Here is a 115,343-nt window from a genome sequence, read left to right on the forward strand (position 1 = left end):
AAAAAAAGGTCTGGCTGATGTCACGAGTTGACGTCAGGCAGACCTTTTTTGTTGTTATTGTTAATGGTTGACGAGTCCGATCCTATCCGATGAATCGGCTTGATTGTTATCCACCTTGACCATGCCAAGCAAGGCATAACGGATACTGTCAACGAGAGCTTCCCAGCTTGCTTCGATAACATTATTAGAAACGCCAACGGTGCTCCATGTGTTATCCAGGCCAGTGGATTCGATTAGCACGCGTACCTTGGCTGCTGTAGCGTCCTTCTCGTCGATTACACGAACTTTGTAATCAGAGAGATGAATGCCTTCAATCTTAGGATAAAATTGAACCAGTGCCTTGCGGAGCGCGTTATCGAGCGCATTGACGGGGCCGTTGCCCTCGGCAGCTGTGTATACCTGTTGGCCGCCTACATTTATCTTCACAATGGCTTCGGAAATCATTTGGCCGTTAGTTTTCTCAACGAGCATTTTGAACGATTCAACCTTGAAGACTTCCTTGACCTCGCCGTCAAATGCCTCGCGAAGCAGCAATTCCATCGATGCATCCGCGCCTTCGAATTGATATCCTTGATGTTCCAGCTCTTTAATCTGGTCCATGATCTGTTTCGTTTTCTCATTATTTGCCGTAACGTCAAGGCCAAGCTCCTTGGCTTTGGAGATGATGTTGCTTTGGCCGGCAAGCTCGGATACGAGAATGCGCTGCTTGTTGCCTACAAGCTCCGGCTGGATATGCTCGTAGGTTTTGGAATCCTTCATAATCGCCGATACATGGATGCCGCCTTTGTGTGCAAATGCCGCATTGCCGACATAAGCTTGGCCAACCGGCATATGGACATTGGCGATTTCGCTTACGTAGCGTGCAGTGCTTGTCAATGTAGAGAGCTTCTCATCAGGCAGTACATCATATTTCATCTTAATTTGCAGGTTAGGGATGATGGAGCACAGATTCGCATTGCCGCAGCGCTCGCCATAGCCGTTGATTGTGCCTTGAACCTGACGTGCGCCTGCGCCAACAGCGGCAAGTGAGTTAGCCACGGCTAGCTCGCAGTCGTTATGGGTGTGAATGCCAATTGGCGTTGTCAGCACCTGTCTTACATGCGTGACGATGTCATGGATTTCATTCGGCAGGGTGCCGCCGTTCGTATCGCAAAGCACGAGCCAATTCGCGCCAGCCTCCTGTGCCTTCTTAAGCACGGAAACAGCGTATTCAGGGTTGTGCTTGAAACCATCGAAAAAATGCTCCGCATCAAACAAGGCTTCCATGCCGTTTTGCTTTAGAAAAGCGATGGAGTCGTAAATCATCGATAGATTTTCCTCAAGCGTTGTTTGCAGGGCGGTATGTACATGGAAGTCCCATGATTTTCCTACAAGCGTAGCCGCCGGAACACCGGATTCCGCAATGCGAACAAGGCTGGCGTCCTGTTCGGCCAAGCTGTTTTTCCGACGCGTGCTTCCAAATGCGGTAATTTTGGCATTAAGATTGAATGCTTTGATCCGCTGGAAAAATTCGATATCCTTGCTGTTGCTTCCGGGATTGCCGCCTTCAATATAATGAACGCCCAGCGCGTCGAGCTTCTGGGCAATTTTTAATTTGTCATCCGCAGACAGGCTGATTCCTTCTCCTTGTGTACCGTCACGCAGCGTCGTATCAAATATGGATATGTTTGTTGTCATTAACGGGACGCCTCCTTCACTGATAGCCATTTCAAATCATAATTTAATATTATAACACTTGTCGTCGTGAAAGTAGAGGGTTTGTTGTAAAATTTGCGTGGTGACTATAGCTTCGTTGACTTGCCCCTATTGGAATTGTATGCTGGGGATGACGAGGCTTATGTAATTTTGTTGCTTCTAATTTAGGCGGTGATACAAAGGTGACAAAAAGTGTAAATGAACATTATCCGGCTAAAGGCCGTGTTATTATTCATTTGGATATGAATGCCTTCTATTGTTCCGTGCATGAAGCAGAGGAACCTGAGAAATATAAGAACAGGCCGACGGCGGTGTCGGGCAGCGTGGAGCAGCGCAAGGGGATCATTGTTACTTGTTCCTATACAGCCAGAAGCAAAGGAATAAAGACCGGGATGAATGTGAGACAGGCACTTCAGCTGTGTCCGGAGCTTATATTAATAAAACCTGATTTCACCCTGTACCGTAAATACTCCCATGGCTTCATGACGATCGCAAGGCAATATACCCCGCTTGTGGAGGCCGTTTCTATTGACGAATGTTATATGGACATTACAGGCTCCAAGATGTTCGGCTCGCCGCTGGACATCGCCGCTTCGCTTCAACAGCGAATTATGTCGGAGTGGTCGCTTCCATGTTCGATCGGCCTTGCCCCGAATAAGCTGCTGGCCAAGATGGCCTCGGATATGAAGAAGCCTAACGGGCTAACGGTGCTGCGGATCCGCGATGTGAAGCAGGTGCTTTGGGATAAACCGTGCGATACGCTATTCGGAATCGGGAAGAAAACCGCGGATAAGCTAATGAAGCTAAATATTCGAACGATCGGACAGCTGGCGGGCACGGACGAGATGATGCTGATCAAGCAATTTGGCGTGATTGGCTCTTGGATGAAGGCTGCGGCGCATGGAATTGATCACGGAGAGGTGAATCCAAACCGAGAGCTGAACAAATCGATTGGGCACACGACGACACTCCCCGCAGATCTTACTGCCCGTGAGGACGTATACCGCGTTCTGCTGAATTTGGCGGATCAAACCGGGCGCAGGCTACGGAGGCAAAAGCTGGTAGCAACTACCGTCCAGTTGACTATCCGCAATCCAGATATGACGACGATCACTCGGTCCCATACGCTTGGGGCGCCTACGCAAACCTCTGAGGAATTTTATAAGGAAGCATGCAGACTCTATGATAAGCACTGGAAGGCTGGAGAACCCATACGCCTGCTTGGAATCACCTTGCAGAACCTGAAGCTGCTGGAAGAATCCGCACTACAGCTAGATCTATTTAGCTACGAACAGCAGCCTCGCAAGGAAGCTCTTACGAAGGCAATGGATCAGCTTCGCGACAAGTACGGGGAGGATGCGGTTCTTACAGCAGGAATGCTTGGCGATGATCCATCCACCTTAATTAGGAATAAACGAATTCGGGGCACATCCTTGCAAAAGGATGATAGTTTGTTATATATTGATGAATGAAGCTTGACTGTACAGAGACGAGATTATTCCGTATATTTATTTGGGAGGGAAATTCCATGGGTAAGTTTACTTGGGTTGAAAAAGATACGTGCATCGCTTGTGGAGCTTGCGGAGCAACTGCTCCTGACATTTATGATTATGATGACGAAGGTCTTGCAGAAGTTATTTATAAAGCAGATGGAAACACAGGCAACACTGAGATTCCGGAAGATTTATTTGATGATTTGCAGGATGCCGCTGATGGCTGTCCTACCGATTCGATCAAAATCGCAGACGTGCCTTTTAACTATTAATATCTAATTCTTGTGAAGAAGCCCCTTTTTGCCAGCGCTTGCTGCGGAAGGGGCTTTTTTGCATGCCTTTTCTATTGAAATGATTGTGTGGGGATTCATTCATGCTTCCATCCGACCGATAAAGAATTATTGCCACTAGTTGGGAGGAGCGGGGAATGGAGTCTCCAGATGATATTTTTTATTTAAAGCAATTTGTAAACCAACATCCGAATAACCAAATGGGCTGGTATTTGCTAGGCAAACAGTATTTGCTTGCCGGCAAGGAAGGTAAGGCGAACTATTGCTTCCTCAAAGCTGGCGAGGTTTATGACGCGTTTGAGGATGAGAGCCACCCATTGTCGGATAATCAGCTGCAGCAGCTCAAAGCATGGGATAAACAGCATAAGAAAAAAAAGCTTGCCCGAAGAACGGCGTTATTGGCAGGCTTACTGCTCTTTGTTGTGGTGATGATTCCAGCTAATGGAGCTTTAAAGAAAGAAACTGCGCCCGAGCCGCTTGTTGCAGCCCAGAACCAGCAGCTTCCGGTAGGTGTGGTATTCGTTACGCAGAAGGATCGACAGCCGATTGGCAGTGCGTGGAACGCACTAATCGCCGCAGCTGCCGATGCGCCGCTTCTGACGATCACGGCGAGGCTAGAGGAAGAAGCGGGCTGGCGCAAATGGAAAGGGAACACGAAGCTGCTTATGGCCGTCCGAAAGGAAAGTGGGGCTTCAGAGCTGCAGGCAATGATGCTTGATCGGCAAACCTGTGATTGTGAGCCATCCGACGTATCCGCTGTTGCGAAACAATACGAGAAATGGAGCCAAGAGCAGGAGACCCATTGGACGTTAGCGAGCGCAATTATCCAATATGAGCGAAAAAATAAAAAATGGCCCGAGAAGCTGGATGATTTGATTCGGCCGTATCCTAACAATTATCTTGCCGGCGAAAGAGGCGGAATGCGCGCTTTATTTGCCGGAGTCAGCCTCAAGGTGAAAAATGCCAAGGCCCAGAAGGATAAGTCTATTCGTGAGCAGGGAGCCGGCAAGGGTGGTTTAACAGCTGTGGATGGGAAGGAAACTCCGCAAAAGGATAAGAGTCCATTGGTAGGCACAAATGGAATTTTGGACAAAGAGTGGAATCAGCCGCTTGAGGTTATTGTGGACAAATCTACCCACCGGCTGGCGGTTGTTCAAGGGAATATCATCGTTAGGAGCTATAAGGTAGGTCTTGGCGGAGAGGAAACGCCGGAAGGAAGCTTCTATATCAGCGAAAAAGTGAAAAATCCGAATGGGAGCGACAATGGGATTTTTGGGAGCCGCGGCATGACGCTGTCGAATACGCTATATGCCATTCATGGGACGGATGAGCCGGGTAGCATTGGCAAGGATGAATCGCTTGGCTGCGTAAGGATGGGCAAAGAGGACGTAGAAGAATTGTTCGACATGATTCCGCTTGGAACCATAGTAAAAATAAAAAACGGGACGCTTCCGTCCAAGGTACAGCAGCCAACAGAAAGATTCAAGCTGGAGCCGCGCCAAAACGAAACCAATCCCGCAAAGGTATATAAATGGCTGACTTAATAGTACTTACGAAGTAAAGATCAGAAGCAACGCGATCGCTACGACTACAACGCCAACAATGGAGCCGATCCACGCCAGTGCTTTCTTGTTGACTTCATCCTTAGGTTTGGCTTTTATCGTTGCAGGTTTTCTTTTTGGAGAACTCATCGACAATCAACCCCTCTATTTCATAATAATAATGATTATGATCCCATTGTAATCGTTTTCCGGACAAGCCGCAATATAATGGATGCTTGCACCCTTGGTGCAGGCTCTTTTCTTTTTGCTGCAAAAACGCTAAACTGTCAGATAGAACATATATCTGAGATCGGAGTGAGTAAGTTGCTTTATTCTTCAATTCTTAAGCCTATTTTTTTCCGTATGGACCCTGAGAGAGCTCATCATCTAGTAATTGACGGCTTGGCAGCAGGGGGAGTCGTACCGGGACTGAACGGGCTGATGCATGCAATGTACGGCGTAGCAGAGTCGCCGGAACTTGCAACCGAGTTGTTTGGCATTCATTTTCCTCATCCTGTAGGTTTGGCAGCTGGTCTAGATAAAAACGGCAAAGCCGCAGATGGCTTCTCAAGCGTTGGCTTTGGCTTCGCTGAAGTGGGTACTGTAACGCCGAAGGGACAAGCAGGCAATGAGCAACCGAGGTTATTCCGTCTTCCTTCGGACGAAGCCTTAATTAATCGAATGGGCTTTAACAATGAAGGCACAGCTGCAATGGCAGAAAAACTGTCACGTCGCAAAATCAATCGGATTCCAATTGCTGTCAATATCGGCAAAAACAAGACGACACCAAATGAGTTGGCACATGAGGATTATCAGACCTGCATTCGCGACCTCTATACATATGGCGATTTTTTTGTCGTCAATATCAGCTCGCCGAACACGCCGGATTTGCGTGATTTGCAGCACGGCGAAGAACTGAGAAATTTACTGAGCGCAGTAAAACAGGAAATAAACGAGCAAGCGGCGAAAATAGGAAAGAAAGCAAAGCCCGTTCTGGTCAAAATCGCTCCAGACATGACAAGCGAACAGCTTGAGCTAACGGTGGGCACGATAATGGAAAGCGGTGTGTCCGGCATTATCGCGACGAATACGACGTTGTCCCGGAAAGGACTCTCGCACGCGAACGCCGGCGAGTCTGGGGGCTTAAGCGGCAAGCCGCTTCGCGACCGCTCAACCGAGGTCATTCGAGCGGTGTACCGTCAGACCGGCGGACAGCTGCCGATCATAGGGTCTGGCGGCATTTTTACAGCGCAGGACGCATACGATAAAATCCGCGCAGGAGCTTCCCTGGTTGAGATTTATACCGCGCTTATTTACAAAGGACCAGGCGTGCTTAGGGAATTGACTAGCGGTCTGAAGGAATGTTTACGTAAGGATGGCTATCGTAATATCGCTGAAGCAGTCGGCGCAGATCACGTTTAAGAACAGGAGGCGGCCGGATGGACGGTAGAGACTGGAATCTTTTTTTACAGCCTTATGAACAAGCGGTTGAAGAACTGAAAGTGAAGTTTAAAACGATGCGGGTTGAACTGAAGATAAGAGAAGCATACGCACCGATTGAATTTGTCACCGGCCGGGTGAAGCGCATTTCTAGCATTTTGGAAAAAGCCAAGCGCCTTAATGTCCCGTCAGATCAATTGGATAAAGGCATTGAAGACATAGCAGGCATTCGGATTATGTGCCAGTTTGTTGACGATATCCACCGGGTCGCAAGCTTAATCCGGACGCGCAAGGATTTGACGCTTGTCTATGAGAAGGATTATATTACGAATTTTAAGGATAGCGGCTATCGCAGCTACCATATGATTGTCGAATATCCCGTACAAACGGCGCTAGGCTACAAAATCGTATTGGCTGAGATTCAGATTCGAACGCTTGCGATGAATTTTTGGGCAACCATCGAGCATTCCCTCAACTATAAGTTTAAGGAAAGCTTGCCAGAGGACGTGCGCGACCGCTTGAAGAAAGCGGCGGAAGCCGCATCGCAGCTCGATACGGAGATGACAAGCATCCGCAAGGAAATTTTGGATGCCCAGACCGAATTTGAGGAGCAGTCGAATGTCGTATCCAAGGTTTTGAGCGGCATACAGGATTTATATTTTTACCATCGCGTGCGCGAGGCCGCGCAGTTCCAAATGCGATTCAATGAAAAGTTTGAAAGAGAGGATTATCACGGGCTTAGCAAGCTCTCTCTCGATATTCAGGCAGCGATTGCAAAAGCCAAAAAAGCAAATCAAAACTAGTCGTAGGCGGGTTTGCCTGCTCAAATGAAAACATTAGGTGTCTTGGCAGCGGGAAAGCTGCCTTGATGCCTTTATTTTGTATGTGCGGCCCAAATGTGGCATTCACCGAGAGGGAAACTACCGAAGGCATGAAAAACGGCTGCCATGCAAAGTTCAGTCGAACCTGCGGAGCAGCCGTTTGGAGAAAAACAATAGAAAGGCAAGACTAGTCGCTGGATTTCTTTGGCTTGTAAGCAGCGTCTATGGCTTCTCGTATCTCATCAGCCGTCTTGCCTTGCTTGCTTAAGGCGATAACTTCTTCCATCTCTTTCTTGCAGATGCCGCAGCTGGTACTGTGGTTCGTCCAGGTTACGGCTCCTTCATCCGCAGGATGCTCGGCGACATAACAGCGCAGAAGCGAGTCATGCGGGGTTTCAACTGCAAGGCCATCCGAACAGCCGCAATAGCAGGTCACGCCGCTCATAATGTCAGCATGGGCGTGTACAGCTTTGTATAAATCGCTTGTATGCGGCGTGTAGTCAGAGAGAAATCCGGGTAGCTTGTCAAACGATTCCGTCGTCTGCCAAGTTTCGGAGCCGTGCTGGTGCTCGGCTCCGGATTTGTCATCGCTTGCGAGGCCGCAGGCGGTGAGCAGGGTTATGAATGCAAATGCCAGCAGCAGGCCGTACATGATGCCGCGAATCCGAGAGTGCTTCCGGTACTCGGCAATCTGTTCCTCCGATAAGCGCTGGCGCTTCATCATTTGCTCTCAGCTCCGGAGTATTTGTTGAAGAATGCCCGGAAATCCTCAAGCGAATAGCCGGATGTTCCTGCCTCGGCAAGTCCGCCCTCTAGCTTATCGATTTGAACGCCGTCCTTGAAATAAGCAAGCGTTGGCGTGTATTCTACATTATATTTATTGAAGTAAGAAGGGAATTCTCTTAAGTTAAACTGAGGCAGATCAATGCCCAGTTCATCTACCAGCGGCATGAGCTGCGGCGTTGTTTTTTGGCAATGCGGGCAATCAGAAGCAAATAGATAGACAAAGAAACTTTCCTTATCTGCGACCTTCTTGTCCAATACAGCCGGTAATATGATATTCTGATAGTTAGGATCGTCAAGCTGCTTGCGCGTTTCCGGATTTAGCTGTGATACAGGCTTGTCATAAAGGGCGTTTACTTTACCGCTGTTGTTCAGCAAGGCAATTAATCCGAATAAAATAACGACAACTCCGATATACACATAGACCATACTGACTTTCTTTTTCTTTTTCATTTGTGCGGCTACCTCCGAAACGTTTTTTTTGACGGACAGGCGTTTTCTAGGCAGCATGTCCTTACTTTAATATATTATATAACAAAGCTATACTCGTATGTAAGAGCCTAAACATCATCGCAGATTGGCAGGAGGAAATGGGTATGATCGGCAATTTGCCTCGTAAATTCACGGAAAAAATGGAAATGCTGCTCCAAGAGGAATATGACAATTTTATGTCATCCTATGCAGCCCCAAGAGTATACGGTCTGAGAATCAACCGTTTGAAGCTCGATGCTGCGCAGTGGAGAGAGCTATCTCCATTAGGCGCAGGGACGCGTCCAATTCCATGGGCGCCAGACGGGCTGTATTATGCCGAGGGAGAGCGTCCGGGCAAGCATCCTCATTACCATGCAGGCCTTTATTATATTCAAGAGCCAAGCGCAATGGCGCCTGTCGAATTGCTGGACGTGCAGCCGGGTCAGCGAGTGCTGGATTTGTGTGCCGCGCCAGGCGGAAAATCAACGCAAATCGCCGGGAAGCTCCAAGGAAGCGGTGTGCTTGTTACAAACGATAATGCGCGGGAACGAACCAAGGCACTGGCCAAAAATATCGAGCTAGCCGGCGTCCGAAATGCAGTGGTGCTCAATGAGGAACCAGAGGCGATTGCTGCTGTCTTCCCGCAATGGTTCGATCGGATACTTGTCGACGCGCCTTGCTCAGGCGAAGGGATGTTCCGTAAAGACGAATCAATGATCGCGGATTGGGAGAAGCATTCCATCGAACGATGCTCTGTCATGCAGCGTGATATTTTGCGACATGCATCAGCGATGCTTGCGCCCGGGGGGCGAATCGTTTATTCCACCTGCACCTTCTCGCCCGAAGAGAACGAGCAGCAGATCGCCACTTTCCTCGCAGAGCATGATGATTTCGATATCGAGCCAGTACCGCAGCAATTTGGATGGCAGGCGGGCCGAGCGGATTTAGCCGCAGACACGGCGCAGCTTGGTTTAGAGCGGCTTCAATCAATTAACGGTACAGTAAGGCTGTGGCCGCATTTGATTGAAGGTGAAGGCCACTACGCCGCAGTGCTTATACGCAGAGGGCAGCGTGAACAACAAGAAACCGATGAGATTCTTCATGCCGGGCCACGAACTCGCCCATCGGCGCCAGGAGTATCCGGCAGACTGAAGCGGGAGTCGCAGTCAAATGGAATTAAGAAACAAGAGAAAAAGCATGACTACAGAGATGAGCGGCGCGCAGCCAAACGACAGACCCGTAATGATTGGGAGAATGCTTCTTCCCATCATGCCATAAAATCCTGTGCCAGCGGCAGCGTTCGAGTTGACAACAACCAAGTTACCGTAGAGGTGGCGTCACCAGTTGAACTCTGGAGCCAGCATGCGGAGCAGTTCGCGGCTGGTGCGCTTTCCTGGCCAGGCCGTGCGGTTGCCTATGGATCGCGCGTCTACATTCAGCCGGAAGAAGTGCCCCCGCTCGATGGTCTGAGAGTTGTTAGAGCGGGATGGTACGTGGGTGAGGCCGTTCGCGGACGCTTCGAGCCATCGCATCCCCTTGCAATGGGGCTTACACGGGAAGCAGCGGTGCGCTCGGTGAACTGGAGCTCGACAGACGAGCAGACGATTCGATTTCTAAAGGGTGAAACCTTGTTTGTGGAGGAATCGGCTGTCCAAGTGAAAGAAGGCGAACCGTCGAAGGGCTATATCTTGGTTTGTACAGACGGCTATCCGATTGGCTGGGGGAAATATGCCGGAGGCATGATCAAAAACGAGCTGCCGGCAGGATGGAGATGGGTGTAGGATGAGCAAAAAAATTCGAATCGACAAGCTGCTTGCCCATATGGGCCTAGGCACGCGCAGCGAGATAAAGAAAGCGGTAAAGTTCGGTAAGGTGACGTTGGCAGGCAAGGTGATCAAGGATAGCGGCATCATCGTTGACCAGGATACATCGGAGGTTGCTTTTGAAGGTGTGCCGGTGATTTATAGGGACGTCGTGTATTTTATGCTCAATAAGCCACGAGGAGTTATTTCGGCAACGGAGGACGGGCGCGAGCGTACGGTCATCGACCTGCTGGAGTCGCAGGACCGATTGCGCGAGCCGTTCCCGGTTGGCCGGCTGGATAAGGATACGGTAGGTCTGCTGCTGCTGACGAATGACGGCCAGCTGGCACACGAACTGCTATCCCCACGCAAGCATGTAGCCAAGACATACGAAGCGATTGTCCAAGGGAATGTAGGAGAGACAGACAAAGAGCAGTTTTCTATTGGTGTTACGCTCGACGACGGTTACGTCACATTGCCTGCTGTGCTTGAAATTATAGGACAGGAAGAAAGGGAGGATGGAACGTTCTCCAGCATTTCGCTGACAATCATGGAAGGAAAGTTCCATCAGGTAAAAAGAATGTTTGAAGCAGTAGGGAAAACGGTCGTCTACTTGAAAAGAGTGTCTATGGGACCTCTCGCGTTGGATGAATCGCTGCCGGAGGGCTCTTACCGGGAACTCACCTTGGAAGAAGTGGAACTGCTTCGGGCACATAAACGAAAATAGGAACAATAACCATACAAAGAGACAATAATTGGAGTGAGACGATGAGCTTGCAATACGATTTAATTGCATTAGATGTTGATGGAACGCTGTTGACCGACGATCATGTACTAACGAAAGCGATCCGCGAAACGGTTCACGAGGCTGCTGGACGCGGTGCTCAAATCGTGCTGTGCACGGGCCGCGGCCCGTCAGGAGCGCTTCCGATTTTGGAAGAGCTTGGTCTGGGCGGTACAGTCATTACGCATAATGGAGCCGCAACGATTAATTCGGACGACCGGTCGGTTATCCATCAGTTTGATATGATTCCGGAACATTTGATTGATTTCGTAGTTTATTGCCGTGATCGCGCGATCCATTTTGATTTAAATACGGCCTTTGAAATGATGGTAGAGAGCATGACGCCTGAAGCTGAACTTATGTATGGCCGCTATCAAGCGAAGCCTTCTATACAGGACTTTCGGTTAGCGCTGCCTAGCGGTCTCGTGAAATTTACGGTTTTTGGCAGCAAGGAACAAATGGACACGGTTCAAACGGAATGGGCAAGCTGGCCGCAAACTCTTCACTCGATAAGAAGCGGAGATTACTTCATCGACGTTCATCACGCGGAGGCTAATAAAGGAAGAGCATTGGAACAGTTGGCTGCAATCCGGGGCATTGACCGAAGCCGCATCCTTGCCATAGGCAATTATTATAATGATATTACCATGCTGCAATTTGCAGGAATGGGCATTGCGATGGGCAATTCTCCGGAGCAGGTGAAGCTGGCAGCCAAAGCGGTTGCCCCTTCCAACAGCGAGGACGGAGTTGCGCGAGCGCTGCGCGAATATGCATGGACTTAAGTCGCAAAAAAACCGCCAGAGCGCAGTGCTCGGCGGTTTTTTGCTATAATGAGCATTTTACGATCAGTAGAGAACGGATCTAGAGATAATGACCAGAAGAATGAACAATACCAAAATTACGCCAATCGACGTAAAGCCTCCATGTACACCGGACATGCCAATTCCCCCTATTCATCATTTTCCGACTGCGGGATGCTGCGTGAATGGGGTAGTTCCCGCTGTTCGGTATAGGGTATTGTATGTCAAAATGTCCCGATTCGATTGGACATTTGTCTCGGTTTACAGGCAATTAGGCATATGTCTTGGAGGGGAATATACCCTCTTTGAAGGAAAAGATTGTCGTAGCAGAGTGGACTGCTAGATCAAAAAAAGCGGATTTCGCAGGGCAGGAGCTGCCGTGCAAAATCCGCTCTTTCATGTACGATATTAACGTCCGCGTCCACCGCGCGGTTTATTCGATGGGCCGCTGTTTCGCGTGCTTCCTCCGCGTCCACCGGCTGGTGCACTGCTTCGCCCGCCAGTTGGAGAACCGCTTCGTCCGCCAGCTGAAGAGTTGCCACGCTGTCCGCCACGACCGCCAGCTTGGGCTTTGCCGCGAACTGCACTTCGTTCGTTGCTCGCTTTGAGATCGTTGCGAGCTGCTTCCCAAGGGCTGTCTACCTTAGAATTAGCGCGTCCTGCTGCGTGCTCAGCGCCACGCGGGCTTCCGAAGCTGCTGCGGCTAGATCCACCGCGTGCCGAACTGCCGCGGTTTCCGTCGCGCTCACCGTTACGCGAATTATTCTCACGGTTACCAGTACGTTCGCTGCGAGCCGAGCTGCTGCGATTCCCTGTACGCTCTGCGGTACCCTTATCAAAGCGCTCACCGCGCTTTGCGGCCCAGCCAGAGGTTTCTGTTGCTGCTTCAGAAGAAGCCTCGCTGCGTACGTCTGCTGTTCTTCCTGTACGTTTGCCGGCAGCAGGGCGTGCTGTTTCGCGCTGGCCTCTGCGGCCTCCGGGTTTAGCACCGCGCTCCGATTGGCCGGAACGGTCGCGTCCGCGTCGTCCGCCTTCGGCTGGCTTGCCGCTTGCGATGCGGGCACCGCCTTTGCCAGCGGCTCCGCGGCCTTTCTCTGGACGATCGCCAGACTGTGAGCGAACGGAGGTCTCTACGCCTTCGCTGTCGATTGCACGACGAGCGAGCTTGGCGTTGATGCTCTGCTCAATAAGAATCAAATGATTTTTGTCATATGGCGTGGCGAGCGTAATCGCAGCGCCATCTTGACCCGCGCGGCCCGTTCTGCCGATTCGGTGAATGTACAGCTCGCCGTCTTGCGGAACGTCATAATTGTAAACGTGGGTAACGCCTTCCACGTCAAGGCCGCGTGCCGCAACGTCCGTTGCAACAAGCACTTGGAGCCGTGCATCTCTGAAGCGCTTCATGACCTGCTCACGCTTGGCTTGCGTCAGATCGCCATGCAGCTCATCGGATTCAATTCCGAGCTCTTGAAGCTCCTTGTTCAGTTTCTTCGCGCGTACTTTCGTCCGGCAGAAGATAACCGCCAAATACGGCTGATGCCGTTCAAGCAGATGAACAAGCGTCTGCTGCTTGGTTCTGTCTGTCGTTTCGTATACGATTTGCGTAATGCTGTCGAGCGTGACATTCGTGCTCTTAACACGGATATCAACAGGCGTTTTCATGTAATCTGCAGCCAGCTTGCGGATGGCATCCGGCATCGTAGCTGAGAAGAGCATTGTTTGGCGAGCCTTGGGCGATTGAGAAATTATGCTTTCTACATCGGGCAGGAAACCCATGTGGAGCATTTGATCGGCCTCGTCAAGAACGAGCATCTGTAGTTTGCCTAGGCTAACGGTTTCACGCTTCATATGGTCGATTAAGCGACCGGGAGTAGCAACCACGATATGAGGCGACTTTTGCAGCTTGCGAATTTGAGCATCGACATCCTGTCCGCCATAAGCGGCAAGCACGCTTACGCCAACGGCAGGAACAAGCTTCTTAAGCTCACTTGTTATTTGAATGGCAAGCTCTCTCGTTGGAGTCAATATAAGAGCTTGTACCTGCTCTTTTTCTATGTTAATTCGTTGCAAGATAGGCAAAGCAAACGCGATCGTTTTGCCTGTGCCCGTTTGTGCTTGCGCAATGACATCCTGCCCGTTAAGAAGGAGCGGAATGGCTTGTTTCTGAACCGGAGTCGGTTCGGTAATTCCATCTTGGTGGAGCAAATCGCTTAGCTTGGGGATGATACCCAAAGCGTTGAATGCGTTAGACATTAATACATTTCCTCTTTTCGTAAACATCGTTTGATGTTAAGTATAACAGTTGTCCCTATAATGTGCATCTTTACTTTGCATATGCTATGCTAAAAGCCAACATTAAGAGCAGCAGAGGAATGATAGATGATGAATGGAACAGAACGCTCCCAGATCAAGGCTGGGCTGGAAGTCGATATCGTATTGAAGCAGGATCAACGAACAGGCAAGCTGACACGGGGGATCGTCAAGGATATTTTGACCAATTCGCCCAAGCATCCTCACGGCATCAAAGTAAGGCTTGCGGACGGTCAGGTCGGCAGAGTCAAAAATATTCTGGCTTAAACAAGCTTCTGATGCACGAGCTTATCCGATTAACACTTGTCAAACGGGAAGGTGAGCTGCAATGGCATTTGGCATTAAACGAAAAGAGATGGAGGAGTGGAAGTCGGCTGTCGCGCGTGGTGAGATCGCATTTTTGACGCATTACTGGATCGACCCGCGCTTTCCGGATATGCGGACGGTGACGAAGGTGGGCTGCTCCGATATGGAAAAGCTCTCGCGATGGTGTCTCGACAATGGCCTCAACCCTCGCTATATACATGCCCGCTCCGAATTTCCGCATTTTGATCTGCTCGGGCCGAAGCAGCGCGAGGTATTGCGTAAGGCAAACATGCAGGATCAGCTTGAGCGGTTTGGCATGGCTGAATAGGCAAGAGGCAGCGGCTGCTCATGGAGCGGCTATTTTTTTGTCCGGGATGGCGGTCGCAAAAAGAAGTGGCTGTCCAAGGAAGTCTTCAGTAAAATAAGAGAATCGTTGGGAATCGTTTACATCTGATGTGGAGGAGAGGGGAACACCGATGGTTTCAGAAAAGGAACAGCTATTGCAGGAATTTGGGGAATGGACAGCGTTTGTCGTCGATTTGGCGAGATATGACAAGCGGATTTGGAATCAGAGCATGGGTGTAGGAAAATGGTCGGTTCGCGAGGTGGTCGCGCATATTTTGCGCTGGGACGATTATTTCTACGAGGAAGCGATAGCGAAGCTGGGTGCCGGATTGCCGCTTACGGTCAAGCATCTGGATTATGACGAGTTCAATGAGCATGCGAAAGGCTACGGTATGAACACCGCAATTGCTGAGCTTTCCAATCAGGCAGTGCGAAGCCGCGAGCGGATCATGAGGGCTATCGCTGCTCTAACCGATGAACAATATGAAACAACCTATCAGGATGCGGACGGGCATCCATTTGAAGCAGCTCAATATATGAAGGATTTTATTTGGCATGATCGGCACCATGTGGAACCTATTCGCAAGCTTATACACGCGCGAATTGAAGAAATGAGCCTGAATGGCTGGCCAGCTCTCCAAACCCTCGTCTATGATGGGTGGCTGCTCCGCTTTAACAAGGGCTATACGAAGCGCTCCAACTCGATTCATCCGATCTATGGCCATACGATAGAGCTAAATGAAAAAATCCGTATTTGCGAGGAGCGCTACGAGAAAGCGGGGCTTCGGACCACTTTCAAAATAACGCCATTCAGCCAGCCTGCCTCGCTCGATGAGGAGCTTGCAGCACGCGGCTATGCCCTCGTTGACCAAACGGTTGTGCAGACTGTTCATCTATCCGATGTTCTGTCGCCTGCTCCCGCAGAGATTTGGCTGGAGAGCGATCCGTCGGAGAGCTGGCTCGCAACCCTCTCTGCCTTTAGCGGATTAACAAGCGAACAGGCGAGCATCACGCGCCAGATGTTGGAGCTATCGCCCCTAAAAGCATGTTTTGCGCTGCTGCATGATAACGGAATCCCGGTCGCCTGCGGATTTGCCGTCATAGAGGACAATTGGATCGGCATCTATGATCTTGTTACAGATCCGGGCAGCCGCAATAAAGGGCATGGCGAGCAACTGGTGCTCCATTTGCTAAAGTGGGGCAGAAGCCAGGGAGCGCAAGAAGGCTATCTGTTAGTTGTAAAAAACAATGCGCCAGCAAAAAGGCTATACGAGAAAATCGGCTTTGTGCCGCAATATGAATACTGGTACCGCATTCGCCAGGACGTGCCCGATGTGAAGAATTCCCGCATGCAACAGGTACGGTAATGGAATGCTTAACAACATAGAGTGAACAGCATAAGAAAGAAGGATTACGTTGTGAAAATGAACCATGTAAACCAAGCATCAGCCGCCGCTTCAAGACCGCTTGTGATGACGAGCTCTTGGCTGCTCCTGCTTGGCATCTTGCTTATCGCCGCAAATTTGCGCGCATCGATTACCGCTGTCGGGCCCATTGTGTCCAATATTCAGCAAACATTTGGCTTATCCAGCACATGGACGGGCATGCTGACCACTTTGCCGCTACTGGCATTTGCGCTGATTTCTCCGCTTGCGCCACGAATGGCTCGTCGGATCAGCATGGAAAATACGCTGTTTGGCGCCATGATCGTTTTGACCGGAGCGATAATAATCCGTTCATTGCCGTCCATAGCGGCATTATTCGTAGGCACCGCTTTGCTAGGCATGGCGATCGCGATTGCCAACGTGCTTCTGCCTAGCCTGATCAAACGGGATTTTGCATCCAGAGTCGGGCTAATGACCGGCTTGTATTCCGTCGTCATGAATCTTGGAGCCGCACTCGCTTCAGGCTTCAGCATCCCCATTTCGGAGCAACTTGGCTTCGGCTGGCAGGGGATGCTCGCCTGCTGGGCGCTCCTTGCTCTTATTTCCAGTGCGGCATGGATCCCGCAAATACGCAAAATGAAAAGAATTAACCAAACAAGCGCGCAGAACGGCTCTAAACGAAAAAGTCTGTTCGGTTCAAAGCTAGCTTGGCAAGTGTCGCTGTTTATGGGGCTTCAATCCTTTTGCTTCTATGTCAATGTTTCATGGCTCCCTGAAATTTTGCATGACCGGGGCATGAGCCATTCCGATGCGGGCTGGATGCTGTCGCTTCTTCAATTCGTCAGTTTGCCGGCAACGTTCCTGATTCCTGTCATAGCCGGACGTCAGGCAAGCCAGAAAGGGCTGTCTCTTCTCACGGCTCTGCTCATGCTAGTCGGATATATTGGGCTGTATAACGGGCATGCGGCGTTGATACCAGTATGCATGATTTTGCTCGGCATAGCCGGCGGATCAGGCTTTAGCCTTGCCGTTATGTTTTTTGTGCTTAGGACTGGAAGCGCAGAACAATCGGCACAGCTGTCCGGGATGGCGCAGTCCATTGGTTATCTGCTTGCGGCGGCAGGCCCGCTGCTGTTTGGTTTCATTCACGACCTTACGGGCAATTGGAATCTTTCGTTAGCCATGTTGATGCTGGTGGTTGTGGGATTCGCATTGACCGGCTTGGGGGCGGGAGCAAACAGGACTCTCTCTGTCTGGGGAGCTGCCTCTCGCGATAAACGATAAGTTCAAGCGCAACATTATTTGGCAAACATTCGTATAAAAGGATGTGCCAGCCATTGACGCTTCTTGCGGCGCCAGGCATCAATCATCACGATCTGGGCATGCTGCCGTTATAAAGAGGGGGAGTTGAGCTTGAAAAAATGGTTAATCGTGATTCTTAGCGTTGCTTCAATTGTTGTAGGAATTTTATATGCAGGCCAAATCGGCTTTAGTTATAGCTTTCTCGGGGTGGAGTCCGGCTCGGAAAGAAACGCAGTGCGGTACTGGAGCCAGGTTTCTATGGGCCTTGGCTTTATCATGCTGGTAACGCTGCTGCTTCGACATAAGATGAATGCAAGAGTGAATGACGTTATTCTCGTTTTTGGTCTATGTTTATTGTTTATCATTCAGCTTCCCCCCATTTCACTATGGCTGCTTGGCATGATTGTCGGCAGCCATGCCGCAATAGGCGGTTTTGCGGTTCATGGCTTGCTAATTGCGCTTCTTGTCAGAATCATCACGTTTGGCCGCAGTAACGAGTCGTCCGCTGTATAAGAAGGCGTTTCTCTTGACACCGAATGGATCGGTCTTTATAATCGAAACTAACCATTTTTATGCATAAGAAGCGTTGAAGAGGAACAGTAATTTCGTTAGTAAGGCATAGAGAGCCGGCGTTTAAGGGTGCAAGCCGGACCTGCTGCGAAATGAAGCTCGCCTTGGAGCTGCGCAAGATTGCGATTCGATGCTGGCATCGATCGTGATACGCGCCGTTTGGCCTGCGATAAAGGCGACAAGTGAGCGATAGGCAAAGCATGCCTGCCGCTAACTAGGGTGGTACCACGGGAGAACAACCTCTCGTCCCTAGCGATATCCGCTAGGGGCGGGAGGTTTTATGTTTTTTTGTACGACTAAGCCTATAGCATCTATTTCTAGGAGGAAATCTACACATGAGTCAAGAGCAGCAATTTCACGGCTATAACCCGCTTGTTGTCGAGCCGAAATGGCAGCAATTCTGGGATAACAACAAAACGTTCCAAACGAAGGAAGAAGCGGGCAAACCTAAGTTTTACGCGCTCGACATGTTTCCGTACCCTTCAGGGGCAGGTCTGCATGTAGGGCATCCTGAGGGTTATACCGCAACGGATATCGTATCCCGATACAAAAGAATGAAGGGCTACAATGTGCTTCATCCTATGGGCTGGGATGCCTTTGGATTGCCTGCTGAGCAGCATGCCTTGGATACGGGACAGCATCCGCGCGACATTACGTTCAAGAACATCGATAATTTCCGCAGACAAATTAAGTCACTCGGTTTCTCTTATGATTGGGATCGAGAGATCAGCACCACAGATCCTGAATATTACAAATGGACACAATGGATTTTTATCCAGCTATACAATAGAGGGCTTGCTTACGTAGCTGAAGTATCCGTGAACTGGTGCGAGGCACTCGGCACCGTTCTGGCAAATGAAGAAGTCATTAACGGGCTGAGCGAGCGCGGCAACCATCCGGTCGTCCGCAAGCCGATGCGTCAATGGATTTTGAAAATTACCGAATATGCAGACCGCTTGCTGGATGATCTTGAGGAGCTGGACTGGTCGGAGAGCATCAAGGATATGCAGCGCAACTGGATCGGCAAATCGAAGGGCGCAGAGGTTACCTTCGAAATCGATGGTCACGATTCCTCGTTGGTCGTATTTACGACTCGTCCGGATACGCTATTCGGCGCAACTTATTGCGTACTGGCTCCCGAGCATGAGCTTGTTGCCCAAATCGTCACGGAAGAACAGAAAGCAGCCATTGTTGCCTACCAGGAAGCCGCGGCACGCAAGAGCGATTTGGAGCGTACGGACCTTGCTAAAGACAAATCGGGCGTTTTCACTGGCGCGTACGCGGTTAATCCGGTTAACGGCGCAAAAACACCAATCTGGATTGCGGATTACGTCCTTGCCGGCTACGGAACTGGCGCGATTATGGCCGTACCGGGCCATGATTCCCGTGACTGGGAGTTCGCTAAGCAGTTCGATCTTCCTATCGTAGAGGTTGTGCAAGGCGGCGATATCACGAAGGAAGCTTATTCAGGAGACGGCAAGCATGTGAATTCCGATTTCCTTGATGGCTTAACGAATGAAGAAGCCATTGCGAAGATGATCGAGCATTTGGATGCATCAGGCAAAGGCAAAGGCAAAATCACTTACCGTTTGCGCGATTGGCTGTTCAGCCGCCAGCGTTACTGGGGGGAGCCAATCCCGATCCTTCATCTGGAGGATGGCACGATGAAGACGGTGCCTGAGGATCAATTGCCGCTGCTGCTGCCGGACGTGGATGCAATTACGCCATCGGGAACAGGCGAGTCTCCGCTTGCCGTCGTTACGGATTGGGTCAATACCATTGATCCTGAGACGGGCATGAAAGCTCGTCGCGAGACGAATACGATGCCGCAATGGGCAGGAAGCTGCTGGTATTACCTCCGCTTTATCGATCCAAAGAACAATGAGCAGCTCTGTTCGCCAGAGAAGCAAAAGGAATGGTTGCCCGTTGACTTGTACATCGGCGGCGCTGAGCATGCCGTGCTGCATTTGCTGTATGCCCGTTTCTGGCACAAGGTCCTTTACGATATCGGCGTTGTTGATACGAAGGAGCCGTTCCACAAGCTTGTGAACCAAGGGATGATTCTTGGCAACAATAATGAGAAAATGTCCAAATCACGCGGCAACGTCATCAACCCGGACGATATCGTCAATGAATTCGGGGCGGATACGCTTCGGATGTATGAAATGTTCATGGGGCCGCTGGAAGCTACGAAGCCTTGGAATACGAACGGAGTGGAAGGGACATATCGTTTCCTTAGCCGCGTATGGCGGTTGTTCATCAATGAGGATGGCTCTCTGAGCGCTAAAATCGGAACAGGGGATACAAGCGACGCCTTCAAGCGCACATGGCACCGTTCCATCAAGAAAATTACCGAGGATTACGAGGGGCTGCGCTTCAACACGGTGATTAGCCAATTGATGATTTTCGTGAATGAAGCTTACAAAACGGAAGTGCTTCCGCAAGCAGCCATGGAGCAGTTCGTTCAATTGCTCTCGCCAATCGCTCCGCATATCGCGGAAGAGCTATGGGAGAAGCTGGGCCGTACGGATTCGCTTACGTATGCTGCGTTCCCGACATACGAGGAATCCTGGACAGTAGACCAGGAAGTTGAGATCGTTGTTCAAGTGAACGGCAAAATCGCGGACCGCGTGTCCATCGCAGCGGATATGGATGTCGCTGAAATGGAAAGCCTGGCAAAAGAGCTTGAGAAAGTACAAGAGCTCATTGCAGGCAAAACGATCCGCAAAGTCATTGCGGTTAAAGGCAAGCTTGTTAACATCGTAGCCAATTAAATAAAAGGCACACCGAAGAGGTGAGCGGGCATTAGCTGAAGAACAGCTATTGACCGTTCACCTTTTCTCCTATAAAAGCAGTGGAAACCTTAACGAGGTCTTCGTTGAATTTGGCGTGGGTCGTCCGGATGAGCTGGTTAAATACGCCATCCGTCTCCCGTCTAAGCAAATTCAGCGCTTTAGCCGTAATGCCGCCCGGCACAGCTACCCTTGCCTGCACATCGGCTGGGGTCAAACCGCCTTCGGTCAGCAGCAAGCCGGTTCCGAGCAGCATGGCGCTTGCTACGCGCTCAGCCTCTTCGCGCCCAATGCCGGTTTCCTCCACGGCCGCCTCAATGAACTGCTCGAGCAGGAAGGAAATGAACGCAGGGCCGCAGCTCGACAGGTCCGATACGATTCGGGTGTAGCCTTCATCTATACGAAGCGGCTCGCTGATATGGGAGAGCAAATCTTCGAGAAGCTCCTTGTCTTCTGCGTTCATTCTTTCGCCGTAGATGCAAAGGGAAGCACCGCTCCATACATAGTTAGTTATGCTTGGAATGACCTTGGCTATTTTGCAATCGAGCTCAGCCTCTAAATGGGAGACGAGCACGGGGCTGGTAATGGAGATGACGATTTGGTGTGGCCGAATAACCGACTTCAAATCATCGACCACTTTTTTGAATTCCAGCGGTTTCACGCACAAGAACAGAATATCGCAGCCGCTAGCCGCTCCGGCATTCGTATATTCGGCTCTCATGCCGGAATAACGGTCGGCTAAAGCTTGCGCTTTGGCAAAGGTGCGGTTGCTTATGGCAATTTGTGCAGGCGATAAGGCGCCCGATGCAATCAAAGCTTCAATGAGCAGGCTTCCCATTGTGCCCGTCCCGATAAATCCGACATTCATGCTGAACCCTCCTATAGGTTTGGCACGCGTAGGGCTTGAGAAGATGGAGCGATCGAAGGTCTACGTGTGCAAATCCCGAATCAACCTAATCTTATTTGTTTGCTCTCTTACCTTATTCCGTAGGACTTGTTTCATATGTCACTAATTACCAAATTATTTGTCGAGAGGAAGTGCCCTGATGAAAACAACTAGGAATGGACGTTTGAACAAACGTTTTGTGGTTGCCTGTTTTTTTGTCGCGATTGCTCTTTTCCTTATGGCAGGAGCCTTAATGGAGCCTAAACAAAAGGAGCCTGGCCAGTGGGACCCTTTAAATGAAGCGGTTGGCGATGCGATTTCAAAAAGGGAGCAGCCGATTGAACCGTCCGTATTGAAAGAGCCATCGAATGAAGCTTCTCGTACATCTCCTAGCCAAAATGCAGAGATCAACGACGATTCCCTTGCAGCTAATCATACGGCGGAGATTGCAGTCGATACCGAACAGCAGGATCTATTGGATGATGCTGCAAATGGAGGACAGATCACAGCGCCGGCGGAAACAGCGGCAGATGGCAAGCTGGACATTAATCGCGCGACGGCGAGCGAGCTCGATGAGCTGAAAGGAATTGGTCCGGCAAAAGCACAGGCCATTATTGATGACCGGAATAAAAATGGGAAATTCGCCTCGGTTGAAGATTTACAGCGGGTAAAGGGAATTGGCGAAAAACTGCTGCAAGGGATCAAAGATAGCATTGTAGCTCGTCCATAATTGTGAGAGAATGGAAAGGAGCGCGGCCTTTGGTTCCGCTTACCTAATTTATTGCTATCATAATAACTTCATTTGAAGGAGTCGAGGAAATGTCAGAACAACGCAAGCTTTCTCTTGATACGCTATCCGTCCACGGAGGCCAGCAAATCGATCCGACGACGTTGTCGCGTGCGGTACCTATCTACCAAACGACATCATACGGATTCAAAGATACAGATCATGCAGCAAATTTATTTTCTTTGCAGGAGTTCGGCAATATTTATTCCAGAATCATGAACCCAACCTCGGATGTATTTGAGAAGCGGGTTGCTGAGCTGGAAGGCGCTCCAGCAGCATTGGCGGTTGCATCCGGCCAATCCGCCATTACATATTCCATCCTTAACATTGCAGGCGCTGGCGATGAGATCGTATCCGCAACCAGCCTGTATGGCGGCACGTACAACCTGTTCTCAATTACGCTCGCCAAGCTGGGCATTACGGTACGTTTTGTTGATCCGTCGAACCCGGAAAATTTCCGCGCTGCCATCAATGAGCGTACGAAAGCGGTTTATGCCGAAACAATCGGAAATCCAAAGGGCGACGTGATCGATATCGCAGCCGTAGCTGCCATCGCTCACGAGAACGGTATTCCGTTTATCGTAGACAATACCTTCCCGAGCCCGTATTTGTGCCGGCCAATCGAGCACGGCGCTGATATCGTAGTTCACTCGGCAACAAAGTTTATCGGCGGGCATGGCACGTCAATCGGTGGTATTATTGTTGACGGAGGTAAGTTTGACTGGAAAGCAAGCGGCAAATTTCCCGGCTTGACCGAGCCTGATCCTAGCTATAACGGCGTTGTTTACACGGACGCAGTAGGTCCGGTTGCTTACATTATTAAGGCGCGCGTGCAATTGCTTCGCGATATGGGAGCGGCAATATCGCCGTTCAACTCCTTCCTTCTGCTGCAAGGGCTAGAGACGCTGCATCTACGGATGGAACGCCACAGCTCCAATGCACAAAAGGTAGCAGAATTTTTGCAAGGGCATGAATCGGTTGAGTGGGTAAGCTATCCAGGCCTGTCCAGCCATCCGTCCTATGAGCTGGCGCAAAAGTATTTGCCGAAGGGCAAAGGCGCAATTATGACTTTTGGGATTAAAGGCGGCGTGGAAGCTGGCAAGAAAGTCATCAATGCGGTTCAGCTGTTCTCGCATTTGGCGAATGTCGGCGATTCGAAGTCATTGATTATCCATCCAGCAAGCACGACACATCTTCAGCTATCTGCGGAACAGCAAGAGGGTGCGGGCGTTACTCCGGGCATGATCCGTTTGTCAATCGGTACGGAAGGCATCGACGATATCCTTGCGGATCTTGAGCAAGCCATTGCCGCTAGCCAACAAAACTAAATCGTTCATTGATTTGCAGCCAGAATAGCAGATGCAGCATGAGAAAGGAAGTTGGAGTTATGAACACCCAGACGCAGGATGCGCTCCGCAAGGATTGGGATACGTATTTTATGGATATCGCTTATATGGTGTCGACGCGCTCGCGCTGTCCGCGCAGACATGTGGGGGCAGTGCTCGTTCAAGGCAAGAAGCTGCTTGGTACAGCTTACAACGGCGCTCCGATGGGCGTGCAGGACTGTCTTGAGGCAGGCTGTATGATTGCGGAGGAAGTCGAAATGAAGCTGGTTGACGGCAAGGAGCAGCCCTTTAAGAAACAGCGCTGTATTCGGACGATTCATGCGGAGCAGAATCTACTGCTCTTCACCGATCGTACCGATCGCGAGGGCTCGACCGTTTACGTCACCGACCAGCCCTGCTGGACATGCGCAAATATGCTCGCCAATAGCGGTGTCATTGAAATCGTCTACCATCGCAGCTACCCGAAGGATAGTGACAAGGTCACAAATCTGATGAAGCAAAAGGGCATCATCTTCCGCGGCTTGGATCATTTCGAACCACCTGCTCAGGCGCATATGGATGTAACCTCTTAGTCACGCGGAATAGAATAGGGAAGTGGCATAAAGGAATAGAGGAGGAACCTCTGCCTGCGTCTTCGGATGCGGCAGAGGTTCCTTTTTTTGTTGTGCGGAGCCTGTTGGGATAACGAGAGGAGGACGATGAGATGGGGATGAATCGACGACCGTTGATCTGGTTTGCGATTTGTTGGACCTTTGGAAGCGCCGCGGCTGCGGGCCTGGACAGCCGCGGCGTTTTGCTTGCGGCGATGGCCGCTGCGCTTCTGGCGGTGGCCGCCGTGCTCTGCAAGCAGGCGACGTGGCAGCTCGCCGCAGCCTGCGCTTTGGCAGTGGCGCTTGCCGCCGGGGAGCGGATGTGGGCGGATGCGCGCAACGTTACGGCGCTGCCAGCGCTGCTTGCCGCCGCAGAGGCGGATGGTCCGCGAGCCGCTTATGCGGCGGAAGCGTTTGGCACGATCGTGTCGGCGGTAGAGATCGACGGTGATCGGGCGATGTTTCGCGTGGCGGCGGATCGCGTCCACGTCGAGGGAGAAGACGCCGCGCAGGAGTTGCGCGAGCGCTTTCTAGTGCATGTCCGGCTGAATGTGCAGCCGGAGCAGGAGATCGCCGCGGCGTGGCAGCGCGGCGACCGCGTGCGCTTGACCGGCGAGCTGGCGCGGCCGGTCACTGCCTCCAATAGCGGCGGATTCGATTACCGCCGCTACCTGAGCAGCCAGAGAATCCACTGGCTGCTTAAAGTGCAGGGCACCGCCGCCGTCGAAGCGGCGACGGGCCCCGGGTGGACCGCGGCCGCGCTGCTCGGCCGCGTAGACGCCGCGCGCGATTATCTCGGCGCGCGGTTCGATGTGCTGTATCCCGAGTCGCAATCGGGATACATGAAGGGGCTGGTCCTCGGCATTCGCGAGGACCTCGACCCCGAGCAGTTCCAGCAGTTTTCACGGCTGGGCCTGACGCATATATTGGCGATATCAGGGCTTCATGTCGCCGTATTTCTATACGTGCTTGGCGGCTCGCTGCGCCTCGCTCGAATGAGCCGCGAGCGGATACTGCTCATCCTGATCCTCTCGGTCCCTCTTTACGTCCTGCTCTCCGGAGCATCGCCCTCCGTCGTCCGTGCCGGCCTCATGTCGGTGCTTGGCCTGCTAGCCGCCCGGATGGGGAAACTCAAGGATGGTTTGCATCTGCTTGCTGCCGCTGCGGTACTGATGCTGGTTTGTGATCCGTTCTTTATCGAAAATGTCAGCTTTCAGCTTTCCTTCATTGTAACGATCGGATTAATTGTTGGCGTGCAGCCAGTGCGCCGGGCCATGCCGAGGTGGAAGAAGGGCAACGCGCTGCTTGATTTGGCGGCAGTTACGGTCGTAGCCCAAATCGTCTCGTTTCCGGTATCTATTTATTACTTCAACCAGTTTCATGCCTTGTCCGTCGTGGCGAATTTTGTGCTCGTTCCATTTATCAGCTTTATTGTGATGCCGCTCGGCGCCATTGCGCTCGTGCTTGCCATTCCTTGGGAGGCCGGAGGCAAGCTGCTTGCTCATGTATCGCATTGCGCGAATGACTGGACCTTTTGGCTCGTGGAGCGGCTCTCGCAGATCGATGCCCTTCGCACCATATGGGCAACGCCGCCATTATGGTGGGTAGGTGGTTGGCTGTTCGTGCTCGGCATCCTTTTTCGTGCAATAAGCGCGAGGACAGAGCGGAGAGAGACGGATTCTGGCGGCACAAACCCGGGAGAAACGGAAACGGCTCCGCTTGCCTCTGTTCCTGTATTTCAAATCGAGCAAGAGTCAAATAAAAAAAGGAATATCCGCCTATATTCCGCCATATTCCTGTTATTGCTTATGCTTGGCTACGCCTACAAGCCGGATATAGTGAACCGTGATGCGGTTGTCAGCTTCATTGACGTCGGACAAGGGGATGCCGTTCATATCCGCACGCCGGGCGGGAAGCACATACTAATAGATGGAGGAGGCACGTTGTCCTTTCGCAAACCTGGGGAAGAATGGAAGGAACGCAGCAGTCCCTTTGAAGTTGGCCAGAAGGTGCTGGTGCCGCTGCTGCTCAAAAGAGGCGTGAGGAGCATAGATATTCTCGTCATTTCGCATTTGGATAGCGATCATATTCGAGGGCTTAAGGCGGTTCTTGAGACGATTCCTGTGCGGAGCATTTGGTGGAACGGTACGGTGAAAGAAGCGGAGGATGCCCTGAACCTATTGAAACAAGCAAACACGCTCCATATTCCGATGTATCAGGTAAGCGCAGGGATGAGTTATCAGCTGGAACGGGAAGCAGGACTGCGCGTCCTATGGCCGGAGGATCAGCATAGGGAAAGCTCGGTAACTTGGCAAAAGGAGCAAAATGAAAGCAGCGTCGTGCTGGCTGTGCAGCTCTATCAATCTACCTTCCTTTTTACAGGCGATATCAACGCGGAAACCGAACGCTCGATCATTCGGAATGAGCGGCGTAAGCCTGCAGATGGCTTGGCTGTAAAAGAAGTATCCGTTATGAAAATTGCCCACCATGGCAGCCGGTTTTCTACAAGCAGCGAATGGCTCTCCTATTGGAAGCCTTTAGGAAGCGTAGCTTCCGTAGGCGTAACCAACAGCTACGGGCATCCGCATCCTGACGTATTGGGCAGGGTTGCACAAGCGGGAACCCAGTTGTGGCGAACCGACCTTGACGGCGAGGTGCAATTTACGGTGAAGGGCGGGCGCTTATATTCGTATAGCAGAGAGTAGCCCAATAGGGATTTTGGTTTAACTTCGCCGTTTTCTATACTATAATATAGTTTAATTTATATCCCCATGTTGAATTTAATTTTAGAATGTACAATACGACTAGCGTATCGGCTGAACACATGAAATTTGCGCTTATTCAATAGCCCGATATTAACGCGAGAGTTCTGCGCCAGGATTCTTCCAAATAGTATTCAAGCACTATCTATATACGAGGTTCTAGAAATTTGGTATCCTTTGATGTGGAGTTTATTTCGTAATGGCAGCATTGTTGAAATGAGCAAGGCCGTATAGCTTTGTTAAGCGGCAAACGAACCGTATTGACTCCCACTAGGGGAAAATGCTTCATTAGCAAATGTTACTAATAAAAATAAAGTAAATTTTCTAGTTTATCTGCAACTTTTAGCGCAACCACTTCGTCAGAATGGTTGCAAGAGAGGGGGATCCTTCGTGGTGGAGCCGGAGCTCATTAGAGCCGCTCAGTCGGGAGATCGCGACGCTTTAATTACTCTATTGCGAGAGATTGAAACGCATGTTTATCGGACAGCCTATTATATATTGAACAACGAACAGGATGCCCTTGATGCCGCGCAGGAAGCGCTCATTCGCATCTACACAAAAATAGGCTCGTACGAAGAAAAAGCGCAGTTTAAGACATGGATTCAACGTATTGTAACGAACATTTGCATTGACAAGTTTCGGAGAAATAAACCGACCGTCTCCATAGATGAGCACGACATGGTATTCCACGAGAAACAGAATGTGGAGGACGAAGTAATGTCTGCTTATGCTGTGAAAGACATTCAAGCCGCGATCGATAAGCTTCCTGAGCATCATCGTGCGGTTGTCGTCCTTCGGTATTTACAGGATTTCTCTTACAACGAAATTGCAGATTCGCTTGATTTGCCGCTCAACACGGTGAAATCTTATTTATTCAGAGCTAGGCAACAGCTGCAGACGTTACTCCATGATTATCAGAAAGGTGGTGTCCGGGGATGAATTGTCAAGAGGTGATGGAACTAATGCAAAGACAGCTAGACGACGATCTCGACGAAAGCGAGAAAGAAGTCTTGACGAATCATACTAGACAGTGTCCGGACTGTGCAGCTATGTTCGAGCGGTTACAGCTGTTATCCGCCGAGCTTACCAGTTTGCCCAAAGTTATGCCGAGCTATAGTCTGGTCGATGCGATTATGCCAGAGCTCGAGAGAATGGAGCTATACGGAAAATCCGCTGCGCCTGGTGAACCGATTGCAAGCACAGATACGTCCCATGCCGTGCCGCGCAGAGCGAAGCGCCAACGTCGCTGGCCATCGATTCGGATCATGAGCGGAGTCATTGCAGCGGGAATCGTAGCAGGGCTGTTTCTTGTCACGTACCAGCCGGGATCGCTGCCCGATATTGGCTCGTTAGCCAAATCCTCGTCCAATGATTCGAGCAGTAACGCAGCTGAAACGGCCAATCAGGCGCCAGAGGGGATGTCCTTCTCAGCGAGCGATGCGAGAGTCGGGGCTCCCAATCCCGAGGTGAGCACAGAAGGGTTCAATAAGGAAGACGTTACCCTGAACAATATGTTCGAGAGCGACGCTTCCGATGGGAAAACGGACGAAGGCACAGGCTCGATGCCATCCTCGCCAGAGCAAGGGCAATTGGAGGGCAAAAACATCGCCGGAGGCAGCGACTTTGGCGTTGCTCAAGACGGAAAAAGCCTCGTGCCGGAAGAGAATGAGCTTGGCGTCACTGCCGATCTCTTTTCCTTCCCGTCTCCCGATGGCAAATACAATGCCAAGGTTGAAGCTTTCACGATCAAGCTGTATGCTTTGAGCGACAATTCGCTGGTGTATACGACACCGCGCAAGAACGGCCAGCTTGTTAATCTCAGCTGGTCGGACGATAGTTCCGTTCTGGCCTATGAGGTTCATGTGGAGCAAGGAGCTATTGAGAAGTATGTTATTGATACGGCTAGCCTAACGGAACAGAAGGCAGCCCATTAATGAAAGGTATTCGCACACATTCATCCGCTGCTGCGTATAGTATGAGCAACGAGAGTGTCTGCGACGAAGCCTTAACGTCGTATGACCATCCGCAGGGCGGCACCATGGGCCTGCCTGCGAATGTTTATATAGATGTTCGGCAAAGGGATGAAGCCCCGTAAAGGCTCATCCCTTTGTTTCAGCTATATGGCTTATACGTTTCACACGTTAAAGCAGTCTTATATTACAGAAGAAACGGATGCCGTCCTCTGCCAGAGGACGGCGAAGCTGTTTCTTCTTGACGTATAGAAAAGCATAGGTTTTTGCTCATTCTCTCTCTGCGTTTCGCAGAAACGATGGCGTCTATAGAAAGGTCACCGTCGGGCGTTTCTTTTTACGTGTAATTATACTTACAGCTAGTGGGGTGCAGCAATGGATGCGAAGGAAGCGTTGAAGGAAATAAAGGGCGGCCGCTTTCGCCCAATCTATGTTTTGTATGGGAAGGATCGCTATCGCCTGCAGCAGTTTATTAATGCCTTGACAGACGCGATGTTTACGGCTGATGAACGGGAGCTTGGCATCGTTAAGTTTGATACGGCGGAAACCTCGATCGACGAGGCCGTTCTTGAAGCGGAGACGTCGCCTTTTTTTGTGGAACGCAAGCTTATACTGATAAGGGATGCTGTTGTTTTATGCGCGGGGGGAAAAGAAGGCGGTAAGCTGGAGCACCGTCCTGAGAAGCTGATTCAATATATGGAGTACCCTTCAGAGACCTCGATTATCGTCATTGCAGTAAATGCCGAGAAGCTGGATGAGCGGAGGAAGCTCGTGAAGACGCTGAAGGAGCGGAATTCACTTGTTCCGTTCCCAGAGCTGGATGCGTCCCAATTGAAGCAGTGGATGATCAAGCGGGCAGCGGAGCAAAACAGAACGCTGTCTTCTGATGCGGCAGATTTACTCCTCACCCGTGCCGGAGCCAATATGCAGCAGCTCTCGCAAGAGGTGGACAAGCTTTGCCTTCACGCGGGAGCGGGTGGCACCATCGACGTGGAAATAGCATCGCTAATGACCGCAGCTACGGTGGAGGAGGATGTGTTCGCGCTTGTGGATGCGATTGCAGAGCTTCGAATCGACAAGGCTATTCGCTTATATAGGGAGCTGCTCGTGCGCCGCGAGGAACCAATCAAGATCGCGGCTCTCATTGCGAGGCAGCTGAGGATCATGCTGCAAATCAAAGAGCTGGAGCAGCACCAGTACTCGCCCCAGCAGATGGCGGGCCAATTAGGCTTGCATCCATACGCGGTCAAGCTTGCTTCAGAGAAAAGCCGCAAGTTCCAAGTCCCGAAGCTAGGGAGATTGCTGGCTTCGCTGGCAGAGCTTGATTATCAGATGAAGACCGGAGCGATCGACAAGACGCTCGGCTTGGAATTGTATTTGCTTTCACTTGGCATGGAGAAGGGCGCTTAGCTCGATCTCCATCGCCTTTTATATTTCTTGGAATGCAACCGCGCGTCGCCTATGAACGGCGACAGCTGTTTCATCTTGTTTACACACAAAAAAAGCTTCGCTGCCCGATTAGGGGCGGCGAAGCTTTTTTTGTAAGCTAAACGGTTGCAGCCATCTAAAGACGACGATAACCGTTTAAGCTTGTACGCTGCTTAGGCTTGAGCCGAAAGGGCATTCAAACGTTTTGCAAGACGTGATTTTTTGCGGGAAGCCGCATTTTTATGAATCAGGCCTTTAGTTGCTGCTTTGTCCAACTTTTTCGTTGCAGCGATAAGAGCTGCTTTAGCAGCATCAAGATCAGTGCCAGCGATAGCTTGGTCAGCAGATTTAACGGCCGAACGAAGTGCGGATTTTTGGGAAGCATTCAAAGCACGACGCTTTTCACTTGTTTTAACGCGTTTAATCGCGGATTTAATGTTTGGCATGGAATTCACCTCCTAAACTATTTACAACGGTTTATATACATAATAAACCTAGACAACACAACTTAAAATATATTATCATGCCAATCCCCAAAAAGCAATAGCAGGAAGCTCCTTGTTCAAATACAAGGCGAACCCAGCCGTGTTTGGCACGGGGTATGAAAATAAGTCGTTTGCAAACAATAACGGTAGTACAGGCTTGAAGGGAGAATGAGCAGTGGAGAAGGAACTTGATTTGCAGCAATACAATGTCCGTACCGATTTGGCGCTCGAAGCGAAGGAAATGGCGGAATCTCCTCGCGGAGGCCCGATTCCAGGCATTCAATCGGAGATAACCGAAGACGATGGCATTACGATCACGCAGCTGCACGTACAGAACGAGCAGGGCTCTCAAGCGATTGGAAAAATGCAGGGGCATTACGTAACGATCGAAGTGCCGGGGCTGCGTAACGGGGATACGGGACTGCAGGATCGTGTTGCGACGCAGTTCGCGAAGCATTTTGAAGCCTTCCTCGAACGGCTCTCCATTAATAAAGCGGCAAGGGTGCTTATCGTTGGACTTGGCAACTGGAACGTAACCCCGGATGCTCTTGGTCCAATCGTGGTTGAAAATGTTATGGTAACGCGTCACTACTTTGAGCTAATGCCCGATCAGGTTGCACCTGGCTACCGGCAGGTAAGCGCAGTCGCGCCAGGGGTTCTTGGGATAACCGGCATTGAATCCAGCGAAATTGTTCAAGGCATTGTCGAGAAAACAAAGCCGGAGCTGGTCATTGCCATTGACGCGTTAGCCTCCAAAGCGCTGGAGCGGGTTAATACGACGATTCAAATCGCCGATACGGGCATCCATCCAGGCTCGGGCATCGGCAATAAGCGCAAAGGACTGACCAAGGAAATCTTAGGGGTTCCTGTTATTGCCATCGGCGTCCCTACCGTCGTCTACGCCTCGACCATTGTGAACAACACACTGGAGATGATGAGCAATCATTTTAAGCAGCAAAGCGCGAACTCGGATCAGATATTAGGCTTGGTCAACCAAATGGAGGAAAATGAACGCCTTCAGCTTGTCAAGGAAGTGCTCAGTCCGATTGGGCATGACTTGCTCGTCACGCCTAAGGAAATTGACGAGTTCATTGAGGATATTGCCAATATTATTGCGAGCGGCCTTAACGCTTCGCTGCACGATGCTGTGGATTCAAGCAATGTGGCGGCATATACACACTGAGTGTTTACTTTAAAAATGGATGCTTCAGCCGCTTCGATGAGAAGCGGCTTTGCTGCGTCTACAGGCTAACATGGCTAAGTACATTCTCGTAACTCTGAAAGTGGATACTAAACCTATCAATTGCTGCCCATTGGCCATTCTATGGTTCTATGAACTCTATTACTATCATAGTTTAGTAGTAACTAAAAGCCACTGGCGCAAAGAAGCGGGAGGTTGTACAGCTTATGAAACGAAGAGTCATGCTGCTGGATATCGGAAGAGAAAGCAAACGGATGAGGAAATTTCTGGTGACGGGGCGAACATTCGCGCTGCTCTCTTTTTGCTCCATGATATTTTTTGTATTGCTGGGCGTGGCGGGCATGGCGCATCAGCAGACAACAGCTTCTCCGGTGAACTCCATGAAAGGATTCGCTGCCGCAGTATCCAGCGGGTTTTTTGGGGATATGCTAGAGATGGAGATGCCTGCGTTTCAGAGCAGCCAGACAGAGGAGCCTTTTACAGCCAAACAAATCAGTTCACTTCTGATGCGCGCGCTGACCGATATTAATCCAGGCGATCCTAAGAGCTTGCTTGCCGGAGAACTGCCAGGCATGAGCGTAAATGATGCCTTTCTCATTCGCAAGGGAGTTGGCACGGATACGGCTGTAGGACCTGAGGATAACGCGCCGATTACATATGATCCGATAGGCGGCCTGCACGAGGGGGCAGGCACCGATATTTCCAATGATCATGGGAATGAACCGGAACAGTCACCGGCAGCTACCGATGAACCGGACGACACTGGCAGTACAGGAGGCGAGGAAGGCGGCAAAGGGGAGCCCTTGAAACCGACGACAGGAGGCTCGAAGGCTGTCTTTATCTATCACTCACATAATCGCGAGTCCTGGTATCCTGAGCTTGCGGATCAATCGAAGGATCCAAATTCAAAAACGAAAAACATCACACTTGTAGGTAAGCGCCTTGCCCAGAAGCTAGAAGAGAACGGGGTAGGAGCGCAGCATTCCAATACGGATTATCCGACGGCAATCCCTAAATACAGGTGGGAATTATCTTATAAATACTCCATGAAAACGGTGAAGGAAGCGATCGCCAGCAGCAAGGATTTAAAATTTTTCTTTGATCTTCATCGCGATTCGCAAAAACGGAAGTACACGACGATCGATATTGACGGCAAAAGCTATGCCCAGGTTTATTTCATCATTGGCCATAAGAACCCAAATTGGGAGAAAAATGAAGCCTTTGCCACAAAGATCCATGAAGCGCTTGAAAAAAAATATCCAGGCATTTCGCGCGGCATCTGGGGGAAGACAGCTGCATCGGGAAATGCGGAATATAATCAGTCGCTTGCCTCGGACAGCGTGCTAATCGAGGTAGGCGGCGTAGACAATACGCTCGAGGAATCCTACCGGACTGCCGATGCCTTGGCTGAAGTTATTTCAAGCATTTACTGGGCAGACGAAAAGGTGTCAGCTGACAAAGGCAAAGCGAGCTGAGAGAACATCGTATTCTGGAGACAGAAAGGAACGAACGACATATGAAACGAAACGCGTTAAAGTGGACGGTTCTAGGCGGAGCGATGGCTATAATCATCATGTACGGCATTGATATGTCTACCTCCGGCATCGAACGGATTTATGGTCCCATGGACGGCAGCGGCGAATATGCGGAAAATATTTTGCCGGAGGAAACCACGAACCCGGCGATGGAGCAAATGAGCGAGCAGCAGCAGAAAATAGCTAAGCTTGAGGAGGAGCTTGCGGAGCTTAAAAGACTTACGCTCGCTGGCGAGGAGGCTTATCCTTTAGATTCGGATAATGAGGTGCCTCTCGTCAATGACCGGCTGCCGGGCGTTCCGGTCGAAAACAAGCAGCCGGCCGTGAACAAGATTGCGGATTCAACGTCAGGCCTGCTCCAAAATATGTCAAGCGAGGGCATCCGGATGGTGGTTTCAATCTTTGACGGATTAACGAAGTGATAATGAACATTGCTGGTCTTCCCCTTAACTGATATAATAGGAGGAATGAATAGCATTATTGGAAATTGTGGGGGTTAGGCATGACTGACGTACGTGACCGACAAAAGAGAATTAGGAATTTTTCCATTATCGCGCATATAGACCACGGTAAATCTACGCTGGCTGACCGGATACTGGAGTATACCGGCGCTTTGACCTCTCGCGAGATGCAAGAGCAAGTTCTTGACCAAATGGATTTGGAGCGTGAACGCGGCATTACCATTAAGCTGCAAGCGGTTCGATTAGCGTATACGGCAGATGACGGGATTGAATATATCCTTAACCTGATCGATACGCCAGGGCACGTCGACTTTACATACGAGGTATCACGCAGTCTGGCGGCTTGTGAAGGCGCTTTGCTCGTCGTTGATGCCGCGCAAGGGATAGAAGCCCAGACGCTTGCCAATGTGTATTTGGCACTGGATAACAACCTTGAAATCGTACCTGTCATCAATAAAATCGATTTGCCAAGCGCTGAGCCTGAACGGGTGAAGCAGGAAATCGAGGATGTGATCGGACTTGATGCCTCCGATGCGGTGCTTGCTTCCGCAAAAGCGGGAATCGGCATCAAAGAAATATTGGAGCAAGTGGTTTCCAAGATGCCTTCTCCTGAAGGCGATCCCGATCAGCCGCTTAAGGCGCTTATTTTTGACTCGCATTACGATCCTTACAAAGGCGTTATCGTGTATGTTCGGGTTATGGACGGAAGCATCAAGGCCGGTTCGAAAATTCGTTTTATGGCAACGGGAGCCGAATTTGAGGTCATTGAGGTAGGGGCCTTCATGCCGCGCATGTCGATCGTGAAGGAGCTTGCGGTTGGCGATGTTGGTTTCGTCGTTGCGGGCATTAAGAACGTAAAGGATACGCGTGTCGGCGATACAGTCACAGAGGCGAAGCGCCCTGCGCCAGAGCGCTTGCCAGGTTACCGGCAGATCAATCCGATGGTATTCTGCGGGCTATACCCGATCGAGACACAAGACTACAACGATTTGCGGGATGCGCTTGAGAAGCTGGAGCTCAACGATGCTTCGCTTCGATACGAGCCGGAATCATCAACAGCACTGGGCTTTGGCTACCGCTGCGGCTTCCTAGGCCTGCTGCACATGGAAATCATTCAGGAGCGGATCGAACGGGAGTTCAACATACCGCTCATTACAACCGCACCAAGCGTAATCTACAAAATCACGCTGACTAACGGGGAGACGATGGAGATTGACAATCCATCCAACTATCCGGAAGCCGGGAAGCTTGATTTTGTAGAGGAGCCGTTTGTTAAAGCGGCAATTATTGTACCAAATGATTATGTAGGCGCGATAATGGAGCTTTGTCAGAACAAACGCGGCGAATTCGTCAATATGGAATACTTGGATACGAATCGCGTTACGCTTACTTATCACATTCCGCTTTCTGAAATCGTGTATGATTTCTTCGACCAGTTGAAATCAAGCACAAAAGGGTATGCTTCGTTTGACTACGAGATTAGCGGCTACCGCAAATCCAACTTGGTCAAAATGGACATTATGCTGAACAATGAACAAGTCGATGCATTGTCTGTCATCGTTCACCGCGACCGCGCGTACCAGCGCGGCAAGGTCATTTGCGAGAAGCTGAAAGAGCTGATTCCTCGTCAAATGTTCGAGGTGCCGATTCAGGCGTCGATTGGCAACAAAGTTATCTCGCGTGAGACTGTTAAAGCGATGCGCAAGAACGTTCTTGCCAAATGCTACGGCGGCGATATCAGCCGGAAGCGGAAGCTGCTTGAGAAGCAGAAAGAAGGCAAGAAACGGATGAAGCAAGTAGGAAGTGTGGAGGTGCCGCAGGAAGCGTTCATGGCGGTGCTCAAAATCGGCGAGGATTAAGACGTACGAGGATGAGGGAGGGCGCTGCTCTCCCTCTTTGCTATTCCCTTTTCTTTTGGATATCGACTTATATTTCAATGCGGAACGAAAGCTGCAGCATGAATGCGCGGCTCTTGCGTTTGCGCTTGAAGGAGAATGCTAAACGATGACGATAACGCAATCACCGCGTGCTTTATATATACACATCCCTTTCTGCACGAATAAATGCCACTATTGCGATTTCACCTCCTATGTATTGAAAGGCCAGCCGGTCGATCAATACTTGGATGCCTTGGAGCAGGAGATGGCGCGCACGGTTGAACAATGGCCGCCCGTGGAGATTGATACTGTATTTGTTGGCGGGGGCACCCCAACGGTGCTTACACCCGTTCAAATGGAGAGATTCCTGAAATCGGTCCAAACCTATTTTCCGTTGGCTCCACATGTGGAGTTTACGATGGAAGCAAATCCGGGTACAACGGATATCGATAAGCTGTCTGCGATGAAGGCCGGCGGCGTGAATCGAATCAGCTTCGGGGTGCAGTCCTTTGATAATGGCCTCCTTGAGAGGATAGGCAGAATACACAGCGTGGATGATGTTTACCGCAGCATCGAAAATGCGCGCGCGGTTGGTTTTACAAACCTGTCGATTGACCTGATGTTTGGCTTGCCGGGCCAGACGGTTGAGCTGCTCGCCGACAGCGTAAACCGCGCTATGGAGCTCGGGCTGCCCCATTATTCGATTTACAGTTTAAAGGTAGAAGAAAATACATTGTTCCATAAGCTGTATGAACGCAATGAGCTGCCGTTGCCTCCGGAGGAAGAGGAGTTTAATATGTTCATCCTGCTGATGGATATGTTAAAGGGCAGCGGCTATGCCCATTATGAAATTAGCAATTTTGCAAAACCGGGCTATGAGAGCCGGCATAACTCCACCTATTGGCGGAATGAGCCCTATTATGGCCTTGGAGCGGGGGCCCATGGCTATTTGAACCGCATGCGCCATGTCAACTTAAAAGGGATTACACCATATATTGATGCATCTGCCCAGAAGCTCCCTCGTTTGGAGACGCTTGAGGTGCCTGAGGATGAGGCGATGGAGGATTTGATGATGGTCGGCCTGCGGCTTCTCGAAGGCGTGCCTGCATCCCGTTTCTCCAAGCAGTTTCCGGGCCATACACTGGAGGGGAAGTTCGGTGCTGTCATCAATAAGCTGCTGAACGATGGCTTGCTGGAAGCTGAACAAACCGCGGATGATACGATCTACCGGTTGACGGATAAAGGCGTGCTTTTGGGGAATGAAGTTTTCGGTGCTTTTATCGGCTATACCGGCTAAAATCCTCTTGAGAAAAAATGCGTTGTGTTGTATATTTATTCATATTGATTTTGAACTTGCACCGGGTGGAGGCGAAGGCACAAATGCAGGCAGTACAGGTCGTATGCAGAAAAGCGACGTCAGAGGATATTGAAACGTTGTTCCAATTAATAAAAGGTTATGCCGAGAAAGGCATTATGCTGCCTCGCACTCGGGAAGCGCTCGAATATATGATAGATACATTCGTCGTCGCGCAAATAGGGGAAGAGGTAGTCGGCTGCGGCTCCCTGACGAGATTAGGCCAAGATTTGGTGGAAATTCGATCGCTAGGCATGTCGGAGGGCTACAAAGGCGTTGGTATCGGAAGCAAGCTGGTAGACGCATTGATCGAAGCGGCCAGAGAGCAGCAAATACCGAAAATCATGGCTTTAACTTATGCGGTATCCTTTTTTGAGAAAAATGGCTTTAAGGTCGTAGACAAAGAAATTTTTCCTGAGAAGGTGTGGAAGGATTGCGTCAATTGTCCCAAGCAGCTTGCCTGTGATGAGATTGCCGTTCTCAAGATGCTGAATTAGAATTTGCAATCGTTATATTCCTAAGAAAATAGAAGCCACTCTCCCTTAGTCTCATTATGAAGCTAACCGGATAGTGGTTTTTTACCGGGTGACGGGCATTTGCTCAATTTATCGGCTGCTTTGATAGTATTACGGCTCGATTTGGTATATAGTCTAGGTAGATGTTTATTGTCACATAGAGGAGAAATAAAAAATGACCGAGAAAAAAGATCAATTGGTTGCTGTAGAAGACAAGCTCAAGCATGTAACGACAGTGCTTCTCAAGAAATGGGCAGGCTTTAGCGGTTTTTATGGCTATAAAGCCATGGAGTTCAAAGAAGTATTTGCATTGTTAAACACAAACGGCTGGAAAGTGAATATAGATGATTCTGTCTCACCTTACCGTGTAGTCGAGCTGTATCAAGGCGATAAACGGGTAAGAAAAGAAAAATTTGCAGTCGATGAAGCAGGCAGAGTCCACAAAGTCTAAGGCTTGCATGATCCGTTTGCATAATAGGCGCACGAAAATTGCCGAACCGACTTGACAATCGACAAGCTGGTTTGGTATTTTTGTAGTAATGATTAGCACTCGATACTATTGAGTGCTAACGACGGGAAACAAAATAATGGAATGAACAATATCGTAGGGGGTATTCGAATGCTGACGGAACGACAACGGATGATTTTGCATGCAATAGTGGATGATTATATTCGCTCGGCTGAACCAGTCGGCTCACGCAGTATTTCGAAGCGCGGCGACGTTGGCTTTAGTCCAGCTACCATTCGCAATGAAATGGCGGATCTTGAGGAGCTTGGGTTTCTGGAACAGCCGCATACGTCAGCAGGGCGTGTCCCATCCACGAAAGGTTACCGTTATTATGTCGACCATTTAGTGAAGCTTAACGAAGTGGATGAGAATGATATTGGCATGGTCCGCTCGTTCGTTACGGACAAAATGAACCAAATGGAACAAGTCATTCAGCAAACAGCGATGATTTTGTCCAATTTAACCAATTATACATCCATTTTGCTTGGACCTGAGATGTTCAGCACGTCGCTTAAGCATTTTGGCCTAGTGCCGCTTGATCAAACGTCGGCGGTTGCCATCATTGTTACAAACACGGGGCATGTTGAAAATAGAACGATATCGATTCCGGAAGGCCTCAAAATGGAGGACATGGAGAAGGTCGTTAATATTTTGAATACGAGGCTCGTGGGCGTTCCGCTGATTCGGCTCAGATCAAAGCTTTACACAGAAGTCGGGCAAGAGCTTGAACGGCATGTGGACCATTACGAGCAGCTGCTGCAAGTTCTGGATCACGCACTGCAGAATGAAGATGAGCATAGGATCTTCCTCGGCGGGACGACCAACATGCTGACACAACCGGAGTTCAAGGATGTAGACAAGGTAAAAACGATTTTGGACTTACTTGATGAGACACCAGCCATCATGAAAATGTTTTCCGGCCTTCCGTCAGGTATACAAGTACGTATCGGTACAGAAAATGACCATAAGGCAATTAGCGATTGCAGTCTAATCACGGCAACCTATGCTATTGACGGTCAATCGCTGGGAACGATCGGCATTCTAGGACCAACGCGAATGGAATACGGCAAAGTCATCAGCCTGCTGGATCTTATATCCAAGGATATGGCGGTTCTTCTGGGCCGCTGGTATAAATGATCCTGCAACTGCTGCGGATGCCAAGTTTGCTGCGTAAACTTTTAAGGAGGTGATTGCATGAGTACGAAGGAGCAACATAATGAAGCGGCCGAGGCTGCCGAGGAAGTTATATCGACTGAGCAATCAGAGCAAGGTAATGAGGAGACAGCAAATGAGGTTTCCGAAGAGGATGCTCGTTATGTGGAGCTTGTGAAGCAGGCGGAAGAAAGCCAGCAGCGCTTGCTGCGCGCACAAGCGGACTTCGATAATTTCCGGCGCCGTACGCTCAAAGAGAAAGAAGAGCTTGGCCAATATGCTTCGATGAAATTGATCGGCCAGCTGCTGCCGGTTGTGGATAATTTCGAACGCGCAGTAGCCGCGGCATCGGTCAACGGTGATTTTGAATCGCTCGCGAAGGGCGTAGACATGATCTTCCGTCAATTAGAGCAAACGCTGGAGCAAGAAGGCCTTAAAGCCATGAATGTTGTTGGCGAGCCATTTAACCCTGATTTCCACCAGGCCATTATGCAGGTTGATTCAGACGAGCATGAAGAAGGTATTATTGTGGAGGAAGTGCAGAAAGGCTATATTTTGAAAGACAAGGTATTGCGCCCTGCCATGGTTAAAGTCAGCAGCTAAGCCCTAATGACTTCATTCCATAAATAAGATAATGAAAGCTAGCTTAGCTTTAAAATACAATAGAATGTAGGAGGAACAATAGCTATGAGTAAAGTAATCGGTATTGACCTTGGTACAACGAACTCTTGCGTTGCAGTAATGGAGGGTGGAGAAGCAGTCGTTATCCCTAACCCGGAAGGCAACCGCACAACTCCATCCGTGGTAGGTTTCAAAAAAGACGGCGAGCGTGTAGTCGGCGAAACGGCAAAACGTCAAGCCATTACGAATCCTGACCGTACGATCAGCTCCATCAAGCGCCATATTGGTACGAACCACAAAGAAAAAATCGACGATAAAGATTATACGCCGCAAGAAATTTCTGCAATCATTTTGCAAAAATTGAAATCCGATGCGGAAGCTTACTTAGGTCAAACGGTAACGCAAGCGGTTATTACGGTTCCCGCTTATTTCAATGACAGCCAGCGCCAAGCAACGAAGGATGCAGGCAAAATCGCTGGTCTAGAAGTGCTTCGTATTGTCAACGAGCCAACAGCCGCGGCACTTGCTTACGGCCTTGAGAAAACAGAAGACCAAACGATTCTTGTCTATGACCTTGGCGGCGGTACGTTCGACGTTTCCATTCTTGAGCTTGGCGATGGCTTCTTCGAAGTTAAAGCAACAAGCGGCGACAACAAATTGGGCGGCGATGACTTTGACCAAGTGGTTATCGATCACCTAGTTGCTGAATTCAAAAAAGATCAAGGCATTGATCTCTCCAAAGACAAAGCAGCGGTTCAACGTCTGAAAGATGCGGCTGAGAAAGCGAAAAAAGAGCTTTCCGGTACACTAACATCAGCAATTTCGCTTCCGTTTATTACGATGGTTGACGGCGTTCCTCAGCATTTGGAGCTTAGCCTAACCCGCGCTAAATTCGAAGAGCTGGCTGCTGGGCTTGTTGAGCGTACGCTTGGACCTACTCGTCAAGCGCTTAGCGATGCAGGCATGTCAGCTAGCGATATTGACAAAGTTGTTCTTGTTGGCGGATCGACTCGTATTCCAGCCGTACAAGAAGCTGTTAAAAAATTGATCGGCAAAGATCCGCACAAAGGCGTTAACCCGGATGAGGTTGTTGCGCTAGGCGCAGCCGTTCAGGCAGGCGTATTGACTGGCGACGTAAAAGACGTAGTTCTTCTTGACGTTACGCCATTGTCGCTTGGTATTGAAACAGCAGGCGGCGTGTTCACAAAAATGATCGACCGCAACACGACGATTCCTACGAGCAAGTCCCAAGTGTATTCCACTTACGCGGACAACCAGCCGGGCGTTGAAATTCACGTTCTGCAAGGCGAGCGTTCGATGGCAGCTGGCAACAAAACGCTTGGCCGCTTTACATTAAACGATATTCCTCTTGCACCACGCGGCGTACCGCAAATCGAAGTTACTTTCGATATCGATGCGAACGGTATCGTTAACGTATCGGCGCTAGACAAAGGAACAGGCAAGAGCCAAAAGATCACAATCACTTCTTCAAGCGGCTTGAGCGAAGATGAAATCAATCAAATGATGAAGGACGCTGAGCTGAACGCAGAAGAAGACCGCAAGCGTCGTGATCTGGTTGAAGCAAAAAACAGCGCTGACCAATTGGTTTACTCCGCTGACAAAACGATCAAGGATCTTGGCGATAAAGTGGATGCAGGCGAAATCGAAAAAGCAAACGCAGCGAAAGAAAAAGTTACAGCTGCGCTTGCAACTGACGATCTAGAGCAAATTAATGCAGCTGCAGCTGAGTTGACGGAAATCGTACAGCAGCTTTCCGTTAAGCTTTATGAGCAAGCGGCGCAAGCAGAAGGCGCTGAGCCGGAAGCAGGCAATGGCAATGCTAAAGGAAAAGACAACGTTGTAGATGCCGACTATGAAGTTGTTGACGACAATAAATAAAGTGTAGCGAGCGAGAGGTCAAAGACAGGCGCTACCTGGCTTTGACCTCCTTTCGTGCGCATAGGCACATGGAATCATAAGATAGATAGCGGAGGTGAGAACAGGTGGCAAGCAAGCGCGATTTTTATGAGGTGCTGGGCGTAGGCAAGGACGCTTCAGCAGAAGAAATTAAAAAGTCGTACCGTAAGCTCGCTAGGGAATTCCATCCCGACGTGAACAAAGCTGCGGATGCGGAGACGAAGTTCAAAGAAGTGAAGGAAGCGTATGACGTCTTAAGTGATGACGGCAAACGCTCCACGTATGACCGGTTCGGCCACGTTGATCCTAACCAGGGCATGGGCGGCGGAGGCGGCGCTGATTTCGGAGGCGGCTTTGGCGATATTTTCGATATGTTCTTTGGTGGCGGAGGCGGTCGCCGTGATCCAAATGCACCGCAGCGCGGCAATGATCTTCAATATACGATGACGGTTGAGTTCAAGGAAGCTGTGTTCGGCAAAGAAACCGAAATTACGATTCCGCGTACGGAAACCTGCGACACCTGTCACGGTGACGGAGCCAAGCCGGGCACGAAGCCCGAATCTTGTTCCGTATGTAAGGGAAGCGGCCAACAAGAGGTTGTCCAAAATACGCCATTCGGCCGTATGGTCAATCGCCGCGCTTGTACGAATTGCAGCGGCACAGGCCGTGTTATTAAAGATAAATGTTCGACGTGCCATGGCGCTGGAAAAGTAAAACGCCAACGCAAAATCAATATCCGCATCCCTGCGGGTGTCGATGACGGTGCTCAAATCCGCATGACTGGCGAGGGCGAAGGCGGACTGCGCGGCGGACCAGCGGGTGATTTGTACATTGTGATTCGCGTGAAATCGCATGAGTTCTTCGAGCGCGAGGGCGATGATATCTACTGCGAGGTTCCGCTTACTTTCGTTCAAGCGGCGCTTGGGGATGAGATTGAAATTCCGACCCTGACTGAGAAGGTGAAGCTTAAAGTGCCTGCGGGCACGCAAACGGGCACGTACTTCCGGCTGAAAGGCAAAGGGGTTCCGAAGCTGCGTGGATACGGCCAAGGCGATCAGCATGTGAAGGTGACAATCGTTACCCCAACAAGTCTGACGGATGACCAAAAGGATTTGCTTCGCCAATTCGGCGGTCTGACCGGTGATTCGGTATCCAATGATCAAGAGCACCATGAATCTATTTTTGATAAAATGAAAAAGGCGTTCCGGGGCGAATAACCCGGCACGTCTTTTTTTCTTTTTGGGCTGTATAGGAATTGGCGCACAAACATATTCTATCCGGGTAGGAAAACCATACATCTACACACAACCGGAGGGAATAATAAGATGACTGACAACATTAACTTGGAAAAAGAGAACTTTGGAAACCTGCCTGTAGGAGAAAATGAGGATGTAGAGTTTTCCGAAGAGCTGGCAGATGAGGCAGATCGCAAAGCGGCTGAGCGTGCAGCCGCAGCCGATCAGCGCAACGAGCAGGAATAATGAACCGATTGGAGCTACAAGCCACGTTTAGCGGCGAAGGCACAGCTCAAGAGGCTCTGCGCAAGCTGCAGGCGCTTCGCGCTACAGATGTAAGCGGGTTGATCGATAGCGGGACTTTGACGGCAACGATTGACGCCGATGTCGCTGAACGTGCGCTTCGCCTGATCAGTCAAATTGACGGAAACGCAAACGCGACTATCACTTAAATGCAAAGAGACTGCAGGCTGAATATGAGCCTGCAGTCTTTTTTTTGATCATTAGCCTTATTTTATTCCGCTGCGTCTTGCAAGGCATGGCTTTCTGGTCGCAAGGATCTAACCAATAAGTCGCGAAGCTCGCCGTACCTTGAATGCTTGCGTACGAAGGTAAAAGGCTCGGAGCGTTTGTTGAGCGGATTTGGCATGTCTACCTCGATTCGCCCTGGCGCAGCTTGCATCGTTATAATCCGGGTGCCAAGCAGCAGTGCCTCATCCACGTCATGCGTAATGAATACAATCGTTTTACCAGAGTTCACCCAGATTTTACGGATTAGATATTGCAGCGATTCGCGTGTAATCGCATCAAGCGAAGCGAATGGCTCATCCATGAGAATAATACGCGGATCTGTAGCCAGTGCTCTGGCAATTGCCGTACGCTGCTTCATGCCGCCAGAGAGCTGGAATGGAAACAAGGAAGAATAAGAGGTTAATCCGACTTGCTTCACAATGGAAGCTGCTTTTTCTTTCCGTTCAGCACGCGGGCAGCTTAGCATTTTCAGGCCAAATTCCACGTTGCTTTGCACGCTCAGCCATGGGAACAGATTGGCATGCTGGAAGACGACGCCAACCTCGTGATGCGGCCGGTAGTGTGGTCGTTCATAGATGCTTACCATGCCGGAGGTAGGCTGCTCGTAACCGGCCGCTACTTTAAGCAGCGACGTTTTTCCGCATCCGGAAGGGCCTAGTATACAAACGAATTCACCCTCTTGGATGGAAAGATTAATATGGCCGAGCACTTCGGCATTCGTTTTGCCGTTAGGATAAATAAGCTTTACGCCACGCATCGTTATAGCTTGAACAGGCTCATCTGCGGCGAGACTTGATTGGAAGACTTGAACGGCAGCTTCTGTCATTGTGATTACCTCCTATCTGATTATGGTAAGGACGATTAATGCTTCAGCGATTCATTCCAAATGCCTTGTTGGTATGCAGCGGCATCCGGGGCGGAAGGTATAGTTTTCTGATCGACCAGAAATTGGCCGGTTTGCTCAAGCACCTGGGCAAATCCGCTTGTGCTGCCATCTGCTCCGAGATATTTGGCGCCCTGCTGCTCAGCAGCATTCAGCCATACAAGCTCATGGAGCTGGGTCAGCGTATCCGCTTCGGATTGGCTGAGGAGCGGGGCGACCGCCTTGGCGGCTTCATCGGGATTCGAACGGTACAAAGCTATGGCTTCATCAAGAACGGCGACGTAATCCTTTACGAACTGCGGATATTGTTCTGCGAATTTCTTGCCGACGATTCCGACGTCAGCGGTGATGATGCCTTGTTCGGACAAGGTTTTCGCTGAAATTAATAGCTTGCCGTCATCGGCAACTAACTTCGCAAGCGAAGGCTGCCATACGAATGCTCCGTCAATGTCCTTGCGCTGCCATGCTGCGACGATATCAGGCGGCTGAAGATCAAGGATGCTGACGGAAGCGGGGTCCACGCCTTCTTGTTTAAGTGCGGACAATAAACTGAAATGAGTTGTTGATCCGTACGGAACAGCGATTTTTTTGCCAACGAGGTCCTTTACGCTGTTGATGCCAGCGCTGTTGCGGACAGCCAGAGCTTCGTTATCGCCTATCACGTCATGCAGGAAATAAACGGAATAAGGCAAGTCATTGGCTAAGCCGATGGCTACCGGTACGGAGCCCGCAAGTCCGAGATCGATTCCGCCCGCGGCGAACGCAGTGTTGACATCGCGACCAGAATCAAAGGGTACCCAGGTAACTTTTACATCGGGAAACTTTTTCTCTGCAAGTCCAAGCGCTTTAGCGAGCAGTTCTGCATTGGGAATAATCTGAAAGCCAATACGAACTTCTTTGGGAAGGGCTGCGGAAGCAGGCTCGGCCGTAGGGTCAGCTTTGGTTGCTGGGGAAGGGGCCTCTGTTTCTTTAGTGACGGCTGCTTCTGTAGCTTGGCTTACAGGCTCGTTAGAGCCGCAGGCGGTAAGTATGCTAAATAGGGAAAAGAGCAATACAACGGTCCATAATCCTGTTAACTTATTCTTTTTTATCATTTCTCTACACTCCTATTTTCATCTCATTCTTTCCCGCTCCATGGAACAAGCTTTCTCTCAAGCCATCGAAGAGCAGAATCAATTAACAAAGCGATAAGTCCCATAATGATAATGCCCGCAAAAATAATATCACTGCGCAGAAACTTACTTGCATCAAGCACCATCCAGCCGATGCCGGACATCGCGGCGACCATCTCAGCAGCAACCAGCGTTGTGTAACTGACCCCAATGGCCGTGCGGATTCCCGTAAAGATCTCAGGCAAAGCGGAAGGGAACAATACATAAACGAAAAGCTTGATTTTGCTGGCACCAAGCGACTTTGCTGCATGAATCCGGTCTGCGGATACCCGTCTAACTCCTGCTACTACTGCAATGTATAAAGGAGCGAATGCTGCCAGAAAGAGCAAGGCAATCTTCGAAGAATCACCGATGCCGAGCCATAATACGAGCATCGTATAGTACGCAAGCGGAGGCAGAGGGCGATAAAATTCGATAAACGGATCAACAAGCGACCGAATAGTCAGAGATGAGCCGCTAATCAGCCCTAGCGGGATGGCGGTCACAAGCGCGAGCGCGAAGGCGCTGCCAAGCCGCAATAAGCTATCCCCAATGTGATGGGCTAGTGAGCTTCCTTTGTAGCCCTCTTGCAAAATTTGGACAAAAGCAAGCCAAACCTTGCCTGGGGCGGGTATGAATAACGGATTTACCCATTGCAAGCGCGTCACGAGCCACCATATGAGCAATACGAATAGGATGGCCGAGACAGATACAGCAAAAGGATAGGCCCTATGCTTGGTCCAAGCAGTTGGAGCTTGACGATTAAAGGTTCTTTCCAGGCTGGTATTGATAAGCAACCATCTCCCCGTTTGGTCCCGAGCTTGCCGCGTTGGAATGGACGGAGCGCAGTTTAGGGAATAACAGCTCTGCTACCCGGTATGCTTCTTCCAAATGCGGATACCCGGATAAAATAAAGGTTTCTACTCCGAGTGCTGCGTACTCTCGAAGCCGCTCCGCAACCGTATCGGCGTCCCCGACAAGCGCGGTACCCGCACCGCCTCTAACGAGGCCAATGCCTGCCCAAAGGTTCGGTGAAATTTCCAGCTTGTTCCGATCGCCGCCATGCAGTTCAGTCATGCGTTTCTGTCCATGGGAATCCATCCGAGCATAAACCTGTTGGGCTTTGGCAATAACATCATCGTCCAAATGGCGAATGAGCTGGTTAGCGGCCTGCCATGCTTCTTCATTCGTTTCTCTGACGATGATATGCAGCCGAATGCCGAATTTTACAGATCTTCCTTGTGCAAAGGCCGCTTTCCGGACTTGCGTCAGCTTCTGTTGCACTTGCTCGGGAGCTTCTCCCCATGTCAAGTAATGATCGGCATGCTTCGCAGCGGTTTCAATCGCGGCCGGAGAAGAGCCGCCAAAGAAAATAGGAGGATGCGGCTGCTGCAGGGGCGGGAAAAAATTAACGGCTTCGCTAACTTTGATATGCTTGCCGTCGAGGCTGAATGCTTTCCTGTCGGTAAGAAGGTTTCGCCAGACCGTCATAAACTCATCAGTCAATTGATAACGCTCGTCATGATCAAGAAATAAACCATCCGCCGCTAATTCTTCAGGGTCTCCACCAGCTACTACATTCACAAGCAATCGGCCGCCAGAGCTGCGGTCGAAGCTGGCTGCCATTCTTGCTGCAAGCGTAGGCGACATGAGGCCGGGCCTAACCGCAATTAGAAATTTCAATTGTTTGGTTGCAGCAATAAGCGATGAAGCAGTAACCCAAGGGTCCTCGCAGGCTCTTCCCGTAGGAAGCAATACGCCATGGAAACCGAGGTCATCCGCTGCCGTTGCGATTTGCCTGAAATAAGCGGGCGTCGTTGTCCTTGCACCGAGGTCGGTTCCAACATAACGGCCGTCCCCGTAGGTCGGGATAAACCAGAAAAATTCCAATTTATTCATCCTTTTCATCCAGTTTAAATATTAATCACATCGGATAAGTTGGTATAATACCCATAAAAAAAGCATAACGCCCCTTTTTGAAAAGTAGCCATTATGCGTCGCCAGCGATCTGGTAGACAAGAGGTGAATAATTATTCACTATGTGAACATGATAGCAGCAATTGCCATAAATAGTCAATCGTTTTCTTTGGCCGGGGAAGCTGGCTATTTTAAGAGCAAGGCAAGCATTTTATCGGGAGTTAGCATCGCGATCTCGTGAATGCCCGGTATGTTGTGCAAAATAAGCCCTTCCATCATAGAAACGTAGATCAGCGCAAGCTCCAAACTTTCCCCGTTCTTGATAACGCCTTCCGCTTGCCCTTCTGCGATCATTTCTGCCATTGGCCGTAAATTGTCAATAAATCTAGCGCTAACCGCTTGCGTTACGTGCTCTGGCACAGCCTCTGATGTTCGGGCATATTGCAAAATAACGGTAATTGCCCATCCGTTCCGATAAGAGAGCCAGTTTTCAGTATACCAATATAGTTTGTCATAAGCGGAGCCCTCCAAGTCGAGCGCATGTTCGACAAATTCCCGGTATTCCTGCTGACCGCTTTCTACCAAGGCTTTGAAAATATCTTCTTTGGAGCGGAAATATTTATAAACGTTTCCAACGCTAATGCCGGCAGTTGACGCGATATCAGCGATTTTTGTGGCGGGCAGCCCCCGCCTTGCAATGACATGCATGGCTGCCTCCAATATTTGGCGCTGCCTTTCGTCACGCAGTTTTTGATCCTTCTCTATATTTCTAGGTGACATGGGTGTAGCGTTCCTCCCTGCAATAATTGGCTTGTTAACGTATAGCCGGCTCCTTTGGCGCGTTTTGTAATGATTGTAGCATAATTGCCGCGGACGGTCGCATCTGTCATTTCTTTGTGCAAAGGCGGTACTCTGGTGTACAATAGATGTTAGGTTTTTATAGCGAAACGTTTGTCTGGCTGACGAGAGTCGGCGATAGCCGTTTACGATTGTTATTGGAGGATACTACATATGAAATGGCATGAAATTACAATCTCTACAACCGAAGAGGCGCAAGAGATGATATCGAACTTTTTGCATGAATTGGGAGCAGGGGGCGTTTCGATAGAAGAATCAGGGACGCTCAGCAAGCAGCGCGATACGTCGCTCGGCCAATGGTATGAGCTTCCGCTTAATGATATTCCAGAAGGGCAGGCCGTAATTAAGGGGTATTTTGGCGAAGACACGGATACAGATGCGTTGATTGCGGCGATTAGACCGCGCGTCGAGGAGCTGCGCGAGTTCGATATTGATCCTGGCAATGTAGAATACACTGCACTTGTCGTAGATGATGAGGACTGGGCCACGGCATGGAAGCAATACTTTAAGCCGCTCCGCGTCTCGGATACGTTAACGATTAAGCCTACATGGGAAGAATATGAGGCAAGCGAAAACGAGCGCATTATTGAACTCGATCCCGGCATGGCTTTCGGGACAGGCACTCACCCGACTACAGCGCTTTGCTTGCAGACCCTTGAATCCGTAATACGCGGTGGAGAAGAAGTTATCGATGTTGGAACAGGGTCTGGTATTCTTGCTATAGGCGCATGCCGATTAGGCGCGAAGAGCGTAGTTGCGCTTGATTTGGACCCGATCGCGGTGTCGAGTGCAACCGAGAACGTCAAGCTGAACGATTTGTCAGAGCAAGTCGAAGTCAGGCTTAGCGATTTGCTTGGTGTGATCAAGGAAGATTCAGCCGCTCTAGAGAAAACGTCTGGCAGCCAATCCATGGGCGTAACTGTGCCCGTGGATCTGGTCGTTGCGAATATTTTGGCAGAGATCATATTGTTGTTCGTTGATGATGTATATGAAGCGCTTAAGCCGAACGGCATTTACATTGCTTCTGGTGTGTACAAGAATAAAGAAACAGACGTGGAAGAAGGCTTAATCCGCTCTGGGTTTGAACTTGTCGAGAAGCGCCGCGATGAGGAATGGATTGCATTCGTTGCGAGAAAGCCGCAGGTGGTTTAATGGATCTGCAAAGTTTTTTTCGGAATCCGCTAGAGGATTTGCCGTTTATCGTACTGGCACTGATCATTTCCTTTACGGTGCATGAATTTGCGCATGCTTACAGCGCGTATAAGTTTGGCGACGATACTGCCTACAACGCAGGCCGGGTTACGCTGAACCCACGCGTCCATCTGGATGTATTAGGCATGGTTTTGATCTTAATCGCAGGTTTTGGATGGGCAAAGCCCGTTCCGGTCAATCCGAGTAAATTCAGCAGTCCGCGGCTAATGAGCATTATCGTCACGGTGGTAGGTCCTTTAAGCAATTTGTTGATGGGAATTATCGGGGTTTTCCTGTTCGTTGGGCTTGATGCGGCAGGTGTATTGGAAGCAAGCTCTCAGGGAGTCAGTGCAGCGATACAAAGGTTTTTCATGTATTTTATATCCTATAATTTTTTGCTGTTTATTTTTAATTTAATTCCTTTGCCTCCGCTAGATGGCTACCGGATCATCGCTGATCTATTGCCGCTTAAGATTCGGTACAAAATGGATCAAAATGTGCAATGGGGCATGTTCATTTTCCTGCTCATCGTGTTTATTCCACCGCTTCGGCGCGTAACGCTGGACCCGATATTGTCGATTGGCAGCACAATGGCAAGCGATATGTTAAGGTTCGCTTACGATGTTTTTTTCTAAAGCTAACCATACGTTGTGAAATTGGGAAAGAACGGCTTGGCAACGGTTTCTGATAGATTTAGAACAGCTATACATGCTATTATGAAGGATGGAATTTGTTTAAGGGTGGTTATGAATTAAGATGCAACGATATTTTGTAGCGGCGGAGCAATTCGGAGACAACGAGATTCGCTTAACGGGCGAGGATGCGCATCACGCGGTCAGGGTCATGCGTTCGAAGCCTGGCGATAAATTCATCGTTAGCGACGGGCAGTCGCGGACGGCGTTGGTTGCTGTAGCGGAAGCTTCTCCAACGCTAATAACAGCGGAAATCATTGAAATGCTAGATGCGGACAGCGAACCTGCATGGTCCGTCACCATTGCGCAAAGTTTGCCCAAAGGCGATAAGATGGAGCTGGTCATCCAGAAAGGGACTGAGATTGGCGCTTACGCGTTTATTCCTTTTCAGTCGGAGCGGATGGTTGTGCAGTACGATGCCAAGAAGGAAGCGAAACGGATAGAGCGATGGAGCAAAATCGCTAAGGAAGCAGCGGAGCAAGCCCATCGCAGCCGGATTCCGGCTATTGAGCCATTGAAGAGCTGGCGTGAGCTGGTTCAAGCGATAGGCGATTATGATCTGGTCCTGTTTTGCTACGAGCGCGAAGGTCACGCTGCCCATGGAAGAGGGATTCGTTCCGCGGTTGAAGAATGGCGGCAAAGCGCATCTACGGTCGGTGCAGCGAAAGTGCTGCTTATCGTAGGGTCCGAGGGAGGCTTTACAGACCGGGAAGCGAAAGAGGCAGAAGCTGCAGGTGCCGTACTGACGGGACTCGGCAGAAGAATATTAAGAACGGAAACAGCAGGCCTTGTAGGATTAACCTGCTTATTATATGAATCCGGAGAAATGGGAGGAGCGTAACAACTATGCCAACAGTCGCATTTTATACGCTGGGCTGCAAAGTAAACTTCTATGATACAGAAGCGATTTGGCAGCTATTTAAGAACGAAGGTTACGAGCAGGTCGATTTCGAAGCGACCGCTGATGTTTATTTAATTAATACATGTACCGTGACAAATACGGGAGATAAGAAGAGCCGCCAGATTATTAGACGGGCTGTGCGCCGCAATCCGGATGCCGTCATTGCGGTAACTGGCTGTTATGCTCAGACCTCTCCCGCGGAAATTATGGCAATCGAAGGCGTGGACCTTGTCATCGGGACACAGGACCGCGAGAAAATTATGAGCTTTGTTGATCAGATTCAAGGTGACCGCAAACCGGTCAACGCTGTGCGCAACATTATGAAGACGCGTGACTTTGAAGAGTTGGACGTTCCGGACTTTTCCGAACGGACGAGGGCATTTCTGAAAATTCAGGAAGGATGCAATAATTTCTGCACCTTCTGCATTATTCCGTGGTCGCGGGGCCTCTCACGCAGCCGTGCGCCTCAAAGCGTGCTGGAGCAGGCGAAGCAGCTAGTAGCCTCGGGTTATAAGGAAATCGTATTGACGGGCATTCACACGGGTGGCTATGGCGATGATATGGAAAATTACAATCTAACGAGCCTCCTTTGGGATTTGGACAAAATTGAGGGTCTCGAGCGGATTCGGATCAGCTCCATTGAAGCAAGCCAAATCGATGACGCGATGATCGACGTATTGAACCGTTCAACCAAAATGTGCCGTCACCTTCATATTCCGCTTCAAGCGGGAGAGGACTCCGTGCTAAAGCGTATGCGCCGCAAGTATACGACTGCGGAGTTTGCAGCAAAGATCAAGAGGCTGCACGAAGCCATGCCTGGCGTAGCGATTACGACGGACGTTATTGTGGGCTTCCCTGGTGAAACGGAAGAGATGTTTGAGAGCGGCTTCCGCTTCATGGAGGATCTGAAGTTTGCTGAAATGCATGTGTTCCCATACTCGAAACGTACGGGAACGCCTGCTGCCCGGATGGATGAGCAAGTCGAAGACGAGATTAAGAACGAACGCGTGCACAAGCTAATCGACTTATCAGAGAAAATGCAGCTTGCATACGCGAAGCAGTATGTGGGTCAGGTGCTTGATGTCATTCCTGAGCGGGATTATAAAGGAGCGCCTGGAACAGGGCTCGTGATGGGCTACACGGATAACTATATTCAAGTGGTATTCAACGGTACCGAAGCCTTGATCGGAAAGCTTTGCCGGGTCAAAATTACGGAAGCGGGCGTAAACGAATGCCGCGCCAAGCTGGTTCGCGTTTTGGATGAGCTACCCGCAGCAGATAATGATACTGAATTGCATAGCTTTGTTCTGGAACGTCCAGAAGCGATAAGAGCATAACCAAAGCCAGATCAATGCGGGGGTTCCTTTGCTAATCGATTCCCTTTCGGGAATCGATGGAGGAATCCTTTGCTGCATATACTATCCAAATGAATGCTGCAGGGGGGAAACGGACATGAAGGAAATTTCAGCAGGCGGTGTCGTATATCGCCGAAACGAGGAAGGAAAGCTTCAAATTCAGCTCATTCAGGATCGTTACGGAAAAGTATCGCTGCCAAAAGGGAAAATGGAAGCCGGCGAAACAATTGAACAGACGGCCTTGCGGGAAATCGCTGAAGAAACCGGGCTTGAAGGCGTCATTATCGCTCCCATTGACCAGATTAAATATAAGTATGAGCATGAGAAGCTGGGCTCCGTAGATAAAGAGGTCCATTATTATTTGGTAGAAGCCGTAGGAGGCTCCTTGCAGGCCCAGGTGGAAGAGATACGCGGAGTAGATTGGTTCGAGCCCCAGGATGCCTGGAGACGGCAGAAACAATCGGGCTACGATAACAATCATCGCATTGTTGCAGGCGCTTTCCAATTGCTCGGTTTGCAAACGGATTAGTATTAGTGCCGTGCTGACGGCCCGAGGCGGCGAAAGATGCCAAGATAGCAGAACGGAAGCGCAATTAAAGAGCTCAGTACGTTAAAGATCGTTTGCGTATGGGCAATTTGCCCGGCAGGGGTTGCAGATATCCATTCGGATAGGGAGGTAAGCTCTCCTACAAAGGGCATAAATAGCAAAGCTCCCCCAGCATTTAGCACAACATGAGACCAAGCGACATATTGTCCCGCTTTTGTTCCGCCGATGGAGGCAAGCAAAGCAGTCGCGCATGTGCCGATATTTGCGCCGAGCACCACGGCAATGCCCAGTTCAATTGGCATTGCGCCTACGGATACAAAGCCCATAATGATTCCGATAACGGCCGCGCTGCTGTGAACGGCAGCAGTAAGAACGGCGCCGGCTGCTAGTCCCCACCATAGGCTCTCGCCTGCTTTATCGAGAAACCAACTGAAAAAAGGGCTGTCTTGAACAGCGGGGCCTACGCCTTGCATCATTCCCATTCCAGTTAGCAGCAAAGCAAATCCGCAAAGAACGACCGAAGAGGAACGAAGCGGATCCAGCCAACGGGTATTGCGAAGCGCTGGCACGATGCGCAATTCGCCAAGCATGGCCGTAGCGATCCAGATCGCCAAAGATACAGCGAGTAAGGGCACAGCAAGCTTGTTCAAATTTAAACCAATAAGCTCTGTCGTGATGCAGGTGCCGATATTGGTGCCCAGAATGATGCCGAGCGTGCGCGGAAAGGTTAGCAAGCCGGCGTTCACCATCCCGATTGCAAGGACGGTAACAGCGGTGCTGCTTTGAAGAAAAGCAGTAGTGACCGTGCCTATCGCTAGTCCGTGGATCGGCGTTGCTGTTGAACTCTCGAGTACGCCTGTCAGGAATGGACCGGCTAAACGGTGTAGAGCGAGCTCCATCAGCTTCATGCCGCACATGAATACTGCGAAACCAAGAAGCATGGGAATGAGAATAGAATGAATCATGGGATGCTCTCCTTATCTGTTTGTAAAGGGTGCATTTCGTAACTATACATATGCTGTTGTAAGTACAAGCATGACAAGCATTATCCAAACGAGGGGAAGAGAAAACAACGTGAGCCATCCGAAAATTTATCTATTGAAAGCAAGAAAGAAACGATTGGAACAAGGTCATCCCTGGGTTTATGCAACGGAAATCGACCGACTGGAGGGTGACGCGCAGCCAGGGGATTTGGTAGATGTCGTTAACCATCAAGGCCGCTATTTGGCAACAGGGTATTGGAATCCAAAGTCCCAAATTACGGTGCGCATCGTTGCTTATCAGCCGATTGCTGCTATGGATGCTGATTTTTTCCGCAGCCGGCTTCGTGCATGCGCAGAGCATCGCCGCCGTTTCGTAGCCGACGGTGATTGCCGTCTCGTTTACGGGGAAGCGGATTTCCTTCCTGGTCTAGTTGTCGACCGCTTTAATCATGTGTTGGTTCTTCAGCTTCTGACTTTGGGGATGGATGTTCGCAGGGAAGCGCTGATTGAGGCGCTAATCGATGTATTTCAGCCTCAGGGGATTTATGAGCGAAGCGATGTGAGCGTTCGTACGCTGGAGGGTCTGGAGGAGCGGACGGGCGTGCTTTATGGCGAATGTCCGTCCATTATTGAAATTGAAGAGAACGGATTAAAGCTGGAGGTCGATATCGTTGAAGGCCAGAAAACGGGCTATTTCTTCGACCAACGCGAGAACCGGGCCGCTATTGCACCGCTAATGACAGGCTGGGGAGGCCGCAGCGGCATCCGTCTGGCAAGCCGTGCAGCGGCTGAAGCGGGAGATAAGGAAGCTCTTGAAGCCTCGACTCGGACTGGTGAAGCAACAGATCTTGTACCTGTAAACGCTAATGGCAAGATCGTTACGTTCCCTTATTGGGATGGGGCCTCCGTGCTAGAGTGCTTTGCCCATACCGGAAGCTTTACTTTGCATGCTTGTAAATATGGGGCGAAGAAAGTGACATGCCTCGATGTATCGGAGCACGCAATCGAGACTGCCAAACGCAATGTAGAGCGCAATGGCTTTACGGACCGGGTAGAATTTGTCGTCGCTGACGCCTTTGAATATTTGCGCGCCCAGGTCAAAGGAATCGATGAGCGCAAGCAGCGCAGCCTAGGCGGCGTGGATACGTCGAAGAAGCTGGAGAGCTCTGCAGGTCGAACATGGGACGTAGTCATTCTGGACCCGCCTGCCTTTGCCAAAACGAAGAGTGCTGTGGCTGGCGCTTGCCGCGGATACAAAGACATTAACCTGCAAGGACTCAAGCTAGTGAATGAAGGGGGATATCTCGTCACGGCAAGCTGCTCGTACCATATGCGTCCGGAATTGTTTTTGGAGACTATTCAAGAAGCCGCCGTGGATGCAGGCAAGCAGCTGCGCTTGGTGGAATGGCGCGCCGCAGGGAAAGATCACCCGCAATTGCTTGGCGTCAACGAAGGACATTATTTAAAATTCGCGATTTTTGAAGTAAGAAGCAAATAATCCAAGTGGAAATACAAGGGAGGGCTGCACATGTCGCTTCGCTTTGTCATTGGACGTTCCGGAACCGGTAAAACGTCCTATTGCTTGAACGAAATCAGGGACCAGCTGCGGGGCGAGCCGGATGGGCCTCCGCTCGTGATGCTTGTTCCGGAGCAGGCCACCTTTCAGACGGAATATGCTCTTCTTCAAACTGGCGGTTTAAACGGCACGATTAGGGCACAGGCGCTGAGCTTTCGGCGTCTGGCCTTTCGCGTCATGCAGGAAACGGGCGGAACGGCACTCGTTCCGATCGGCGATACGGGAAAGCATATGCTGCTTTACAAGATCGTACACCGGCTTGGGCAGCAGCTGGAGCTGTTTCAAAGCGGTGCAGAGCAGCCCGGCTTTATTGATAGGCTGGCAGAGCTGCTGACTGAATGGAAACGGTACGGGATTGATTCAGAGATGCTGCAAGGCCAGACGGAGGCTTCCGCCTCGGGAGCAGGGAAGTCTACATTATTAAATCGAAAACTGCATGATTTGCAGCTTATCTATAGTCAGATGGAGCAGGAACTCGCGGGCATGTATATCGACGCCGAGGATTATTTGCGTTATTTGCAAAATGGCTTTGCCGGAGCCTCAGCGATGCAAGGCATACAAATTTGGGTCGACGGCTTCTTTGGTTTCACGCCGACGGAATACGAAGCGTTAGGGGCGCTAATGGCTTCTTCGGCACAAGTAACCGTCACCCTTACGCTTAATCGGCCTTATCTACCGGGTGAGCAGCCGCATGAGCTGGATTTGTTTCACCCTACTGCTGAAACCTATAACAAGCTGCTGGAGCTAGCGGCGAAATACGATGTGGATGTTTTGCCGCCAACCCTCCTTGGAGAAACCCTGCCGGCCCGTTTCAAGGACAGTCCGATGCTTGCCCATTTGGAGAAGCATTATGGAGAACGCGTGCCGATGCTCATCACGGACCGTTCCATGCTCGATATTGACCATGCTCAATGCGGCGTATCCTTGCATGCTGCCGCCAATCGCCGTGCTGAGGTAGAGGCTGTAGCCAGGGATCTTGTCCGCAGAGCACAGCACGAGGGGCTCCGCTGGCGCGATGCTGCGGTCTTGGTGCGCAATAGTGAGGACTACTCGGACTACATCGGCTTGGTCTTCGCAGATTACAACATTCCTTTTTTTGTGGACCAGAAGGAGAAGGCTGTCCATCATCCGCTTGTGGAGTTTATTAGGTCCTCACTGGAGACGGTTTTGTTCGGGTGGCGTTACGACGCGGTGTTCCGCTGCGTAAAGACAGAGATGCTGTTTCCGATGGATGGGAGCTTGCTTCGCGAGTGGTTCGATTTGCTTGAAAACTACGCGCTCGCCGCTGGCATAGACGGCTGGAAATGGCTCGATAAGAAGCGATGGCATCCGCTTGTGCCAGTCTCATTGGATGATGATGAAGACATCGCAGTTAAAATCAGCGAGAAAGCGCAGCGGGAATTTGATATTGTGCTAGCTGCAAGGGAAGCTGTCGTACAGCCGCTTAAACGGTTCGGAGAAGCGTTGAAGAAAGCGGGCAATGTTCAGGAGATGTGCGAGGCGCTGTACCTGCTCCTTGACCACTCAGGCGCAGCAGACCGTTTAGAGCGTTGGGGCATTCAGGATGCCCAAGCAGGCAAGACGCAACGGGCCAGAAGCCACCGGCAGCTCTGGGACAGCGTGATGCAGCTGCTTGACCAATTGGTTGAGCTTGCAGGAGCGCAGACGGTATCGCCAGAGCTGTTTGCCGGCATGATCGAAGCCGGGCTGGATAGCCTAAAGCTTGCAGCCGTGCCGCCGGCACTCGATCAGGTGCTGATCGGCAGCATGGATCGTACGAGATCGGGACAGGTCAAGGTGTCTTACGTACTTGGCGCCAACGATGGCGTGATGCCGATGAGGGTGAAGGAAGATGGCATTCTGACCGAGCAGGAGCGCGAGCGGCTGGCAGAGGATGGCATAGCCATGGCGCCCGGCGTAAGGCGCCGTTTGCTGGATGAACGGTTTATGATTTACAATGCGTTAACTACGCCAAGCAGGCATCTGTGGTTGAGCTGGGCACAAGCGGATGAAGAAGGGAAAAGCCTGTTGCCCTCTGAAATCATCCGTCATGTCCGCCAGCTGTTTCCCGGCATTTCTGTTCAAAGCGTGGCGGCAGAGCCTTCGCCAAGCTTGTCTATCGCAGAGCAGCGGATGTTCGTGTCGCAGCCGCAGCGGACATTGTCCTATCTGATTGCTGCCATTCGAAAATGGCAGAATGGAGCGGATATTGCCCCGTTCTGGTGGGATATGTACAACTGGTTTGCAGTCAGGCCGGAATGGCAGCGGAAGCTGCAGCTTTTGACAGGCTCCTTGACCTACGTAAACCAAGAGCATTTGCTCACTAAGGACACGGCAAGGGAACTTTATGGAGCGCGGCTGCAGGTCAGCGTTTCTCGCATGGAGCGGTTCGTGTCTTGCCCATTTCAGCATTTTGCCATTCATGGCTTGAAGCTGCGGGAGAGAAAGCTGTACCGCCTTGACGCGCCTGATGTCGGGCAGCTCTTCCATGCGGCGCTTAGCAAAATGACATCCGGACTTGGCGGCGGCTGGGGGCAGGCTTCTGAAGCCGAGCTGAAGGCGGTCGCCTCACGGACAGTTGACGAGCTGACGCCAAAGCTGCAATCGCAAATTCTGCTCAGCAGCAGCCGATTTCAATATATTGCACGCAAGCTGAAAGAGATTGTTGGTCAAGCGGCTCTTATGCTTGGCGAGCACGCTCGAAGAGCAAAGTTTCAGCCAGTTGGAACGGAGGTTGATTTTGGCCCAGACGGCACTTTGCCTTCTCTGCGCATCCCGCTTGAGGGCGGGGGTGAGATGGAGATTATCGGCAGAATTGACCGCGTCGATGCGGCTGAGACCGAGGAAGGCCTTCTGCTGCGCGTGCTTGACTATAAATCCAGTTCCACGAATTTAAGGCTGGAGGAGGTCGCATTTGGCTTATCGCTGCAAATGTTGACTTACCTCGACGTTCTTGTTACGCATGCTTCTTCATGGCTTGGCCAGGCTGCGTCGCCTGCTGGCGTGTTGTATTTTCATGTGCATAATCCGGTGCTTGCGCTGACCAACGGCATTAGTCCCATTGAAGCCAGCAGCAGGTTGCTCAAGCGCTTCAAGATGAAAGGCCTTGTATCGGCAGATGCTACGACTGTCAAATTGATGGATGACGAACTCGAGACCGGATATTCCGAGCTGCTGCCTGTAGCTTTAAAGAGAGACGGAAGCTTTTACAGCAGCTCCTCCGTCGTGACAAATGAGCAATGGGACGTATTGAGACATTCGGTTAGAACGACTATTAGCCGCATTGGAAGCGCGATACAGGCTGGAGAGGTGTCCATTGAGCCTTATCGTATGGGGACCAAGACACCTTGTCAATATTGCGACTACAAAGCGGTTTGCCAATTCGATGCCCAATTCGAAGGCAATGATTATAGGAAACTGAGCAAGCCTTCGAAAGAAGAGATTTGGCAGCAGTTGGAGAGGGAGTAGAAGATGATGCATACGGCAAAGGATTCTCCAAAGCCGGAAAACAGCACATGGACGGACGATCAGTGGGATGCTATCGTAACGAGCGGCTCCAACATACTTGTTGCAGCAGCAGCGGGTTCAGGCAAGACGGCCGTTCTTGTTGAGCGTATCATTCGCAAAATATCGGCGAATACCGATGTTGACCGTCTGCTGGTTGCTACCTTTACGAAGGCTGCGGCAGCTGAAATGAAGGATCGTATCCGCCTTGCTTTGGAGCTTGAGCTTGAGCGGCAGCCTGATTCTGAGCATTTGCGCCGCCAGCTGGCTTTAATGAACCGAGCTTCCATTACAACGCTGCATTCGTTTTGCATGGACGTTATTCGGCGATATTATTCTTTGATCGGCCTCGATCCCGGCTTTCGTATTGCCAATGAGACGGAGAGCGAGCTGATGCGACTTGATGTGCTTGATCAGCTGTTTGAACAAAAGTACGAAGGAGCTAACGACGAAGGTGCCTTTCTCCGCTTAGCGGATCGTTACGGCGGTGAGCGCGGTGACGAGCCCCTCTACCGCCTTGTCCAGCAGCTCTATGATTTTGCGCAAAGCCATCCGTGGCCAGCGCATTGGCTGAGGGAAACGGCGAAAGCTTTCGATGTTGCAGATGTCGCTGCCTTGCAAGGCAGCGAGTGGATCGCCAGTCTGAAAAATGACATCCAGCTTACGCTCGAAGGGGCAGGTTCTTTGCTGCACCAAGCGCTTGAGTTGACGCACATGCCGGCAGGTCCCGCCCCTTATGCCGCTACGTTGGACGATGACTTGGAGCTGGTAAGCTCGCTGGCAGAGATCATTTATACGATGCCATGGGAAAGCTGGATAGAGCCGTTTCAAGCGGCTCAGTTCGGCAAGCTTAAGGCAATGCGCGGCGATGAATATGACAAGTCGCTCCAGGAGCAGGCCAAGGAGCTGCGCGATAACGCGAAGAAGCTGGTTTCTTCGCTCGCGGATGAATTGTTTGGCAGAACGGCTGAGCAATTTTTGGAGGAGCTTCGCGAGCTTGCTCCTTTGATGAAAGCGTTAGCGGAGCTCGTCATCGAATTCGGACAAGCTTATGAGGCAGCAAAACGTGCCAAAGGCTTACTAGATTTTGGTGATTTGGAGCATTATTGCCTGCGTATTTTGCGAGATCCGTCCTCAACGCCGGAGAGCATGAATCCATCTATCGCGGCTTTCGAATTCCAGCAGCAGTTCGATGAAATCTTATTGGACGAATACCAAGATACCAATATGGTGCAGGAAGCCATCGTATCGCTAATCGAACGCCCGGGAACGGGGAACCGGTTTATGGTCGGGGATGTAAAGCAAAGCATCTATGGCTTTAGGCTTGCAGAGCCGAAACTGTTTTTGCAGAAATACAAATCATATCTGTCGCTAAGGGCAGCAGGCAACCGTCCGAAAACAGAAGTCGGAGGCGCAGTGCGCATCGATTTGGCCCGCAATTTCAGGAGCCGGTCAGAGGTCGTCGACGGAGTCAATGCGGTATTTCGTGCGATTATGCGCGAGAACGTAGCAGAAATGGATTATGATGCACGTGCTGAGCTTGTATGCGGCGCTTCCTATCCGGCTCCCCTGCCAGTTGACCGTTATCAGGTCGAATTTGCGGTATTGAACAAAGGCACGATGGAGGAAGAGGAGCTCTCGGGAGCCGAGGATTCAGATTCTACGGAGTCCTCGGAAGAAGGCGAGCAAGACGGAAGCGGCACTCCTGTAGAGTCGGCAGCTGAACTCAAGGCAGCTGAGCTCGAGGCTCGCTGGATCGCGCAGCAGCTGAAGTCGCTAATTGACAGCGGATTTCAGGTTTATGACGGCAAAAGGCGTGAAAATCGGTCTTTGCAATGGAGAGATGTCGTTATTTTGCTGCGTGCGACGCAGCAGTGGGCGCCCATTATAATCGAGGAATTGCAAGGCAGCGGCATTCCGGCTTACGCTGAGCTCAGCAGCGGTTATTTTGACGCAACGGAAGTGGAGACGATGCTGTCCCTGCTTCGCGTCATCGATAATCCGTATCAGGATATTCCGCTGGCCGCGGCCTTGCGATCTCCTTTATTTGGACTGAATGCAGAGGAGCTTGCGCGAATTCGCATCCAATCAGCCAAATCATCGTATTATGATGCGGTGCTGCTTGCTGCCGGCGATTTGTTAGTGGCTGAGGAGACTCGCCGCAAGCTTTCCTTGTTTTTGGACAGCCTCGACCGCTGGCGGGAGGAAGCAAGGCAAGGCTCGCTTGCCGACCTGCTATGGGAAATCTACCGCGAGACCGGCTATTATGATTTCGTTGGCGGGCTGCCAGGCGGTACACAGCGGCAAGCTAATTTGCGTGCGCTGCATGACCGGGCACGGCAATACGAGGCAACATCCTTCAGGGGCTTATTCCGCTTTCTGCGGTTTATTGAACGCATGCGAGACAGCGGCGGGGATTTGGGAACGGCCAGGGCACTTGGGGAGCAGGAGGACGTCGTGCGCATCATGTCTATCCACAAGAGCAAAGGACTTGAATTTCCGGTCGTGTTCGTTGCGGGACTCGGAAAGCTCTTTAATCAACAGGATGTGAGGAGCGTGTTCCTCAAGCACAAGGAACTCGGCTTTGGACCTCGATTTGTAGACCCTGATCTTCGCATCAGCTACCCTACGCTGCCCTATTTGGCGATTCGCAGGGCGATGCGCAAGGAGATGCTGGCTGAGGAAATGCGTATCCTCTACGTAGCGTTAACGAGGCCTAAGGAGAAGATGTTTCTAGTGGCGACGGTAGCAGACGCAGAAGCCAAGCTGAAGCGCTGGCTTGCCTCCGTCGATGCCAATGGCATGATGCCCGACTTCCGTGTAGCCGCTGCCCGTTCGTTCATCGATTGGCTCGGACCGCTGGCAGCGGTTCAAATTGCTGCGAAGGAGCAGGCACTGCAAAACGCGCCGCAGTGGCAAGCTGGCATCGTATCCGCCTCCCTCTTCGGCACGGAAGCGGCAGCGGCAATCGAGGAGCAGGATGAACGGGAAGAAGCCAGATTTGAGAGGCTTCAAGCGGTAACGACGCTGTCGCTTCTCGATGGCGTGGAGGAGGACGCTCAGCTTCGGGAAAGGTTGTCATGGGCGTATCCGCATCAAGCAGCGGCGCGGCTAGCAGCCAAAACCTCGGTTACGGAAATGAAAAGACTGCATTCGGAAGTGTTGGAGGATGCCGTTCCTTTGGAGGAGCAGTGGGCTAGCAAGCCAGTGGAAAATGGTGCGCCTACCATTCCTGCAGAGAGCTACACGTTTCGTCTCCGGCGCCCTGCCTTCATGGAGGAGAAGTCGCTGACAGCCGCAGAAAAAGGTTCGGTAAACCATTTGCTAATGCAGCATGTTCCGCTCTCAGAGCCGACAAGCTTGCAAAGGCTTAAGGAAACGCTGGATAGCATGATCGAACGCCGTATGCTGACCAGGATGCAGTCAGAGGCGATTAACCTACCGGCAGTCGCTGCTTTTTTTGATAGCGAGCTTGGTCAACGTTTGCTTCAGGCAGGCTGGGTAAGGCGCGAGGTGCCGTTCAGCAGTATGTTTCCAGCCAGTCGTGTATATCCGGACGCGGAGGATTCACTGACGAAGGAGCCGATCTTGATTCAAGGGGTGATCGATTGCCTGTTCGAGGACGATGCCGGCGTCGTATTGCTGGATTACAAGACGGATCGGATACATAACGGGCAATGGACGGAGGGGGCCGAGCGCCATCGCTTTCAACTGGAGCTTTATGCAGAAGCGATTGAATCTGTGCTGGGCCGTAAAGTAGACGAATGCCATGTCTTTTTCTTTGACGGCGGGCAATCGGTACAGCTTTAACAAAGGAACTTATATAAGTTCAACTGAAAAAATGAAGGTTAAGCGAAGTGAGAAGATCGTTCTATAGAAACGAAGCGTTCGCCTTTGTAGCCGGATTCTTACCTTTAACGAAAAACTTTAGTTCAACTTATATAGCATAAAAGGAGGCAGCGAAGTTGGAACAGCAGCAAACGGGCAAACGCTCGATCGCACTGCCGATTACACTTGTCATTCTTGTGTTTAGTTTAATTGGCAATGTTTTTTTGTATTCGCAATTTTTGCAGCATAAGCAGGAAAATAATTTTGAGGCTGGCCAGAGCATTTACGAGGCGGGCTCGGAAACCAAGCAATTTGTGGAGGAACTGCTCCCTCTGCTCGAAGCATTGAAGCAAAGCAAGGGGCTGGAAGAGCGGATTTCATTGAATTTCGAGCTCGGTAAAATGAGAGCGAATAGCAGCTCAGTTATTGCCTTTGCTGAGGAAGCTGAGCGTTTTTCAACGGAGCCGCAGAAGATTAACGCCGAGCTGTTTTCATTATTTTTGGAGGAAAAGGTTTCGGCCCTGCAAACTATTGGACGCCATGCGGGTCCATTGAACGACGAGGAGCAGGCTTCCATCGCGGAGCTTAAAGGCATATTTGAGACGATGTCTGGTATATTGAAAAATTTCAATACCAATATTGAAGGCAATCGCATTGCGATTATTCGCTTGTCCAGCGGGATTGATTGGCCGGAGCTGGTAGAGAAGCTGCAGCAAGCCATTCATCCTTAGTGAACGGAACAGCAGCGATTAGAGCTGCATCATCATAGCATGAAGGATTCGTGGAAGTAGCCAAATGCCTACCTGTGAATAGGATGGTACCGATTGGCTATCCGATCTATCCGTACCCTAATTTTCCAAGAGGTAGATTAATTAGGCAAGTATTTCCGCTTGCAGGATTGATAGCTTTGTCATTGCTGCCTTATTATTAAAAGGGTATCTGAGATTAGCAGGGATGGGATGGTTTCCTGCTGATTCTGCTCCTCAGTTGGACGAGTACCGAAATTTTCGCTATGATAGAAAGAGTTTACGAATCAGGGGGTGAAACGAATGGACTGTCTTTTTTGCAAAATTATTGAAGGCACGATTCCGTCCAAGAAGGTATTTGAAAATGACAGGATCTTGGCGTTCCACGATATACAGCCTGCTGCTCCAGTACATATTCTCATCATACCGAAGAAGCATATCCCTACAATGAATGAAGTTACGGATGATGATGCCGCAGTGATGGCGGAGCTCTTCTCAGTAGCACGGCAGATCGCTAAAGAGCAAGGGATTGCGGATTCCGGCTACCGACTTGTCAACAATGTAAATGCCGATGGTGGGCAGGTTGTTTACCATTTGCATATCCATTTGCTAGGGGGAACAAAACTTTCTCCGCAATTAACAAATATCCAAAGTTGACACTGCCTTTTGGTTTGACATATAATGAAATTTGATAAACCGTGTATTAGCTCTGGACGGTCTGTTTCGGAGGGAGGGAAAACTGGTGTCTGAAACTAAAGTTCGCAAAAACGAAACTATTGATGCTGCGCTTCGCCGCTTTAAACGTTCCATCGCTAAAGATGGAGTTCTAGCTGAGGTGAAAAAACGCAAGCATTATGAAAAGCCAAGTGTGAAGCGCAAGAAGAAGTCTGAGGCTGCGCGCAAGAGAAAGTTTTAGGAGGATCCTTCCATAATGAACCTGAGCGAAAGATTGACCGACGATATGAAGCAAGCCATGAAGAATCAGGACAAGTTTAAGCTTTCCGTAATTCGTATGATGCGCGCGTCAGTGAAAAACTTGGAAATCGATCTCAAGCGTCCTTTGGACGATAACGAAGTGCTTGATATATTGAGTCGTGAAATCAAACAACGTAAAGATTCCCTCCAAGAATTTAAAAAAGCCAGCCGTGATGATTTAGTAGCGGGTCTTGAGGTCGAAATTGAAATTATTAGTCAATACCTTCCCGAACAGCTGACTGAAGAAGAGATTCAAGAGATAGTAACGCAGACCATCCATGAACTCGGTGCTTCTTCCAAAGCCGATATGGGAAAAGTTATGAGTGCCCTTCTGCCAAAAACAAAAGGACGCGCTGACGGTAAGCTAGTAAATCAACTCGTACAGCAACATCTTAACTAACTAAACATTCGGACTAACAAAACACCCCTGATTCAGGGGTGTTTTTTTTTGAAGCATAGGAAAGTATAGGAGTTTGCTCATACTTTCTCTATAAGTTTCGCAGAAACGATTAAATCATCCGGATATCGTGTATACAGAATAATGAAACATTTTTGCTTGTTGTACGTAATAGGGAACAATACATGAGAAAAAGGAGGAACCTTCTTGCACATGAATCGATGGCGAAGAAGATGGTCCACCGCTCCTATTGCATGGTTGGCAGCATTAATTATGGTGACGTTTGCAGGTGTTATTGGCGCACCAGCGGATCAGGCGGAAGCGGCAACCGACGCGGGTCCGGCAGTTTATGTCATTCCTGTGAAGCAAACAGTTGAATCGGGTCTTCAATCTTTTTTGGAGAGGGCTTACGAAGAGGCTGGAGAAGCAAAGGCCGAGCATATGGTCCTGGTTATCAATACGCTCGGAGGGAAAGTCGTTAATGCCGAAAGGATAGGTCATTTTATTCGGGAAAGCAGTATTCCGACAACGGCGTTCGTTGAAGGGAAGGCGGTCTCGGCAGGCACGTATATTGCGCTTAATGCCGATCAGATTGTCATGCAGCCAGGGAGTACGATTGGCGCTGCTGCAGTGGTAGACGGATCAGGACGTTTGCTCGAAGATCCAAAGACGATTTCGTTCTGGACTTCTGAGATGAGCGAATCTGCAGGGTTACAAGGACGGGACAAAAACATCGCTGCGGCGATGGTTGACATCAATGTCACGCTTGATCTGAAAGAAAAGATCGGCAGAGACAAGCTAAAAGGCGAAATTCTGACCCTGACGGCAAGCGAAGCGGAGAAGGTCGGGTATTCCGAGCATACGGCTGCTTCCGTTGATGAAGTGGTGAAGTGGCTCGGCCTTGAAGACCGCGTACAAATCGAGGTGACTCCTTCATTGGCTGAGAAAACGGCCAGATGGCTGGTAGATCCCGTGGTTATGACCGTTCTGCTCATTCTGGGTATAGCAGGTGTCGTAATTGAAATGATCGTCCCAGGCTTTGGCGCTCCTGGCATCATCGGCATTCTCGCGTTCGGCCTGTATTTCTTTGGCCACTATGTGGCAGGATTTGCGGGCATGGAATCTGTCGTGCTGTTCGTCATCGGGATAGCGCTGCTCATTATCGAGGTGTTTGTGCCAAGCTTTGGCATACTCGGAATACTTGGAAGCGCGTCATTGATAACCGGGGTGGTGACTGCGGCATCGGACCCGATGTCAGCATTTATCTCCATAGTGATTGCATTGGTCGCAGCGATCATTTTAATCGCCATTTTTGTAAGAATGAACAAAGCAAAAGGGGTATGGAACAAGTTTATTTTGCGGGATAAGCTGACCACTGAGCAAGGTTACCTATCGGCTGACGTCAAGGATTCCTTGCTAGGTCTTGAGGGAATGACGATTACGCCGCTTCGTCCCGCGGGAACGGTGCTCATAGGCGATAACCGTATCGACGTGGTGACTTCCGGAGAATTCGTGGATGCCAATCGGCCGGTGAAGGTCGTGAAGGCGGAAGGGACCTGGGTAGTCGTCAAGGAAGTTGTGAATGTAACTAAACTATAAATACTTGGAGGTTGGATATATGGATCCGTTGGTTTCCTTTTTGATATTAGCCGTTGTCGTTATTATCGTTTTGTCTGTATTTCTTAGTTTTTTCCCGATTATGCTGTGGATTTCAGCGCTCGCTTCGGGCGTTCGGGTCGGAATCATCACACTCGTAGCTATGCGTTTACGCCGGGTCGTTCCAAGCAGAATCGTTAACCCGCTCATTAAAGCGACAAAAGCAGGCCTAGGGCTTAATATTAACCAGCTAGAAAGTCACTTTCTGGCCGGCGGTAACGTCGACCGCGTCGTTAATGCGCTGATTGCCGCGCAGCGTGCCAATATTCCACTCATATTCGAGCGTGCGGCTGCGATCGACCTTGCAGGACGTGACGTGCTTCAAGCGGTACAAATGAGTGTAAATCCGCGTGTGATTGAAACGCCTATCGTTGCCGCGGTAGCAAAAGACGGGATTGAGGTAAAGGTAAAAGCGCGAGTAACCGTTCGTGCCAACATTGATCGCCTTGTCGGCGGTGCCGGCGAAGAAACGATCATTGCCCGGGTAGGTGAAGGTATCGTTACGACGGTTGGTTCGGCAAACTCCCATAAGGATGTCTTGGAAAATCCGGATATGATCTCTCGCACGGTGCTTGGTAAAGGCCTTGATGCCGGTACAGCATTTGAAATCCTGTCGATCGATATTGCGGATGTGGACGTAGGCAAGAACATTGGCGCGCATCTGCAAACGGAGCAAGCGGAAGCTGACAAAAAAATTGCACAGGCCAAAGCGGAAGAACGCCGCGCGATGGCTGTAGCGCAAGAGCAGGAAATGAAAGCGAAGGTCGTAGAAATGGAAGCGCGAGTCGTTGAATCCGAATCGCAGGTTCCGCTTGCAATGGCGGAAGCGCTCAAATCGGGAAAAATCGGCGTGATGGATTATATGAACCTGAAGAACATCGAGGCCGATACGCAAATGCGCAGCTCCATTGGTAAGCAAGAAGGACCTACAGATCACAAAGACGGACGCTAACGCGCATGCGCAGCCGCATAAATTCATTTGCCCAGGCTGTGTATTGGAGGTGAAGGCAGCTTGAAAATCATCGATTTCTTGATGAATAATATATTTATTGTCGTGATTATTGTTGGAGCGCTGGCTTCAATGTTTGGCAAAGCTGGAGGCAAGAAGAAGCCGAGTCAGATGCCCGATTTTGGAGGCGGCGGACTGCCTCGGAATTTGCAGCCTCGGACAACGGAAGAGCCGCAGCGCCAGAGCCGTCCCGTGCTGCAAGAGCAACCAGAGGGGCAGACGGTATATCGCTCGAGGGGGGAACAGGAGCATCAAGCCCCGATGCAGCCATCGTATGTTGGGATGCAGACCGAGGTGACTGCTGGAGCGCCACAAACCGCTTCTCTAGAGCGCGCACTGAAAAGAGCATCAGCAAGCAAGGCGCAGGCTCAGGATGTGTTAGAGCGCAAGCCAGCGGCTCAGAGGGCGGTTGTCACTTCTGTGCAAGCAGAGGATTTGCGAAAGGCTGTCATCTGGGCAGAGGTTCTTGGTCCACCTCGCTCGAAGAAGCCATTCCGGAAGTAACGGTTAGGTGAGCTGTCACCGTAAGGCGTGTACGCTTTGCGGTGACAGCTCTTTTTGTTTCGGAGTTCATGCTTGCAGGTGAGTTTGTTTTAACTGAAATAAATATTGCTTCACAAGAGGGTCAACCGGGATGTGCTGGTTGGCTTTTTTTGTCTTTAAACCAACGTTGAGCAGAAAGCGGGAAGTGTGGCTAGATTATTCTCATATTTCAGGAGCCTTGCGCATAATTTGGTACAGTACATGAAAACCGTCATTCCACAATTTGGTCTTCATCATCCTGCACCGTCTACGAAGTAGGTTTGCTCCGCAAACCTAAGTATCGCTTACGAAGTAGGTTTGCTCCGCAAACCTAAGTATCGCTTACGAAGTAGGTTTGCTCCGCAAACCTAAGTATCGCTTACGAAGTAGGTTTGCTCCGCAAACCTAAGTATCGCTTACGAAGTAGGTTTGCTCCGCAAACCTAAGTATCGCTTACGAAGTAGGTTTGCTCCGCAAACCTAAGTATCGCTTACGAAGTAGGTTTGCTCCGCAAACCTAAGTATCGCTTACGAAGTAGGTTTGCTCCGCAAACCTAAGTATCGCTTACGAAGTAGGTTTGCTCCGCAAACCTAAGTATCGCTTACGAAGTAGGTTTGCTCCGCAAACCTAAGTATCGCTTACGAAGTAGGTTTGCTCCGCAAACCTAAGTATCGCTTACGAAGTAGGTTTGCTCCGCAAACCTAAGTATCGCTTACGAAGTAGGTTTGCTCCGCAAACCTAAGTATCGCTTACGAAGTAGGTTTGCTCCGCAAACCTAAGTATCGCTTACGAAGTAGGTTTGCTCCGCAAACCTAAGTATCGCTTACGAAGTAGGTTTGCTCCGCAAACCTAAGTATCGCTTACGAAGTAGGTTTGCTCCGCAAACCTAAGTATCGCTTACGAAGTAGGTTTGCTCCGCAAACCTTGAGGAGGCAAAATTCGACCATGCGCCGTATAAAAAAGAAATTTCGCAAAGTTACAGCAGAGCTGCTCGATATGCCGCATGATGTCGTCTTTGATTTGCCGCGACTGACGATGATTGGTGATTGCCAGCTGTATATTGAAAATCACAGGGGCGTTGTCCATTTTTCCAGTGAACGACTGAGATTGGCATTAAGCAAAGGCCAGCTTGAAGTAACGGGAAGCTCGCTTGTCATTAGGACGATTTGGACGGAGGAAGTGTTTGTGGAGGGTCAAATTTCAAACATTCAACTGATTCCTTAGCATAGCTTGATTAAAAAAAGATTTAGCCGAATGGCAAGTAACGGAGGGGAAAACATTGAGCGGACATGGTGCTAATTGGTTGAAGGGCATGGTTACGGTACATATTCGGGGGGGACAGGCTGAAGAGCTTGTCAATCGCGCGCTTGCCGGAGGCTTGCAGCTGTCTTCTATTCGGTGGACAAGCAGCGGGTTGCTGGAGTTCGAGATTTCCGTCAGCGACTTTTTTGGCCTTCGTACGTATTTAAAAGAGACAGGCTGTCGAGTTCATGTGACCCGGCGCAAGGGCTTGCCTTTTCTACTGGTAAAAGCAGAGAAGAGAAAACTGTTTGCTGCTGGCATTGTTTTATTTTTCGCTATCATTTTTATGCTTTCTTCGCTAGTTTGGAGCATCGAGGTTCAGGGGAATGTGAAGCTCAGCGAAGACCAAATTCGCTTAGCAGCGAAGCAGGAAGGCCTATATCCGATGCAATGGTCTTTCCGTTTGGCAGATGCTGACGTGCTGTCCAAGGAGCTTGTACGCAAGCTCCCAGGCTCTACTTGGGTCGGTGTAGAGAAGAAAGGAACGAAAGTGGTTATTCAGGTAGTGGAATCAACGATACCTGATCAGGCTTCCCTCCAAAACCCGCGTCATTTGGTTGCTTCTGCGGATGCGGTGGTTACCGAAATTATAGCTGAGGCGGGCCGGCCTGTCGTTAGGAAAAATACGAAAGTAAAAAAAGATCAAACGTTAATCTCAGGCACGATAGGCGGTGAGGAAAACTCACGCACTGTCGTAGCAAGAGGCAAGGTAAGGGGACTTGTCTGGTATGAATTCGAAGTCGCTTCTCCCATGATTCAGCATGTGAAGGTTTATACGGGCGAGAAGAAAGTCAAATGGTTTGCGGTTATTGGGTCAAGAGCGCTTCAGGTAAGCGGCTTTGGGAAAAATGATTACAGCGCCTCGGAAGCGATTCGTGATGAGCAGAAGGCTTCCTGGCGGGATTGGTCTTTGCCGATCGGCCGGATGAAGGAAACCGTTATGGAAACACGGATGGAGGAGCGGAACTTGACCGAAGAGGAGGCCAAAAGCGTAGGCATCTTGCAGGCAAAAGCCGACGTGCTCATCAAAGCTGGCAGCGATGCCGTCATTCGGGATGAAATTGTTTTGCATGAAAAGGCGGACAATGGTAAAGTTTATATGAAAGTTCTTTTTGAGGTCGAGCAATCTATCGTGAAGGAAATGCCACTAGTCCAGATGCAGGGAGAATGAGGATTGTTGCAAATTGAGACGAAAGTAGTAAAAATACCGCTCGGTAACGCAGCGGAAGGATTGGCTGTATTCGGACCACAAGACAATTTTCTGCGACTTATCCAAGCACAGGTGGAGTCATCCGTGACGTCGCGCGAAGCGGAAATTGTCATTTCTGGACCCTCAGATGAGGTTGATTCGCTAGAGCAGTTATACAATGTGTTATTACAGCTTGTTCGCGGGGGCTACCAGCCTTCCGAGAGAGACGTGGCATATGCCCTAGAGCTAGCAAGGACCATGCAGGCAGAAGAGCTGCTAGACTTGTTTAAGAAAGAGATTACGACTACCTACCGCGGAAAGCCTATTCGCGTGAAGACGATCGGCCAGCGCCATTATGTCAAGACGATCCGCAAGAAGGATATCGTGTTTGGCATCGGTCCTGCCGGAACGGGGAAGACGTATCTTGCCGTTGTGCTCGCCGTCGCTGCGCTTAAGGAAGGATCCGTGAAACGGATCGTGTTGACAAGGCCTGCGGTGGAAGCGGGCGAGAACCTTGGTTTCTTGCCAGGGGATTTGCAGGAAAAGGTAGATCCTTATTTACGCCCTTTATATGATGCGCTGCATGACGTCCTAGGACCGGACCAAACGGTGAAAGCGATTGAGCGCGGCATGATTGAGATTGCTCCGCTTGCATATATGCGCGGCCGGACGCTTGACGATGCTTTTATTATTTTGGATGAAGCTCAAAATACGACACCGGAGCAAATGAAAATGTTTTTGACCAGACTTGGCTTTGGATCGAAAATGGTCATTACAGGAGACGTGACGCAAATCGATTTGCCGCGGGGCAAAAACTCGGGCTTGATCGAAGCGCAGCGGATTTTGAAAAACATAGAAGAAATCGGGATTATCCTTTTCTCAGAGCAAGATGTCGTTCGTCATTCATTAGTCCAAAAAATTATTGTGGCTTACAACTGGGATGCTGAAAACAAAGCCTAGAAAGGAATGTCTGCTGCATGAACCAAAACCAGACCGGAAAACAGGGGAACTTGCGACCGTCTAAATTGGCGGGGTGGAAGCAGAGTGCAGCCGTTCGCTGGATGCTGATGTTTATGTTTGTGCTGCTATTCTATTTCAGCTTGGCTACGCATCTTGTTCCGGAAACGTATGATATTGAGGAGGGCGCGGTAAGCGAGAAGGACATTAAAGCGCCCTTCCAAATCAAAGACGAGAAAGCGACCAGGCAAGCGGAAGAGGATGCCGCTGACAAAATCGATGCGATCTATTCCATCGTTCCGCTTCGGAACGAAGCGCTTGTGGAGCAAATATTTGTCCGCATCGAGCAGTTGAACCAAGATGACCAGGTTACTCTCCAAAATAAAATCGATATTTACAGAAATGAAATTCCAGGTCGCTATTCCGATTATATCGATAATTTCGTAAAGTTGAACAAAGGCAAGGGAACGTATAACGATACGCTGCTCGATGAGATGTCGCTCATTGCCAAAGAGCAGGAGTACACGATACCGGAAGAAACTTTTTACAAAATGCCGAATCTATCGTCGGAAACGTTAACCGAGATGCGCAATGTAGCTCGGGATATTGTGCGTAAGCTGACAGTTGAGCAGCTGCGTGAAGCCGAAACGGCCCGGACCCAGGTAGCGGAGCTCGTAAATGCGAGCACGCTGTCCAGCCGGACAAGCAGGGAGATCGTACAGGAGCTTGCCAGATTCGCGATCATGCCGAATAAATTTTTGGACAAGGCAGCTACCGATGAAGCTAAGGTTCAGGCAAAGCAAAATACGCCGCCGGTTGTGATCAAAGAAGGCGAGCTGATCGTTAAGCGCGGCCAGACCATAACGCCTGATTTGTATAAGCTGCTTGTGGATTCCTCGCTGCTGCAGGACAAGAAGAACTATTGGCCGCATCTCGGCTTGCTCTTTATGTCCGTCATGTTTATCGTTGTGCTTTATGCCTATCTTCATCAATCCGGCAGCATTAACGGAATTAAGCCCAAATATAATAATGCGTCGCTGCTCATGCTGTGGCTGATCTTTCTAATCAACATTATTACTATTCAAATCATTTCGCTTACCCAAACGGATGCAGCGCCATATGCCGGTTATTTGGCCCCGGCTGCGCTGGGGGCCATGCTGATTACGCTTTTGCTGGATATCCATCTGGCCATGATCAGCTCCATTTTGTTCGCGGTTATGGGAAGCATCATCTTAAATACGGGTCAAAATCAAATTTTTGATTTCCAGTACGGATTCGTTATTATCGTCGTTTCGTTTGCTGCCATCTTCTCCATCCATAGGGCAAGCCAGCGATCGACGATATTGAAAGCCGGGATTATGGTAAGCTTGTTTGGTTCACTGTCCGTGATTACGATCCTGCTGTTATCTGAGCAGCTTGAACGCGTGGCTTTCATTTATTCCGTTGCCTTCGCTTTTGCCAGCGGTTTGATTACGGCGGTCTTAGTGATCGGGTTAATGCCTTTCTTTGAAATTACGTTTGGCATCTTGTCGGCGCTCAAGCTTGTCGAGCTTTCGAATCCCAACCATCCGCTGCTGCGTAAGCTGCTTACAGAGACACCGGGTACTTATCATCATAGCGTAATGGTCGGCAATCTGTCGGAAGCAGCCGCAGAAGCAATAGGAGCTGACGGGTTACTGTGCCGCGTAGGCTCGTTCTACCACGATATCGGGAAAACGAAGCGGCCAAACTATTTTATCGAAAATCAGTCGAATATTGAAAATCCACATGATACGATTGATCCGAAGCTAAGCAAGTCGATCATCGTCGCCCATGCCAGAGATGGCGTTGATATGCTAAAGGGGCATAACATCCCTAAACCGATCCGTGATATTGCTGAGCAGCATCATGGGACAACGTCGCTGAAGTTCTTTTATTACAAGGCGGTCAAGCAGGCGGAAGAACAAGGGATTGAGCCTGCATTTACGGAGGATGACTTCCGCTATCCCGGTCCTAAAGCGCAGTCGAAGGAAGCGGCGGTTGTCGGCATTGCCGATTGCGTGGAGGCGGCCGTCCGCAGCCTGCGCAACCCAACGGTTGAGCAGGTTGAAGCGATGATACACAAAATTATTAAAAGCAGGCTTGATGATAACCAATACAACGAGTGTGATTTGACGCTCAAGGAGCTGGACAAAATTGCTCAATCGCTCAAAGAGAGCGTTATTGGCATTTTCCACTCCCGTATCGAATATCCGGATGACGTGAAAACAAAGGAGCGTTTGGCATGAGTTTGCAGCTAGATTGGAGCAACGAACAGCAGCAGCTGGAAATACCTGAAGCATGGATTACCAAATTGGAGCAGCTGCTGCAGCTGGCAGGACAAGCGGAAGGCATCGTGGATGGCGAGGTATCGCTAACTTTCACAAATGACGAAGAAATTCACCAGTTGAACCGCGAGTATCGCGGCATTGACCGTCCGACGGATGTATTGTCTTTTGCTATGCAGGAAGATGGCGTAGAGGAGCTTGACATTATTTTTGAGGTGGATAGTGAGGATGAGCCCGATCCGATTTCCGGGATGCTGGGGGATATCATTATCAGCGTGGAGACGGCGCAGGCACAAAGTGAAGAATATGGACATTCTTTGGAACGGGAGATCGGATTTTTGTTCGTGCACGGTTTTCTGCACCTTATCGGATATGATCATCAAGACGATGAGACGGAAGCTGAAATGACGGCCAAACAGGAAGCCATTTTGCAGCAAGTCGGATTGACCCGTTAATGAGCAAGTTTATCCGTAGCTTCGGCGTCGCTATTGCAGGAATCGGCTTTGCCCTTCGCACCCAAAGCCATATGCGGTTTCATGCCGTTGCCGCGATAATCGCTTGCTGTTTAGGCTTTATCGTGTCGCTCCAGCCGCTCGAATGGGCAATCATCTTGGTTGCGATTGCAGTTGTCATCAGTGCGGAGATGATAAACACAGCGGTTGAACAGGCGGTTAACCTAGCTAGCCCAACGATACATCCGGTAGCTAAAATCGCGAAGGACGTGGCTGCCGGAGCCGTATTATTTGCGGCTGTTATCTCTGCAATTATCGGGCTGCTCATTCTTGGGCCGCCCTTATGGCATTTGTTAATGAACTAGACACTGATCATGGGAGCTGGTAAGCATGGTATACGAAGGTTTGTCAGAGGCTTACACGAAGCTGCTGCACACAGCAAAAGAAGCCATGTCCCGCGCATACGTCCCGTACTCCAACTTTCAAGTCGGGGCTGCGCTGCTTGATGATGAAGGGCATGTTCACTTCGGCTGCAATGTGGAAAATGCAGCATACGCACCTACGAATTGCGCGGAGAGAACCGCTTTGTTCCGTGCTGTAGCGGACGGGAAGCGCCCAGGACAATTCCAGGCGATTGCTGTCATTGGCGACACGGATGGCCCGATTGCGCCATGCGGAGTTTGTCGTCAGGTTTTGGTTGAGTTGTGCGCGCCAGATATGCCCGTCATTATGGGCAATTTAACGGGACAATGGACCATATCTACCGTTTCAGACATACTGCCGGGAGCCTTTACGCCGGCATCATTAGATAATAGGGAGCGTTAAATACATTTATGAATCGAAATAGTACCAATGATCGTGACAGCAAAAAATTCCGTTCGGGCTTCGTCGCTATAATCGGCAGACCTAATGTCGGCAAATCTACGCTTATGAATCATTTAATTGGCCAGAAGATCGCGATTATGTCGGACAAGCCGCAAACCACACGGAACAAGATCCACGGCGTGTACACAACTAACGATACTCAAATCGTATTTTTGGATACACCGGGCATTCACAAGCCTCAATCAAAGCTAGGCAATTACATGATGCAGACCGCTGAAAGCGCGCTTAGGGAAGTAGAGGCTGCACTGTTTCTTATCGACGCATCTGAAGGTCTTGGCGGCGGAGATCGTTTTATTATCGAGCAGCTCAAAAAAGTGAAAACACCCGTATTTCTTGTCATGAACAAAATTGACAAAGTTTTGCCGGAACAATTGCTTCCGATGATTACGCAATATAACGAGCTTCATGAATTCGCGGAAATCATTCCGATTTCAGCACTCAAAGGCAATAATGTCGAGACATTGCTTGAGCAATTGTCCCGTTATTTGCCGGAAGGGCCGCAATATTACCCAGCAGACCAGATTACGGACCATCCCGAGCAATTTGTGTGTTCCGAGCTGATTCGCGAGAAAATTTTGCACATGACACGAGAAGAAATTCCTCATTCCATCGCAGTGACAATCGAAGATATGCGCGTAAAGGAAAATGGGGTCGTTTATATCGGAGCCGTCATTTTTGTCGAACGGGATTCCCAGAAGGGCATCATCATTGGCAAAAAAGGAGATTTGCTGAAGGAAGTGGGCAAACAGGCGCGTAAGGATATCGAAGCACTGCTTGGCTCCCGGATCTTTCTGGAGCTTTGGGTTAAAGTCAAGAAGGATTGGCGCAACCAGGAACGCGTGCTGAAGGATCTGGGCTATCGGCATGATTAGTCTGAATTGACGTTATTTGTTAAGGATAGATTGAAGCGGATCATCGCATCCTATTACCACCCTGTAGCAGCATTTCAGGTAGCGGAAAGGGATGAATACGTATGCGGAATTTTTCGTGGAAGTATTTTACGTTGACCGGGGATGTCGAGTCCTTCATGCTTTACAAGGAAATGGCGCAAGTAGGTGCGGATAGCGGCTCCGCTGAATCGGTACAGGATCAAGATGAGCTTGCCGTGCTGGAATTGGAAGATGCTTCTGGCTAACATTGCAATGTTAATTGTAAATGCTGCATAGGTATATAGGTTTGAAAACATAAGCCAGCATCTGACGTCTACTCGTCAGGCTGTGCTTATTTTTAACCGCTAAACGGAAGGCGCCGCCATGGGACGGCGCATTTTCGTTTTTGCTTTCAGGGGAGAGTTTGCGTAATGCTATATCGTGTTGAGGGAATTGTTATTCGAAGCATGGATTATGGGGAAGGCAATAAGATCGTCACGCTGCTCACAAAGACCAATGGGAAAGCGGGGGTGCTCATTCGCGGCGCCAAAAAAGTAAAAAGCAAGCATTCATCGCTTGCTCAACCTTTTACATATGGAGAGTTCGCCTATTTCCGCAGCAGCGGGCTGGGAACGCTTAATCATGGTGAGATTATCGAATCTCACCATGTTTTGCGTGAGAAGCTTGATTTAGCAGCCTATTCCTCTTACGTGGCGGAGCTTACGGACCGCTCGCTACAGGATGACGAGGCAACTGGCTTTCATTTCGAGCAGCTAAAAGCTTGCTTTGCGGCGCTTCAGGAGGGAAAAGACCCGCAAATCGTATCCCATCTGTATGAGATGCGAATATTGGATTTGTCAGGCTATGCGCCTGCACTGGATGAATGCGTTAGCTGCGGCAATGTTGTCGGACCTTTTAAGCTGTCTCCTTATGCGGGAGGCATATTATGCTCCAGATGCACGGGCAAAGATCCTCACGCCATTCCGCTGGGCGAAGGAGCCTACAAGCTGTTGCGGCTATTCCGCAGAATGGATATGAGAAGGCTTGGCTCCATCCAGGTCAAGCCGGAGACGAAAGCAGAGCTAAAGCTGGCTATGAGAAAGCTGATGGATACCCATATGGGGCTGCAGTTAAAATCGCGTAATTTTTTAGACCAATTGGATAAGCTTATGTGATAGATTTCGACACGTGTTACCTGCAATCATCGTTAATTCTATCCGTCTTTAGATGTAGAAACCGATCCTTCTTTTGTCTGTTTACATGAACATGTGTTTGGTTTATGCTAATTGAGGCTGTTGAAGAATCGTAATTAAATGGAGGGATTTACCTGATGTCTACAGGACAAAATAGACTTGGTTTTGTTGTCGCCGGGCTCTTGCTTGGCATACTCGTGGCTTCAATCGACAATACGATTGTATCGACTGCGATGGCAACGATCGTGTCTGATCTGGGCGGATTAGACAAGTACGTGTGGGTAACGTCTGCTTATCTGGTAACCGAAATGGCGGGAATGCCGATATTCGGGAAATTATCGGATATGTATGGGCGGAAAAGGTTTTTTGTTCTCGGAATTTCGTTGTTTTTAATTGGCTCCGTTCTTTGCGGAACGGCAGAATCGATTACTCAGCTAACGATTTACCGTGCTATTCAAGGAATTGGCGGCGGGGCGATGATGCCGATCGCATTTGCTATTGTGTTTGATATTTTCCCAGCAGAGAAACGCGGCAAGATGGGCGGATTGTTCGGAGCGGTATTCGGCACATCAAGTTTGTTTGGTCCGCTTGCCGGGGCATACTTAACGGAATACATTAATTGGCGCTGGATTTTCTACGTCAATGTGCCGATTGGCCTTGTAGCGCTTGCGTTTATCGTAATCTTCTACAAGGAATCCCTCTCGCATGCAAAGCAAAAGATCGACTGGTGGGGAGCTTCCACCCTTGTGGGTTCCATCGTTTGCCTAATGTTTGCCCTTGAGCTCGGCGGCACGAAATTCGCCTGGGATTCTTCACAAATTATCGGTTTGTTTGCCGGGTTTGCTGTATTGCTTGCGGTTTTCCTGTTTGTAGAGACCAAAGCGACAGAGCCGATTATTTCATTCAAAATGTTCAAGCAGCGCCTATTTGCATCGAGTACAGGTGCTGGTTTATTTTATGGTGCGGCCTTTATTACGGCTGCTCTGTATATTCCGATGTTTGTACAGGGGGTGTTCGGCGGTACAGCTGTAAGCGCAGGATTAACGCTGCTGCCGATGACGCTCGGTTCGGTCATTGCAGCACAGCTGGGCGGCGTTCTAGCTAACAAAATGCCATATCGCAACATTATGACTTTCTCGGCTGTGATTTTCATCGTGGGCATTGTGCTGTTATCAACCATTACACCTGATACCACAAGATTTATGTTGTCGGTATTTATGTTCCTAACTGGCTTCGGAATCGGCTTCTCCTTCTCCGTGCTGGGGATGTCCTCCATTCATGGCTTCGATATGCGTCAGCGGGGCAGCGCGACTTCCACAATGTCCTTTGTTCGATCGCTGGGTATGACGGTAGGCATTACTGTATTTGGCATCATTCAGCGGAATCATTTTACTAGCGGTATGACGGACGCCTTCGCGGGCAGCGAAGGTGCTGGGCCGATGACGGATAATGCCCGTGAGCTGCTTTCTCCAGATAAACGCGCGGAAATTCCGCCCGCTGTGATGGATAAAATCGTGGCAGCATTGTCGGAATCAGTCTCCGCAACCTTCCTATGGTCTATTATTCCGGCGGGTTTAGCCCTCGTATGTGTTCTGATGATGGGGAACGCGGGAATGAAGGATATTATCGGAAAAAGCGGAGCAGGCGCAGCACCTAAGAGCGGAATGCAAGGCCATTAACCTTATTGCCGTTCATATGCGCCATAAGTTTGACAATTATCACAAAGAAGCATAAAATAGTGCAATATGAATATTGGGCAATGATGGAGAAAGTAATCGTTTTATGTCGACGTGATAAGCGAGCCGGGAAAAGTGAGAGCCTGGACGGACAAAACGATGAAAGGGCACTCCGGAGTCGTATCGACTAAAGAGGGTTGGCTCATATGGAGCTGACCAAGTAGGGTGGAACCGCGGGATATAACTCTCGTCCCTACGTCTGGCAGCAGGCGTAGAGACGGGAGTTTTTTGCATGTCGATGCGTTTGCTGATTTTGCGGCAACCTCCGCAAATGGAAAAACAGTGGAAGAAGGAGAGGGTCAGAAATGAATTTTCAAAAAATGATTTTGACGCTGCAACAGTTCTGGGCCGAGCAAAATTGTATTTTGGTACAGCCTTATGATGTGGAAAAGGGTGCAGGCACGATGAATCCGATGACGTTTTTGCGTTCGATCGGACCTGAGCCATGGAACGTAGCTTATGTGGAGCCTTCCCGCCGTCCGGCAGACGGCCGTTATGGTGAAAATCCAAACCGCCTTTACCAGCATCACCAGTTCCAAGTCATCTTGAAGCCGTCTCCCGACAATATCCAAGAGCTTTATTTGGAGAGCTTAAAGCAGCTCGGTATCGATGCAAATGAACATGATATCCGCTTTGTTGAGGATAACTGGGAATCGCCAACGCTTGGCGCATGGGGCCTTGGCTGGGAAGTATGGCTGGACGGCATGGAAATCACGCAATTTACGTATTTCCAGCAGGTTGGCGGTATCGATGCTAATCCAGTAGCCGTTGAGATTACTTACGGCATGGAGCGCCTTGCTTCGTATATTCAACAAAAGGAAAATGTTTTTGACCTGGAATGGGTAGAAGGCATTACTTATGGCGACGTCTTCAAGCAGCCGGAATATGAACACTCTAAATATACGTTTGAAACTTCGGATACGGCTATGTTATTCACTTTGTTTAACATGTACGAGGAAGAAGCAAAAAAAACGATGGATCAGCATCTTGTTTTCCCTGCTTATGATTATGTGCTGAAATGCTCGCATACGTTTAACCTTCTTGATGCTCGCGGCGCTATTAGCGTTACCGAGAGAACAGGTTATATTACGCGAGTCAGAAATTTGGCGCGTGCATGCGCATCGACTTATTTTGAAGAGAGAGAGCGCCTCGGATTCCCGTTGCTTAAGAAAGGAGTGGAGCAGCATGGCTAGAGATTTCTTGTTTGAGATCGGACTTGAGGAAGTGCCAGCAAGGTTCGTGCGCGGCGCAATGAATCAGTTGAAGGATAAAATGGTGAAATGGCTTGCCGATTCCCGGATCGAACACGGAGAAGTTAGCGTCTATGCCACACCGCGCAGGATTGCTGTTCTGATTCATGAGGTGGCTGAGAAACAGTCTGACATGAACGAAGAAGCTAAGGGGCCATCGCGCAAGATTGCTCAGGATGATCAAGGCAATTGGAGCAAAGCAGCGCTAGGCTTCGCCCGCAGCCAAGGTGTAGAGCCCGAACAGCTTTATTTCCAAGAGCTTGCAGGGGTGGAGTATGTCTATGCAACAAAGAGCAGCATCGGTACGGAAACGGCAGCTGTGTTACCGGAGGGTCTGCTTTCTATCATCACTTCGATGTCTTTTCCAAAAAATATGCGCTGGGGCAGCCATGAGCTTCGGTTTGTCAGACCGATTCGCTGGCTAATCGCGTTATTTGGCAAGGATGTTATACCTTTTGAAATTACAGGCGTACAGACGGGCAACGTATCACGCGGACATCGCTTCCTTGGAAATGATGCCACGGTTCTAGAGCCGGCAGAGTACGTTGTGCGCCTTCGAGAGCAGCATGTCATTGCGGATGTCAGCGAACGCGAGCAGCTTATTGTCGCTCAGATTGACGAACTCGCTAAAGAGAAAAACTGGGAAATCGCAATCAAGGAAGACTTGCTTGAAGAAGTGCTTTTCTTGGTCGAATATCCTAACGTATTATTCGGCGGCTTCGATCCGGCATTTTTGAACATTCCGCAGGAGGTTCTCATTACGTCGATGCGCGAGCATCAACGTTATTTTCCGGTGTTTGACGGTGAAGGGCAGCTGCAGCCTTACTTTGTTACCGTGCGCAATGGCGACAGAAAATCGATTGAACTTGTGGCTAAAGGAAATGAAAAGGTATTGCGTGCCAGACTTTCAGATGCCAAGTTTTTCTATGAGGAAGACCATAAGCTGACGATCGAGCATGCCCTCTCGAAACTCGAAAACATTGTCTACCATGAAGAGCTCGGCTCGGTTGCCGATAAAGTAAGACGTATCCGTGTAACTGCCGATCTGCTAAGCAAGCAGTTACTGGTGGATGCGCAAACGGCAGAGGACGTGAGCCGTTCCGCAGATATTTGTAAATTCGACCTTGTTTCGCAAATGGTCTATGAATTTCCAGAGCTTCAGGGCATTATGGGTGAAGATTATGCACTGAAAGCAGGAGAGAGAAGCTCGGTGGCGAAAGCCATTAATGAGCACTATCAGCCGCGATTCGCAGGCGACCTCGCTCCTTCGGAATTAACAGGAGCTATCGTTAGCTTATCGGACAAAATAGATACGATTGTGGGATGCTTCTCTATCGGCATCATTCCAACAGGTTCACAGGATCCTTACGCGCTGCGCAGGCAGGCTGCCGGCATTGTTCAAATTATTCTGGCGCATGGTTTGAAGCTGGAATTAAACGATTTGTATGATGCTGCGCTTTCTGTGCATGAGAGCCGTGGATTGAAGCGTGCGGCTTCTGATATTCGTAAGGAGCTAGCTGATTTCTTCGCGCTGCGCGTCAAAAACGTACTTTCCGAGCAAGGAGTCCGTTATGATGTTGTGGATGCCGTTATGGCTGCTGGCTTCGCGGATTTGAAATCGACAATCGAGCGTGCTTCGGTCGTTCAGGTGCTGGCTGCCAGTGACGATCGCTCCGAATTCAAACAAACGGTTGAACAATTCAACCGAGTAAGCAATTTGGGCTCCAAAGCAGAAGGGACGAATGTTGACCCATCGCTCTTTGCTGAACAAGTAGAATCAGAACTGTACGAGAACTGGCTGCAGCTGCGTCCAGTCTTTAAAGAAGCCGTAGCTAGCAGAGACATTTCAAAAGCCGTACAAACCTTATCATCTTTGAAGCCGTTTATTCATACGTATTTTGAAAAGGTAATGGTCATGTCCCCGGACGAGGCCGTTAGAGCCAATCGCCTGGCAACATTAGCAGGAATTGCTGAGGATATCTCGGTTATTGCCGATTTTTCGAAGCTCGTTTGGTAAAGGATTGAAACAGGAGGATGATGTATCATGTCTCGTTCAAATCCGGAAGTTATCGTCTATGTCGTATCTGACGCCGCGGGGGATACGGGAGAGCTAGTCGTTCGCGCTGCCATTGCCCAGTTCCACCCGATAAACACCGATATTCGCAGAGCTCCTTTCATTACGGAGGAGCTCGGTTTGGAGCGCATCGCACAGCAGGCCAAGCAAGCGGACGCCATAGTGCTGTATACCCTTGTCATTCCCCACCTGCGGGACAGCATGAAGCGGCTGGCAGAAACATATTCCATAGTAGCGATTGATCTTCTTGGCTCGTTTATTGAGACGCTGGAGCAGCGTACCGGCCGTAAATCGCGCCAGGAGCCAGGTCTTAATCATGTACTCGATGCGGACTATTTCCGTAAGGTGGAGGCCGTTGAATTTGCCGTCAAATATGATGATGCCAGAGACACCTCCGGCGTACTCAAAGCGGATATTGTGTTAGTCGGTGTGTCTCGTACGTCGAAGACTCCGCTATCGATGTACCTTGCACATCAGAAATTCAAGGTTGCCAATGTGCCGCTTGTGCCGGAACTGAAGCCGCCGGATGAGCTGTTCAAAATTCCTAGGCGCAAGGTCATTGGCCTGACGATCGGAGTGCCTTACTTAAATACGATCCGTAAAGAACGTCTCAAGGCATTAGGTTTGCCAAATAATGCATCCTATGCCACGCCAGACCGTATTGAAAAAGAGCTCCTTTATGCCGATACTATTATGAAGAGGCTTGATTGCGTAGTCATAGACGTTTCTCACCGAGCGGTGGAGGAAACGGCAAGCTTGATTATGGAATATGTACGAAAGCCTTAACGGTAGTCGGCAGGATTTTTTATAGTTATGCCGTATATAATAGTACAGGATATGAAATTGAATTCGAGCGGTGATGTCATTTGAAGCTAGAGCAGCCTACGATTGTTGTTGATGCGGATGCATGCCCGGTAAAAGCGGAGATTGGCGAAACGGCCAGACGCTTCTCGGTTCCTGTTCTGATGGTGGCCTCCCACGACCATCGGCTGGAGCCGCAGCCTGGGGTTGATATTGTTCAGGTTGACCGGAGCAATCAATCCGTAGATCTTTATATCGTGAATCACATTGTACGCGGAGACATTGTCGTTACCCAGGACTTTGGACTGGCTTGCATTGCCATCGGGAAAGGCGCCGTCGTTTTGTCACCACGGGGAGAGCAATATACGGATGAAAACATCGATTATTTGATGGAGCGCAGGCATGAGCTTGCCAAGCGAAGGCGTACCGGAGGCAAAACAAGAGGACCAAAAGCGATGAACAATGACGATCGTGATCGTTTTCAACAAAAGTTGACAAAAGTTTTGCGAAATGAGCAGGAGAACCATGACGTATAGCGAATATTATTTACGTGTTACTAGGATGAAGGTGATGAACGATGACATACGGTAATAAAATACCGGAAGAGGTCATTGATGCGGTTCGCAAGCATTATGACATCGTAGAGACGGTCGGGAAATATGTTCATCTCACGAAGCACGGCAAATATATGAAGGGGTTATGTCCGTTCCATTCGGAGAAGACTCCCTCGTTTACGGTTACGCCGGAGCTCCAAATTTACCATTGCTACGGCTGCGGCAAAGGCGGGAATGTGATCCGTTTTGTCGAGGAAATGGAAGGTTATTCCTTTCCGGAAGCCGTACGCATGCTGGCGACGGATGCGGGAATGCCTATTACATGGGCATCACCCGACGGTGTCAAATCTACGCCGCATGATGCTGACAGAGCAAAAATCATTGAAGCGCATGAGCTGACCATCAAGCTGTACCATCATGTGTTGAACAACACCAAGCAAGGACAGGCTGCAAAGCAATATTTGCGAGAGCGGGGACTAAGCGATAAACTGATTGATCATTTTATGATTGGTTACGCTCCGGAAGAGTGGGACTTGCTGGCACGTTTTTTAACAAATCGCGGATTTGATCAGGCATTAATGGAAAAAGGCGGGTTGCTCTCGGCGAAAGCCGACGGGAGCGGGTATGTGGATCGGTTTCGCAATCGCATCATGTTTCCCATATGGGATCGAGACGGCAAAGCTACCGCGTTTGCGGGTCGCATTATAGGCGAAGGACAGCCGAAATACTTGAATACCTCGGAAACGATGCTGTTTACGAAAAGCAGAACGCTGTATAACCTGCACTACGCGCGGCCGGCTATCCGGAAGAGTAAGCAGGTTGTATTATTTGAAGGCTATATGGACGTCATCAAATCATGGAGTGCGGGCGTGAAAAACGGGATTGCGACAATGGGAACGGCTTTAACCGAAGAACATTGCGCGATCTTAAAGCGGCAAGCGGAAGAAGTTATTGTCTGTTACGACGGTGACGACGCCGGACAAGCAGCGGCATTCAAATCCATTCCGATGCTGGAGAGCGCAGGCCTCAGAGTATCGGTGGCGATGCTTCCGAAAGGCAAGGATCCCGATGATTATATAAGCGAATACGGTCCGGAGGCTTTCTTGCGAGATACGATGGATCAACCGGTTTCGGTTACAAAATTTAAGCTTATATATTCAAGGAAAAACCATATACTGCTAAAAGATGAAGGTAAAAAAAATTATCTCCTTGAGGCAGTGCAAATTGTGGCAGAGCTGGATTCATCAACTGAACGCGAGGTCTACTTAAAGGAAATATCCCGTGAGTTTGATATCTCTCTTGACGCCTTGAAGCAGGACTGTCACCAAATCCGACAGGAGCTGCAAAAAAAGAAACCGCAAGGGGATAATAACGACAATTCGTGGAATAATGGTAGGAATGAAAAACCCCGAAAGTCTGGACCGCCAACGCTTATGCCCGCTTATACCCATGCGGAACGAAGGTTGCTGCATGTTATGATGCGGGATCAAGAGGTAGCACAAACGGTACATGACCGGCTTGGGGATGCGTTTAATGTAGAGGATCATGCAGCGCTTGCTGCTTATTTATACGCTTATTTTGCACAGGGCTACGATCCGGATGCCAGCCGATTTATCGCAACGCTTCATGATGACCGATTGGAACGAGCAGCTGCATCCATTTTGATGATGGACGGTGACTTTCCGTTCGATGAAACGATAATGGACGCTTATATCCAAGATATTATCAAGGTGCCGCAATTCCGGGATATTGAGCGTAAGAAGGAAGAAATGGTGCGTGCTGAGCGTACCGGAGATTTTTTGGCAGCAGCACAAATAGCTAGTGAGATTATAACCCTAGAGAGACAGCTCAAAGGTCGACAGGAAGATCGTTTCTAGGGGGGAGGGAGTCGGATTATGGCGAATGATCAACATACTGAACTAGATACTGAACAAAAACTGGATCATGTGAAGGATCAACTGATTGAACAAGGCAAGAAGAGGTCATCTTTGACGTACAAAGAAATTATGGATAAGTTGGCTCCGTTCGATCAAGATCCAGAACAAATTGATGAATTTTTCGAGCAGCTCGATGATTTTGGTATTGAGGTACTGAATGAAAACGATGAAGAAAATCCACTCGCTGCCGGCGGGGAAGAGCAAGAACGCGAGCAGGACGACTTCAACTTTGATGATGATCTTGCACTGCCTCCAGGCATCAAGATTAATGATCCCGTACGGATGTACTTAAAAGAAATCGGCCGTGTTCCGCTTCTTTCCGCAGATGACGAGGTTGAGCTTGCACAGCGAATTGAGAATGGCGACGAAGAAGCCAAACGAAGACTTGCGGAAGCTAACTTGCGCCTTGTCGTAAGTATTGCAAAGCGTTATGTCGGTAGGGGAATGTTGTTTCTTGATTTAATTCAAGAAGGCAATATGGGCCTTATCAAAGCGGTTGAGAAGTTTGACCACCAGAAGGGCTTTAAGTTCAGTACGTATGCGACTTGGTGGATTCGTCAAGCGATCACGCGCGCGATTGCTGACCAAGCTCGGACGATCCGGATTCCGGTTCACATGGTGGAGACGATCAATAAGCTGATTCGGGTTTCTCGTCAATTGCTGCAAGAGCTTGGGCGCGAACCGACACCAGAGGAAATTGCGGCTGAGATGGAGCTAAGTACCGAAAAAGTTCGCGAGATCATGAAAATCGCTCAAGAGCCTGTTTCATTGGAGACTCCGATCGGGGAAGAAGATGATTCACATCTTGGAGATTTCATTGAAGACCAAGAAGCGCTAGCTCCTGCAGATGCGGCTGCGTACGAACTGCTCAAAGAGCAGCTAGAGGACGTGCTTGATACGCTGACCGAGCGTGAAGAAAATGTACTTCGTCTCCGCTTTGGACTTGATGATGGACGTACGCGTACGCTTGAAGAAGTGGGCAAAGTATTTGGAGTAACGCGTGAGCGTATTCGTCAGATCGAAGCCAAAGCACTTCGCAAGCTGCGTCACCCAAGCCGCAGCAAACGTTTGAAGGATTTCCTTGAATAAAACTTTATGTTTGAAAATAGTGACCTTTCTGCACGTGCAGCGAGGTCTTTTTTCTAAAAAATAACGCTCATACATAGGGACTTGCGAGCACTCAAGTCGATATTGAAAGGATAGCGGGAATCCATGAATCAGGATCGTCGGCAAATTATCGTGAAAGAAATTGATCATTGGCGGCGCAGCAAGCTGCTGCCAGATCAATATTGTGACTTTCTGCTCAATTTATATGCTGAACAAGATGCGATCCCTACAACCAAAGAACAGCATCATACCGTCGGAAAAGCAATAGCAGCTGTACAACGAGCAACTGGTATGCAGTGGTTACTTACATTTGGAACTTTTACCTTAATTTCCTTTGTTGTGCTTTATTTTAACGAATTTCATCCCTTATTGCAAATGGCAGTCGTGTCGCTCGCAGTCGTTCTTTTTTTGCGGATTGGACAGCGCCTCAGGCGCCGAAATGAAGCGGCTGGTTTGGCTATAACAAGCACGGGAATGCTCCTGCTGCTTGGCGGCGGATTATATATGTTGAACCTTCACGAGATCGATCATTGGGGCTGGAAAACCGGGTTAGTTGCTTTTTGCTCACTTTTCTGGGTTGTTTATGGCATTACTGCCCGCATTTCAATGCTCCATTTATGCGGCTGGTTAGCGGCGATTCTGGTCTATGCTTGGCTGCTTTCTCAATTCATGATAGATCCGAAATGGTATGAGGTTCAGCTTTATTGGCTGCCGATTGCCTGCTTGTTTGGCTGGAGCAGCTGGTTTTTCAACCGATGGTCCAAAGCAGTGTCTGCCGTTCTGTTTGTGACCTGCTCATTGGTTTGGTTCATGCCGGAGCTGTATTCCGTCATGTTTGTTGATGAGGCAATTTGGCTGCAACTGCAGCTTATCATCAAAATTGCAGTTGGCGGCGGATTATTATTTTCAATGCGAAAAAAATGGATGGTGTGGGTTGTATAATGTTAAAACTTTCTAAACGTCTGCAATTGATTGCGGATTATGTAACAGAAGGATCACGAGTCGCAGACATTGGCTCGGACCATGCGATGCTGCCGGTATATTTGCTGCAATCGGGCAAATCCCCATCTGCCATTGCGGGAGAGCTCAACCGGGGGCCTTTTGAGGCGGCTAGGAAACAGGGAGCGGATGCAGGTCTTTCAGACCGCTTAACGGTCCGGCAAGGCGACGGTTTGAATGTTCTGGACAAGGGCGAAGCAGATACGGTAACCATCGCAGGAATGGGCGGCAGTTTAATGAGCGAGATTTTGGAGGCTGGACGAGCAACAAGAAAGCTCGAAGGCGTTCAGGAACTTGTATTGCAGCCAAATGTGGGGGAAGAGTTTGTCCGTGTTTGGCTCCTAGAGCATGATTGGTATTTGTCAGATGAGAGCATCGTTGAAGAGGATGGCAAGATTTATGAAGTCATGCATGCGATTCGGATATCCGATGTACAAGCGCGCAATGACGAGCTCTACAACGGCCAATTTTTGAAGCTGTCGCTTCAGCCCGGCGGTTTACGCAAAATCCTGCTGCAAATGGGGCCTCATTTGCTTCGTGATCCAAAGCCGGCTTTATTCAAGAAATGGCGGCATGAGCTGAATAAGCTTGCTAGAATTTGCGGACAGCTATCGGAGTCGGAGCTAGCCGAATCCGCGATAAAACGTGAGCAAATGTTAGCGGAAATGAATGTCATTGAGGAGGTATTACAATGTTTGCTCATGGACAAACCGTCATCCAGCTAATGGAGCAGTTGGCTCCCAAGCATTACGCGGTTGAAAATGATAAGATTGGCCTTCAGCTTGGAACACTGAATAAACCCGTCAAAAAAATACTTATCGCTTTAGATGTGACGGATGCGGTAGTAGATGAAGCTATTGAGCAGGGAGCGGAGCTTATTATCGCCCATCATGCGATTATTTACCGACCGCTGGCTAAGCTGGATACGTCTACCGCAGCAGGACGTTTATACGAAAAGCTCATTAAAAATGATATAGCCGTTTATATTTCACATACGAATCTGGATGTTGCCGATGGGGGAATCAATGACTGGCTTGCCGATCTTGTTGGTATCGTACCTGAAGGCCGACAATGCCTAGAGGAAGTCCATACGGATAAATTGTATAAATTGGTCGTCTTCGTGCCAGAGTCTCATCAAGGGCAAGTGCAGGAGGCTGTCTGGCGTGCAGGAGCGGGTCAGATCGGGAACTACAGCAATTGCAGCTTTACGATCAAAGGAACCGGTACATTCATTCCTGGCGAAGGCACAACGCCCTATATTGGGGAAGAAGGCAAGCTGGAGCGAGTGGACGAAGTCCGAGTGGAGACGATTGTTCCACACAGTGTTCATCGCAAGACGGTACAAGCGATGCTCAAAGCTCATCCCTATGAGGAAGTTGCTTACGATTTGTATCCGGTGGATCTGAAAGGCCGCTCCTTCGGGCTCGGCCGATCGGGGAAGCTGAAGGAAGCCATTACGCTCGGCGAGCTTGCGGAGCAAGCAAAGCGGATCTTCGATGTGCCAGCTGTACGGGTAGTCGGCCCTCTTGACCGGACGATACACAAAGCAGCCGTACTTGGCGGAGCAGGGGCCAAATATGTACGCCATGCCGTATTCGCAGGAGCAGATGTGCTGATTACCGGAGACATTGATTACCATACCGCCCATGACGCGCTGGCAGCTGGAATGACAATTATCGATCCCGGTCATAACATAGAGAAGGTTATGAAGCAGCAGGTAGCCGATTGGCTGAATCAACAGCTAGCAAGCAGTAAATCGGATACCAAGGCGATTGCATCTGCACTCAATACGGAGCCGTTCACATTCGTATAGTCGATCGGGCGTTATAGGTTTTAAATGAAGCTTTCTTGAACAGATTCACATTCAGGGTTGAACTTTTCAATAATACCTTGTATACTTAACGACGCCACGGAAAGTTTGACAGACAATCGCTGGCGGCCTTGTTGCCGCGAGAGGAAAGTCCGGGCTCCGCAAGGCAGGATGCTGGATAACGTCCAGTCAGCGCGAGCTGAAGGATAGTGCCACAGAAATGGACCGCCGATGGCCGGCTTTATGCCGGTACAGGTAAGGGTGGAACCGTGGTGTAAGAGACCACGAGGAGCATAGGTGACTACGTTCCTGGTAAACCCCATCTGGAGCAAGACCGAGAGGACGCCGCAGCCCCTAAGCTGCAGCCTTAGCCTGAGGCGCGTCCGGGTTGGTTGCTGGAGCCGTATAGCAATGTACGGCCTAGATAGATGATTGTCGCTTCTTCGTGGGAGGGTCGTTCCCGTTTGGACCACTAGAAGTACAGAACCCGGCTTACGACAAACTTTCCGCACGAACTTAAAACAAACAAAGAGCACCCATCGCATAGCGATGGGTGCTTTCTCGTCAATAGGATGACGTTACCTTTCGTATTTTGTCATAATCCTTTCAAGTCTTCGTTTCACTTGATCGGGATAGGTTTGCAAGGCTCCTCCGAATTTCGAAGCTGCTTGAAGCGCTTTGTCAATATCGATTTCGCCATAACCGAAGTAATCGTCTTTTCCTTTGGCACCGAGATCAATGGATGTTTTCCGCATCAGCTCCATGACTTCTACATTCGAAAGCTCGGGATTGACGGATCGAATCAGTCCAGCAAGTGCCGCGACATGTGGACTTGCCATGGATGTGCCTGACAATGCTGCATATTGGCTGCCGGGATAAGTGCTGGCAATGTTGTCACCCGGTGCTGCCACATCGATGTAGTCGCCATAATTGGAGAAAGAAGCCTTCTCCTTGTTGCTGTCCGTGGCTGCAACTGCGAATACCTCGGGATAAGCTGCCGGATAGCCAGGGCGATCCGTATTGTCGTTGCCGCTCGCTGCGATCATAACCACATCGTGGTCATAAGCATATTTGATGGCATCATGCAGGAAATCCGCCTGCGCGTAATTGCCAAGACTCATGTTAATGACTTTTGCGCCATGGTCGACGGCCCATATGATACCTTGGGCTACCGAATAAGTAGAGCCTGCACCACTGCTGTCAAGCACCTTTACAGGCATGATTTTGTTGTACCACGATAGCCCGGCAACGCCTTCGCCATTATTGACGGTTGCCCCAATAATGCCTGATACATGCGTGCCATGGCCTACATCATCATCCGGTTCTGCGGATTCATCAACAATATTCGTGCCTTTTATAATTTTCCCCTTCAAGTCGGGATGGTTGCTTTGCACGCCGGTGTCGAGAACAGCGATAATCACTTGATCACTGCCTTTGGATACGTCCCAGCCCTTTTCCGTTTCGATGGATGGCAAGTTCCATTGGTACTCTGAATATAAAGAGTCATTTGGCACGATTGTGCTTGATTTTTCATTGGTCATATAAAGGTAATGGGGCTCCGTATATTCGGTACTCCACGATTGTTTGAAATATGGAATGAGCTGATCAGTTTCCATGTTGCGGGAACGAAATACATAAGTATCTCCAATTCGTTTGACGGACTCTGCATTAATATCGCGCTTTACGCGTTCAAGATCAGCAGGAGTCAAATCTTTGGCAAAATGAACAACGACATCCCGAACATGGTAGTGGCTTGCATTGCCGTTGTCTTCACCCGTACGGACAGTCGTATCGGTCGTTGAATTCGGTTTAACCGATTCAATTTTATAATTTCCTTCAGCGGGATAAGGCACCAATCTCAGATTGCGCAGCTGATGTTTTTCCACGGATTGAACGATATCCTGTTTGATTACACCAACAACCCCAATGCCGGCGTGCTTGGAATCCGGTACGCCGAGCACCATGTATCGACTGCCGTCCTTTGTTGTGAAAGCAGGTGATTCGTATTTGGCACCTCTGGCAACTTGAGCTTTTGCTTCATGAACGTAAACCTCTGTTTTGCCACCCTCCATCTTAGGAATGGAGCCGCGGTTCACGCTGCGGTTGCCTGAAATCCAGCTAATGTAGTTCATATGCATGTGCTCATGCATCATATGCTCGATTTTTCCTTCCGCGGTTTCCTTTGATCCCATGCCAGTGCTCATCAGCTTCTGAAAATCCTTAGAGCATTCTGATGCGCAAAGCATGGCCGTTGCCTTCATGTCATTTTGGAGCGTTGCCATTTTGAGCGTATGCTCACGCTTGGCAGAGAAATTAGTCGTCTGCGGAGCTTTCTTGACATCCTTTGGCGCAAATATGGACGTAGTAGGTATAAGCAAGGCAGCTAAGGCTAAAATTGTAAGGGCACCTATCCATTTTCTTGACATGCTTGAGACCTCCATTTATCGATCTGTTTTGAGCTAAGCCTAAACTATAGGTTCGGGTTTTGGGGCGGAAAATATGCGAGTCAAAAGCGTCAATCGCCAGTACCACTTCCATGTAATTTGTGGTACGATAATGATGATTGTAGTTTTTACGCGTGTTTGGATTATGAAAGGGGAACTACCTATATGCCAACTGCTAACGTCAAATCGCTTACGGAATCAACTCGTACCAAACTGAAGGATGCGGTTAACCAGCTGGAGCCGTTTCTGAATAACAACTCGCTGATCCAATTAACGGGAGAGGACCAAGCGGAAGAAACGCAGCTGTTTTACAAAGGCCTTTTATCCGATTTGAGACATTTATTGGTGTTTTCTGAAGTCTCGGTTGAAAAGCTGGGAGTATTACTCAGACGGCCCAATTTTGATACTGAATATGCTGAACGCGTACTTTATGAAGTGTATCACCAATGCGTAAGTGCGTTTTTCTATCCCAAAAACGAATGCTACTCCGAAGATGGCAGATATGCCTATACCGGCCAGGATGCCATCCGCTTCCGTTTCAAACCCGGTCGCGATTCACGTGATATCGTACTTAGCGTCTCCAAGGTTTTCGAAGAGCTGCGTGACGAATTGGCTTACTACGAGAACGACTACATGACGCAGCGTCGCATGCAAGGACAAAAATAAGGCAGAATGAATCACCTTCAGTCAGGGAAACTTGATAGTGGAGGTGATTTTTCTTATGCCAAAAGGCGTATCTTGTAGTGTAGCCAACTGTAACTTCTGGAAGGAAGGCAACAATTGCGGAGCAAGCGAAATCAATATCGAAATCGACCAGCATGCCGGTGCACATTTTAACGAGGAATTTGCCGGAGATGATCTTGGATTATTCCATCAGGATCAAGCGGAGCAATCCAAATCAACATGCTGCCTTACCTTTAAACCAAAGGAGTGAGGATTGATGGGGAACTATGAGGACGACTATAAAAAATTGTTGGATGAACGCGATCATTCGGCTGATGCTAGCCATCCGATTGTAGGCTCTGATCGATTGCTTGATGTCAATGAGGAAATGGCTGCAGATTTTGCGGTAAGCCAGCCAGGCTTGTATGGGGAGCGGAGTGAGGACCGGCATGTGGAACGTGTTGAGCCAGAGGCATTGTCTGGCGGTTATGCGCTTGGATGGGTGTCGCTTGTATTTGCGATAGCTTCTTGGTTTATCTGGCCTGTACTGATGGGTGCTACATCCGTCGTGCTTGGCTTTATCGCATACCGGCAAGGCGCACGCGGGCTCGGCGGTTGGTCTATGGCAATCGGACTTATTGCAGTTGCATTGAATTTAATTATTGTGCCCTTTTATTATGCGATAACCTAAACCACAGAAAAGAAGCTCCTTCCCAATATAATGGGCGGGAGCTTCTTTTGTTATTTCAAGGCTTGTTCTCGATGTTTCTGCACTTCCACGTTCAAAGCCAGCATTTCGCGGTCAAGCAAATGAATCATATCTGCCGAGCCTTTAAGCTGCTGCTGAATATGCGGAGGAATTTGTTCATTGAATTTGTAATAAATCTTATGCTCCAAGCTAGCCCAAAAGTCCATGGCAATTGTGCGAATTTGAATTTCGACAAGCACATTCTCTGTCCTGTCGGTTAGGAAGACAGGAATTTCGATGAGCAAATGTATGCTTTGATAGCCGTTCGGCTTCGGGTTGATGACATAATCCTTAAGCTCCACAACACGTACATCGCTTTGCTTGCTAATCATATCGACAATTTGGTAAATATCCGTAGAGAAGGAGCAAATGACGCGCACGCCTGCAATATCGCGGATATGCTTTTTCGCATCTTCGAGCGTAATATCAAGCCCTTTGCGCTGCAGCTTTTGCATGACGCTCTCTGGCGCTTTTATTCTTGTTTTCATGTGCTCAATGGGATTATAATCATGAATAAATTGAAATTCTTCATTTAAAATGTTAAGTTTTGTTTCTACGGCATCAAGCGCAAATTTATAAGTCAGAAAAAAATGAGCCCATTGCTTAAGCTGGCTTGTTTTCATTTTGCAGATCACTCCTGATATGGCGAATATGTATATTTGTTGTGGGTAAGGTCTCTTTGTTCCAACGTGTCGTTAATCGTTGTATTATTATAATGGTCGATAATATAAGCCAAGTCAAATTTATAGCCTGCGTAATTGTCAACTGAGGGGAGAACGCCAAATGATTATAGATATACAAAATGTTTCTTGGGATCGAAATGAGCAGAAAATATTGCAAAACATAAACTGGACCGTTCAAAACGGGGAGCACTGGTGCTTGCTTGGTCTGAATGGCTCCGGCAAAACGACATTGCTTAACATGATCAATGGTTATATATGGCCGACGGAGGGAAGCATGTCCGTGCTGGACAAAAAGTTCGGAGAGTTTGATTTGCGCGAGCTTCGCAAGAGCATAGGCTGGGTTAGCACTTCGCTGCAGCAAAAGCTGTATGGAAGTGAAACGGCGTTAAAAATCGTGCTGAGCGGAAAATTCGCGACTATCGGTTTGTATGATGAAACAAATGTAGAGGATGTAAGCCATGCGGAGAACTTGATGGAGTCACTCGGATGTACCGCATTAATCAATCGTACTTATGATACTCTCTCGCAAGGCGAACGTCAGCGCGTGCTCATTGCCCGTGCGCTCATGGCTTCGCCGAAGCTGCTCATATTGGACGAGCCATGTACGGGTCTTGATGTGTTTGCTCGCGAGCAATTGCTTCAAATGATCGCAGCCGTAGCGGCAGAGAAGGACGCTCCCACAATTGTCTATGTAACGCACCACGTCGAGGAGATCCTGCCTTGCTTTACAAAGACGCTCCTGATTAAAGAAGGGAAAGTTTTCGCAGCCAGAGAGACCTCTGAAGTGCTCACATCGGCAACGATGAGTGATTTTTTTGCAGTGCCGGTCCATATTCAAAGGCGTGATGGGCGGAACTGGCTATCGGTTCAAGGAGAATGATGGACTTAATATTACATGAACCAGAGCAGCAGGCGCCGCTGCCACCTCAGCCGCGCAAACGGGAACAGTTGAAATCGTGGGTTGGCTACCGCTTTGCCACGCGCAACAGCCGTGATCACTATCATTGGCGAGTCGCTACAGGAAGTATGGCACTATTTGGTTCGATAGCTATGGCGACTGCTGTGCTTGGCATGCCAACAGGTTTAGGCACAAGCGTGGATCTTATTATTTTTCTATTCGTTAATCTTGCTGCAATGAGTACGGCAGCCATTATTGTGTCATTCCTGTTTCATTTGCTTTTCCTTCCATTTCCACGCAGGTTTTTAGCTGTATTTATCTATACAGCACTAGAGACTTATTTTATATTGTACTATGCCGAATTAGGAGAGCTTTTGTCAGCTATCGTCGCCTTAAGTTTCACGTCGATTGGAGCACTAGCCGGTATGCTTTTGGCATCTCTTATGAAATTGCAATTAAAGCCAAAGGGGAGAGCAAGCGTTGCGGTGGGCGCAGCAGCTGCCGTTGTCGCTATATTTGCTACAACTTATTACCCAGCAGACGCGGCATTGCCGCAGAGGGCAATGGAATTTGTACAGCAAACCGATGCAAGCCTCGTTGATTTAGCATTGCCTAATCCCTCTAAACAGGGGGATTTGGCCTTTGATGCGTTCACTTACGGGAGCGGACAAGATAAGCATAGAAGCCTTTTTGGCAAGGATGTGAATGTACGGTCTTCGGGAGTCGATGCTTCTGCTTACATTACGAAATGGTCAGGGCTGAAAACTCGTTTCTGGGGGTTCGATGAGCATGAGCTGCCGTTAAATGGCCGTGTCTGGATGCCTGAGGGAGAAGGGCCTTTTCCGATTGCATTGATGGTCCATGGGAACCATCTCATGGAGGATTTCTCTGATGGAGGTTATGATTATCTGGGGGAGCTGTTAGCGAGCAAAGGCATCATTGCGGTTTCTGTCGATGAGAATTTTCTGAATTATTCCGTATGGTCGGGAATTCCCAATAACGATATGAAGGTCCGAGCCTGGGTACTCCTCAAACATTTACAGCAAATCAAGCAGTTTAGTGAAACGACGGGCAATCCATTTTATGCACAGGTTGATTTGGAGAAAGTAGCTTTGATAGGCCATTCTCGGGGTGGCCAGGCTGTAGCGATGGCTGCGGACTCCGATCGCTGGTTTAGGGACGACCAGTCGCTAGGGAGCTTGGATGAAATCACGATCGAATCGGTCATAGCCATAGCGCCTACAGACAAACAAGTAGACGACAAGTCCGCTAACCTTTCGGATGTGAACTATTTGACATTGCAGGGTGCAAGAGATGCTGATGTCAACAATTTTTACGGTGATCGGCAGTACAGCAGAACGACCTTTCAGGAGCAAGCAAATCAATTCAAAGCTGCCCTGTATATTGCGGATGCAAATCATAGCCAATTCAACTCTGATTGGGGAAGAATGGATGAACGTCCGCCTGGCGGCTTGTTTTTGAGCCGGAAGCAGTTATTAAAGGCGGAGGAGCAGCGACAGATTTCGAAGGTGTATGTATCCGCCTTCCTGCAGGCGACTTTACTGGGGGATACCTCTTACAAATCCTTGTTTAAGGATTATCGGGTGGGTCTTGCCTGGCTGCCGCAAACGCTATATACGAACCGTTATGAGGAAGCACAGTTTACGGAAATTGCCCGTTACGATAACGAAACACGCAAGACGAGCCTGAAGGACGGCGTCAAAGCAACCGCAACTGGCATGAAGGAATGGCAAATTGCGTCAGCCGAGGACCGTGACGGGAAAAACAAAGGAACGAAAGGCATAGAGCTGGAATGGCATGAAGCAGGTGCAGAATATGAGCTGGTGCTTTCTCCCGAAACGACGCTTGGCGCTGAAGGCATGACGGAAAGCAATCTCGTTTTCTCCATGGCAAATTTGGAGCGGGATCTGCTCGGAACCGAGGGTGAGCAGGATGCAGCAAACAGCACTTCTGTGGATGCAGAATTGCCGCCGCTTCCTGTTGTGGAAATTGAAGTTACGACCTTGGATGGAGAAAGCCGAGAGCTTGAGCTTGCGGATGTAATGCCAGTTGCTCCGCCTGCTTACACGTCATTTATGACGTTTGCATGGCTTGAGGAGAGAATTAAGGATGAAAAATATAAGGAAGCCACAGAACCTGTATTTCAAACCTATGTCCTGCCAATGGAACAGTTCAGCTCATCTGATTCGTTAATTACACCAAAGGACATTAGCCGGATTAAATTCAGATTCGTTAGCGGACCAGGCAAGGTTATGCTCGATGATATAGGATTTATGCCTTAGAGAAGCACAAAAGCGGGACGCCAGGCAGTTGGCAGTCCCGCTTTTGTGGCCTATTCCGCTCTCGTCGCAAAAATTCTAAGCATGAGTTTATTGAGATCAGCCTTATGCGCCTTCCTTATCCTCTGAGAAAGTGAAGCTCCTGGCTGCATATAAAAAGGGTGTCGAACAAAGCGATACAATAAATTTAATCACGTAGGTGGATACGAAAATGGAGAGCCAAAGCTCGCTGCTGTATCCGGAAGCGCCTGCAAAGGCGATTGTACAAAAGATAAACGTATCGACGAGCTGACTTACCGCAGTGCTGCCATTATTCCGAATCCATAACTGATTAGGAGCAGGGCATAAACGCTTTAAGACCGAGTAGATCTTTACGTCGAGAAATTGACTTACAAAATACGCACATAAACTGCCAAGCGCGATACGCGGCATCAAGCCAAACAAGGTTTCGAGTGCATCTTGTACCTGCAAGGGGAATTGTTCATTATGGGGATTAAAGAGCAGCGCCATCTGCATAATAATGGTTGTGGCAATTAACGTGAAGAAGCCAAACCAGACGGCCTTCTTGGCCGCTTTCTCGCCATACTTCTCATTTAGCAGGTCAGATGCCAAATAAATGGTACCGTACATGGTATTTCCGAGCGTTATGGCAATAATCATGCCGAAAGCATGAATGTCGATGGTTTTCACAACCTGAATATTGGCCAGCACAGTCGCCATTCCAATCCAAGCATAAATGCCGATCCGCCCGAAGAAACGGTAGGAAAGCAGAAATAATGAAAAGTGCACAAGCATGAAGATCGCGCCGAACCACAAATTAAACATCCTAAATAAACCTCCTAGTTTTGTTAACGCGGGAGTTTTCGAACCGCGGAAAACATGTTGAAACTTACTTCTATTCGTTTTTCTGCCTTAGTCATTATAAACGCTTCTTCGGGAGGCGGCAATAGCGATTCTTTGCCTTTTAATTACCTAGCAGAAGATGGTAGAATGGATGTTACTGTTTTATAGCAAGTTACGTTAATCGTGGAAATATCTTATTCGTGGTTGAGGAGTGAAAGTATGACGGAGCAAAATATGCAATTGGAGCAAGAGCAGCAGCGCGTGGATGATGTTACGCTAATCATACGCTCGCGAATAGAGGAGTTTCAGAAACAGGTTGGCGGTCTCCGCGGGGATATTGTCGATATTAGGCGTGATTTTTGGGATGATGTGACACTTAACTTTGAAGATGCGGCGGAATCTGCTGAGTCTCATGCCAGTATGAAGCAGCAAGCTGAAGTACTGTCTGAGCGGGAAAGAAGCTATCGGCATGCCGAGGAGCAGCTTAAAACGCTTTTAAAGCTAGAACATTCTCCTTATTTTGGAAGGATCGATTTGAATGAAGATGGGCAAGTGAAGTCGGAAGCCATTTATCTAGGGGTGGGTTCGCTCCTTGACGAGAGCGGCTACGAGTATTTGATCTATGATTGGAGAGCGCCCGTATCCAGTCTTTATTATGATTTTGGGCCGGGACCTGTTCAATACGAGACGCCTAGCGGCAAAATTAGTGGCGAATTATCATTGAAGCGACAATTCATCATCCGGGACGCTGAGATCCGAAGTATGTTCGATACCGGCGTTACGATTGGCGACGAGCTCCTGCAAGAAGTGCTTGGCAAGCAGTCCGATGCGCAAATGAAAAGCATCGTTGCTACGATACAAAGGGAACAAAATCGCATTATCCGTAACGAACGGGCAAGGCTGCTTATCGTTCAAGGCGCAGCGGGCAGCGGCAAAACCTCGGCAGCGCTTCAGAGGGTTGCTTACTTGCTTTACCGCTACCGAGGGATTTTGAATGCGGATCAAATTGTATTATTTTCACCAAATCCGATGTTCAACAGCTACATTGCAACCGTCCTTCCTGAGCTGGGCGAACAAAATATGCAGCAAACGACCTATCAGCAATATCTAGAGCATAGGCTGGCCAAAACCTATACGCTTGAAGATCCGTTTTCCCAAATGGAATATACGCTGGCAGCTGTTGACGAAGAAGGCTATGAGGCAAGAATTGCCGGCATTACGTACAAATCAAGCTTAGCTTTCATGCATCTTATCGATGGCTATGCTGCAGAGCTCGGGCATGGCGGTCTTGCGTTTCGAGCCGTAGTATTTAAAGGGCGCACGCTCATATCGGAAGAATTGATCGCGGAGCAGTTCTATAAAGGGGACCGCTCCATTTCCATTGGCAACCGGATGAGGCTGACGGCGGAGTGGATGCTTAAGGAATTGACGCGTTTAAGCAAGGAAGAGAGAGAACAGGAATGGGTGCAAGAGGAGATCGAGCTGTTGGATCAAGAGGCTTATTCTAAGGCTTACGAGGAGCTGCAGCGCAAAAACCGCTTTTCGGGAAGCTCATTCGACGATTTTGACGCTGAGCGGGATTATTTAGCGGCAATGGTTGTACAGGAGAAGTTCAAAAGGCTGCGAAGAAGAGTGAAGCGGCTTACGTTTTTGGATGTTCCCACGATTTACAAACGCTTCTTTGATCATGAGGCGCTCCTGAGTGAGCGTTTGAAGGCTAGCGGGCACGAGCTTCCGGCGCAGTGGCAGGAAATAAGCGGCCAGACGATAGCTAGCTTGAATAATGGCATCATTTTTTATGAGGACGCGACTCCTTATTTATATTTAAAAGAAAAGCTCGAAGGCTTCCATACGAATACATCCGTGAAGCATTTATTCATTGACGAGGCACAGGACTATTCACCGTTCCAATATCATTATCTGAAGCGAATTTTCCCTAACTGCAAAATGACGGTGCTCGGCGATTTGAATCAATCTATTTTTGCGCATGCTGTCACAGGAAACGGATTTGAGCCATTAGCCGAAATCTACAGTGAAGAAGAAACTGAGAAGATTATATTGACCCGAAGCTACCGCTCAACCCAGCCAATCGTAGCTTTCACGAGCCGAATGATCGAGGGCGGAGACCTAATTGAGCCCTTTAACCGTGACGGTGAAGAACCGACGATAACCCAAGTGTCCGATGAAGTACAGCTGGTGAAAGCAATGGGAGATAAAATTGGGCATTTGGTCGATGCGGGTTACCAATCGATTGCAGTCATTTGCAAAACGGCTGCCGAAAGCAAACGGGTATTTGCGGAATTGCAGCAGGAGCTGCATACCCTTCGGTTAGTCGAAAAAGAAACGGTCACCTTCGAGAAGGGCATTGTTGTTATTCCCTCTTACCTAGCCAAGGGCGTTGAGTTTGATGCGGTAATAATCAGCAATGCAGGCGAGGAGTATTACGGACGGGAAAGTGAACGGAAACTGTTCTATACCGCTTGCACAAGAGCCATGCATGAGCTGCATCTCTTTTATACGGGTAAACTCACTAGGTTTATCCCCTAGTTTTATTTTCTAATTTCTTGCCAAATCTCATGAACATCCACTTGAAGCTCCGAAGCGATCAGCTCTGCTGTCAGTCTTTGGGGCTTTAAGATTTTTCCGTTGCGCAGCTTCGAAATGGTTTGTATGGAGATGCCGGTTAGAGCAGAGAGATGTCCAGCGGACATATCTTTCTTGGCCATCCATATTCTCAGCTTCTGCGAGGCATCGATTTGATCGTCAATGGGATTTAAATCCCAAATGACAAATGCAAATTCCCGAACATCACCGAACCCATCAAGGATTGGGGCGAATGTAACCGACATGTTCAATTCAATGCCGCTTAACTTGCTTGTTCGGATGGTCAAACTTCTCTCTTCTTTGTCTAGCTTGGCTTTTTGTAGCACTTGTCTCATGGGTCCCTGCTCTGTATCGGCAACAAATTGGAGCAGTGATTCGTCATTCATCTGCTGGGCTTCGAACAAGGAATGGCCAAGGCTGTCTCGCAAAAAACGGATATGTTCATGTCGGTCTACAATGCCGCTTATGAGTACTTTATTTTTTTCAGACTGCTGCTCAATCCATTTGTAAGGGGTTAGATCTTCAAAGATAACAAAGGAACGTTTGGATGAATTAGCGCTGCATCTGGGCAATGGCTGCTGGTCCAATCTTACGGGCAATAACTTTTTTTGCTTGGTTAAAATACTGACTTCGCTTTTTAAAACGGGCACCGAGGTTTCTATTTTATATTCCTTCAGAAATAGGCTGCCTTTTTCGGATTGAAGCTCATTGATCGTATAGCCGGTCATTCGAATAAAAGCTTGATTCGCATCTTCGATTCGCACTCCGTTAGCATCCTGGACCAAAATCAACATGGGCTGATCCATCATTTGAAAAACATGTTCATAAATCGACAAACCTAGACACTCCTTATAATTTCCATTAAATATCCTATTAAGCTATTAAAAGTATAAAATAGCCCTTGCCTTCAAACAAGGGTATGAATATGTCGTTTTGGTTGCAGTTTCAAATACGTAAAATGAGTTTAATTATTTAAACTTGATAGCTTAACGGAAACGTAGATCGTGCATTATCCTCCTAAGTGATTCAAAATCGATCAAAACAAACCCACAGCAGGCTTTATTCTATTTCCATTTCCCGATAATATGATAGCAAACAACCATATCGCTTAATGACCGAATTGGCAAAAGCACAGGGGAGACTGAATATGAATTATTGCAGCATAGAAAACTGTTTGAAGCCGATTAAAGCGAAGGACCTTTGCGCGATGCATCATCAGCGTATGTTAAGGCATGGTGATCCGTTTATCGTTAGACCCCGCCGAGCGAAACAAGTGGTAGACTGCAAATGGGTAAATTGCTCAAAAACATCAATAACTAAAGGGTATTGTTCAAAACATTATTACATTCAACGCGTCATTAGGGCAAGTCAGATTAATGTCACTTAATCTGACATTTGGCAAAAATAAGCTGTCGAAATCTATGAAAACGACTGTGTTTTTTTCATGAAACCATGTATAATGTGGGTAAGTGATGCTGACGCAGTTCATTGATTCTCATCATAGATCGTCCATCAGGGAGGTGAAACCAAGAATGGTTCAACAAGCACCTAACGGATTATCACACAAGGATCTATATTTATTCAATGAAGGAAGTTCTTATCACAGCTACCGTTTTATGGGTGCTCATCCTGTGCGAGTGAAGGGCAAGGATGGTGTTCGGTTCGCGGTTTGGGCTCCGAATGCTGCTGAAGTTAGAGTCATTGGCGGTTTCAACGATTGGGTCGGTAAGCAACATGTTATGGATAATGTTGGTACGACAGGCATCTTCAATCTGTTTATCCCGTATATTGGAGAAGGGGAACTGTACAAGTATGAATTGATTGCTTCCGACGGAAGCGTCATTCGGAAAGCTGATCCCTATGCTTTTTTTTCAGAGCGCCGCCCGGGAACCGCTTCTATCGTAACGAGTTTATCCGGTTACGAGTGGGAGGACCAAACTTGGACAGAGCACAAGCGTCAACACTCCCCCTATTCCAACCCGTTGCTTATTTATGAGGCGCATGCGGGATCTTGGAAAATAAAGGGAAAAGAAGACTTTTATACTTATGAAGAATTGGCTGAAGAGTTGATTCCTTATGTTGCCGACATGGGTTACACGCATGTTGAGTTAATGCCGCTGGCAGAACATCCGCTAGATCAATCCTGGGGCTACCAGATTACCGGTTTTTACAGCGTAACTAGCCGTTATGGCACGCCAAAGCAGTTCATGCACTTTGTGGACAAATGCCATCAAGCAGGGCTAGGCGTTATTTTAGACTGGGTACCTGGGCATTTCTGCAAGGATGATCACGGGCTTCGTCTTTTTGACGGAACGCCGATTTTTGAAGGCGCAGACGCCAAACGCGCAGAGAAGCCGCTATGGGGAACACTTTCTTTTGATTTCGGAAAGAAAGAGGTCATGAGCTTTCTCATTTCCAACGCGCTGTATTGGATGGATGTCTTTCATATCGACGGCTTGCGAGTGGACGCTGTCGCTAACATGATTAATTTACATATGGACAAACCGCCTGAAATGTTCACCTATAATGAATTAGGCGGCTCAGAAAATTTAGACGCTCTGCGCTTCATCAAGAAACTCAATGAAACCGTGTTTCATTATTACCCCGACACATTAATGCTAGCCGAAGATTCATCTGCATGGCCTGCCGTGACTTCGCCTACCTACAAAGGCGGCCTCGGATTTAATTTTAAATGGAATATGGGCTGGATGAACGATATGCTGCGCTATATGGCGCTGGATCCACCCGAACGCTCGCAAAACCACCATCTCATTACATTCTCGCTCCTATACGCATTTTCAGAAAATTATGTTCTGCCACTATCACATGACGAAGTTGTGCACGGAAAACGATCCCTATTAAATAAAATGCCCGGTAGCTACGAAGAAAAATTTGCTCAGCTGCGATTGTTTTACGGATTTTGGATGTCTCACCCCGGCAAAAAATTGCTGTTCATGGGCAGCGAGTGGGGGCAGTACGACGAGTGGAAAGACGGCGATATGCTGGACTGGATGGTGCTCGATTACGACATGCACCATGGCATGCAGCATTACGTCAAAAAACTCAATCATGCCTATCTCCATCAGCCTTCCTTATGGGAACGGGACCGAGACCCGGATTGCTTCCAATGGATTGACGTCCATAATGCAGAACAGTCGGTCGTTTCCTTTATCCGAAGGGGAAATGCCGATTTCACCATCGCCATCGCCAATTTCTCCAGAAATGATTACCCAAATTATCGTATCGGTGTTCCAGAGCCAGGTTCATACCGCTCTTTCATAAATAGCAATGACAAGCAATATGGCGGAACGCAAACACAACCAGAAATTTGCTACAGCAGCGAAAACGTCGCCTGGCACGGTCACAACCAAAGCATTACGCTTCACTTACCTCCCCTTGCATTCCAATTAATCAGCTATGATCAGGGGAACACACTTTGAGAGGGAGTTGGTGTCCATGGGCCGTAAAGAAATGATCGCTATGCTGCTTGCAGGCGGCGAAGGGAAAAGACTTGGCGTGCTAACGAAGGATTTAGCTAAACCAGCTGTCTATTTCGGGGGTAAATACAGAATTATTGATTTTACTTTGAGCAATTGCGCCCATTCGGGGATCGATACGGTAGGTGTTCTTACGCAATACCAGCCGCTTGAGCTTAATCGCTATCTTGGCATCGGCAGCCCGTGGGGACTTGATCGCCGAGATGGGGGCATGACGATCCTGCCGCCATTTATGAAACAAAAAGGCGGCGTCTGGTATAAGGGAACAGCCAATGCGATTTATCAAAACATGTCCTTTATTGAGCCTTATAATCCTGAATATGTGCTGATCATCTCAGGCGATCATATTTATAAAATGGACTATGAGCTAATGCTTCAGCATCATAAGCGCTCAGGCGCGGATGTGACCATTGCGGGTATCGAGGTGGACTGGAAGGAAGCAAGCCGATTTGGCGTCATGCACATCGACGACGAGGATCGGATTACGGCATTCGAAGAGAAACCGAAAAATCCGACGAGCAATATTGCTTCTATGGGCGTTTATATTTTCACCTGGTCCGAGCTTCAAAAATATTTAATCTATGACGAAGCGAGCCGGAGCTCGAGCCATGACTTTGGCAAGGATCTTATTCCTGCGATGATGCGCGACGGGAAACGGCTGCATTCTTATCCTTTCAAAGGGTATTGGAAGGATGTCGGCACAATTGAAAGCCTCTGGGAGGCTAACATGGATTTGCTTGCCGATGAGCCGCCGCTGGAGCTGGCAGATCCCGATTGGCGAATCTATTCCGTCAGCCCCAATCAGCCGGCTCAGCATATTGGAGCAACGGCCGAGGTTTCAGCCTCGTTGATTACCGAAGGCTGCATGATCGAGGGTATTATTGACCGTTCCGTATTGTTCTATGGCGTAAAAGCAGCTAAAAATACCGTTATCTCAGAGTCGGTCATCATGCCGAATGTCCGCATCGGGGAAGGTGCCCGTATATATAGAGCCATTATTGGCGAAGGCGCGGTCGTGCAGGCGGGCGTAACCATCGGAAGCCCGGATGATGATGCCATTACTGTCATTGCCGTGGATCAATATGTAACCAATGATCATTTGCTGCAGGAGGTGGAGCACTCATGAAGCATAAAGTCATGGGCGTCATTAATTTAATTCACGAAACGGATGAGCTGGAGTATTTGACGCAAGGCCGCTGCCTTGCTACGGTTCCCTTCGGCGCTAGATACCGCTTGATCGACTTTGTGTTGTCGAGCATGGTCAACTCCGGCATTTCCAAGGTGGCGGTTTTTGCCCATACGAAATACCGTTCCCTTATGGACCATTTGGGTTCCGGCAAGCATTGGGATTTGCAGCACCGCCAAAGCGGATTGTTCGTGCTCCCGCCGGCAACCGATGACATTCAGGAAATCAGCCGCGGTGATCTATACCATTTCTATCAACAGCGCGATTATTTTAATCGTTCTTCTTTGGAATATGTTGTCATTACGCGCAGCCATATGGTCTGCAATATCGATTTTGAGAAGGTTATCCAGTTCCATGTGGAGCGCGAAGCGGATATCACGGTGGTTTGCAAGCAGCAGGAGGATTTGCTGGCAGGCAAGGCGCGCAAGGTGAAGATGAATGAGGATGGCCGTATTACAGCTATTCAGGATCACTATGGCCGTATGGCAAGCGACATCAGCTCAATGGAAATGTATATTATGCGCAAGGATTTACTAATGGAGCTTGTTGAAACTTCGCTAGCGCAAGGCCAGGATCATCTCGTGCGGCATGCGATCTTCTCCCGACTGGATAAGCTGAACGTATACGGTTATATGTATGAAGGTTATTTAGGCGTTGTAAATACGCTTAGCAGCTATTATCGCAATAATATGAATTTACTAGACCCCGACGTTTGGAAGGAACTCTTTTATCAACCGGGACCTATTTATACGAAGGTGAAAGATGAACCGCCGGCCCGCTATTTAGGCAGCTCCAAAGCAACGAACTCGCTCATTGCGAACGGCTGCCGGATTGAAGGGACTGTTAATAACAGTATATTGTTCAGGGGCGTTCATGTACAAAAAGGAGCCGTTGTCAGTAACAGCATTGTCATGCAAAACGGCGTTATTGGAGAAAATAGTATTTTACAACATAGCATCTTGGACAAGGATGTTCGCGTAGAGGCTGACCGTGATATCCGTGGCGCTGCCAGCGCGCCATTCCTTGCTGGCAAGCGAAAAATTATATAATTTTATAGTTTGAAAAATCGACCATCATGAGATGATTTGCCGCGACATATGCCCTTTAACGCGATAGGAAGACTAATGCTGTTTCCAATTGGGTTGATGCAGATGCTCAAGCGGCGTCAATAAGAAAGGAGAATCCTATGAACATTTTGTTCGCAACCTCTGAAGCTGTGCCGCTTGCGAAGACGGGCGGACTCGCCGACGTTGCAGGGGCGCTCCCTAAGGCGCTGAATAAGCGAGGCGTTGATACCAGGGTTGTATTGCCCAAATATGCACAAATCCCTGCTGCTCTTATCGGGCAGTTTGTTCAAATCGCAACGTTTAACGTTTCCTTCGGCTGGCGAAATCAATATTGCGGTTTGTTAAAGGCTGAGTTTGAAGGCGTCACCTATTATTTAATTGATAACGAGCACTATTTTAAGCGGCATGGACTGTATGGCTACGATGACGATGCCGAGCGATTTGTCTTCTTTTGCTTTGCGGTGATGGAGGCTGTCCGCTATATGGATTTTCATCCGGATATCGTTCATTGCCATGATTGGCAAACCGGCCTGATCCCATTCTTGCTAAAGACAAGATACTTTTATGATCCGGCCTGGGCATACACCAAGTCCGTATTTACGATTCATAACCTGAAATATCAAGGGTTGTTCGGCATCGAGCATTTGCAGGATCTGCTTGGCGTAGGCCATGATATGTTTTATGCGGACAGCCTTGAATTTCATGGCGCGGGAAGCTGTATGAAGGGTGGCCTTGTTTATGCAGACAAGCTGACGACGGTCAGCAATACCTATGCTGAGGAAATCCAAACCGAATATTTTGGCGAGAAGCTAGATTCCTTGCTTAGGTACCGTTCCGGTGATTTGATCGGCATAGTAAACGGCATTGATGACGAGCTATTTGATCCGATGAATGATGCTGCGCTGGAAGTGCCTTACCGCAACTCAATCAGCCGCAAGCGGAAAAATAAAGTGGAGCTGCAACGAGAGCTTGGCTTGCCGCAATCGGAGGAAATTCCGCTAATCGGCATCGTATCGCGTTTAGTGGAACAAAAAGGCTTTGACCTGATTACTGCCACATTTGAGGAGATTCTCCATGAGGATGTTCAATTCGTAATCTTGGGAGCAGGCGATGCGCAGTATGAGCATTTCTTCAACGATGCGGCATACCGCCATCCCGATAAGGTTAAAGTATGGATCGGCTATGATGACAGACTGGCACGCCGCATCTATGCGGGCTCGGATATATTCGCGATGCCCTCCCAATTCGAGCCTTGCGGCCTCAGTCAGCTTCTTGCGCTGCGCTATCGTTCCGTCCCAATCGTTCGGGAGACTGGCGGACTAAAGGACACGGTACAAGCCTACAACGAATATAATGGCGAAGGAAACGGCTTCAGCTTTACGAATTACAACGCGCACGATTATATGCATACCGTACGCAGGGCGCTCGCTCTATACCGTAATGAGGAAGTCTGGAAGCAGATTGTGAATAATGGCAACAAAGAGGATTACAGCTGGAACCGCTCCGCCAAAGCCTATATATCCGTTTATTCACAACTTTTAGCGCACCGAAAGGAGAACGATTCATGGCCCGTCATCTTGTAATCGGCAACGGTAAGATGCTCCTCAATTTGGATCAGCATTGTTATATTCGGGATATTTATTATCCGTTCGTCGGACAGTTGAATCACGTCGGCGGTCAGTATTGTCGCTTGGGGGTATGGGTAGAAGGTTCTTTCAGCTGGCTCGATGAGCCGGCATGGCAGTTCGATCTCGATTATGTAGAGGATTCCTTGGTTACGAACATTACAGCGAGGCATGACGGCTTAGGAATTGAGCTCCACATGAACGATGGCATTCACCAGCGCGAGTGCATTTATATAAAACGCGTTGTGATTCGCAATCGAACAAATGATACCAAAGAGGTTCGCCTGTTTTTCCATCAGGACTTGATGATCGATGGAACGGAAGTGGGTGACACTGCGGTCTACTATCCGGAAAATCATACTCTTTACCATTACAAGAGAAACAATTATTTCATGTTTAACGGCTTCTCCGATGAAGGGGGCATGACCCAGTATTCAACGGGGATCAAACGATTCCAGTCCGCGGAAGGAACATGGCGCGATGCGGAGGATGGCGTGCTTATGGGCAATTCGATTGCTCAAGGCTCCGTGGATAGCACGATTAGCTTCCGCACGGTTGTTCCTCCTAATAACGAGAAATCGATTTACTATTGGATGTCGATCGGTCAAAACTTAGAAGAAGTCAAAGAGCTGAACCAATATGTGCAGGAAAACCATCCCGAAAAGCTGCTAAGCCGCATGGTGATTTACTGGAAGCATTGGCTGCGCCGTGCCGAATCCGACCTTGGCGATCTGCCCCCGGATGTGGTGAAGATGTTCAAGCAAAGCCTGCTGCTCGTGCGGACGCAGGTCGATGAGCGGGGGGCTATATTAGCGGCAAATGATACGGATATTTTGCAATATAACCGTGATCATTACAGCTATATGTGGCCGCGTGACGGAGCGCTCATTGCGGATGCGATGTCTATGGCTGGCTATCAGAGCGTCATTGCGCCGTTTTTCCATTTTTGCGCGCAGGCGTTGTCACCTGAGGGTTATTTGTATCACAAATACAATCCGGATGGCACGGTCGGCTCAAGCTGGCATCCTTATATCGTGCAAGGAAGCAGACGTTTGCCCATCCAAGAAGATGAGACGGCGCTTGTGCTGTTCGCCTTATGGAAGGACTATTCCCGGAATCAGGTCATTGAGCTGCCACAATCGCTTTACAGCAATTTAATCCGGAAAGCTGCTTCATTTCTTAGCTCCTATATGGAGCATTCCTTATCGCTTCCTAAGCCTAGCTACGATTTGTGGGAGGAGCGCTACGGCATTTGGACGTACACGGCGGCCTCTGTCTATGGTGGGCTGATGGCGGCTTCGTTCTTTACGGATTTATTCGGCGATTACGAACGCAGCGACCATTACAAAAGCACGGCAGAAGCGATTAAGCACGGGATGATTACGCATCTGTGGGATGAAGAAACGGGACGTTTCGCGCGTGGCCTTATCCAAAAGGATAATCGCTGGGTGAAGGACATGACGCTGGAGAGCAGTTTGTTCGGCGTTCTGGAATTTGGGGTCCTTCCGGTAGATGATTACCGTGTTGTTCAGACGATGGTAGCCATTAAGGAAGGGCTTCAAGTTAAAACGCATATCGGAGGCATCGCCCGCTATACGAACGATTATTACTTCCAGCAATCCGGCGAAATCGATAAGGTGCCTGGAAATCCATGGATTATTTGTACGTTGTGGGTTGCCAATTTCGAGATTGATTCCGCCAAAACGTTAGCAGAGCTGGAAGGCCCGCGTCAGACGCTGCAATGGGTATCGGATCATGCGCTGCAAAGCGGCCTGCTGCCGGAGCAGTTGAATCCTTACGACGGCTCACCATTGTCTGTTGCGCCGCTAACCTGGTCACATGCAACGGTTGTGCACAGCGTCAGCAAATATGCAGAAAAATATAAACGTCTACGTGCTGAAGCAGAGGCAAACGGATTTTAATTGCTCGCTGCATACGTATCGATGGATACAAAAAAAGACCTTGCATGCTGCTCAACGAGCGTGCAAGGTCTTTTTGCTGAAAGGAATGCACTCAGAAGCGATCATCCAGATACCAGCGGATTGAATAAATGCATAAAGAGCGTTATTGTAGAAAATACAAGGTAGATGAATACGATTCCAGGTTATAGCGCTAGAATCAGCATACGGAGGTCATAAGTTGAATAGAAAATATGTAATCGGAGTTGATATTGGCACGACGAGCACAAAGTCGGTGCTCTTTACGGCGAAAGGCACAATCGTGGCAAGCCACGGCAAGGAATACCCGCTCCATTCTCCATCTCCCGCCATTGCGGAGCAGGACCCTGATGAAATATTTAATGCGGTGGTAGAAACCATTGGACAGGCTGTTGCCAAGAGCAATGTACTGCCTGAAGATATTTTATGCGTATCCTTTAGCTCTGCCATGCACAGCGTTATAGCCGTTGATGCGGATGGCATTCCCCTTACGAAATGTATCACCTGGGCGGATAACCGAAGTATGGAATGGACTGAAAAAATAAAAAACGAATGGAACGGCCATGACATCTATTTGCGTACGGGAACGCCTATCCATCCGATGTCTCCATTATCAAAGCTGACCTGGCTGCGCCATGAGCACAAAGAGCTGTTTGACCTTACATATAAATTTATTTCGATTAAGGAATATGTCTTCTTCAAATTGTTCGGCCGCTATGTGATTGATATTTCTATTGCATCTGCAACGGGGATGTTCAACTTGGAAAACCTGCAGTGGGATGAGGAGGCTCTGAGGGTCGCAGGGGTAACGCCGGAGAAGCTGTCGGAGCTTGTTCCGACGACCTTTAAGCTAGAAGGATTAGAGGAGCCCTATGCTTCTCAAATGAAAGTATTGCCCTCAACACCGTTTATTGTGGGCGCTAGTGATGGCGTGCTGTCCAACCTAGGTGTCAATGCGATTGAACCGGGTGTCGTGGCGGTAACCATCGGAACGAGCGGTGCGATTCGCGCAGTAACCGATAGGCCGGTTACCGATCCGAAAGGAAGAATTTTTTGTTACGCGCTAACAGAGAAGCTTTGGGTGATCGGCGGTCCGGTGAACAATGGAGGCATGATTTTCAGATGGGTGCGCGATCAGATTGGCACAGAAGAAATTGCAACGGCCAATAAGCTGGGCATCGATCCCTATGAATTGCTCACGGAGCTTGCGGCCAAAGCGAGGCCTGGATCGGAAGGGCTTATTTTCCATCCATATTTGTCCGGGGAACGAGCGCCTTTGTGGGATGCTAATGCCCGAGGTTCCTATTTTGGATTAGGACTGCATCATAAGAAGGAGCATCTGATCCGCGCAGCGCTGGAGGGCGTCATTTTCAATTTATACAGCGTGCTGATGGCACTTGAGGAATTGACGGGAAAACCGACAAAAATTCAGGCGACGGGCGGTTTTGCGCGCTCAGAGTTATGGCGGCAGATGATGGCGGATATTTTTGATCAGGAATTGCATGTGCCGGAAAGCATAGAAAGTTCCTGTCTAGGGGCTGTTATTCTTGGTTTGTACAGCATCGGAGAAATTGACTCGCTGGACGTGGTTGCTGATATGGTAGGAGGTTCCCATTTCCATTTGCCTAACCCAAAAAATGCTGAGATCTATTCGGAGCTCATGCGGATTTATATACGGGTATCGCGGCTTCTTACAGAGGAATATGCCAATATCGCAGCCTTTCAGCAAAAATGGGTTTAGGCCAAATAACAAAAACAGCCGGGATACGGCTGTTTTTGTTTGTTTAGCGTGATGGTTTATGTTGGGAAAAGGAAATTAATTATCTGCTGCCAATAGGCGTTGAATAAACATGTGAGCCGCCATCATCGTCTTTTCTTCCTTATGGCGAATGATGGAGAAGCTGCGCTCCAAGCTTGCCGCATGAAGACGAAGCTCTGTTAGTTCACCGAGTTCAAGCTCTTTACGTACGATCCATCTCGAAAGCATGGCGATGCCTAAGCCAGCCACGACGGATTCCTTTACGCTTTGGCTGCTGTTGAAAACGTAGGTCCGCTTCGGCGTTATGCCGGCACTTTGGATAAATTGATCGCTATACGCGCGTGTACCTGAACCGATTTCCCTAAGAACCCATACTTGATCTTGGAGCATTACCCCATTAATAAAGCGTTGGCTGGAAAGAGGATGGTCTGCGGGGGCTATGATGATCATTTCATCCTTCATATAAGGAATAATATGGAGATCAACCGCTTGGGTTTCTCCTTCGATTAGTCCGATATCCAGCTCTTTTGTCCGAACGGCTTGTACAATTTCCTCTGTGTTTCCTATGGTAACTTCAATGGCGACCAAGGGATATTGTGCTGCAAACGCTGCGAGCTGCTTGGGCAGCACATATTCGCCAATGGTAAAGCTAGCCCCTATGTGAACGGTTCCCGTAACTTGATCCTGCAGCAGTCGAACGTCTTGCTTGGCCTCCTCGTATAAACGCAAAATCTGTTTCGCCTTCTGATAGAGAATATGGCCAGCCTCTGTAAGGCGAACCTGCTTGGGGGAACGATGGAGAAGCTTGGCGCCAATCTCGTTCTCCAAATTGCGGATGTGCAAGCTGACGCCTGGCTGCGAGATGTTCAATAGCTCTGCAGCCCTGGAGAAATGGCTTTGCTCCGTCACGGTGACAAAGACGCGCAACGCTTCAATAATCATTATTATCCCTCATTATTAGATCCTTGTTAGTCTTGCATAACCTAATCATAAGCTAATTCTAACGATTCGACAAACCCAATCATAAGTAAACCTAATCGTACGGATAGCGATTAGGTATTTCACTTTGTGCACTTTGGATTCTATAGTAAAGACATCGACGATTTCATAAGGTCATCCCGGTGTAGGAGTGAAAAATATGATTAGCAAAAATAGAATAGCTGCCCAGTCCTTTCAAGGTATTGGATTTATGTACGGTCTATCCATAACGGCACTGATTGCCCTCGCTGCCAATTATATCTCCGAACTTCCTTTCTTATCCGTCACGGGTCCATTGGTGCTGGCAATTTTGCTAGGGATGGCTTTTAAAGCTTTGGTAGGCGTACCTGCCCACGTGTCAGGAGGGATTGCCTTCTCAAGCAAAAGGCTGCTGCGGATTGGCATTGTTTTGCTTGGGGTGCGCTTGAATTTGATGGATATTGTAAATGCGGGACCCCAAGTGTTCGCGATTGCGGCAATCAATATTGGGTTTGCGATTTTGGTTGTTTGCCTGCTGGGAAAATGGCTGAAAATAGACAAAAAACTGGCGCTGTTAACCGCTTGTGGCACAGCGATTTGTGGTGCTGCAGCCGTAGTTGCTATAGCTCCTCAGCTGAAAGCCAAAGATCATGAGACTGCGATTAGTGCGGCTACAGTAGCGATATTAGGCACAATTTTCACGCTCATTTACACATTTATCTATCCTGTGCTGCAATTAAGCGATATCGGTTATGGCATCTTTGCCGGAGCTACGCTGCATGAGGTTGCCCATGTTATTGCGGCCGCCGCGCCTGGCGGGCAGGAAGCAACGGATATGGCGGTTATCGTCAAGATGTCGCGTGTAGCTATGCTCGTCCCAGTTGCAATCCTGATTGGCCTATGGCACAGGCGTACTGAAAAGCCAACCGAAGGTAGCCGCTTTAAACATCTTCCGATTCCTTGGTTCATACTAGGTTTTCTTGCCATGAGCGGTATCCATACAGCAGGGTTTATACCTAATACGATGGGAGAGCAGCTTCTCTCTGCTGCCTATTTACTTCTAGCGATGGCGATGGCTGGTCTTGGGCTTGGCGTTGATTTTGTTCTGTTCAAACGATTGGGCAAGAAGCCTTTCTTGGCGGGACTCATCGGCTCTGTTATGCTGTCGGTCCTTGGGCTATCGCTTGTGCGCTTTTTTCACTTGGGATAGGGAAGAACCCAAAATAGAAACCAAAATAAAGCTCCCGAATTTATATTCGGGGGCTTTATTTTCATTAGCTTGCAATTGGCCTTTTGCAAACGAAATGATATATGAAGCGCCTTAGGCGCATGAACGCTTAGGCCTGCATGAAGCTGGAAGCAACAAAATGACATAACAGCGCAATGAACATTGATGAACGGCGTTAACAGCCGACCGGAGGAAACGGTTTTGGACGCGGGTACTGCCGTATGTGTTTAATACGTGATTCTCCAGTCAAGCGCATCCCGTTGCCTACCAGCAGACTTGCGGACGAGCTGGTGGCAATAACTTGAATATGCCCCACTGCAATGTGGGGGGAACAGTTTGTTCGTTGAAGCTGCACAACCTGGCCTCGATCAAAGTCCGGATCTATCAATTCAGGCAGCGGGCGATCAAAAATCGCGTAGGATTCAAAAAAAACATCGCCCCCCGTGAGATGGTCCTCTTGCCGCTGAAGGGCCAAAGCGCGAAGCTTTGCATTCGTTTCCGCCCGGTCTCCGAATTGCACAATGGCTGACTGCGACGCGCTGATAATGCAAACAGAGCCTACATATGCTGTTCGAATAGGAAATCCTTCCACTGGCTGATTAGAATAAGATTCCATAGGCGAATCTTATTCCCCCTCTGTGCCCGCAGCATTGCCAGGCAGAGGGAATGGGGCAATCGGGCCGACAACAACGGACTCTGGA

At 49.3% G+C, this 115,343-nt stretch carries 104 protein-coding genes, 1 other RNA gene, 1 riboswitch and 1 other annotated feature (1 of these 107 running past the window's edge); of the genes, 84 read left to right on the forward strand and 21 right to left on the reverse strand.

From position 1 onward, the window contains the following. Positions 1-60: 60 nt before the first annotated feature. Complete coding sequence (cimA, locus tag FJQ58_RS13660) at positions 61-1,677, reverse strand: citramalate synthase (protein WP_139994262.1); 1,617 nt, start codon at positions 1,675-1,677, stop codon at positions 61-63. 200 nt (positions 1,678-1,877) lie between these two features. Between cimA and FJQ58_RS13665 the strand changes: the two genes are divergently transcribed. The 3 genes from FJQ58_RS13665 to FJQ58_RS13675 all read left to right on the forward strand — a co-directional run bounded on the left by FJQ58_RS13665 (position 1,878) and on the right by FJQ58_RS13675 (position 5,022). After that, positions 1,878-3,167, forward strand: coding sequence for a DNA polymerase IV (locus FJQ58_RS13665; RefSeq protein ID WP_274382327.1), 1,290 nt, complete (start codon positions 1,878-1,880; stop codon positions 3,165-3,167). A gap of 56 nt (positions 3,168-3,223) precedes the next feature. Further along, positions 3,224-3,460, forward strand: coding sequence for a ferredoxin (locus FJQ58_RS13670; RefSeq protein WP_053376893.1), 237 nt, complete (start codon positions 3,224-3,226; stop codon positions 3,458-3,460). Between the two features lie 155 nt (positions 3,461-3,615). Next, positions 3,616-5,022 (forward strand): L,D-transpeptidase, encoded by a 1,407-nt coding sequence (locus tag FJQ58_RS13675; RefSeq protein ID WP_139994264.1) that lies wholly within the window; start codon positions 3,616-3,618, stop codon positions 5,020-5,022. Between the two features lie 6 nt (positions 5,023-5,028). On the opposite strand, the gene FJQ58_RS32335 is transcribed toward FJQ58_RS13675, so the two are convergent. Beyond that, complete coding sequence (locus FJQ58_RS32335) at positions 5,029-5,169, reverse strand: hypothetical protein (RefSeq protein WP_162341492.1); 141 nt, start codon at positions 5,167-5,169, stop codon at positions 5,029-5,031. Between the two features lie 174 nt (positions 5,170-5,343). Between FJQ58_RS32335 and FJQ58_RS13680 the strand changes: the two genes are divergently transcribed. Then, complete coding sequence (locus FJQ58_RS13680) at positions 5,344-6,441, forward strand: quinone-dependent dihydroorotate dehydrogenase (RefSeq protein WP_202915267.1); 1,098 nt, start codon at positions 5,344-5,346, stop codon at positions 6,439-6,441. Between the two features lie 17 nt (positions 6,442-6,458). Further along, positions 6,459-7,262, forward strand: coding sequence for a GTP diphosphokinase (gene yjbM / locus FJQ58_RS13685; protein WP_139994268.1), 804 nt, complete (start codon positions 6,459-6,461; stop codon positions 7,260-7,262). Between the two features lie 205 nt (positions 7,263-7,467). On the opposite strand, the gene FJQ58_RS13690 is transcribed toward yjbM, so the two are convergent. Both FJQ58_RS13690 and FJQ58_RS13695 read right to left on the reverse strand, forming a co-directional pair. Further along, positions 7,468-8,004: a PCYCGC motif-containing (lipo)protein gene (locus FJQ58_RS13690; protein ID WP_139994270.1), complete on the reverse strand. Its 537-nt coding sequence runs from the start codon at positions 8,002-8,004 to the stop codon at positions 7,468-7,470. Next, positions 8,001-8,516, reverse strand: coding sequence for a thioredoxin family protein (locus FJQ58_RS13695; protein ID WP_139994272.1), 516 nt, complete (start codon positions 8,514-8,516; stop codon positions 8,001-8,003). Before FJQ58_RS13695 ends, FJQ58_RS13690 begins: the two co-directional genes overlap by 4 nt. Positions 8,517-8,659: 143 nt before the next feature. Here FJQ58_RS13695 and FJQ58_RS13700 point away from each other — a divergent pair, with 143 nt between their 5' ends. Genes FJQ58_RS13700 through FJQ58_RS13710 form a run of 3 tightly spaced genes read left to right on the forward strand, consistent with a single transcriptional unit; the run spans position 8,660 to position 11,902 of the window. Beyond that, positions 8,660-10,315: an RsmB/NOP family class I SAM-dependent RNA methyltransferase gene (locus FJQ58_RS13700; RefSeq protein WP_338016142.1), complete on the forward strand. Its 1,656-nt coding sequence runs from the start codon at positions 8,660-8,662 to the stop codon at positions 10,313-10,315. A 1-nt stretch (position 10,316) separates the two neighbouring features. Continuing rightward, on the forward strand, positions 10,317-11,063 hold the full coding sequence (locus FJQ58_RS13705) for a pseudouridine synthase (RefSeq protein WP_139994276.1): 747 nt from the start codon (positions 10,317-10,319) through the stop codon (positions 11,061-11,063). Between the two features lie 41 nt (positions 11,064-11,104). Continuing rightward, positions 11,105-11,902, forward strand: coding sequence for a Cof-type HAD-IIB family hydrolase (locus FJQ58_RS13710; RefSeq protein ID WP_202915268.1), 798 nt, complete (start codon positions 11,105-11,107; stop codon positions 11,900-11,902). A gap of 63 nt (positions 11,903-11,965) precedes the next feature. Here the strand turns inward: FJQ58_RS13710 and FJQ58_RS13715 are convergent, their stop codons facing one another. Together FJQ58_RS13715 and FJQ58_RS13720 are read right to left on the reverse strand one after the other, a co-directional pair. Continuing rightward, a complete protein-coding gene (locus tag FJQ58_RS13715; protein WP_139994278.1) occupies positions 11,966-12,058 on the reverse strand; it encodes a sporulation protein YjcZ in 93 nt (30 codons plus the stop codon). 270 nt (positions 12,059-12,328) lie between these two features. Next, entirely contained in the window at positions 12,329-14,173 is a 1,845-nt protein-coding gene (locus FJQ58_RS13720) for a DEAD/DEAH box helicase (RefSeq protein WP_139994280.1), read from the reverse strand. A gap of 129 nt (positions 14,174-14,302) precedes the next feature. On the opposite strand from FJQ58_RS13720, the gene FJQ58_RS13725 reads away from it, so the two are divergent. The 6 genes from FJQ58_RS13725 to leuS all read left to right on the forward strand — a co-directional run bounded on the left by FJQ58_RS13725 (position 14,303) and on the right by leuS (position 20,912). Beyond that, on the forward strand, positions 14,303-14,497 hold the full coding sequence (locus tag FJQ58_RS13725) for a YwbE family protein (RefSeq protein ID WP_139994738.1): 195 nt from the start codon (positions 14,303-14,305) through the stop codon (positions 14,495-14,497). Between the two features lie 61 nt (positions 14,498-14,558). After that, positions 14,559-14,864, forward strand: coding sequence for a hypothetical protein (locus FJQ58_RS13730; RefSeq protein ID WP_139994282.1), 306 nt, complete (start codon positions 14,559-14,561; stop codon positions 14,862-14,864). Between the two features lie 148 nt (positions 14,865-15,012). Continuing rightward, the gene (locus FJQ58_RS13735; RefSeq protein WP_139994284.1) at positions 15,013-16,248 is read left to right on the forward strand and encodes a GNAT family N-acetyltransferase; all 1,236 of its coding nucleotides are present in this window, start codon (positions 15,013-15,015) and stop codon (positions 16,246-16,248) included. Positions 16,249-16,305: 57 nt separating this feature from the next. Further along, positions 16,306-17,550, forward strand: a complete 1,245-nt coding sequence (locus FJQ58_RS13740; protein ID WP_139994740.1) for a CynX/NimT family MFS transporter — start codon at positions 16,306-16,308, stop codon at positions 17,548-17,550. Positions 17,551-17,679: 129 nt separating this feature from the next. Further along, positions 17,680-18,081 carry a hypothetical protein gene (locus FJQ58_RS13745; RefSeq protein WP_139994286.1) on the forward strand — a complete coding sequence of 134 codons (402 nt, stop codon included), beginning with the start codon at positions 17,680-17,682 and terminating at the stop codon, positions 18,079-18,081. A gap of 64 nt (positions 18,082-18,145) precedes the next feature. Further along, positions 18,146-18,392: a binding site (T-box leader), on the forward strand. Positions 18,393-18,473: 81 nt separating this feature from the next. Beyond that, positions 18,474-20,912 carry a leucine--tRNA ligase gene (leuS, locus tag FJQ58_RS13750; RefSeq protein ID WP_139994288.1) on the forward strand — a complete coding sequence of 813 codons (2,439 nt, stop codon included), beginning with the start codon at positions 18,474-18,476 and terminating at the stop codon, positions 20,910-20,912. A gap of 46 nt (positions 20,913-20,958) precedes the next feature. Here the strand turns inward: leuS and comER are convergent, their stop codons facing one another. Beyond that, positions 20,959-21,798 (reverse strand): late competence protein ComER, encoded by an 840-nt coding sequence (gene comER / locus FJQ58_RS13755; protein ID WP_139994290.1) that lies wholly within the window; start codon positions 21,796-21,798, stop codon positions 20,959-20,961. Between the two features lie 178 nt (positions 21,799-21,976). On the opposite strand from comER, the gene FJQ58_RS13760 reads away from it, so the two are divergent. The 8 genes from FJQ58_RS13760 to holA all read left to right on the forward strand — a co-directional run bounded on the left by FJQ58_RS13760 (position 21,977) and on the right by holA (position 30,681). Further along, positions 21,977-22,546: a ComEA family DNA-binding protein gene (locus FJQ58_RS13760; protein ID WP_139994292.1), complete on the forward strand. Its 570-nt coding sequence runs from the start codon at positions 21,977-21,979 to the stop codon at positions 22,544-22,546. Positions 22,547-22,635: 89 nt separating this feature from the next. Then, complete coding sequence (locus FJQ58_RS13765; RefSeq protein WP_139994294.1) at positions 22,636-23,931, forward strand: homocysteine synthase; 1,296 nt, start codon at positions 22,636-22,638, stop codon at positions 23,929-23,931. Between the two features lie 59 nt (positions 23,932-23,990). After that, positions 23,991-24,521: a deoxycytidylate deaminase gene (locus FJQ58_RS13770; RefSeq protein ID WP_139994296.1), complete on the forward strand. Its 531-nt coding sequence runs from the start codon at positions 23,991-23,993 to the stop codon at positions 24,519-24,521. Between the two features lie 131 nt (positions 24,522-24,652). Further along, positions 24,653-27,244, forward strand: a complete 2,592-nt coding sequence (locus tag FJQ58_RS13775; protein ID WP_139994298.1) for a DNA internalization-related competence protein ComEC/Rec2 — start codon at positions 24,653-24,655, stop codon at positions 27,242-27,244. 447 nt (positions 27,245-27,691) lie between these two features. Continuing rightward, positions 27,692-28,240 (forward strand): RNA polymerase sigma factor, encoded by a 549-nt coding sequence (locus tag FJQ58_RS13780; RefSeq protein WP_053376850.1) that lies wholly within the window; start codon positions 27,692-27,694, stop codon positions 28,238-28,240. A 14-nt stretch (positions 28,241-28,254) separates the two neighbouring features. Next, positions 28,255-29,235, forward strand: a complete 981-nt coding sequence (locus tag FJQ58_RS13785; RefSeq protein WP_274382329.1) for an anti-sigma factor — start codon at positions 28,255-28,257, stop codon at positions 29,233-29,235. Further along, positions 29,235-29,396 carry a hypothetical protein gene (locus FJQ58_RS32340; RefSeq protein ID WP_161601655.1) on the forward strand — a complete coding sequence of 54 codons (162 nt, stop codon included), beginning with the start codon at positions 29,235-29,237 and terminating at the stop codon, positions 29,394-29,396. Before FJQ58_RS13785 ends, FJQ58_RS32340 begins: the two co-directional genes overlap by 1 nt. A 250-nt stretch (positions 29,397-29,646) precedes the next feature. After that, on the forward strand, positions 29,647-30,681 hold the full coding sequence (gene holA / locus FJQ58_RS13790) for a DNA polymerase III subunit delta (protein ID WP_139994302.1): 1,035 nt from the start codon (positions 29,647-29,649) through the stop codon (positions 30,679-30,681). A 191-nt stretch (positions 30,682-30,872) separates the two neighbouring features. On the opposite strand, the gene rpsT is transcribed toward holA, so the two are convergent. Continuing rightward, positions 30,873-31,145: a 30S ribosomal protein S20 gene (rpsT, locus tag FJQ58_RS13795; RefSeq protein ID WP_139994303.1), complete on the reverse strand. Its 273-nt coding sequence runs from the start codon at positions 31,143-31,145 to the stop codon at positions 30,873-30,875. A 280-nt stretch (positions 31,146-31,425) separates the two neighbouring features. Here rpsT and gpr point away from each other — a divergent pair, with 280 nt between their 5' ends. From gpr to FJQ58_RS13860, 13 genes are all read left to right on the forward strand, one after another. Further along, a complete protein-coding gene (gene gpr / locus FJQ58_RS13800; protein WP_238404062.1) occupies positions 31,426-32,367 on the forward strand; it encodes a GPR endopeptidase in 942 nt (313 codons plus the stop codon). A gap of 224 nt (positions 32,368-32,591) precedes the next feature. Then, a complete protein-coding gene (gene spoIIP, locus FJQ58_RS13805; protein ID WP_139994307.1) occupies positions 32,592-33,860 on the forward strand; it encodes a stage II sporulation protein P in 1,269 nt (422 codons plus the stop codon). A 41-nt stretch (positions 33,861-33,901) separates the two neighbouring features. Next, on the forward strand, positions 33,902-34,342 hold the full coding sequence (locus FJQ58_RS13810; RefSeq protein ID WP_139994309.1) for a SlyX family protein: 441 nt from the start codon (positions 33,902-33,904) through the stop codon (positions 34,340-34,342). An 80-nt stretch (positions 34,343-34,422) separates the two neighbouring features. Beyond that, positions 34,423-36,240: a translation elongation factor 4 gene (gene lepA, locus FJQ58_RS13815; RefSeq protein WP_139994311.1), complete on the forward strand. Its 1,818-nt coding sequence runs from the start codon at positions 34,423-34,425 to the stop codon at positions 36,238-36,240. A 145-nt stretch (positions 36,241-36,385) separates the two neighbouring features. Further along, positions 36,386-37,555: a radical SAM family heme chaperone HemW gene (hemW, locus tag FJQ58_RS13820; RefSeq protein WP_139994313.1), complete on the forward strand. Its 1,170-nt coding sequence runs from the start codon at positions 36,386-36,388 to the stop codon at positions 37,553-37,555. 83 nt (positions 37,556-37,638) lie between these two features. Further along, positions 37,639-38,109, forward strand: a complete 471-nt coding sequence (locus FJQ58_RS13825; RefSeq protein ID WP_139994315.1) for an N-acetyltransferase — start codon at positions 37,639-37,641, stop codon at positions 38,107-38,109. A gap of 193 nt (positions 38,110-38,302) precedes the next feature. Beyond that, complete coding sequence (locus tag FJQ58_RS13830) at positions 38,303-38,578, forward strand: hypothetical protein (protein WP_139994317.1); 276 nt, start codon at positions 38,303-38,305, stop codon at positions 38,576-38,578. A 168-nt stretch (positions 38,579-38,746) separates the two neighbouring features. Beyond that, on the forward strand, positions 38,747-39,772 hold the full coding sequence (hrcA, locus tag FJQ58_RS13835) for a heat-inducible transcriptional repressor HrcA (RefSeq protein WP_139994319.1): 1,026 nt from the start codon (positions 38,747-38,749) through the stop codon (positions 39,770-39,772). Positions 39,773-39,829: 57 nt separating this feature from the next. Further along, complete coding sequence (gene grpE / locus FJQ58_RS13840; RefSeq protein WP_139994321.1) at positions 39,830-40,390, forward strand: nucleotide exchange factor GrpE; 561 nt, start codon at positions 39,830-39,832, stop codon at positions 40,388-40,390. An 84-nt stretch (positions 40,391-40,474) separates the two neighbouring features. Continuing rightward, positions 40,475-42,307, forward strand: a complete 1,833-nt coding sequence (gene dnaK, locus FJQ58_RS13845) for a molecular chaperone DnaK (RefSeq protein ID WP_139994323.1) — start codon at positions 40,475-40,477, stop codon at positions 42,305-42,307. A 104-nt stretch (positions 42,308-42,411) separates the two neighbouring features. Beyond that, a complete protein-coding gene (gene dnaJ / locus FJQ58_RS13850) occupies positions 42,412-43,542 on the forward strand; it encodes a molecular chaperone DnaJ (protein WP_139994325.1) in 1,131 nt (376 codons plus the stop codon). A gap of 108 nt (positions 43,543-43,650) precedes the next feature. After that, positions 43,651-43,806 carry a YfhD family protein gene (locus FJQ58_RS13855; RefSeq protein ID WP_139994327.1) on the forward strand — a complete coding sequence of 52 codons (156 nt, stop codon included), beginning with the start codon at positions 43,651-43,653 and terminating at the stop codon, positions 43,804-43,806. After that, positions 43,806-44,012, forward strand: a complete 207-nt coding sequence (locus FJQ58_RS13860) for a hypothetical protein (RefSeq protein ID WP_139994329.1) — start codon at positions 43,806-43,808, stop codon at positions 44,010-44,012. The genes FJQ58_RS13855 and FJQ58_RS13860 overlap by 1 nt, the downstream gene beginning before the upstream one ends. 62 nt (positions 44,013-44,074) lie before the next feature. On the opposite strand, the gene FJQ58_RS13865 is transcribed toward FJQ58_RS13860, so the two are convergent. The 5 genes from FJQ58_RS13865 to FJQ58_RS13885 form a co-directional block, all read right to left on the reverse strand. Continuing rightward, positions 44,075-44,917, reverse strand: coding sequence for an ABC transporter ATP-binding protein (locus FJQ58_RS13865; RefSeq protein WP_202915269.1), 843 nt, complete (start codon positions 44,915-44,917; stop codon positions 44,075-44,077). A gap of 35 nt (positions 44,918-44,952) precedes the next feature. Next, positions 44,953-46,068 carry a taurine ABC transporter substrate-binding protein gene (locus FJQ58_RS13870; RefSeq protein WP_139994331.1) on the reverse strand — a complete coding sequence of 372 codons (1,116 nt, stop codon included), beginning with the start codon at positions 46,066-46,068 and terminating at the stop codon, positions 44,953-44,955. Positions 46,069-46,091: 23 nt separating this feature from the next. Next, entirely contained in the window at positions 46,092-46,922 is an 831-nt protein-coding gene (locus tag FJQ58_RS13875; RefSeq protein ID WP_238404044.1) for an ABC transporter permease subunit, read from the reverse strand. Further along, a complete protein-coding gene (ssuD, locus tag FJQ58_RS13880; RefSeq protein WP_139994746.1) occupies positions 46,888-48,015 on the reverse strand; it encodes an FMNH2-dependent alkanesulfonate monooxygenase in 1,128 nt (375 codons plus the stop codon). Before ssuD ends, FJQ58_RS13875 begins: the two co-directional genes overlap by 35 nt. 213 nt (positions 48,016-48,228) lie before the next feature. Next, positions 48,229-48,822: a TetR/AcrR family transcriptional regulator gene (locus tag FJQ58_RS13885; protein WP_139994333.1), complete on the reverse strand. Its 594-nt coding sequence runs from the start codon at positions 48,820-48,822 to the stop codon at positions 48,229-48,231. 231 nt (positions 48,823-49,053) lie between these two features. Between FJQ58_RS13885 and prmA the strand changes: the two genes are divergently transcribed. The 5 genes from prmA to FJQ58_RS13910 all read left to right on the forward strand — a co-directional run bounded on the left by prmA (position 49,054) and on the right by FJQ58_RS13910 (position 53,568). Continuing rightward, positions 49,054-50,052 (forward strand): 50S ribosomal protein L11 methyltransferase, encoded by a 999-nt coding sequence (prmA, locus tag FJQ58_RS13890; protein WP_139994335.1) that lies wholly within the window; start codon positions 49,054-49,056, stop codon positions 50,050-50,052. After that, positions 50,052-50,726 (forward strand): site-2 protease family protein, encoded by a 675-nt coding sequence (locus FJQ58_RS13895; RefSeq protein ID WP_139994337.1) that lies wholly within the window; start codon positions 50,052-50,054, stop codon positions 50,724-50,726. Before prmA ends, FJQ58_RS13895 begins: the two co-directional genes overlap by 1 nt. 121 nt (positions 50,727-50,847) lie before the next feature. Further along, positions 50,848-51,624, forward strand: a complete 777-nt coding sequence (locus FJQ58_RS13900; RefSeq protein WP_139994339.1) for an RsmE family RNA methyltransferase — start codon at positions 50,848-50,850, stop codon at positions 51,622-51,624. A gap of 5 nt (positions 51,625-51,629) precedes the next feature. After that, positions 51,630-53,021 (forward strand): tRNA (N(6)-L-threonylcarbamoyladenosine(37)-C(2))-methylthiotransferase MtaB, encoded by a 1,392-nt coding sequence (mtaB, locus tag FJQ58_RS13905; RefSeq protein ID WP_139994341.1) that lies wholly within the window; start codon positions 51,630-51,632, stop codon positions 53,019-53,021. A 115-nt stretch (positions 53,022-53,136) separates the two neighbouring features. Further along, complete coding sequence (locus tag FJQ58_RS13910) at positions 53,137-53,568, forward strand: NUDIX hydrolase (protein ID WP_139994343.1); 432 nt, start codon at positions 53,137-53,139, stop codon at positions 53,566-53,568. Positions 53,569-53,570: 2 nt separating this feature from the next. Here the strand turns inward: FJQ58_RS13910 and FJQ58_RS13915 are convergent, their stop codons facing one another. Continuing rightward, positions 53,571-54,551 (reverse strand): Na/Pi cotransporter family protein, encoded by a 981-nt coding sequence (locus FJQ58_RS13915; protein WP_139994345.1) that lies wholly within the window; start codon positions 54,549-54,551, stop codon positions 53,571-53,573. 70 nt (positions 54,552-54,621) lie between these two features. On the opposite strand from FJQ58_RS13915, the gene FJQ58_RS13920 reads away from it, so the two are divergent. The 31 genes from FJQ58_RS13920 to rnpB all read left to right on the forward strand — a co-directional run bounded on the left by FJQ58_RS13920 (position 54,622) and on the right by rnpB (position 90,713). Beyond that, a complete protein-coding gene (locus FJQ58_RS13920; RefSeq protein ID WP_139994347.1) occupies positions 54,622-56,067 on the forward strand; it encodes a class I SAM-dependent rRNA methyltransferase in 1,446 nt (481 codons plus the stop codon). Positions 56,068-56,097: 30 nt separating this feature from the next. After that, positions 56,098-59,613, forward strand: coding sequence for a helicase-exonuclease AddAB subunit AddB (gene addB / locus FJQ58_RS13925; protein WP_139994349.1), 3,516 nt, complete (start codon positions 56,098-56,100; stop codon positions 59,611-59,613). 6 nt (positions 59,614-59,619) lie between these two features. Then, entirely contained in the window at positions 59,620-63,459 is a 3,840-nt protein-coding gene (addA, locus tag FJQ58_RS13930; RefSeq protein ID WP_420799840.1) for a helicase-exonuclease AddAB subunit AddA, read from the forward strand. Between the two features lie 155 nt (positions 63,460-63,614). Beyond that, entirely contained in the window at positions 63,615-64,208 is a 594-nt protein-coding gene (locus tag FJQ58_RS13935; RefSeq protein ID WP_139994353.1) for a hypothetical protein, read from the forward strand. A 318-nt stretch (positions 64,209-64,526) separates the two neighbouring features. After that, positions 64,527-64,880 (forward strand): histidine triad nucleotide-binding protein, encoded by a 354-nt coding sequence (locus FJQ58_RS13940; RefSeq protein ID WP_139994355.1) that lies wholly within the window; start codon positions 64,527-64,529, stop codon positions 64,878-64,880. 85 nt (positions 64,881-64,965) lie between these two features. Next, positions 64,966-65,139 (forward strand): 30S ribosomal protein S21, encoded by a 174-nt coding sequence (gene rpsU, locus FJQ58_RS13945; protein WP_005547957.1) that lies wholly within the window; start codon positions 64,966-64,968, stop codon positions 65,137-65,139. A 15-nt stretch (positions 65,140-65,154) separates the two neighbouring features. Beyond that, positions 65,155-65,598 carry a GatB/YqeY domain-containing protein gene (locus tag FJQ58_RS13950; protein ID WP_139994357.1) on the forward strand — a complete coding sequence of 148 codons (444 nt, stop codon included), beginning with the start codon at positions 65,155-65,157 and terminating at the stop codon, positions 65,596-65,598. A gap of 210 nt (positions 65,599-65,808) precedes the next feature. Then, on the forward strand, positions 65,809-67,194 hold the full coding sequence (locus FJQ58_RS13955) for an NfeD family protein (RefSeq protein ID WP_139994748.1): 1,386 nt from the start codon (positions 65,809-65,811) through the stop codon (positions 67,192-67,194). 19 nt (positions 67,195-67,213) lie between these two features. Next, positions 67,214-68,203: a flotillin-like protein FloA gene (gene floA, locus FJQ58_RS13960; RefSeq protein ID WP_139994359.1), complete on the forward strand. Its 990-nt coding sequence runs from the start codon at positions 67,214-67,216 to the stop codon at positions 68,201-68,203. A 60-nt stretch (positions 68,204-68,263) separates the two neighbouring features. Continuing rightward, entirely contained in the window at positions 68,264-68,764 is a 501-nt protein-coding gene (locus FJQ58_RS13965; RefSeq protein ID WP_139994362.1) for a hypothetical protein, read from the forward strand. Between the two features lie 963 nt (positions 68,765-69,727). Continuing rightward, the gene (yqfC, locus tag FJQ58_RS13970) at positions 69,728-70,006 is read left to right on the forward strand and encodes a sporulation protein YqfC (RefSeq protein ID WP_139994364.1); all 279 of its coding nucleotides are present in this window, start codon (positions 69,728-69,730) and stop codon (positions 70,004-70,006) included. Between the two features lie 55 nt (positions 70,007-70,061). Further along, positions 70,062-71,255 carry a sporulation protein YqfD gene (gene yqfD, locus FJQ58_RS13975; protein ID WP_238404050.1) on the forward strand — a complete coding sequence of 398 codons (1,194 nt, stop codon included), beginning with the start codon at positions 70,062-70,064 and terminating at the stop codon, positions 71,253-71,255. Positions 71,256-71,261: 6 nt separating this feature from the next. Then, complete coding sequence (locus FJQ58_RS13980) at positions 71,262-72,233, forward strand: PhoH family protein (RefSeq protein WP_139994752.1); 972 nt, start codon at positions 71,262-71,264, stop codon at positions 72,231-72,233. Between the two features lie 17 nt (positions 72,234-72,250). Further along, a complete protein-coding gene (locus tag FJQ58_RS13985) occupies positions 72,251-74,497 on the forward strand; it encodes an HD family phosphohydrolase (RefSeq protein WP_139994366.1) in 2,247 nt (748 codons plus the stop codon). Beyond that, complete coding sequence (gene ybeY, locus FJQ58_RS13990) at positions 74,494-74,991, forward strand: rRNA maturation RNase YbeY (RefSeq protein WP_139994368.1); 498 nt, start codon at positions 74,494-74,496, stop codon at positions 74,989-74,991. The genes FJQ58_RS13985 and ybeY overlap by 4 nt, the downstream gene beginning before the upstream one ends. Next, positions 74,991-75,353, forward strand: coding sequence for a diacylglycerol kinase family protein (locus FJQ58_RS13995; RefSeq protein WP_139994370.1), 363 nt, complete (start codon positions 74,991-74,993; stop codon positions 75,351-75,353). The genes ybeY and FJQ58_RS13995 overlap by 1 nt, the downstream gene beginning before the upstream one ends. A gap of 25 nt (positions 75,354-75,378) precedes the next feature. Further along, complete coding sequence (gene cdd, locus FJQ58_RS14000; protein WP_139994372.1) at positions 75,379-75,813, forward strand: cytidine deaminase; 435 nt, start codon at positions 75,379-75,381, stop codon at positions 75,811-75,813. A gap of 8 nt (positions 75,814-75,821) precedes the next feature. Next, on the forward strand, positions 75,822-76,745 hold the full coding sequence (gene era, locus FJQ58_RS14005; protein ID WP_139994374.1) for a GTPase Era: 924 nt from the start codon (positions 75,822-75,824) through the stop codon (positions 76,743-76,745). 101 nt (positions 76,746-76,846) lie between these two features. Continuing rightward, complete coding sequence (locus FJQ58_RS14010; protein WP_139994376.1) at positions 76,847-77,008, forward strand: YqzL family protein; 162 nt, start codon at positions 76,847-76,849, stop codon at positions 77,006-77,008. Positions 77,009-77,173: 165 nt separating this feature from the next. After that, on the forward strand, positions 77,174-77,917 hold the full coding sequence (gene recO, locus FJQ58_RS14015; RefSeq protein ID WP_139994378.1) for a DNA repair protein RecO: 744 nt from the start codon (positions 77,174-77,176) through the stop codon (positions 77,915-77,917). A gap of 155 nt (positions 77,918-78,072) precedes the next feature. Then, a complete protein-coding gene (locus tag FJQ58_RS14020) occupies positions 78,073-79,614 on the forward strand; it encodes an MDR family MFS transporter (protein ID WP_139994380.1) in 1,542 nt (513 codons plus the stop codon). Positions 79,615-79,976: 362 nt separating this feature from the next. Then, positions 79,977-80,864: a glycine--tRNA ligase subunit alpha gene (gene glyQ, locus FJQ58_RS14025; RefSeq protein WP_139994382.1), complete on the forward strand. Its 888-nt coding sequence runs from the start codon at positions 79,977-79,979 to the stop codon at positions 80,862-80,864. Beyond that, positions 80,857-82,938, forward strand: a complete 2,082-nt coding sequence (gene glyS, locus FJQ58_RS14030; protein WP_139994384.1) for a glycine--tRNA ligase subunit beta — start codon at positions 80,857-80,859, stop codon at positions 82,936-82,938. Before glyQ ends, glyS begins: the two co-directional genes overlap by 8 nt. 27 nt (positions 82,939-82,965) lie before the next feature. Beyond that, positions 82,966-83,781, forward strand: a complete 816-nt coding sequence (locus FJQ58_RS14035) for a pyruvate, water dikinase regulatory protein (RefSeq protein ID WP_139994386.1) — start codon at positions 82,966-82,968, stop codon at positions 83,779-83,781. A gap of 80 nt (positions 83,782-83,861) precedes the next feature. Then, complete coding sequence (locus FJQ58_RS14040; protein ID WP_139994388.1) at positions 83,862-84,332, forward strand: YaiI/YqxD family protein; 471 nt, start codon at positions 83,862-83,864, stop codon at positions 84,330-84,332. A gap of 41 nt (positions 84,333-84,373) precedes the next feature. Further along, positions 84,374-86,227, forward strand: coding sequence for a DNA primase (dnaG, locus tag FJQ58_RS14045; RefSeq protein WP_139994390.1), 1,854 nt, complete (start codon positions 84,374-84,376; stop codon positions 86,225-86,227). An 18-nt stretch (positions 86,228-86,245) separates the two neighbouring features. Then, positions 86,246-87,376: an RNA polymerase sigma factor RpoD gene (rpoD, locus tag FJQ58_RS14050; RefSeq protein WP_110770581.1), complete on the forward strand. Its 1,131-nt coding sequence runs from the start codon at positions 86,246-86,248 to the stop codon at positions 87,374-87,376. A 123-nt stretch (positions 87,377-87,499) separates the two neighbouring features. Beyond that, positions 87,500-88,336 (forward strand): hypothetical protein, encoded by an 837-nt coding sequence (locus FJQ58_RS14055; RefSeq protein WP_139994392.1) that lies wholly within the window; start codon positions 87,500-87,502, stop codon positions 88,334-88,336. Next, entirely contained in the window at positions 88,336-89,118 is a 783-nt protein-coding gene (locus FJQ58_RS14060) for a tRNA (adenine(22)-N(1))-methyltransferase (protein ID WP_139994394.1), read from the forward strand. Before FJQ58_RS14055 ends, FJQ58_RS14060 begins: the two co-directional genes overlap by 1 nt. Next, positions 89,085-90,206, forward strand: a complete 1,122-nt coding sequence (locus FJQ58_RS14065; protein ID WP_139994396.1) for a Nif3-like dinuclear metal center hexameric protein — start codon at positions 89,085-89,087, stop codon at positions 90,204-90,206. Before FJQ58_RS14060 ends, FJQ58_RS14065 begins: the two co-directional genes overlap by 34 nt. A gap of 100 nt (positions 90,207-90,306) precedes the next feature. Next, positions 90,307-90,713: RNase P RNA component class A (rnpB, locus tag FJQ58_RS14070), an RNA gene on the forward strand. A 68-nt stretch (positions 90,714-90,781) separates the two neighbouring features. Here rnpB and FJQ58_RS14075 read toward each other — a convergent pair. Then, positions 90,782-92,629 carry a S8 family peptidase gene (locus FJQ58_RS14075; RefSeq protein WP_139994398.1) on the reverse strand — a complete coding sequence of 616 codons (1,848 nt, stop codon included), beginning with the start codon at positions 92,627-92,629 and terminating at the stop codon, positions 90,782-90,784. 183 nt (positions 92,630-92,812) lie between these two features. On the opposite strand from FJQ58_RS14075, the gene FJQ58_RS14080 reads away from it, so the two are divergent. From FJQ58_RS14080 to FJQ58_RS14090, 3 genes are read left to right on the forward strand one after another with little or no spacing between them, the layout of a single operon-like run. Further along, the gene (locus FJQ58_RS14080) at positions 92,813-93,313 is read left to right on the forward strand and encodes a YpuI family protein (RefSeq protein ID WP_139994400.1); all 501 of its coding nucleotides are present in this window, start codon (positions 92,813-92,815) and stop codon (positions 93,311-93,313) included. 55 nt (positions 93,314-93,368) lie between these two features. Next, on the forward strand, positions 93,369-93,581 hold the full coding sequence (locus FJQ58_RS14085; protein WP_139994402.1) for a DUF1540 domain-containing protein: 213 nt from the start codon (positions 93,369-93,371) through the stop codon (positions 93,579-93,581). 6 nt (positions 93,582-93,587) lie between these two features. Next, on the forward strand, positions 93,588-94,001 hold the full coding sequence (locus FJQ58_RS14090) for a DUF4190 domain-containing protein (protein ID WP_139994404.1): 414 nt from the start codon (positions 93,588-93,590) through the stop codon (positions 93,999-94,001). Positions 94,002-94,051: 50 nt separating this feature from the next. Here the strand turns inward: FJQ58_RS14090 and FJQ58_RS14095 are convergent, their stop codons facing one another. Then, complete coding sequence (locus tag FJQ58_RS14095; RefSeq protein ID WP_139994407.1) at positions 94,052-94,681, reverse strand: GTP pyrophosphokinase; 630 nt, start codon at positions 94,679-94,681, stop codon at positions 94,052-94,054. A gap of 160 nt (positions 94,682-94,841) precedes the next feature. Here FJQ58_RS14095 and FJQ58_RS14100 point away from each other — a divergent pair, with 160 nt between their 5' ends. Then, a complete protein-coding gene (locus tag FJQ58_RS14100) occupies positions 94,842-95,621 on the forward strand; it encodes an ABC transporter ATP-binding protein (protein WP_139994409.1) in 780 nt (259 codons plus the stop codon). Next, positions 95,621-97,942 carry an alpha/beta hydrolase family protein gene (locus FJQ58_RS14105; RefSeq protein WP_162341500.1) on the forward strand — a complete coding sequence of 774 codons (2,322 nt, stop codon included), beginning with the start codon at positions 95,621-95,623 and terminating at the stop codon, positions 97,940-97,942. The genes FJQ58_RS14100 and FJQ58_RS14105 overlap by 1 nt, the downstream gene beginning before the upstream one ends. A gap of 102 nt (positions 97,943-98,044) precedes the next feature. On the opposite strand, the gene FJQ58_RS14110 is transcribed toward FJQ58_RS14105, so the two are convergent. Then, entirely contained in the window at positions 98,045-98,764 is a 720-nt protein-coding gene (locus FJQ58_RS14110; protein WP_139994413.1) for a queuosine precursor transporter, read from the reverse strand. An 8-nt stretch (positions 98,765-98,772) separates the two neighbouring features. Beyond that, a riboswitch (PreQ1 riboswitch) is annotated at positions 98,773-98,817 on the reverse strand. A gap of 184 nt (positions 98,818-99,001) precedes the next feature. Here FJQ58_RS14110 and helD point away from each other — a divergent pair. Then, positions 99,002-101,329 (forward strand): RNA polymerase recycling motor HelD, encoded by a 2,328-nt coding sequence (gene helD / locus FJQ58_RS14115; protein WP_139994415.1) that lies wholly within the window; start codon positions 99,002-99,004, stop codon positions 101,327-101,329. A 2-nt stretch (positions 101,330-101,331) separates the two neighbouring features. On the opposite strand, the gene FJQ58_RS14120 is transcribed toward helD, so the two are convergent. Beyond that, entirely contained in the window at positions 101,332-102,222 is an 891-nt protein-coding gene (locus FJQ58_RS14120) for a helix-turn-helix domain-containing protein (RefSeq protein WP_139994417.1), read from the reverse strand. A gap of 696 nt (positions 102,223-102,918) precedes the next feature. Between FJQ58_RS14120 and glgB the strand changes: the two genes are divergently transcribed. The 6 genes from glgB to gntK all read left to right on the forward strand — a co-directional run bounded on the left by glgB (position 102,919) and on the right by gntK (position 112,439). After that, positions 102,919-104,826, forward strand: a complete 1,908-nt coding sequence (glgB, locus tag FJQ58_RS14130) for a 1,4-alpha-glucan branching protein GlgB (RefSeq protein ID WP_139994421.1) — start codon at positions 102,919-102,921, stop codon at positions 104,824-104,826. A 16-nt stretch (positions 104,827-104,842) separates the two neighbouring features. Continuing rightward, entirely contained in the window at positions 104,843-106,009 is a 1,167-nt protein-coding gene (locus FJQ58_RS14135; RefSeq protein ID WP_139994423.1) for a glucose-1-phosphate adenylyltransferase, read from the forward strand. Continuing rightward, positions 106,006-107,118 (forward strand): glucose-1-phosphate adenylyltransferase subunit GlgD, encoded by a 1,113-nt coding sequence (glgD, locus tag FJQ58_RS14140; protein ID WP_139994425.1) that lies wholly within the window; start codon positions 106,006-106,008, stop codon positions 107,116-107,118. Before FJQ58_RS14135 ends, glgD begins: the two co-directional genes overlap by 4 nt. A gap of 137 nt (positions 107,119-107,255) precedes the next feature. Beyond that, positions 107,256-108,719: a glycogen synthase GlgA gene (gene glgA, locus FJQ58_RS14145; protein WP_139994427.1), complete on the forward strand. Its 1,464-nt coding sequence runs from the start codon at positions 107,256-107,258 to the stop codon at positions 108,717-108,719. Next, positions 108,701-110,683 (forward strand): glycoside hydrolase family 15 protein, encoded by a 1,983-nt coding sequence (locus FJQ58_RS14150; protein ID WP_139994429.1) that lies wholly within the window; start codon positions 108,701-108,703, stop codon positions 110,681-110,683. Before glgA ends, FJQ58_RS14150 begins: the two co-directional genes overlap by 19 nt. A 217-nt stretch (positions 110,684-110,900) precedes the next feature. Beyond that, the gene (gntK, locus tag FJQ58_RS14155) at positions 110,901-112,439 is read left to right on the forward strand and encodes a gluconokinase (protein ID WP_139994431.1); all 1,539 of its coding nucleotides are present in this window, start codon (positions 110,901-110,903) and stop codon (positions 112,437-112,439) included. Between the two features lie 75 nt (positions 112,440-112,514). On the opposite strand, the gene FJQ58_RS14160 is transcribed toward gntK, so the two are convergent. Then, on the reverse strand, positions 112,515-113,399 hold the full coding sequence (locus FJQ58_RS14160; RefSeq protein WP_139994433.1) for a LysR family transcriptional regulator: 885 nt from the start codon (positions 113,397-113,399) through the stop codon (positions 112,515-112,517). 196 nt (positions 113,400-113,595) lie between these two features. On the opposite strand from FJQ58_RS14160, the gene FJQ58_RS14165 reads away from it, so the two are divergent. Further along, entirely contained in the window at positions 113,596-114,624 is a 1,029-nt protein-coding gene (locus FJQ58_RS14165; RefSeq protein ID WP_139994435.1) for a YeiH family protein, read from the forward strand. A gap of 193 nt (positions 114,625-114,817) precedes the next feature. Here the strand turns inward: FJQ58_RS14165 and FJQ58_RS14170 are convergent, their stop codons facing one another. Next, complete coding sequence (locus FJQ58_RS14170; protein WP_139994437.1) at positions 114,818-115,258, reverse strand: spore germination protein GerPE; 441 nt, start codon at positions 115,256-115,258, stop codon at positions 114,818-114,820. A gap of 9 nt (positions 115,259-115,267) precedes the next feature. Further along, on the reverse strand, positions 115,268-115,343 hold the 3' end of the coding sequence (locus FJQ58_RS14175) for a spore gernimation protein GerPD (RefSeq protein ID WP_139994439.1). It continues 131 nt past the right edge of the window; the window shows 76 of its 207 coding nt (coding positions 132-207); its start codon lies beyond the right edge, outside the window — the gene reads right to left on this strand; it ends in the stop codon at positions 115,268-115,270.

It is taken from the genome of Paenibacillus paridis, from assembly GCF_006345825.1.
Taxonomy (GTDB): Bacteria; Bacillota; Bacilli; order Paenibacillales; family Paenibacillaceae; genus Pristimantibacillus; species Pristimantibacillus paridis.

Coding starts and splice junctions, on each gene's coding strand:
- FJQ58_RS13910 (WP_139994343.1), top strand. CDS start 53,137: ATGAAGGAAATTTCAGCAGGCGGTGTCGTATATCGCCGAAACGAGGAA.
- recO (WP_139994378.1), top strand. CDS start 77,174: ATGCTATATCGTGTTGAGGGAATTGTTATTCGAAGCATGGATTATGGG.
- dnaK (WP_139994323.1), top strand. CDS start 40,475: ATGAGTAAAGTAATCGGTATTGACCTTGGTACAACGAACTCTTGCGTT.
- FJQ58_RS13860 (WP_139994329.1), top strand. CDS start 43,806: ATGAACCGATTGGAGCTACAAGCCACGTTTAGCGGCGAAGGCACAGCT.
- FJQ58_RS13720 (WP_139994280.1), bottom strand. CDS start 14,173: ATGTCTAACGCATTCAACGCTTTGGGTATCATCCCCAAGCTAAGCGAT.
- FJQ58_RS13730 (WP_139994282.1), top strand. CDS start 14,559: ATGGCATTTGGCATTAAACGAAAAGAGATGGAGGAGTGGAAGTCGGCT.
- FJQ58_RS32335 (WP_162341492.1), bottom strand. CDS start 5,169: ATGAGTTCTCCAAAAAGAAAACCTGCAACGATAAAAGCCAAACCTAAG.
- FJQ58_RS13775 (WP_139994298.1), top strand. CDS start 24,653: ATGGGGATGAATCGACGACCGTTGATCTGGTTTGCGATTTGTTGGACC.
- FJQ58_RS13885 (WP_139994333.1), bottom strand. CDS start 48,822: ATGTCACCTAGAAATATAGAGAAGGATCAAAAACTGCGTGACGAAAGG.
- FJQ58_RS13950 (WP_139994357.1), top strand. CDS start 65,155: ATGAACCTGAGCGAAAGATTGACCGACGATATGAAGCAAGCCATGAAG.
- floA (WP_139994359.1), top strand. CDS start 67,214: ATGGATCCGTTGGTTTCCTTTTTGATATTAGCCGTTGTCGTTATTATC.
- addA (WP_420799840.1), top strand. CDS start 59,620: ATGCATACGGCAAAGGATTCTCCAAAGCCGGAAAACAGCACATGGACG.
- FJQ58_RS13855 (WP_139994327.1), top strand. CDS start 43,651: ATGACTGACAACATTAACTTGGAAAAAGAGAACTTTGGAAACCTGCCT.
- FJQ58_RS13940 (WP_139994355.1), top strand. CDS start 64,527: ATGGACTGTCTTTTTTGCAAAATTATTGAAGGCACGATTCCGTCCAAG.
- cimA (WP_139994262.1), bottom strand. CDS start 1,677: ATGACAACAAACATATCCATATTTGATACGACGCTGCGTGACGGTACA.
- FJQ58_RS13695 (WP_139994272.1), bottom strand. CDS start 8,516: ATGAAAAAGAAAAAGAAAGTCAGTATGGTCTATGTGTATATCGGAGTT.
- era (WP_139994374.1), top strand. CDS start 75,822: ATGAATCGAAATAGTACCAATGATCGTGACAGCAAAAAATTCCGTTCG.
- FJQ58_RS14055 (WP_139994392.1), top strand. CDS start 87,500: ATGAATCAGGATCGTCGGCAAATTATCGTGAAAGAAATTGATCATTGG.
- gpr (WP_238404062.1), top strand. CDS start 31,426: ATGGCGGAATCTCCTCGCGGAGGCCCGATTCCAGGCATTCAATCGGAG.
- FJQ58_RS14085 (WP_139994402.1), top strand. CDS start 93,369: ATGCCAAAAGGCGTATCTTGTAGTGTAGCCAACTGTAACTTCTGGAAG.
- FJQ58_RS13715 (WP_139994278.1), bottom strand. CDS start 12,058: ATGTCCGGTGTACATGGAGGCTTTACGTCGATTGGCGTAATTTTGGTA.
- yjbM (WP_139994268.1), top strand. CDS start 6,459: ATGGACGGTAGAGACTGGAATCTTTTTTTACAGCCTTATGAACAAGCG.
- leuS (WP_139994288.1), top strand. CDS start 18,474: ATGAGTCAAGAGCAGCAATTTCACGGCTATAACCCGCTTGTTGTCGAG.
- FJQ58_RS13760 (WP_139994292.1), top strand. CDS start 21,977: ATGAAAACAACTAGGAATGGACGTTTGAACAAACGTTTTGTGGTTGCC.
- FJQ58_RS13955 (WP_139994748.1), top strand. CDS start 65,809: ATGAATCGATGGCGAAGAAGATGGTCCACCGCTCCTATTGCATGGTTG.
- yqfC (WP_139994364.1), top strand. CDS start 69,728: ATGCGCCGTATAAAAAAGAAATTTCGCAAAGTTACAGCAGAGCTGCTC.
- lepA (WP_139994311.1), top strand. CDS start 34,423: ATGACTGACGTACGTGACCGACAAAAGAGAATTAGGAATTTTTCCATT.
- FJQ58_RS13900 (WP_139994339.1), top strand. CDS start 50,848: ATGCAACGATATTTTGTAGCGGCGGAGCAATTCGGAGACAACGAGATT.
- FJQ58_RS13770 (WP_139994296.1), top strand. CDS start 23,991: ATGAACACCCAGACGCAGGATGCGCTCCGCAAGGATTGGGATACGTAT.
- FJQ58_RS13865 (WP_202915269.1), bottom strand. CDS start 44,917: ATGACAGAAGCTGCCGTTCAAGTCTTCCAATCAAGTCTCGCCGCAGAT.
- FJQ58_RS14135 (WP_139994423.1), top strand. CDS start 104,843: ATGGGCCGTAAAGAAATGATCGCTATGCTGCTTGCAGGCGGCGAAGGG.
- glyQ (WP_139994382.1), top strand. CDS start 79,977: ATGAATTTTCAAAAAATGATTTTGACGCTGCAACAGTTCTGGGCCGAG.
- glgB (WP_139994421.1), top strand. CDS start 102,919: ATGGTTCAACAAGCACCTAACGGATTATCACACAAGGATCTATATTTA.
- FJQ58_RS13735 (WP_139994284.1), top strand. CDS start 15,013: ATGGTTTCAGAAAAGGAACAGCTATTGCAGGAATTTGGGGAATGGACA.
- FJQ58_RS13915 (WP_139994345.1), bottom strand. CDS start 54,551: ATGATTCATTCTATTCTCATTCCCATGCTTCTTGGTTTCGCAGTATTC.
- hemW (WP_139994313.1), top strand. CDS start 36,386: ATGACGATAACGCAATCACCGCGTGCTTTATATATACACATCCCTTTC.
- rpsT (WP_139994303.1), bottom strand. CDS start 31,145: ATGCCAAACATTAAATCCGCGATTAAACGCGTTAAAACAAGTGAAAAG.
- FJQ58_RS32340 (WP_161601655.1), top strand. CDS start 29,235: ATGAAAGGTATTCGCACACATTCATCCGCTGCTGCGTATAGTATGAGC.
- FJQ58_RS13765 (WP_139994294.1), top strand. CDS start 22,636: ATGTCAGAACAACGCAAGCTTTCTCTTGATACGCTATCCGTCCACGGA.
- FJQ58_RS14010 (WP_139994376.1), top strand. CDS start 76,847: ATGCGGAATTTTTCGTGGAAGTATTTTACGTTGACCGGGGATGTCGAG.
- FJQ58_RS14075 (WP_139994398.1), bottom strand. CDS start 92,629: ATGTCAAGAAAATGGATAGGTGCCCTTACAATTTTAGCCTTAGCTGCC.
- FJQ58_RS13670 (WP_053376893.1), top strand. CDS start 3,224: ATGGGTAAGTTTACTTGGGTTGAAAAAGATACGTGCATCGCTTGTGGA.
- FJQ58_RS13830 (WP_139994317.1), top strand. CDS start 38,303: ATGACCGAGAAAAAAGATCAATTGGTTGCTGTAGAAGACAAGCTCAAG.
- dnaG (WP_139994390.1), top strand. CDS start 84,374: ATGACATACGGTAATAAAATACCGGAAGAGGTCATTGATGCGGTTCGC.
- FJQ58_RS13700 (WP_338016142.1), top strand. CDS start 8,660: ATGATCGGCAATTTGCCTCGTAAATTCACGGAAAAAATGGAAATGCTG.
- glgA (WP_139994427.1), top strand. CDS start 107,256: ATGAACATTTTGTTCGCAACCTCTGAAGCTGTGCCGCTTGCGAAGACG.
- spoIIP (WP_139994307.1), top strand. CDS start 32,592: ATGAAACGAAGAGTCATGCTGCTGGATATCGGAAGAGAAAGCAAACGG.
- FJQ58_RS13985 (WP_139994366.1), top strand. CDS start 72,251: ATGAACCAAAACCAGACCGGAAAACAGGGGAACTTGCGACCGTCTAAA.
- FJQ58_RS13705 (WP_139994276.1), top strand. CDS start 10,317: ATGAGCAAAAAAATTCGAATCGACAAGCTGCTTGCCCATATGGGCCTA.
- FJQ58_RS14060 (WP_139994394.1), top strand. CDS start 88,336: ATGTTAAAACTTTCTAAACGTCTGCAATTGATTGCGGATTATGTAACA.
- FJQ58_RS14100 (WP_139994409.1), top strand. CDS start 94,842: ATGATTATAGATATACAAAATGTTTCTTGGGATCGAAATGAGCAGAAA.
- FJQ58_RS14035 (WP_139994386.1), top strand. CDS start 82,966: ATGTCTCGTTCAAATCCGGAAGTTATCGTCTATGTCGTATCTGACGCC.
- glyS (WP_139994384.1), top strand. CDS start 80,857: ATGGCTAGAGATTTCTTGTTTGAGATCGGACTTGAGGAAGTGCCAGCA.
- FJQ58_RS13810 (WP_139994309.1), top strand. CDS start 33,902: ATGAAACGAAACGCGTTAAAGTGGACGGTTCTAGGCGGAGCGATGGCT.
- cdd (WP_139994372.1), top strand. CDS start 75,379: ATGGTATACGAAGGTTTGTCAGAGGCTTACACGAAGCTGCTGCACACA.
- FJQ58_RS14170 (WP_139994437.1), bottom strand. CDS start 115,258: ATGGAATCTTATTCTAATCAGCCAGTGGAAGGATTTCCTATTCGAACA.
- FJQ58_RS14110 (WP_139994413.1), bottom strand. CDS start 98,764: ATGTTTAATTTGTGGTTCGGCGCGATCTTCATGCTTGTGCACTTTTCA.
- FJQ58_RS13740 (WP_139994740.1), top strand. CDS start 16,306: ATGAACCATGTAAACCAAGCATCAGCCGCCGCTTCAAGACCGCTTGTG.
- FJQ58_RS14080 (WP_139994400.1), top strand. CDS start 92,813: ATGCCAACTGCTAACGTCAAATCGCTTACGGAATCAACTCGTACCAAA.
- FJQ58_RS13870 (WP_139994331.1), bottom strand. CDS start 46,068: ATGATAAAAAAGAATAAGTTAACAGGATTATGGACCGTTGTATTGCTC.
- FJQ58_RS14095 (WP_139994407.1), bottom strand. CDS start 94,681: ATGAAAACAAGCCAGCTTAAGCAATGGGCTCATTTTTTTCTGACTTAT.
- FJQ58_RS13995 (WP_139994370.1), top strand. CDS start 74,991: ATGAGCAAGTTTATCCGTAGCTTCGGCGTCGCTATTGCAGGAATCGGC.
- rpoD (WP_110770581.1), top strand. CDS start 86,246: ATGGCGAATGATCAACATACTGAACTAGATACTGAACAAAAACTGGAT.
- helD (WP_139994415.1), top strand. CDS start 99,002: ATGACGGAGCAAAATATGCAATTGGAGCAAGAGCAGCAGCGCGTGGAT.
- FJQ58_RS14090 (WP_139994404.1), top strand. CDS start 93,588: ATGGGGAACTATGAGGACGACTATAAAAAATTGTTGGATGAACGCGAT.
- FJQ58_RS13785 (WP_274382329.1), top strand. CDS start 28,255: ATGGAACTAATGCAAAGACAGCTAGACGACGATCTCGACGAAAGCGAG.
- ybeY (WP_139994368.1), top strand. CDS start 74,494: ATGAGTTTGCAGCTAGATTGGAGCAACGAACAGCAGCAGCTGGAAATA.
- FJQ58_RS14150 (WP_139994429.1), top strand. CDS start 108,701: ATGGCCCGTCATCTTGTAATCGGCAACGGTAAGATGCTCCTCAATTTG.
- FJQ58_RS13690 (WP_139994270.1), bottom strand. CDS start 8,004: ATGATGAAGCGCCAGCGCTTATCGGAGGAACAGATTGCCGAGTACCGG.
- FJQ58_RS14160 (WP_139994433.1), bottom strand. CDS start 113,399: ATGATTATTGAAGCGTTGCGCGTCTTTGTCACCGTGACGGAGCAAAGC.
- FJQ58_RS14065 (WP_139994396.1), top strand. CDS start 89,085: ATGTTTGCTCATGGACAAACCGTCATCCAGCTAATGGAGCAGTTGGCT.
- FJQ58_RS13920 (WP_139994347.1), top strand. CDS start 54,622: ATGACAAGCATTATCCAAACGAGGGGAAGAGAAAACAACGTGAGCCAT.
- comER (WP_139994290.1), bottom strand. CDS start 21,798: ATGAATGTCGGATTTATCGGGACGGGCACAATGGGAAGCCTGCTCATT.
- grpE (WP_139994321.1), top strand. CDS start 39,830: ATGAGTACGAAGGAGCAACATAATGAAGCGGCCGAGGCTGCCGAGGAA.
- FJQ58_RS13825 (WP_139994315.1), top strand. CDS start 37,639: ATGCAGGCAGTACAGGTCGTATGCAGAAAAGCGACGTCAGAGGATATT.
- hrcA (WP_139994319.1), top strand. CDS start 38,747: ATGCTGACGGAACGACAACGGATGATTTTGCATGCAATAGTGGATGAT.
- mtaB (WP_139994341.1), top strand. CDS start 51,630: ATGCCAACAGTCGCATTTTATACGCTGGGCTGCAAAGTAAACTTCTAT.
- FJQ58_RS14020 (WP_139994380.1), top strand. CDS start 78,073: ATGTCTACAGGACAAAATAGACTTGGTTTTGTTGTCGCCGGGCTCTTG.
- FJQ58_RS13895 (WP_139994337.1), top strand. CDS start 50,052: ATGGATCTGCAAAGTTTTTTTCGGAATCCGCTAGAGGATTTGCCGTTT.
- holA (WP_139994302.1), top strand. CDS start 29,647: ATGGATGCGAAGGAAGCGTTGAAGGAAATAAAGGGCGGCCGCTTTCGC.
- FJQ58_RS14105 (WP_162341500.1), top strand. CDS start 95,621: ATGGACTTAATATTACATGAACCAGAGCAGCAGGCGCCGCTGCCACCT.
- prmA (WP_139994335.1), top strand. CDS start 49,054: ATGAAATGGCATGAAATTACAATCTCTACAACCGAAGAGGCGCAAGAG.
- addB (WP_139994349.1), top strand. CDS start 56,098: ATGTCGCTTCGCTTTGTCATTGGACGTTCCGGAACCGGTAAAACGTCC.
- FJQ58_RS14165 (WP_139994435.1), top strand. CDS start 113,596: ATGATTAGCAAAAATAGAATAGCTGCCCAGTCCTTTCAAGGTATTGGA.
- glgD (WP_139994425.1), top strand. CDS start 106,006: ATGAAGCATAAAGTCATGGGCGTCATTAATTTAATTCACGAAACGGAT.
- FJQ58_RS13710 (WP_202915268.1), top strand. CDS start 11,105: ATGAGCTTGCAATACGATTTAATTGCATTAGATGTTGATGGAACGCTG.
- FJQ58_RS13725 (WP_139994738.1), top strand. CDS start 14,303: ATGAATGGAACAGAACGCTCCCAGATCAAGGCTGGGCTGGAAGTCGAT.
- FJQ58_RS13675 (WP_139994264.1), top strand. CDS start 3,616: ATGGAGTCTCCAGATGATATTTTTTATTTAAAGCAATTTGTAAACCAA.